Source organism: Paraburkholderia aromaticivorans (genome assembly GCF_012689525.1).
In the GTDB taxonomy this organism is placed as follows: Bacteria; Pseudomonadota; Gammaproteobacteria; order Burkholderiales; family Burkholderiaceae; genus Paraburkholderia; species Paraburkholderia aromaticivorans_A.
Genome location: NZ_CP051516.1, coordinates 2,520,949 through 2,635,224, shown reverse-complemented (window position 1 = coordinate 2,635,224; position 114,276 = coordinate 2,520,949). Strand labels below are relative to the sequence as shown.

The window sequence follows — 114,276 nt, the reverse complement described above, 5'->3', positions numbered from 1 at the left end:
AGATCGGCGCGCTGGCGCCGGCGCTGCTGCTGGTCGCGCGGCTGTTCCAGGGCTTGTCGGTGGGCGGCGAGTACGGCACCAGCGCGACCTATATGAGTGAAGTCGCGCTCAAGGGCCGGCGCGGTTTCTTCGCGTCGTTCCAGTACGTCACGCTGATCGGCGGGCAGTTGTGCGCGCTGCTGGTGCTGGTGGTGCTGCAACAAACGCTTTCCACCGACGAGCTGAAGGCTTGGGGCTGGCGCGTGCCGTTCGCAATCGGCGCGGTCGCGGCATTGGTCGCGCTGTATCTGCGTAAATCGCTCGACGAAACCACCACCGCCGAAACGCGTCAGCGCAAGGAAGCCGGCACGCTGCGCGGTCTGTGGCTGCACAAAGGCGCGTTCATGACGGTGCTCGGTTTCACGGCCGGCGGCTCGCTGATTTTCTACACGTTCACCACCTACATGCAGAAGTACCTGGTCAACACGGCTGGCATGCATGCGAAGACGGCCAGCAACGTCATGACCGCGGCGCTCTTCGTTTACATGGTGATGCAGCCGGCGTTCGGCGCGCTGTCGGACCGCATCGGCCGCCGCCGTTCCATGCTGTTCTTCGGCTTCTTCTCGACCATCGGCACCGTGCCGTTGCTGCACGCGCTGAAAGACGTGACGAGCCCGTATGCGGCCTTCGGTCTGGTGGTGGTGGCGCTTGCGATCGTCAGTTTCTATACGTCGATCAGCGGCTTGATCAAGGCGGAAATGTTCCCGCCGGAAGTGCGTGCGCTCGGCGTCGGGCTTTCGTACGCAGTGGCGAATGCGATCTTCGGCGGTTCGGCGGAGTATGTGGCGCTGTGGCTGAAGTCGGTCGGCAACGAGTCGATTTTCTTTTGGTATGTCACCGCGCTGTGCGCGATCGCCGGCATCGTTTCGCTGCGGATGCGCGATCCGTCGAAAGAAGGGTATTTGCGTCTCGAGCCTTGAGTCTTTGAGGCTCGTTCGAGAAGCGCACTCAGGTGATGCTTGAAAACGGCGGTCCGGGGCAATCCCGGCCGTCGTTTTTTATGCGCCTCAGCAGCGATGCAAAAAACCGACTGTGCATCAACGGCAGGGTGCATGCTCACGCCACGACGATCTCCGTGCCCAACGCATGCAACAGATCGCGCAGCGTCTCGGCCTGCGCCATTTTTGCGTCGCTGCGTAGATGAATCTGCAGCGCTCGCCCCGCGATTCCGTCGACGGGTTGCGCGAGCCACAACTCCACTGCGAGGCCCAATCCTTCAGGCTGGTTGACGACGACTGGTTCGATCACACGCGGCTTGAAACAGGCACTGTCAGACATGCGAGTTACCTCAGGGCTGGTGAAGGTTCGCGTTTATCGTAATCAGTGCGCCACGCCGGACCAAGCAACAAATCCGCGTTTGCTTAGCAGAGGATGCTTAGCACAAAACACGCTTATTGCACGGGGGCTTGCCGGCGTTCAGCGCCGACGTCGCCGCATCAGACCGGTTCCGAACGATCGCTTACCATTTCGGAGACGAGTTCCTTCACTACGGCGGCCGGATCCGCGGCAACAACGGGCGCGGCCGCCACCGCGGCAACCGCGCCCGCCGCGACGGCCTGCCGAGGCACGCTCAGCGCGCCACGCGCAAGCATCAGAAGATGATAGTAAAGCCGTGTGCTCAAGCCGTAGTTGTACGCGAACAGATGCGTGAAGGCGACCTTGAACCCGGCGAGCGCCCGACGATTTCTGGCGTGAACCGACACCACGATCGGCGCGAGACGGCGCAACGCCAGCTTGCGCGACGGCTCCAGCTGCGCCGGCAGCTTCAACGCCTTGACGAACGCGTACGCGCTGACCGTTGCCGCGACCGCTGTGCCGCGCGTGCTATGCGAGATCGAGCTTGCCGTCTTTCGATACACCGAGACATAGTCGTGCAGATAGAACACCTCGCGCGCGGCGAGACAGAGCTCGGTGCCGAACACGAAGTCGCAGCACACGCCGTACCCTTCCTGGTAGCCGATCCGCTTCACGAGTTTGGCGTTGGCCATCCAGCCGTTATTCGGAAACATCTGGATCAGACCGGTTCGGCCCGGCAGCGACTGCAGGCCTTCGGCATCCTTCGTACGCCGAAATGCGGCGTTCAGGTTCGCGCTCGCCTCGAAGTCGATGGCGCCGCGGTGATCGGCTTCGTACTGGTCGCCGAATGCCACGTCAAGTTGCGGGTGAAGCGTCCATAGCGACACGAGCTTTTCGACGCTGTCCGTGGTGAGCAGGTCGTCGTCGTGGATCAGCAGGATCTTGTCGCCGCTTGCGCGCCCGAACAGGCTCGCGACGTTGCGCGCCTGGCCGAGCGGCGGCTGATTTTTCACATAGCGCACGCGCGGTTCGTGCGCGTAACGGGCCGCGACCAACTGCTCGGTGTGCGTGTCTTTCGAGTCGTCGCCGATCACGATCTCCAGATCATCGTAGCTCTGCGCGAGGCACGAGTCGATGCACGTTGCGATCAGCTCAGGACGATCGCAGGTCGGCAAACAGATGGAGACTCTGGGGCGGTGAGTGAGAGTCGAGGAGATGGACATGAGCGTCGCCTTTGTTATCTGTTGAGGGGCGGCAGCCGGTCCGCTTGGCGCACACGTCGCTGCAAGCAGAAAAATAGTCCATCACGCAGAAAAAATAATCGGTAAAAATCAGGAAGAAATGTTTGGTTTATGAAAGCCGTCAGAAGGGAAAAATTTATGCGGCTTCGCTGCAAAAAAAGCAGCAAAGCCGCTCCTGGACTGGCCTTTGATTTTTCAACCGACCGACGGTTCGCCCTCGCCGGGTTTTTTGCCCGGACGGTCTGCCGGTGACTCATCGCGTCCTTCATCGCCGCGTTCGGGCAGCTTGCTCTTCTCGTTGTCGCTATGCGCGGCAGGTTGCGGATGTTCGATGTCGGCCGGTTTGTCTTGGGCGCCTTCTTTGGTTTCGCTCATGATCCTCTCCTGGTTGGATGACATGAGCACTGCAGCAAGCGGCAGACCTGGGCTTGCACTTCGTGTCGTGATCAGGTCTTTCGCACGTCATGGAGTGACCCGGACTCGACAACCACGTAATAACCAGACAGCGAATCAGACAACGGCCATCCCGCTGCGCACACTTACAAACAAGCCCTTGACCCGTGCCCTCATTCAGCGCAACGTGGAAGGAGAACCCTATATCGCGGGAGTACGACATGTCCCTCAACTTCCCGAATCCCAGCCGCAGCTACGACGCCTCTCATCACTGCGTGAATTTCTGGGGCTACGACAATGCGCGCGAAATCGCTTTCACCGTCAACCGTTCGGTGATTTCGAATCTGAGCCCGAGCGTGGGCTCCGACGAACCGGCCGTGCTTGCCGCGTTCGACCAGCATCGCGAGCAGATTCTCACGCTAGCGCGCGGCCTGTACCTCGGCGGCCCACAGAACCGCTACACGATTTCCTGACGCAGCGCAGCGCGCTGTGCCGACGCGCGGACGTCGCCGAACGCGGACTCAAGCCACCGTTTCGCGCGGCGCGCTGCCCGTGAGCGACACGATGAAATCGTAAAACGCCCGGACCTTCGCCGGCGGATGATGCCGCGAAGGATAGAGCGCATACAGCGGATAAACCTCGTCGCCCCAATCGGGAAATAGCTCGACGAGCTTTCCGCTCGCCATCAACGACTCGGCGCCGAGCGAGAGAATCTGCGCGACGCCTTGGCCCGCCGTGCAGACACTGTGTAGCGTGCCCACGTCGTTCACGGTCAAACGACCCTGCGGCGTGATCACGATTTTCTTGCGGCCGCGATGAAATTCCCAACTGAACGGGTAGCCCGTGAGCGGATCGCGAAACTTGATGCAGACATGCTTGCCGCTTTCGAGCTCGGCCGGATTCACCGGGTGTCCATGCTTCTTCAGATACGACGGCGCGGCCACGGTGAGAATCCGCGTGTCCAGCAGTTTGCGCGCGATCAGCGTCGACACCGGCGGGTCGCCGAAACGGATCGCGAGATCGAATCCGTCGCCGACCAGATCGCCCATCTGGTCGCGGGTGATCAGTTCGAGTTGCAAATCGGGATGCTTGTCGATAAAGCCGCCCAGCCGCGGCCCGAGCACGAGGCGCGAAAAGAACGGATCCATGTTCACGCGCAAACGTCCGCGCACGGCGGTCGCGCCCTGCGCGGCGGAAGCCGCCGCTTCTTCGAGTCCACCCAGCAGCGGCACGATCTGTTCGTAGAAGCGCCGGCCTTCGTCGGTCAGCGTGACCGAGCGCGTGGTGCGGTCGAAGAGCCGGATGCCCAGACGCGCTTCGAGCCGCGCGACCGAACGGCTCACCCCGGATTGCGACATGTCGAGCATTTCGCCGGCTGCCGCAAAACTCCCGCAATCGACGATCGCCGTCAAGACGCCCATGCCGTTCAGCATGCGCTCGTCAAATGGCATGTGATAGTCCTTTGTTATTCACTAATGCGTGACATGCTAACGCGAAAGTCCGTTTGAATTCACGCGCCGGCTCGGGGAAACGCCGCCTGGTAAGGCGGACGAATGATGTCATGTCATGAGTGGAATGACAGCCAGGCTATCGCGTCAGTCGAGCGGCGCACGTTAATCTGTTGACGTTCGCCCGAAGCACCAGGACATGCGATTCTCGTCATGCATCGGGCATATTCGGACTGAACAACGGAGAACGTCCCATGTCGCGTATTTTTATTACCGGTTCCGCCGATGGTCTCGGTCAAATGGCCGCGCGTCTGCTAGTCGATCGCGGCCATCAGGTGGTGTTGCATGCGCGCAGCGCCGCGCGCGCCGATGAAGCGTTGCAAGCCGTACCGCAAGCGGAAGCCGCGCTGATCGGCGACCTGTCGAGTATCGCGGCCACGGAAGCGCTCGCGGAGCAGGTCAACCGGCTAGGCCGTTTCGATGCGGTGATCCACAACGCGGCGGTCGGCTATCAGGAGCCACGCCGGATCGCCACCGTCGACGGCTTGCCGCACGTATTCGCGGTCAATACACTGGCGCCGTACATTCTCACCGCCTTGATCCAGAAGCCGAAGCGGCTCGTTTATCTGAGCTCGGGCCTGCATCGCAGCGGCGACGCGAGCCTCGACGATCTGGCCTGGGAGCAGCGCCCCTGGCGGGGCACGGCGGCATATTCGGACTCGAAACTGCACGACGCGTTGCTGGCGTTCGCGATGGCGCGGCGCTGGCCGCAGGTGTTGTCGAATGCGCTGGAGCCGGGTTGGGTCGCGACGAAAATGGGCGGTCCGGGCGCGCCGGACGATTTGCAGGCCGCCCCGAAAACCCAGGTGTGGCTCGCCGTCAGCGACGAGCCGGCGGCCACCGTCAGCGGCGCGTACTTCTATCACATGAAGCGGTGCGAGACGCACCCGGCGGTGCGCGACGTTGCCGTTCAGGAGCGTTTGATCGAGGCTTGCGCGGGATTTTCCGGCATCCGCTTGCCGGACTGACGCAAGGTCAGGGTTAGCGGCCCGCGCCCTGAGTCGCTTGCCCGCGCACCGCGGGCGAGGCAGGCGCTTCGTCGAGGTGACGAAACACCCACGCCGACACCAGCGTGATCACGCCGACGCACACGAAGGCGAGCCGAAAACCGAGCGCGGCCGATCCGGCTTGCACCGAGAAGAGATTCACCAGCCCGCCGCCGATCGACACGCCCAGCCCGATGGCCAGCATCTGCACCATCGAAAAAAGGCTATTGCCGCTGCCGGCATCTTCATGCGAGAGGTCTTTGAGCGTGACGCTGTTCATCGCCGCGAATTGCATGGAGTTGGCCGCGCCGAACACGGCCAGAATGGCGATCTCGACCACGAGCGGCGTGCCGCGCGTAATCAGTGCGAACGCAACGATCGACGAACCGACGATGATCGTATTGACCAGCAGAAACGTGTCGTAGCCGTAGCGGCGCACGAGCGGCGCGATCCAGCGTTTGGCGACGGTGCCGGCGAGAGCCGCGGGCAGCATCATCAGACCGGAATGCAGCGGCGAGTAACCCAGTTGCAATTGCAGCAGCAAGGGCACGAGAAACGGCACGGCGCTCGAACCGATGCGGCACACCAGGTTGCCGATCAGGCCGACGCTGAAGTTCGGTTCGCGAAAGAGCGACAGCTTGAAGAGCGGGTTGACGCTGCGTCTCGCATGCGGAATGTAGGCGAGCGCGGTCACGGCGGCGAGCGCGAACAGCGCCACTGACCATGCCGCGCGGTGCGTGGGCGCGGGCGCGTCGACGGCGAGCGAGAACGCGATCATGCACAGCGAGAGCAACCCACAGCCGACGAAGTCGAACGGCGGCGCCTTTGTTTCGCCATGCGATGGCAAAAACCGCTGCACCGCGTACAGACCCACGGCGCCGATCGGCACGTTGATCAGGAAGATCCAATGCCACGTGATCGCCTGAACGAACCAGCCGCCGAGCGTCGGGCCGGCGATCGGCCCGAGTTGCCCGGCCACCGAAATGAACGCGAGCGCCGCGACATACTGGTCGCCCGTGACGCTACGCAGGACGGCGAGCCGCCCGATCGGCAGCAGCATCGAGCCACCTACGCCTTGCAGCACGCGCGCCATGACCAGTTGGCCGAGCGTATGCGCGCTCGCGCAGCAGATCGAGCCGAGCACGAACACGAGAATGGCCGCGAAGTAGACGCGCCGCGTGCCGAAGCGGTCGGCGAGCCAGCCGGATGCGGGCGTGAGCATCGCCATGGTCAGGGTGTAGGCGACCACGATCGGCTGCATCGCGAGCGGCGCGACGTGCAGGCTGTTGGCAATCGACGGCAGCGCGGTGTTGACGATCGTCGTGTCGAGCGACTGCATGAAAAAGCCGGCGGCGACGATCCAGAGCAAAGCGGTCTGGGAAGAATCCTTGGTCATTTTTTACGGGGCGACGGGGCGGCGGCGCTGGCGGGCGGCCGCCCCGGCCCTTGGCATTCAGCGGGGGCAATTCCGTCATCATATTGACATCCTCGTCAATCGGGAACCCCACTAGGGGCGTTGACTGTTATCGACTTTGCCGATGAGCAGCGCGACAATGCCCCATGCTCAATCCCATCTGGCTCAAGACTTTTTCGACCGTCGCGGCCTGCCACAGCTTCACCGAAGCGGGGCGGCGGCTCGACCTGACGCAATCGAGCGTCAGCGAACACATCCGGCGGCTCGAACAGAGCGTCGGCCGGCGCCTTTTCGTGCGCGACACCCATTCGCTCGCGATGACGCCGGACGGCGAAGCCATGCTCGCGCACGCCAGCGTGATTCTGCAGGCGCTCGCGCGGGCCGAATCGCAGTTTCGCGCGCCGCGTCTGAAAGGCCGCGTGCGGCTCGGTTCGTCGGACGATGTCGCGCTCGGCCCGTTGCCTACGGTGCTGGCCGCGTTTCGCGACGCGCATCCGGATGTCGAGCTGGAAATTACCATCGGCATGACCGGTAAGCTGTATGAACTGCTCGACGCCGGCGCGATCGATCTGCTGGTCGGCAAGCGGCGTCTCGGCGACCGGCGCGGCGTGCCGCTCTTCACCGGGCGGCTGGAGTGGCTGGCGCGCGCCGGCACGCTGGTCGATCTGAGCCAGCCGTTGCCACTGATTCTGGTTGCCGAGCCGAGCGTGACGCGAGCCGTCGTGCTCGACGCGCTCGCCGAGGCGGGCTTTAGCTGGCAGTTGGTGTGCACGAGCAGCAGCCACGCCGGTTGCATCGCGGCCGCGCGCGGCGGGCTCGGCATTACGGTTCGTCCGCAGTATCTGGCGGCGCGGGGTCTCGCGGCGCCCTTGAACATGGCGAGTCTGCCGACGCTGCCGTCGGTGGAATTCATCGCTCTGGCGGCGAAGCGGCTTAGCCGGCCGGCGGGCACGCTGCTGCAATTGCTGCACGACAGCGATCTGCGCGGGTCGTGGATCGGAGAGTAAGTCGAGGCGCGCGTTCCCGGGAGCGACATCGCGAGTCGCCATAACGCTGCCCGCCTGCGCGTCCGATGGGGAATCTACGAGATGCGTTCGGTACCGGTAGGATTCCAGAATAATTCGCTGGCGCCACACCTCTCTTTGTACGCGCCCATCAATTGATCCTACTCAATCCCGGCGGCGCCCACCGGCGAAACAGGCACGTCGCGGCCTGTTGCGCGTTTACCGCGCCCGCCAAAATATTATTTTTTGGCCGCGAAGCGAATCGCTATACTTTCCATATACGGTTCATTGTTCCATATAAGGAACATTTAATCGTCCACGTGCGCGGGGGCCGCACGTCCGTCCACGTGCGCGGGGGCCGCACGTCATAAGCCAGAGCGCCAAAACCAGCCAGAGCGATAAAAACCACGATGACCAAGAATCTGACCATCAATCTACGGATCGCGATCACCATCGCGTTTCTCGGCGCGCTGCTGATCGCCACCGGCGTGCTCGGCATTCTCGGCATGAACGAAAGCAACGAGGCGCAGCGCGACGCCTACACGGTCCATTTCGCCTCGGTCGTCGCGCTCGGCAAATCGGGCACGGCCATGTCGCGGGCGCGTTTCGGACTCGACTGGGCAATGAGCAACCCGCACTCGCCGCAGCTGAATACGCAACTCGAGCGTGCGCGCATGCTGCTCGGCGATTCGGATAAATGGTGGAACAGCTTCCGCGATCTGCCGAAGACGCCCGAATTGCAGCGCCTCACCGACGACCTCGACATGAAGCGCACCGCCGTGCGCCGCGACGGCATCGACAAACTGATCGAGGCGATCCGCACGGGCGACGCGAGCTGGATGGACGAAAGCCGCGCGAATCATCTGATCGGTCTTTACACGGCGATGAACGCGAGCCAGGGCGCACTGGAGGACTATCTGAACCAGCAGGCGAGCGACGCCAGCGAGCGTTCGGCTGCGCTCTTTCATACGCTGCTGGTCGCGTGCATCGGCAGCATTCTGGTGGGGCTGACGGTTGCGTTCATCAGTTGGCGCACGTTGCGCCGCGCGATCATGGCGCCGCTGAATGACGCGTTGCGCCAGTTTGACGCAATCGCCGCCGGCGAACTGACGACTCACGTGCCGATTCGTTCGAACGACGAAATGGCGACCCTCTTGCGCGGCGTCGCGTCGATGCAGGACAAACTCGGCGCCACCGTCACCACCGTGCGAGCCGGTTCACATTCGATCGCGTCGTCGACGCAGCAGATCGCCGCCGGCAATCTCGATCTGTCGCAACGCACGGAGGAACAGGCCGCGTCGCTCGAAGAAACCGCGGCGGCGATGGAGCAGCTCACGTCGACCGTGCAGTTGAACGCGGAGAACGCGCATCACGCGAGCGAACTCGCGTTGCGTGCCTCGGAGATGGCCGCGCGCGGGCGCACTTCGGTCGGCAGCATGGTGGAGACGATGCGCGTGATTCACGCGGGTTCGTCGAAAATGACCGGCATCATTACCGCGATCGAAGGCATTGCGTTTCAGACCAATATCCTCGCGCTGAACGCCGCCGTCGAAGCGGCGCGCGCAGGTGAGGAAGGGCGCGGTTTCGCGGTGGTGGCGGGCGAGGTGCGCAGTCTCGCGCAGCGTTCGGCGGCGGCCGCGAAGGAAATCGGCTCGCTGATCGCGGAGTCGACTTCGCGTGTCGAGAGCGGCGCGGGGCTCGTCAATGACGCGGGCGATACGATGCAGGACATCGAAGCCGCGATCGGGCGTGTGGCGCGTATCGTCGGCGAGATTGCGGCGGCGTCGAAAGAACAGAGCGAGGGCATCAAGCAGGTGAGCCTCGCCGTCACGCAGATGGACGAGGTCACGCAGCACAATGCGGCGCTGGTCGAGGAAAGCGCGGCGACCGCGAACTCGCTCGCGGATCAGGCGCGGCAATTGAGCGAATTGACCGCGGCCTTCAAAGTCGCGAGCGATGCGGCGCAGCGCGAACCCGCTTTCTAACTGAACCGAACTGAATTGCCTTTGAGCGCGCGGCGCTCAGGCCGGCAGCTTGCGGAACGAAATCGCGAAGCGGTTCCATGCGTTGATCGCGGAGACCAGCAGCGTCAGATCGACCAGTTCTTCGTCGCTGAAGTGCGGGCGCACCGCTTCCCAAACCGCGTCGGGCACATGCTCTTGCGATACCAGCGTCAGCGCTTCCGTCCATTCGAGCGCGGCGCGTTCCCGGTCCGTGAAGAACGGCGTTTCGCGCCAGACCACCACGGTTGCCAGACGGCGGTCGGTTTCGCCGCCCTTGCGGGCGTCGGTGGTGTGCATGTCGACGCAGTATGCGCAGCCATTGATCTGCGAGGCGCGCAGACGAACCAGTTCGGTCAGCGATTTTTCGAGGGCCGATTTGCCGATGCGTTCTTCAACTCCGATCAAGGCCTTGATCGCGGCGGGGTTGGCTTTGTAGAAGTCGAGACGTTGTTCCATGATTCACTCCTGAGTTGGGTTGAACGCATTCCGTGATGCGATGAGTGAAGATTAGGCGCATGACTGGTTTTGTGAAATGACCGATTTCGGCTATTTTCAGGTAACCACTTCGACTCAGTGACGGCGAACGCGTGCGGCAGGCCGAGCGTCCTTACCGATGGTAATGGCATCGTTGCCGGGCATCGGGCGATTCGGTATGGTGGGTCATTCACCTATCTACCCATCCGACGAGATTGCGCATGACTTCCGCCGCAGACCAACAACCGCCGCCGATCCGCACCGACGTCCTGATCGTCGGCGCCGGCCCCGTGGGGCTTTTCGCCGCTTTCGAGGCGGGCGTGATCGGCCTGTCCTGCCAGATCGTCGACGGGCTCGACAAGGTCGGCGGCCAGTGCATCGAGCTCTATCCGGACAAGCCGATCTACGACATTCCCGCCATTCCGTCGTGCACCGCGCGTGAACTGGTCGAGCGCCTGCTGGCGCAATGCAAGCCGTTCGATCCGCCCATCCATCTCGAACAACGGGTCGAGTCGGTCGAACAAAACGACAACGGACGCTGGACAGTACGTACCGATCGCGGCCTCGTGTTCGATGTCGCGGCGATCCTGCTGGCCGCCGGCAACGGCGCATTCGTGGCGCAAAAGCTGGCGCTGGCCGAAGCCGTGCCGCTGGAGTCGCGCCATGTGCACTACAGCGTGCCACGTCTCGCGGACTTCGCCGACAAGGTCGTGGTGGTGGCGGGCGGCGGCGATTCCGCGCTCGACTGGGCGCTGGCGCTACGCAAGGTCGCGCGCCGGGTGACGCTGGTGCATCGGCGCAGCGGTTTCAGTGCGGCTGATTCGAGTGTCGAGTCGATGCGGCGCGCGGTCGAGGCGGGCGAGATGGACTTCATCGTCGGCGCGATTGCGGGGCTCGACGTCGAAGGCGATGCATTGAAGTCGATCACGTTGCGACATATCCAGGGCGAGACGCAACTCGCGGCCGAGCATCTCGTCGCGCTATACGGGCTCGTCGCCGATCTCGGGCCGATCGCGCAATGGGGGCTATCGATTCACGCCGGGCGCGTCGATGTGGATACGTCGAACTACGAGAGCTCGCGGCCCGGCATCTTCGCGGTCGGCGACATCGCCAACTATCCGAACAAGCAGAAGCTGATTCTGTCGGGTTTTCATGAGGCGTCGCTGGCGCTGCGCCGCGCGTACTCGTACGCTTATCCGGACAAAAAGCGTGTGCACGTGCATTCCAGTTACGACGCGAAGCTGGCGGAAAAGGTTAGTGCCGCCGGGTGACTATCTTGCGGAGATATCGAGTTCCTGATTGATCGAGCCGGTAGTGATCCGCAGGTCACTACCGGCTCTTTTCTACACGCCGTTTATTTCCCGGCGGGTTGACTCGTGGCCGCGGCCGCGCTGGCTTGCTTGTCCTTCTTCTTGGCTTCGTGATGGCCGACCGCGCAGCCGGCGGCCGCGCCCGCTACGCCGTGGTCACCCGCAACGTGGCCGGCGACGCCGCCCACGACCGCGCCTTTCGTACAGCCTTCGGCTTGCGCGGCGGTGCAGGTGAGTGCCAGCGCGGCAGCGAGAGCGAGGGTGGTGAATGCTTGTTTCAATTGCGACTCCTGTTGTTTGATGATGGTGCGATCAGGGAGTAGCAATTGCGGGGCCCGGCGATCCAGCCGGCGCTTTTCTCGACGCGGAGTCTGGCGCCGGGCCTGTCGCGTGGACCTCAGGTGAAACCATAGGCGAAGCAGGCGCTGATTGGCGGTGTATGCTTTTGGACGTAGCCCTTATTTCTGACCACAATGAAACAGCTTGATGTCCCTTCCGCCGGCGAAAACGGCAAGCCCGCCAAAGGCCCGGCCGCGGTCCGCCCGAGCGCGGATGTCGAGGTCGATTACTGGGCACTGCTGCAGGCGATCGAAGACTATGCGATCTTCCTGCTCGATCCGACCGGGCGGATCGTGAGCTGCAATGCGGGGGGGCACAAGCTGACGGGTTACTCGGACCAGGAGATCGTCGGCGAGCACTTTTCGCGCTTCTATACCGAGGAAGCCGTGGCGCGCGGCTGGCCCGCCTACGAACTGCAACAGGCGTCGCTGACCGGCCGCTTCGAGGACGAAGGCTGGCGTATGCGCAAGGACGGCACGACCTTCTGGTCGAATGTCGTGATCACGTCGATGCGCAACGACGCGGGCATACTCACCGGCTTTGCCAAGATCACGCGCGATCTGAGCGCGCAACGCGAGTACGTGGAAGCGCTGCGTCAAAGCGAAGAGCGTTTCCGTTTGCTGGTCGACTGCGTCAAGGATTACGCAATCTTCATGCTCGATCCGCAAGGCTACGTGGTGAGCTGGAATTCGGGCGCCGCGCGCATCAAAGGCTATACGCGCGAGGAAATCGTCGGCCAGCATTTCTCGAAGTTCTACGTACCCGAGGAAGCGGCGGCGGGCAAGCCCGCGCGCGAACTGGCGATTGCCCGGCAGATCGGCCACGTCGAGGACGAAGGCTGGCGCGTGCGCAAGGACGGCACGACCTTCTGGGCCAACGTCGTCATCACGGCGGTGCATGACGAATCGAACCGGCTGCGCGGCTTCGCCAAGGTCACGCGCGATCTGACCGAGCGGCGTCAGCGTGAAGAACTGGAGCGTTCGGGCGAACGCATGCGCCAGTTTCTCGCGACCCTCGCCCATGAATTGCGCAATCCGCTCGCGCCGGTACGCAATGCGATCGGCGTGATGCAACTCGAAACCGGTGTGAGCCCCACGCTGGCGCGTTCGCGCGACCTGATCGACCGGCAGGTCACGCACCTCACGCGCCTCGTCGACGATCTGCTCGACGTCGGCCGGATCATGTCTAACAAGGTCGAGTTGCGCCTCGGCCGTGTCGATCTGGCCGAGGTCATGGCGCGCGCGATCGAGGCGGCCCGGCCGTTTACGGATGCGCACGAGCAGCGGGTCGTCCAGCATATGCCCGACGATCCGGTGTTCGTTCGCGGCGACATGACGCGTCTCGTGCAGGTGTTGCAGAACCTCTTGCACAACGCGGCAAAATTCTCGCCGGTCGGCAGTGTCATCGACGTCGCGGCACGGATCGACTACCACATGGCCGTGCTCGAAGTGCGCGATGCGGGTTGCGGCATTCCTGTGCGCTCGCTCGACAAGATCTTCGAACTGTTCGCTCAGGAAAAGGACGGGCAGAATTCCGGCGAGGGCGGTCTCGGCATCGGCCTCACGTTGTGCAAGTCGCTCGTCGAGTTGCACGGTGGCAGCATTATCGCGAGCAGCGAAGGGCTGGGCTGTGGCAGCACCTTCACGCTGAGTCTGCCGCTGGCCGCCGCGCCGCCCGAAGCGACGGGCGATGCGGCGAGCGCGGCGAACGCCGAAGTGGGGCCGCTGCGCATTCTGCTGGTCGACGACAATCGCGATTCGGCCGACAGTCTCGCGATGCTGCTCGAACTCAAAGGCCACGAGGTGCGCATTGCCTACGAGGGCGAGCAGGCGGTGCAGGTCGCGCCGCGCTTCTTGCCCCACCTCGCCGTGATCGACATTGCGATGCCGAAGATGGACGGCTACGCAACCATCGCGGCGCTGCGCGCGATGCCCGATCTCGTCAATACCCTGTACGCCGCCATGACCGGCTTCGGCCACGCGAGCGATCGCGAACGCAGCCGTGAAGCCGGTTTCCATGCGCATCTCGTGAAGCCGGTGGGACTGGACCTGTTCGATGCTTTGCTGGCCGACGTGGAAGGGCGGCGCAGCGGACGCGGTCCCGGTTAGCCGTTCGCACAACGCACGCTTCCTTCATACCAGAGCGGTGTGATGGCTTGCGTGCATCGCAATTCCTGATTCCTGAAGAAAGTGTTGCGAGTCCCGGCGTTCGGCGCCTGAGGCACGCCGCTTGCTGAGCGTCTTTTGTGCGCGGCGGCCCCCTTGAGAGTCTGCCGGCAGCAGAACAGCTTCAGGGAGGCACGATGCTCAATACGCGTGATCGTGCGGCCAGCGTCGATGCGCGGCCGCCGCAAAGCTCCGGCATGACCGCGTCTCGCGATTCCCATGTAGCTTCGGGCGGGGCGGGGAAGGGCGCGGAACCTGTCGCGTCGCTTGAAAATTTTCTGCGTGACACGCGTTTCGATCCCAACGACCCCGTCGCGCTCGGCGACGTGTTGCGCGCGCTGGTCGAACGCGGCGATGACCGTGCGCCCAACGTGCCCTTGCCGGGACACGGCGAGACGCTCGTACGCTGGCGCACCCTCGCGGCGGTGGCCGCGTGCGATCTCGGGCTCGTCAAGCTATTCGAAGGGCACACGGATGCGCTTGCGATTCTTGCCGAACTGCAGGGCCCCACGCCGCCTGTGGGAAGCCGCTGGGGTGTCTGGGCCGCCGAGCCGCCCGACGCCCGTGTGCAGGCGATCAAGGTAGGAATCCGAAGCGATGGCGAGGACCTTCGTCTTACCGGCACGAAAGCCTGGTGCTCGGGCGCGCGTGTCGTTACGCATGCGCTCGTTACCGCATGGTTGGACGATGAGCCGGTACTGGCGGCCGTCGCGATGGATCAGCCGTCCATCTCGATCGACACGTCGAAGTGGCAAGCCGTCGGCATGCAAGCCACAGCAAGCGCTGACGTGACCTTCGATCAGGCATCGGCGACGCTCGTGGGCGGCGCGCATTCCTATGTACGGCGTCCAGGCTTCTGGCATGGCGGCGCCGGTATCGCCGCGTGCTGGTATGGGGCCGCCGCGCAGATCGGCCGGATGCTGCGCGACGCGTGCACGCAGCGCGCGGATCCGCATCGGCTCGCCCATCTCGGCGCGGTCGAGGTGGCATTGGCCGGCGCGGCCGCGGTATTACGCGAGACCGCCGCGCACATCGACGCCTATCCGCTAGCCGACTCGCAACGCGAGACCATGCGCGCGCGCCTCGTGGTGGAAGAAGCCTCGACTGCCGTGATGAATCACGCGACGCGTACGCTTGGCGCCGGCCCGTTGTGCCGCAACGCGCGCTTCGCGCGTGCGCTGGCGGATCTGCCGGTGTTCCTGCGGCAGAGCCACGCGGAGCGCGATCTCGCCGCGCTCGGCGAACTGATCGCCGCGGCGGGACCCGCCGACGGTCGCGATGGTCCTGATGCCGGAGGTGCCCCGTGGATGCTCTGACACGATGCACGGAGGGCCGCTGACATGAGCTCGCCGGCTACCTATTTCGATGAACTCTATCGACACAGCGACGATCCGTGGAAGTTGCGCGAAGGCTGGTACGAGAGCCGCAAGCGTTCGTTGACGCTCGCGTTGTTGCCGCGTCCGCGCTACCGGAGCGCGTTTGAACCCGGCTGCGCGAACGGCGAACTGACCGTCGAGCTGGCGAAGCGCTGCGATACGCTGCTCGCCGCGGATCTGCACGAGCGCGCGGTGCAACTGGCACGCGAGCGCGTCGCCGACGCGCCGCACGTCCGCGTCGAACAGCGCACGGTGCCGCGTGAGTGGCCGACGGAGGCCGGACCGTTCGATCTGATCGTGATCAGCGAATTCGCGTATTACCTCGATGCGGCGGAGCTCGAAACGCTGGCTTCGCGGATCGCGGCCTCGCTCACCACGGACGGCACGCTGCTCGCCTGTCATTGGCGCCGGCCCTTCGCCGAAGCGCTCGAAACCGCTGATGCGGCGCATGCGCTGTTCGATGCGCGCTGCGGCCTCACGCGTCTCGCGCATCACGATGAAGCCGATCTGCTGATCGACGTCTGGTCGCGCGACGCTCGGTCGGTCGCGCAACGCGAGGGGCTCCTATGATCGGCGTGATCGTTCCGGCGCATAACGAAGAGGCGTTGCTGGCGCCTTGTCTCGCGGCCTTGATCGCAGCCTCGCGCCATGAGGATCTGGCGGGCGAAACGGTGCGCATCGTGGTCGTGCTCGATGCATGCGACGACTTCACCGGCGCGATCGCGCGTGCTTACGGTGTGGAGACGCTGACGCTGAAGGCGCGCAATGTCGGCATCGCGCGCGCAACCGGTGCGGACTTCCTGCTGGCGGACGGCGCGCGCTGGCTCGCGTTCACCGATGCCGACAGCCGCGTCTCGTCGGGCTGGCTGGTCGCGCAGCTTTCGCTGGAGGCGGACGCGGTGTGCGGCTCGATTGCCGTCGACGACTGGACCGCGCACCCGCACAGCGTGCGCGAATACTTCCGCAAGACTTACGTGGATGCCGACGGTCATCGTCACATTCACGGTGCGAATCTCGGCGTGTCGGCCGACGCGTACCGGCGCGCGGGCGGTTTTCCGCCGCTCAAGTGCAGCGAGGATGTCGCGCTAGTCGACCGGCTGATCGCGATCGGCGCGCGCATCGCGTGGAGCGCGGCGCCACGTGTGATTACGAGCGCGCGCGCGGCGGCTCGCGCTCGTGGCGGCTTCGGCGATACGCTTGCGGCGTGGGCGGCCGCCGGATAAGAAGGGGCGCCGGGGCGCCGCTCGCTGTGCAAGGAGGGCGACATGATGGAAGCGATCTTGCTGCTATTCGGTCAGGGCAGGACGCTCGACCCGCTGCAGATGGCCATGCGCGCGATCGTCGTGTTTCTGATCGCGCTGGTGCTGATCCGGATCTCGGGCCGGCGCTCGTTCGGACAACGCTCGCCGTTCGATTCGGTAGTGGTGATTCTGCTCGGCGCGACGCTGAGCCGGACCATCGTCGGCGCGTCGCCGTTTATCGCCACGGTCGTGGCGTCATTCATGATTGTCGGGTGTCATCGGCTGCTGGCGTGGGCATGCATGCGCTCGCGCGCGCTGGAGCGGCTGGTGGGCGGCGTCGAACGCGAGGTGTTCAGCAACGGCGCGTTCAACGCGCGCGAGATGGACGCCGCGCTGATCAGCCGAACCGACGTTCAGGAAAGCGTGCGCCAGAAGACCGGCTCACGTTCGATGGAAAACGTGGCCGCGGCGATTCTCGAGCGCAACGGCGAAGTGAGCGTGATCCGCAAGAAGGCGTGAAGCGATCTGTTCAGCCCCGCCCGCCGCGCGAGATTTCCTCGCCGGCGCCGCGCGGCATGCGCAGCGTGACCGGAATCGACGCGAACGAGCACAGCCCGACCACCAGAAACGCCGGCCAGAAATCCGACCATGTGATGCCCGGATGCCCATGCAGCACGCGCGAGATCTGCAGCACGATACCGCCGATCGTCACGCCGAGGCCGAGCGACATCTGTTGCACGACGCTGCCGAGGCTTGTGGCGCGGCCGACGTCGCGCGTGGCAATTTCCGCGTAGGTGAGCGAGTTCAGACTCGTGAATTGCAGCGCCGGGAAGAAGCCGCCGAGCAACACGACGACCCAGATGATCCAGGTCGGCGTGCCGGGGAAAAACAGTCCGCAGGCCGCGATCGAGAGCCCCGACAACGCGGCGTTGACCACCAGCACCGAACGGAAACCGAAGCGGTGCAGCACGCTCGAGGCGACCGTGCGCATGAACATGCCGCCGAACGCGGACGCGCACGTGATCAGGCCGGATTCGAACGCGCTCATGCCGTGGCCTTCCTGCAGCATCAGCGGCAACAGGAACGGCAACGCGCCGAGGCCGATCCGGAACAATGAGCCGCCGAGCACGCTCGCCTGGAATGTCGGCACCTTGAAAAAGCGCAGGTCGAGGAGCGGAAGCGGGACGCGCTGCGCGTAGGCGACATAGGCCGCGAGCAGAACGGCGCCGCACGCGCACATGCCGAACGCGTCGCGATTCGATATCAGTTCGCCGCCGACCAGCGACAGCCCGAGCAGAAGCAGCACCGCACCCGCCGCCGACAGAAAAAAACCGATCCAGTCGAGCGGACCCGGATCCGGTTCGCGCGTGTTGGCGATGTGCCTGTTGGTCAGATAGATGCCGAGAATGCCGATCGGCACGTTGATGAAGAAAATCAGACGCCAGTGCAGGTACGTGGTGATGAAGCCGCCGAGCAGCGGCCCCGCGGCGGGGCCGAGCATCGCGGGGACGCTCAGATAGTTCATCGCGCGGATGAAATCGGACTTGTGCACCACGCGGAAGATGATGATCCGCCCGACCGGCACCATCATCGCGCCGCCTACGCCTTGCACGAAACGCGCGAGCGTGAAGGTGGCGAGAGAATTCGACGCGGCGCACAGCAGCGAGCCCGTCACGAAGATGCCGATCGCCGTGCGGAAAATCGTGCGTGCGCCGAACCGGTCGGCGAGCCAGCCGCACACGGGGATGAACACGCCGAGTCCCAGCACATAGCTCGTCACCGCGATTTTCAGCGTGACCGGATCGCGCCCGAAGTCGCGCGCCATGGCGGGTAGCGCGGTAACGATCACGTTCGCATCGACGCTTTCCATGAACATCGCGCACGCGACGATGAGGGGCGCAATCAGGGCTTTCTGGACGGCGGTCATGAAGGCGGCTGCGGCGAACAATCGCGGGCAAAGGGGCCATTATTGCACCTGTACGGTGCGGATTGTTAACACCGCACGGGCCGATGCCACCCTTTTTAGCGGTGAATCGATTGCGCGTGTGACCGGCGTGCAACAGCCTTCGGTCTTTATTGATATTTGTTGCAGTGCGGCAGAAGATGGCTATAATCGGGTTATTGCCTAGGTATAAACCCTATACAGGAGTCTGCCATGAACACCGCTTCCAACGCTTCCGCCGTCCGCGCTACCGTCGCCGCCAACAACACTTTCTTCGGCAAGCTACGCGCCTTGGCCCTGCACGCACTGAACCTGCACCTGCAAAACTGCGCCGTGATCGCCGAAGCGCATCGCCGTCCGGAGTAAGACAACAGCCGCGCGCCACACGCGCTGACCGACAGAGCAGGGCGCAGACAGGCGCCGCATCTGTCATGCGCACGGCGCCACGGCTTAGCATTATTTCTGCGTCACTCATGCCCGCCAGGCCGCAATGTCACCGCGGCCCGCCGGCATGCGCAGCGAGCGCCGCGCGATCCGGTTCCTCCACCATTCGAATGTCGTTGCAGCGGCGGCACGCGCGCAATTCGCCCCGTGTGAGCGTCTTTCGTGATGCCGCTCGTGTTCCGATCTCGTCCGGCAGCGGCCCGCACATCGTGGTTTGAGTTAGTCGCGGGCGTGGCTCGGCACCCTCACTACGGCCTTGCGCTCCATGGTCGCTCGCGTGGCCAGTGCGCTCATCAATAGCGCCATCGACACCAAGCCGACCAGATACACGCCTGCCATCATCCAATCCTGTTCCGCCATCTTCATTCTCCTTCGAGTACCGAATTTCACCCGGCAAGTGCGCCGCGTTTCACTGAGCTATTGCTCTCGATTACGGCACGCGAAGAGAAAATCTTGATGCTGCGATTCAACGCTTTCGAGCGATACGGCATGCGCACCCACCCGACGTAACGTCGAATCTTCATTCGCAGCGCGCAAATAGCGTTTAAACTTCAGCCCCCTGTCGGCTACCGGGCGCGCCTTATCGCCACACGATCGGCAATATCGACCGTTTTACTCACGCACATCGCTGCGGCGCGCCGCGCAGCGCTTTCAGATCCAATGGCCGGCTCAGGTTAAACCCCCGCAATACGTCTGACGCTGTCAACCTTTTTACCCCTGTGCCGTTATCCATTTGTAATCGCCAATAACCAGCGATGCCGCGGCAGACGATCCGTCGTCGCAACAGTTCCACGCAAGGCCCAGCATTGACCATGTTCCATCGATATAACTATAAATTCGACCGGCTAGGCGCGATGTTCGACCGTGCATCGAAAGCGCTGGGCAACAGAGGACTTCTCTCGCCTGTGCTAGCGCTCGTGATTGGCGTGCTGCTGCTGGTCGTCTTGCAACACCTCTCGCAAGCGGTCGACTACCGCTCGGTGATGCGCGAGTTGCGTCGACTGACGGCCGGCGAATGGAGCGCCGCGCTCGGCGCCACCGCGCTCAGCTATGTGGCGCTGGTCGGCCGCGATGCCGTCGGTTTGCGCTATCTGGGCGCGGCCGTGCCGCGTGTGGCGCTGTGGATCGGCGCAACGGCGGGCTCGGCGCTCGGCAACGCCACCGGCTTCGGCGCGCTGACGGGCGGCGCCGTGCGCGCGCGCGTCTACGGCGTGGCGAGCGTCACGCCCGCGCAGATCGGCCGCATGACGGTGTTCACGAGCGTGTCGCTCGCGCTCGCACTGGTGCTGATGACGGCGCTCGGCATGGTCGGCGTGGCCGGCACGCTCGCGCCGATGCTGCATCTCGAACCCATCACGCTGCGTTGGATCGGCATGGCGCTCCTCGTCGTACTCGCGTTGGCGGCCGCCGCATGCCGCGGCGAAACGCGCCCGGTGCGCACGCGCTGGCAGTGGCTTTCGTTCGATATTCCCGCGCGCCGCGACCTGCTCGCGCAAGTGGCGCTCGCGGTGCTCGACGTGGTGGCCGCCGGCCTCGCGTTGTGGGCGCTGCTGCCGCATGCGGACGTGAGCTTCGTGACCTTCATCACGGTCTACGCCGCGGCCATGCTGCTCGGCATGATCGGCCACACGCCCGGCGGCGTCGGCGTGTTCGAAGCGGCGATGGTATTCACGCTGAACGGCAGCGTGCAAACGCATCAGATGGTTGCCGCCTTGCTCGCGTACCGCGCGATTTACTTCGGTGTCCCGTTGATCGTCTCGGCCGCGCTGCTTGCCGGTTTCGAAGGCCGCGCGCTGAAAAGCCGTTTGCCGCTGCAGCACGCCGCTGCGGCGTCGAAGCTCGCGCCGCTGTTTCTGAGTCTCGTCACGTTCGTGGTCGGCGGCATGCTGGTGATTTCCAGCGCGACGCCCGCGTTCTGGCACCGCATTCACATGCTGCGCAACGTGCTGCCGCTGTGGGTGCTCGAAAGTTCGCAGATGCTCTGCAGTGTGCTCGGCGTGCTGCTGCTGTTCGTCGCCCGTGGTTTGCTGCGGCGCCTGGATGCCGCGTGGTGGATGACGCTGCTGCTGGCGGTGCTGAGTCTTGCGTTGTCGCTGACCAAAGGTCTTGCGTTCGTGGAAGCCGGCGTGCTCGGCATGCTGGTCGTGTTGCTGCTGTCCACGCGCCAGCGTTTCAACCGTCATTCGTCGCTGTTCGCGGAGCGCTTTACGGCGGGCTGGCTGGTGTCGGTTGCGATGGTGCTGATGCTCGCCACGTGGGTCATGCTGTTTGCTTTCCGCGACGTGCCGTACACGCGCGACCTGTGGTGGCAGTTCGCTTTCGACGAACGCGCGCCGCGTGCGTTGCGCGCGACGCTGGCCGCGAGCCTGTTCGCCGCGACGTTCTCTTTCTGGCAGTTGCTGCGTCCCGCGCCGGGGCGCTTCGTCAAACCGGCGCCGCAAGATCTGCACGACGCGGCGCGCATTGTGCGTGCACAGGAACGCAGCGACGCCGGCCTCGCGCTGATGGGCGACAAGAGCTTTCTGTTCTCCGAGTCGCGCAAGGCTTTCCTGATGTACGCGAAATACGGCCGTACGTGGGCCGCTTTGCACGATCCGGTGGGTCCGCGCGAAGAGTGGGCCGGTCTGATCAGCAAGTTCGTCGCGCTCGCGCACACGCACGGCGGGCGCGCGGCGTTTTATCAGGTGCGCGCCAACGCATTGCCGCTTTACCTCGACGCCGGTCTCACCCTGATGAAGCTCGGCGAGGAAGCGCACGTCGTGCTCGACGATTTCGACCTGAAGGGCTCGCATCGCGCGCATCTTCGCTATGCGCTCAAGCGTGGCGAGCGTGACGGCTTCACCGTCGAAGTGATCGATCAGGCGAACGTGCCCGCTTCGCTCGACACGCTGCGCGAGATTTCCGACGGCTGGCTCGATAGCCGCGATGCGCGCGAAAAGAGCTTCTCGGTGGCCGCCTTCACGGACGAATACCTCGCCGCGCAATCGGTGATGCTGGTGCGTCAGAACGGCGAGCCGGCCGCGTTCGTCACCTTCATGACGACCGACATGAATACCGAGGCGACGGTTGGCGTGATGCGTCATGTGGAAAGCGCGTCGCCGTATGCCATGGAATATCTGTTCACGCAGTTGGCGCTGCATCTGAAGCAAGCGGGTTTTCGCTCGCTCAGTCTGGGCATCGCGCCGCTCTCCGGCATGCAGCCCACGCCGCTGGCGTCGCGCTGGCACCGGTTCGCCGGCATCGTATGGCGCTTCGGCGGCCGTTTCTATAACTTCCGCGGACTGCGTGCTTTCAAGAGCAAGTTCCAGCCGCATTGGGAGCCGCGCTACCTCGCGGCGTCGGGTTCGGTGGGCGTGTTCTTCACGCTCGCGGACCTGTCATTGCTGGCAGGAGGCCGGCGTTCATGACATTGCATTCGTTGTTCAAGCTCGCTCTTGCAGCGAGCCTCGTGACCGGTGGCACGTTCTCGCATGCCGCGACCACTACGGTGCCCGGCGGCCGTTACGGCGACGTCACGGTCACTCAGCCGACCGGTCCGTTGCGCGGCTTCGTGGTGCTGTACTCGCAAGCGAGCGGCTGGAGCGCGGCGGACCAGCAGAGCGCTGATGCGCTCGCCAAGGCCGGCGCGTTGACCGTCGGTGTCGATACGGCTCGCTATGCCGCCAATCTGGTCGCGAAGAAAGAGGCCTGCCATCAACTGGTGGGCGATGCGGAAGCGTTGAGCCATCAACTCGAACGGCAATCGCAATCGAGCCATTATTTCGCGCCGATCGTCGCAGGGACGGGCCAGGGCGCGACGCTCGCCATGCACGTGCTCGAACAGGCGCCGTCGAATACGATTGCCGGCGCGGTCGCGGTGGATGCCGAGCACACGCTCGATCCGCGCTTTCAGCCTTGCCCGCCGGACCCGACGATTATCCGTGACAAGGTGCCGGGTTTCGTCGAAAAGGCGGCCACGGGTAACGCCGATCGCGCGCGCCTCGTCGCGTTGCTCACGCCGCATTTGCAGGCCGTGTCGACGAGCGACGACGACGTCTCCGATCTGCCGCTCATCGAATTGCCGGCGGCGCATCCGAACGGCCTGATGGCAATCGTGATTTCCGGCGACGGCGGCTGGCGCGATCTCGACAAGACGATCGCGCAGGCTTTGCAGAAAGACGGCGTCTCCGTGATCGGCTGGGACAGTCTGCGCTATTTCTGGAGCGAAAAGCCGCCCGCGCAGACCAGCCGCGATCTCGCGCGCGTGATGCAAACCTACGGCGCGCGCTGGAACGCGCAGCATATCGCGCTCATCGGCTATTCGTTCGGCGCGGATGTGATGCCGTTCGCGTATAACCGTCTGCCGGAAGAGTTGCGCGCGAAGGTGTCGCTGATCGCATTGCTCGGCTTCGCGCCCGATGCCGATTTTCAGATTCGCGTGGGCGGCTGGCTCGGCATGCCGGCAAGCGACAAGGCGTTGAAGGTCCAGCCGGAATTGACGCGCGTGCCGCCCGCCATCGTGCAGTGCTTTTACGGCGAGAACGAGAAGGACACCTTGTGTCCGACGCTGACCAAAACCGGCATCGAGGTGATTCGCACTTCGGGCGATCACCACTTTGGCGGCGATTACAACTCGCTTGAAAAGCGTATTCTCGGCGCTTTCAGGAAGCAGAGCGGCGTGCATTGATCGTCGCATCGCGAGGGTGTGCCGCCGCCCCCGCGCTCTGTTCACTGACCGCGCGCAATGGGGTGATGGCGCACAGTTCGAGCAGTTTCTGCGCGAGGCGTGTGTTGAATGCGCGGCGCTCGCCCGCCGTGCCGGATCGTGGTTTGCACATCGCGCAGACTCAGCGTCGTTGACGTCGTCACGATGGTGAACGGATGGTCCGTGATGCTGTTCATGACGGCGGGTAAGCACGGCGTCGCGCGCATTTCGTAGCCATGCAGAGAGCACACCGCGGCGCGCATCGCAATTGACAGGGATTGACAAAGCGCCTCAAGTCAACGAAGATCGAACGCATGAACTGCCTCGACATCCGTATTGCGCTGATTATTAGCATCATTCATCGAATGGTGGGTTAGCGCGCGTCTGATAGCAGTGACACATAACCCGCCCCACGAGGCGGGTTTTTTTATGTCCGCTTGCAGCCTGCCTCCTGGTGAACTCTCCGCTGATTCGTCCTTGCCGCACAGGAGCTTGCCTTGTCGTTACACCAACTCAAACAGGCCGCCGAAGCCGCCGATAGCGTCGCGCTTCGTCACGACTACCTGAAAAAAACCCTGACCGCGCGCGTCTACGACGTGGCCCGCGAGACCGAACTCGAACGCGCACCGAATCTGTCGGCACGTCTGCGCAATCCGGTCTATCTGAAGCGCGAGGACAACCAGCCGGTGTTCTCGTTCAAGGTGCGCGGCGCGTACAACAAGATGGCGCATATTCCGGCCGAGGCGCTGGAGCGCGGCGTGATCACCGCATCGGCGGGCAATCATGCGCAGGGCGTGGCTTTGTCGGCGGCGCGTATGGGCGTGAAGGCGATCATCGTGGTGCCGGTGACTACGCCGCAGGTGAAGGTCGATGCGGTGCGCGCGCACGGCGGCCCGACCGTCGAGGTGGTGCAGTTCGGCGAATCGTATAGCGACGCCTATGGCCACGCGGTGAAGCTGCAGGAAGAGCGTGACCTGACCTTCGTGCATCCGTTCGATGATCCGTATGTGATCGCCGGCCAGGGCACGGTCGCGATGGAAATTCTCAGCCAGCATCAGGGGCCGATTCACGCGATCTTCGTGCCGATCGGCGGTGGTGGACTCGCGGCGGGCGTCGCCGCGTACGTGAAATCCGTGCGCCCCGAGATCAAGGTGATCGGCGTGCAAACCGATGATTCGTGCGCGATGGCCGCGTCGCTGAAAGCCGGCGAGCGGGTCACATTGAGCGAGGTCGGTCTGTTCTCGGACGGCACAGCGGTGAAGCTCGTTGGTGAAGAAACCTTCCGCCTGTGCAGGGAATATCTCGACGACGTGCTGCTCGTGAATACTGACGCGCTGTGCGCCGCGATCAAGGACGTCTTCCAGGACACCCGCAGCGTGCTGGAGCCCGCGGGCTCCCTGGCCGTCGCAGGAGCCAAGCAGTATGCGGAGCGCGAAGGCATCGAAAACCAGACGCTGATCGCGATCACGTCGGGCGCTAACATGAACTTCGACCGCATGCGCTTCGTGGCCGAGCGCGCCGAAGTCGGCGAAGCACGCGAAGCGGTGTTCGCCGTGACGATCCCCGAAGAGCGTGGCAGTTTCCGCCGTTTTTGCGAACTGCTGGGCACACGCAGCGTCACCGAATTCAACTACCGTATTGCGGATGCGAACTCCGCCCATATCTTCGTGGGCGTGCAGATCAGGAATCGCAGCGAGTCGGCACAGATCGCGGGCGCATTCGAAGCGCACGGCTTCGCCACCGTCGATCTGACTTTTGACGAACTCTCCAAGCAGCACATCCGCTACATGGTCGGCGGACGCTCGCCGCTCGCGCACGACGAACGTCTGTTCCGTTTCGAGTTTCCCGAGCGGCCGGGCGCGCTGATGAAATTCCTTTCGTCGATGGCCCCGAACTGGAATATCAGCCTGTTCCACTATCGGAACCAGGGCGCGGACTACAGCTCGATTCTGGTCGGCATCCAGGTGCCCGAAACCGAGAACGAGGCGTTCGACAAGTTTCTCGCCACGCTCGGCTATCCGAACTGGGAAGAGACGCGGAATCCGGTGTATCGACTGTTTCTCGCGTCGTAGCGTGGCTCGGGGTTTACCTTGATCTAGCGCAACCCTGCGCGAAGGATGAGGCGTCGAGCGAATGGGCCACAAGCCCCGTCTGGACGGCGTTAGGGCCCGATTGCGCCTATCGGCTGCATGCGCCCGACCAAGACTGCTATCTCAAAATTAGATACGGCCTATCCGGCATATCGCGTTGCGCGATACCGTGTGTGATCGTCAAACTGAATGCAAATCTAACGCCGCATTCAGGAGACAACTCATGCGTACCCAAGTTGGCATCATCGGTGCCGGGCCTGCGGGCCTGCTGCTTTCTCATCTTCTTCACCTGCGCGGCATCGACTCCGTCGTGCTCGAGTCGCGCAGTCGCGATCAGATCGAATCCACCATCCGTGCCGGCGTGCTCGAACAAGGCACGATGGACCTGTTGACCGAAGCCGGCGTCGGCGCACGGATGAAAGCGGAAGGCGCGCTGCATCACGGCTTCGAGCTGGCTTTCGAAGGCAAGCGGCGCCGCATCGATCTGACCGCACTCACGGGGCACTCGATCACGGTCTACGCGCAGCATGAAGTCATCAAGGATCTCGTCGCGGCGCGCGTGGCCGACGACGGCAAGCTGCTTTTCGGCGTCTCGGAGACGTCGATTCACGGCATCGATACCGACAAGCCGTCGATCCGCTATCGCCACGAGGGCGAAGCGTACGAATTGCAGTGCGACTTCGTGATGGGCTGCGACGGTTCGCAAGGCGTGTCGCGCGCATCGATTCCCCATGCGTTGCGCAAGGATTTCGAACGTGTGTACCCGTTCGGTTGGTTCGGTATCCTGTGCGAAGGGCCGCCGTCGTCGGATGAATTGATCTACGCGCGGCACGAACGCGGTTTCGCGCTGATCAGCACGCGCTCGCCGAACGTGCAGCGCATGTATTTCCAATGCGATCCGAAGGATTCCGTCGAGAACTGGTCCGACGACCGCATCTGGGCAGAACTGCATGCACGAGTCGATTCGCACGACGGCCAGAAGATCGTCGACGGCAAGATCTTTCAGAAGAACATTGTCGGCATGCGCAGTTTCGTATCGAACACCATGCAACATGGCCGGCTGTTTCTCGCGGGCGACGCGGCGCATATCGTGCCGCCCACCGGCGCGAAGGGTATGAATCTGGCGGTGGCCGACGTGCGCGTGCTGACTGAGGCGCTGAATGCGTTCTACGTGGAGAATCGCACGGATCTGCTCGACGGTTACAGCGCGACCGCGCTCAAACGCATCTGGCGCGCCGAGCATTTCTCGTACTGGATGACCAGCATGATGCACCGTATCGAAGGCGCGTCGCCTTTCGAGCAGCAGCTTCAGGTGGCCGAGCTCGAATACGTGACGACGTCGCGCGCGGCGGCCACGGCGATGGCGGAAAACTACGTCGGCATCGCAGGCGCGCAAGCGTGAGCGGGCGGGGCGCGTTGCCTTGGATGATAGGGCGACGCGTACCTGTCGAGGCCGCGGCCTCTCGGTGAAAAGCCGGCCAGCCGACAAGCACGCTAACCTCGATGTACGTTCGCTCAATAGAGGACTTTCGCCATGACTCAGAACGTATCGACCCGAGAACTGCTGCAAGAGATGTTCAGCGAAATGGTCGTAAAGAAAGACGCTTCATTGATCGCTCACTAATACCATGCGGATTTCATTCTCGAGACCAACGGCCAGAAACAGGGCTACGACGCCTTCGCCGAAGGGCACCGCGAGGTGTACGCGACCGAGGTCACCTACGAGGTCAGGTACGACGACGACACCTGGGTCGAGAGCCCCGAGAGAATCGCCGCGCGCGTGTGGATCAAAACGCAGCGGCCGAACGAGGCGCCGGTGGAATTCGAAGTCGTGCTGATCGCAAACTATGTCGATCGAAAAATTCACCGCGTGTGGGAATTGACCTGGCCGGATTGGACGCAGGTGAAGGCCTTCGAAAACTATTCATAGGGACGCACCTCGCGCCGTCATTTTGCCAGGGTAAGCTGTGCCTTTGGTGCGTTCTCAATATAGGGGCAGAGGTCAATGCGGCGTGTGATATTCAACCAGAAGGGCGGTGTGGGCAAATCGACCATCGTATGCAACCTGGCGGCCATCAACGCCAGCGAGAACTTGCGTACGCTGGTCATCGATCTGGACCCGCAAGGCAACTCCAGCCAGTATCTTCTTGGCAAACAGGCCAGTGATCTCAAGCCCAACGTCGCGGACTTCTTCGAAACGGCCTTGAGCTTCAGTTTCAGGCCGACGCCGGTCTCGACGTTCATTCACCGCACGCCGTTCGAGAACCTCGATGTGATGCCGTCGCATCCGGATCTGGACACGCTGCATGGCAAGCTCGAATCGCGCTACAAGATCTACAAGCTGCGTGACGCATTGAACGAGTTGGATGAGTACGATGCGATCTACATCGACACACCGCCCGCGCTGAATTTCTATACCCGCTCCGCGCTGATCGCGGTTGACCGCTGCCTGATTCCGTTCGACTGCGACGACTTTTCCCGCCGCGCGTTGTACACGCTGCTCGACAACGTGAAGGAAATTCAGCAGGACCATAATCCCGGCCTGGAAGTCGAAGGAATCGTGATCAACCAGTTTCAGCCGCGCGCGAGTCTGCCGCTTCAACTGGTCGAGGAACTGATCAGCGAGGGCTTGCCTGTGCTGGAGTCGCGACTGTCGACGTCGGTCAAGATTCGCGAGTCGCACCAGTACGCGAAGCCGATGATTCACTTCGATCCCCGTCACAAGCTCGCTCAGGAATTCGTGGCCTTGCATCGGGAATTGATCGGCTAGACGGCGCCGCGGGGTAACGTCACTAAGGCGAATCTCCTGCTAACCAAACACCCGTTTTGCGTGGATGCCGGGGCCGGTGGCCACGCTCGCTAGCGGATCGCCGAACACGAACTCGTCTTCGGGAAACGCGCCCGCAATGGCGCGCGTCAGGGAGGCGAGCCCCGTCGATCCGCCGGTGAAATACACGGCATCGACCTTGCCCGCAGCGACGCCGGCCAGCCAGCCGCGCCGTCTCCCGCGCGGCGTGAACGATCCGCGTTCTTTCTTCGCGCGTGGCTTCGACGAGTTGCTGTTCGTCGAAAGCGACGCTCAGGCCGGGCTCGATCGGGTCGATCTCGATCAGCGTGTCGCCCCCAGCCGCAATCGCAATCTTTGCCCGTTCCGCACTCGCGGCGAGCGCATGACCGAGCCTCCGGTCCACCACCTGCATCAGCCGGTCATGATGAACCGGGTTCCGATACAGATGGCGCATGAGCCGAAGCTCGGTTTGCCGCTCAGGCGTGTAGAGCGAGTTGATCAGATGCCACGTCGCCAGATCGAAATAGGCGCGATTCGGTATTTCACGTCCTTCCGTGTCCAGGCTGCGGTAACCGGCCTCTCGCAGAATGGCAGCCAGTTCGACCCGCCGGTCGACATCCGTTCCCGCGACATGCACGCCGTGATGCGCGAGCACGTCTTCCTTGCGATCCATCCTCGACATTCGCTGCGGACCCACCCGCACCAGTGAGAAATCCGAGGTGCCTCCGCCGATATCGGCGACCAGCGCGATTTTTTCTTCCCCGAGCCGCGATTCGTAATCGAAGGCCGCGGCGAGCGGCTCGTACTGGAACTCGAGGTGGCGAAAACCCACTGAGCGGGCGGCTGCTTCGAGCTGCCGTTGCGCGCGGGCGTCGGCGACCGGGTCGTCGTCGACGAAAAACACCGGGCGGCCGAGCACGGCCTGATCGATCGGCGCGCCGAGGCGCGTTTGCGCACAGTTCTTCAGGTGCCCGACGAACATCGCGATCACGTCGAGATACGCGATTGCCGATCCATCGCCCAAGGCCGTGCTGGATTCCCGCGATGCCCGTCCCGAGAATGCTTTTGATGGCGCGCATCAGGCGGCCGTCGAAACCGTCGATGTACGCCGCCAGCGCGGCGCGTCCGAATGCGTGAGTGTGGTCGTCGCTGTTGAAGAAGATGGCCGTCGGCAGCGTGGTGGCGCCTTTTTCAACGGAAGCGAGTGCGATGCGGTCGCCGTCCGTGACCGCAACGGCTGAATTTGAGGTGCCGAAGTCTATTGCGCAGTAAGCCATATCGATGCTGAGTGTCAGGAAAACCATGGGTGTGTAAAAGCGCGACGGCGGTGATCATGGGCGCGTTCATCATGTACGGCATCCAACCGGGTCCCATGCTGTTTCACACGCAACCGGATCTCGTGTGGGGGCTCATCGCGAGCATGTACGTCGGCAATATCATGCTGTTGCTGCTCAATCTGCCGCTCGTGGGCATTCTGTCGCGCATTCTGTATGTGCCGTCCGGCGTGCTGCTGTGTCTGATCCTCGTGATTGCGTCAGCGGGAGTGTATTCGTTCAGTAACGATGTGTTCGATCTGTTCCTTGCACTGTTCTTCGGCATCGTCGGCTACGCGTTTCGCAAGGTCGACATTCCCAAAGCGCCGCTGCTCTTCGGGCTGATCCTCGGCCATACGCTCGAGCAGTCGTTCCGTCAGGCGTTGACGATTTCGAATGGCGATCCGAGCGTGTTTCTTCGCAGTCCGATTGCCGCGAGTCTGCTCGGCTGTGCCGCCGTCAGTGTTGGAGCGTCGGTCTGGAGCCGTCGGAGAAAGTCGTCGAAGCTGGTGCGGGAAGTGGAAGAGCAGGTCGCCGCCGCGCATCGGCTGGCGAACGAGCGGCATTGAGTTTCGTCTACGTTTTACCCGAGTTTTACCCGAGTTTGTCCATGCGGCAGCCGTCGCTACCTGCGCCGCGATATGAAACAGCAGAAGGAAAGTCCGCATGCAATCCATATCCGGGCGCAAGCCGAGCGACGTATCGCTGCTGGAAATTCTTCTGCTCTTCGCGCGGGTCGGACTGACGAGTTTCGGCGGCGGTCTGTCCGCCTGGATATACCGCGAGGTGGTCACGCAACGAGGATGGCTTGAAGAAGACGAATTCCTCGGCGCCCTGACGCTCGGCCAGATCCTGCCTGGCTCGAACGTGATCAATCTGTCGATCTATGTCGGCTACCGCATGAAAGGCGCGATCGGCAGCACGGTAGCCGTATCCGCTTTGCTCGTGCCGCCAATGGTTGTGATCGTTCTGCTCGCGACAGTGTTTCATCAATTCGCGCAACTTGCTTGGCTGCATGAGTTTCTCGAAGGCGTCGCCGCGGCGGCGATCGGCATGACCGCATCGGTGGGCTTTCGCACCGCTCGCTCGCTGCTCGCGGTACATCGCTGGCCGCTCGTGATGATCGTCGCGGTTTTCGTCGCGGTCGGCGTGCTGCGCTGGCCGCTCGTGCCGGTCGCGATCGTGGCGGGAGCCGCCGGACTGTACGTTGCGTGGAGGAGCCGCCAAGGTGCGCGATAACATCTATCTGCAACTCATCGCCGTATTCGCGCCGTTGTCGCTGCTCTCGCTGGGCGGCGGACAAAGTATCGTCGCCGATATCAACCAGCAGGCGGTGGCGATCCACGGCTGGGTGACGCAAGCCGAATTCGTCGACCTGTTCGCGATCTCGCGCGCGGCGCCCGGACCGGGCGCATTGCTGACCACGTTGATCGGCTGGAAGGCGTCGGGCTTTCTCGGCGCGGTGATTGCGTCGCTCGCGCTGCTCGTGCCGTCTTCGGTGCTCGCCTACGGTGCGACGCTCGCATGGACTCGGCACAAGCAGCACCCCTGGCATCGGACGGCGGAGCAGGGCCTTGCTCCGATCGCCACCGGGCTGATACTCGCCGGCGCATTTTCCGTGCTGCGCGCCTCTTCTTCGACGTGGACGATCTGGGCGCTTGCGGCCATCGCGTTGAGCATCTTTCTGTCGCGGCCGAAGATGAATCCCTTGATCGTTCTGTTCGCCGCGGGCCTCGTGAATGTGATAATCGGGCACGTTCTCTAGCTAACGAGGTATGGCAATGCAGATCTATGGCAGACGCAGTTCGATCAACGTCCAGAAAGTGCTGTGGTGTCTCGCTGAACTGGGTTTCGAAGAGGGACGGGAGTTTTCGCGGATCGACGCGGGACTGGAGTACGGCGTGATCGACACGCCGCAATATCGCGCGCTCAATCCGAATGGCCTTGTGCCGACGCTCGTCGACGGCGAAATCGTATTGTGGGAGTCGAATACGATTGTCCGTTATCTGGCCGCGAAATACGACGCGCAGACGCTATTGCCGTCCGGCCCGGCTGCCCGTGCCGACGTCGAGCGCTGGATGGACTGGCAACTCGGCACGCTGTGGGCGACGTTGCGCGTCACGTTCCTGGGGCTGACGCGTGTGCCGGAGGCGCAACGCGATTACGACGCCATCAAGCGTTCATATCGTGAAGCAACGCGGCTTCTGGGCATCGTCGACGCAATCCTCGAAAAACACGACTACCTCGCGCAGGATCGCTTTACCGCGGCCGATATCGGCGTCGGCCTCGCGGCGCACCGCTGGGTGCAACTGGCTGAACGCTTCCCCGACAAGTTGGAGACGCTGCAGCCGTTGCCTTCGCTGGATCGATGGCTTCAGGCGATCAAGAGCCGGCCGGCGTTTTCCGTGGCGGTCGCTTCGTAAGCGGCTATCTGGGCGGCGAATCGTGGCGCGTGGTTCGCCGCCAGTCACTAGCATCAAGTTCCTTTGAAGCCGGGCGCACGTGCAGGGTTCTGTGGCCGCACGCGAGGAATATCTACGGCCGCTGCTGATCGGGCGCGATGCGGACGCGATCGAGGAACTCTGGCAACTGATGCATCAGAATGCGTACTGGCGCAACGGACCGATCGAGAACAATGCGATTTCCGGTGTCGACATGGCGCTGTGGGACATCAAGGGCAAGCTGGCGAACATGCCGCTCTACCAGTTGTTCGGGGGCAAGTGCCGCGAAGGCGTGCCGATCTATCGCCACGCGGATGGCCGTGATCTGAACGAGTTGTGCGAGAACATCCAGAAGTATCGCGAGCAGGGCATCACGCACATTCGCTGCCAGAGCGGCGGCTATGGCGGAGGCGGTTTCGGCAAGGCCCCGGAGAGCGCGCCGCAAGGCTCGGCGGACGGCGTCTATCTCGACAGCCGGAAGTACATGCGCGACACGCTCAAACTGTTCGACGGCATTCGCAGCAAGATCGGTTTCGACGTCGCGCTGTGTCACGACGTGCATGAACGTTTGAAACCGGTCGAAGCGATCCGCTTTGCGTGCGAACTGGAGCGGTACGAGCTGTTCTTTCTCGAAGACGCGATCGCGCTGGAAGAGGGGGAATGGATGCGTCAGTTGCGCGCCAAAACGACCACGCCGCTGGCGCAAGGCGAGCTGTTCAACAACCCCTACGAATGGCGCTTCCTGATCACCGAGCGGCTGATCGACTTCATCCGTGTGCATCTCAGCCAGATCGGCGGGATTACCGCGGGACGCAAGCTGCAGATCTTTGCCGAGCAATTCGGGGTTCGGACGGCATGGCACGGCCCCGGCGACATGTCGCCGTTGGCGCATGCGGCGAATATTCATCTCGATCTGGCCGCGCGCAATTTCGGCGTGCGGGAATGGTCGGGAACCGAGCCGCCGAATTTCGTGATTCAGGACCTGAAGGGGCCGAGAGCTGCGTTGCTCGATGTCTTCCCCGGCCTGCCCGAGTTCAGGCAGGGCCACGTCTACGCCAACGACAAGCCGGGCCTCGGCGTCGATATCGACGAAGCCGAGGCCGCGAAATATCCCTGCGAAAACAGCGTGACGACGTGGACGCAAACTCGCCTGAAAGACGGCACGCTGCAAACGCCGTGAAATACCCACTCTGACGTAATGGTGTGCACGGATTCTGGCGCGGCAACAGGATCTGTGCGTCGGCGCTCTCGACGTTGCGCCGCCAAAGCGCAACTATGCGCGCAATGCAGAACAGTCTTTCCACTGCTGTGAGAGAAACGTCGAATTTCGAGCAAATGAATTTAAAAAACACTCGCTGAACAGCCGTTTTTCATTGTAGTGGCAGCAGCAACAGTGAATTCAGGATTGGCGGATTTATCCCGCCGCGCTGGCCACCTACACTCGACGTACCGCTGCAACGACAGCCCTAGCCGCAGCGCGTAGAAAGACAATCTCTGGAGGTGGTTTCATGAAGTCGCTCATTCAAGCCGTTGCTATCGCCGTTGTTCTCGCCGCGCCGGTAGCCTCGTTCGCTCAGTCGTCCAATGAGCCTGTATCGCAAGGCGCGCAAACGCAAGCCTCGGGTCATCAAGACCCGGCTCGGGCCGGTAACAGCGGATATGGTTCAGCCAGCGTTGGCACGTGGCAAGCAGGTCAGGGTAGCGATACGACGGTCAGCTCCTACTCGCCGCCGATTCACAACGCGCGTTAAGCAATTCAGGAAGCGCGCGGCGAGCCCGTCACCGCGCGCAAAATTGACTGTCTTCTTCTATGGCGTGCGCAACAGTGTCATCTCGTTGTGCAGCAGCGCCATCAGATCATCATCGCTAGGCCGCGTGCCCCAATGCCGCGCGCCCGCCACTGACGCAATCGCGATCCACGAGTGAGGTGGAAACCATTCGCGCAAGAGTGCGCCGTTCTGACGCAAACACAATTGACCGGTTTGTTCGCTGTATTCGGCGCTGATCAGGGTGTCGTTGACTTGCGCGGTGACTCGTCTTGGATCGCTGCGTAGCAAATCGTCGCTCCTACAGAACGTGTGGCGCGAATGCGTGCGCGGCACGACCGCGTCATCGACGCGGCCGCGGCCTGTGCATCAATGATCGCCGCGGCCGTGATCGTGATCGTCGCCGTGACCGTGCCAGCCGTTATCGTGATCGTCGCCGTGACCATGCCAGCCGTTATCGTGATCGCGCCAGTCGCCGTGCGGACCACGCGCTTCATGCCATTCGCGTTCGCCGTGATGACGCTCTTCCCAGTCGCGCCGTTCCCAGTAGCGGTGGCCGTCGTAATAGCGCTCGCCGTACCAGCCCGGACTCACCACGACCACCGGCGGAGCCGGAACATAGACCGGCGGTGGCGGCGCGTACACGGGTTCGGGCGCATAAACGACGCCCGGAATGCCGATGTTCACGCCCACATCGACGTGGGCCAGCGCGACCGACGATGCGCCGATTCCGAGACCCGCGACGATCGCCATGGACAGCCAGCGGTTTTGTGATTGCTTCATGTTTTAGTTCCGGCTTCTACGATGGTGAGTGGAAAGTCTTGTGCGACTCGCGTTCAATAGCGATCGTGATAGTGGTTGTGGTAGCCGCCTTCCGGAACCACGATGCAACCGCTCAATGCACTGCCGAGCGTGACGGCCAGAATGACCAGCGCGAAAATTCTTTTCATGACGTTGCTCCCGTTTCCTTGTGACCCGAACTCTACTGAGCCGCGGCATTTCCGGTGTGTTTGTGTGTAACAGGACGTGTCGACTGCGATGTATGCGGGCAACGCGTGCGTCGCGTGAATAGCGTGCATCAAGGGGCAATAAAGAGATGGGGCGCGGCCCGCAGTCCAGCATGCAAGCCATTGAACGCATTGTGGAAAAGACGGCGTGGTCGAGCGTATCGCTTGTCGCGGCGCGTCGAATGGCACGTGTATCGACGGCCGTCAGGCATGCCGCGGCGCGTGTCATTACAGCTAGGCCGGGCGGATACATTCGGTTGCAGACTATCTGTGCCGACCCACATTCTCGACCGATTTATCGGACCGACCGTGCGCGCTCATGCGTTTGCGCGATACGCGAGCCTCGATAGCGAACATGAGCGACAGCATCGCGTCAGTATCGGCGCCATCGCGTCCGCGCGCGATCCTCATACCGTCGCGAGTGATAAGCACATGAAAAACAAGTGTTTTACGCGCGTCGCCGAGACTGGTTAGATCGCTAGATTGGCTGACCGTCAGTCGCTTCAGTTCAATCGCATTCTTGCCGGTCAGCGCCGACCTTTCTCGTCCTCAATCGTCCTCACACCTGGAGTGGCATAGCATGTCGAATCTGAGTCTCGCGACGTCCAACGCACTGGACATTCATCCCGTCACTGGCCGCATCGGCGCGGAAATTCGCGGCGTACGACTGTCGAGCCAACTCGAAGCGGCCACCGTCGACGCGATTCGCGCGGCGCTGGTACGTCACAAGGTGATATTTTTCCGCGGCCAGACGCACTTGCAGGATGCCGATCAGGAAGCCTTCGCCAAGCTGCTCGGCGAGCCGGTTTCGCATCCGACGGTGCCGGTGGTGGACGGCACGGACTATCTGCTCGAACTCGACTCGCACCGTGGCGGCCGCGCGAATTCATGGCATACGGACGTGACCTTCGTCGACGCTTATCCGCAAGCGTCGATCCTGCGCGGCGTGACGATTCCGGAAGTAGGCGGCGACACGGTCTGGGCCAACACGGCCACCGCGTACGACGATCTGCCGCCGCCGCTCAAAGCGCTCGCCGATCAGCTCTGGGCCGTGCATAGCAACGAATACGACTACGCGAACCACACCAGTGTCGGTGAACGAGGCCGCGACGCCGAAGCGATCAAGCGTTACCGCGAGGCGTTCGTGTCGACGCGTTATGAGACGGAGCATCCGGTCGTGCGCGTGCATCCGGAATCCGGCGAAAAGACGCTGATTCTCGGGCATTTCGTGAAGAGTTTCGTGGGTCTCACGCCGAGCGCGTCGGCGCATCTGCTGGAACTGCTGCAAGGCTACGTGACGCGTCTCGAGAACATCGTGCGCTGGCGCTGGCAGGCCGACGACGTCGCGATCTGGGACAACCGCGCGACCCAGCATTACGCGGTCAACGACTACGGTGACGCGCACCGCGTGGTGCGCCGCGTGACGCTGAAGGGCGACGTGCCGGTGAGCGTCGACGGCCGCCGCAGTTTCACGCGCAGCGTGCAGCCCAACCCGGCAGCAAAAGCGGCCTGACGGCCTGAGGTTCAGCCCGGCTCGGCGGCGATCTGTTGCGGCGCCGTCGTTTCGCGATAACCGAGCCGCGTCGAGATCGCGAGGCCCGACTTCCTGAGCAGCGCGACATAGTGCGACTTCGTGTCGGCGCCGCATCGCATGGTCGGAAACGAAATCGACAGGCCGGCGATCACACGGCCGAAGCGGTCGAACACCGGCACCGCGAGACACCGCAGACCTTCTTCCTGTTCCTCGTTGTCCTCGCCGTAACCTTGCTCGCGCACGTGCGGCAGAATGTTCAGCACGGCCTCGGCGGAGGAGAGCGTCTTCTGCGTCGACTTGCGGAATTCGACGTGCGAGAGTACTTCGCGCGCGTCGGCCGGGTCCATCCACGCCAGCAGCACCTTGCCGATCGCCGTGCTGTGCAGCGGATTGCGCCGGCCGATGCGCGACTGCATGCGCAGCCCGTAGTCGGCGTCGATCTTGTGAATGTAGATGATGGCGTCTTCGTCGAATGCGCCGAGGTGGACCGCCTCGCGCGTCGCTTCGCCGATGCGGCGCATCTCGACGTCGGCCTCGCGCACCAGATCGACACTTTCCAGCGCCTTCGCGCCGAGTTCGAACAGGCGGATGGTCAGCCGGTAGCGCTCCGTTTCCACTTCCTGCGTCACGTAGCCGAGCGCCTTTAGCGTCTGGATCACGCGGTGCACGGTGGTCTTCGACATGCCGAGCCGCTGCGACAGTTCGCTGATGCCGATCTGTCCGCTGTCGCCGATCGCGCCGAGAATCGCGAAGACGCGGCCGATCGACGAGGCCGATTCGCCCCGCTCGCCGCAGTCGGCGTTCTCTACGTCTTGCGCTTGCGCGGTGCCGTCGTCCTTGCGCTGTTTACCTGTCGATGCCATTTCCGTCTTCCCTGTCTATCCGTTCCCGCGACGTTCCCGCGAGTTTGTCGCGAGTTTGTCGCGTTCCCCGGCGCATGCGCCGGCGAGGCGCCGAGAGCATACCGCGTCCGGCGCGCGCTGCCGAGTCAGCGCGCGAGCCAGCCGCCGTCCACCGCCAGTGTATGCCCGTGCACGTAGTCCGAAGCGGACGACGCGAGGAACACCACCGGTCCCGCGAGATCGTCCGGCGTGCCCCAGCGGGCGGCCGGAATGCGGCTGAGAATCTCGTCGTTGCGCTGGGCGTCGTCGCGCAGCGCGGCCGTGTTCGCGGTCGCCATGTAGCCCGGCGCGATCGCGTTGACGTTGATGCCTTGCGCCGCCCATTCGTTCGCGAGCAGCCGCGTGAGACCAAGCACGCCGCTTTTCGACGCCGTGTAGGACGCAACGCGGATGCCGCCCTGGAACGACAGCATCGACGCGACGTTGATGATCTTGCCGCCGCTTTGCTGCTCGACGAACTGCCGCGCGGCCGCCTGCGAGAGAAAGAACAGGCTCTTCAGATTGACGTCCACCACGGCGTCCCAATCGGCTTCGGTGAAATCGAGCGCGTCCTCGCGGCGGATGATGCCCGCGTTGTTCACCAGCACGTCGATGCGGCCGAAGGCTTCGACAGCGGCGCGCACGATGTCCTCGACCGGCGCGATCGAACCGAGATCGGCGCGCACGTCCGCGAAACGTCGTCCGCATGCTTCGACGCGAGCGGCGGTGTCGCCGGCGTCGGCGCGGCTCACGCCGACGATGTCGCAACCGGCGGCAGCGAGCGCGACCGCCATGCCGGCGCCGAGGCCCGTATTGCTGCCGGTGACGATGGCGACGCGGCCGGTGAGATCAAAGGGATTCACGATGTTCGAGCCCATGTCGTGCGGTCGTAGTGGCTGAGGTCAAAAAGCGGCGGAAAAAGCGGAAAAAATACTGGCCCATCAACGCAAATCCCGAACCGCGATGTGATCCATGTCGCTGAACACCTGGTTTTCGCCGACCATGCCCCAGATGAACGTGTACGCCTGCGTGCCGACGCCGGAGTGAATCGACCAGCTCGGCGAAATCACCGCCTGCTCGTTGTGCACGAGAATATGCCGCGTCTCGTTCGGCTCGCCCATCATGTGAAAGACGGCGGCGTCGTCGGCGACGTTGAAGTAGAAATACACCTCCATGCGGCGTTCGTGCGTATGGCACGGCATGGTGTTCCACAGACTGCCCGGTTCGAGTTTCGTCATGCCCATGGAAAGCTGGCAGGTGGGCAGCACTTCGGGAACGATGAACTTGTAGATGGTGCGGCGGTTGCTCGTGGCAGGGTCGCCGAGCGTTTGCGGCGAGGCTTGCGCAAGCGAGATCGTGCGAGTCGGATACGACGTGTGAGCGGGTGCGCAGTTTAGATAGAACTTGGCGGGCCGCGCGGCGTCGTCGCTGCCGAACGCGATGGCCTGCGTACCTTGGCCGATGTAGATCGCCTCTTCGTTGCGCACTGTGTAGCGCGTGCCGTCCACGTCGACCCAGCCGTCGCCGCCGACGTTGATCGCGCCAAGTTCGCGCCGCTCCAGCAAATAGCTCACGCCGATCGCCTTGCCGAGCGAACCCGGCACCTCGACCGCGCGCGCCACCGGCATCACGCCGCCGACAATGATCCGGTCGATATGGCTATAGGTCAGCTTCAGCGCATCGCGCTCGAACACCTGATCGACCAGAAACGCCTTGCGCAGCCCTTCGGTATCCAGCGCCTTCGCGTATTCGCTGTTGATGGCCTGTCTCACTTCCATTGTTCTTTCTCCGCCGGGGTTGTGGGCTCGACTGTAGCGCAGAAATACCATTTCGGAACAGCGGTCCGAAAATATTGCGATGCCGCATCATGGCTGGCAAGGCTTTTAAAGAACGCGCGGGTAAACGATAAGCGTAATTTCTAACAGAAACGGAACAGCGTTCCTTTCACGATGCTATATTGCGCCGAAAGGGAGCAGCCCGGCGTCAGAACGGGACATTACCCCGGGTGATCCACCCGATAACCGGACGCGAAGTCCATGGAGGAGGCATGAAGCTCAAGAAGGCCATCGACCGCATTCCTGGCGGTCTGATGTTGGTGCCGTTGCTGCTCGGCGCCTGCGTCCATACGTTTGCGCCGGGCGCGGGCAAGTACTTCGGGTCGTTCACCAATGGGTTGATCTCCGGCACCGTGCCGATTCTGGCGGTGTGGTTCTTCTGCATGGGCGCGACCATCGATCTGCGGGCGACCGGCACGGTGCTGCGCAAGTCGGGCACGCTGCTGGTGACGAAAATGCTCGTGGCGTGGATCGCGACGATCATCGCGTCGCACTTCATTCCGATCGACGGCGTCAAGGCGGGGCTCTTTGCCGGCCTCTCGGTGCTGGCGATCACGACGTCGATGGACATGACCAACGGCGGTCTCTACGCGGCCGTGATGCAGCAATACGGGACCAAGGAAGAGGCGGGCGCGTTCGTACTGATGTCGGTCGAATCGGGTCCGCTCGTCAGCATGATCATTCTCGGCGCGACCGGCGTGGCGTTCTTCGAGCCGCGTCTGTTCGTCGGCGCGGTGCTGCCGTTTCTGGTCGGCTTCACGCTGGGTAACCTGGATGGCGAGCTGCGCGAGTTCTTCGGCCGTTGCGTGCATCCGCTGATTCCGTTTTTCGGCTTTGCGCTGGGTAACGGCATCGACCTCAGCGTGATCGCGAAGAGCGGCTTGCCGGGTGTCGTGCTGGGTCTCGGCGTGATCGTCGTGACAGGCATTCCGCTGATTCTCGCGGACCGCTGGATCGCGGGCGGCAATGGCGCGGCGGGGTTGGCGGCTTCATCGACGGCGGGGGCCGCGGTGGCGAATCCGGCGATCATCGGCGAGATGATTCCGAGCTTCAAGCCGTTGGTGCCGGCCGCGACCGCGATGGTTGCGACGGCTTGTCTGGTGACGGCGATTCTGGTGCCGATTCTCACGGCGATGTGGGTGCGGCGCCATCATGCACGCGATGCGTTACGCGAGGAGTTCGCGGCGGCCAATACGCCGCCGCTGAATGAGCGGGATGTGCATGTGTAGAGCAGGGTGACGGCGGCTCGCTTGCGCTCTGTACTTCAGGCGTAAGCAGGCCGCGCGTTGACGGTTTTACCGCGCGAGCTTCGCCTCCAGCATCGCCTTCACTTCACTCCATTCATCATCGATGATGCTAAAGCGCACCGAGTTGCGCTTACGCCCATCCGGCATGATGCGTTCGTGCCGGACCACACCTTCCTGTTTCGCGCCGATGCGCAGAATCGCCGCGCGCGATTTTTCGTTCAGTTCGTCCGTGGTGAATTGCACGCGCACGCATTGCATCGCTTCGAACGCGTGGCACAGCAGCAGATACTTTGCCTCGGTATTCGCCGCCGAGCGCTGCACCGATTCGCTCAGCCACGTGTGGCCGATTTCGAGCTTGCGATTGACCCGGTCGATCTTCCAGAACCGCGTGCTGCCGACCAGCGCGCCGGTGTCGCGCCGCACGATCACGAACGGCATCACGGTGCCGGCCGTGCGGCCTTCGAGCGCCGTGGCGATATAGCTGTCGATGCTGCCGGCTCCGGGGACCACGGTCAGCTTCATATTCCACAATTGCCCATCCGCGGCGGCGTCGAGCAAACCTTGCGCGTGTTCTTGCTGAAGCGGCCGCAGTTCCACGGTCCTGCCAGTCAGCGTGGGTTGCATGAGTCTTGAGGTCGTATCGTTCATGGCAATAAAAAAGGTCCGCGAGCGACGGCTCGCGGACCCGGTACGGTGGTGTAAAACGAGGCGGCCGCTAAGCCGCCTCGGTTCGGCCTTAAACCGACATCACCGATACCGCCTTGGTGACGAGATAGCCTTCCATCGCTTCCGGACCGCCTTCCGAGCCGTAGCCCGAATCCTTCACGCCGCCAAACGGCATTTCCGGCGACGGCGTGGCCGGCTGGTTGATCCACAGCATGCCGACTTCCAGTTGCTGCGACAGCAGATGCACGTTCGTGAACGACTTCGTAAACGCATAGCCCGCGAGACCGAACGGCAGACGGTTCGCTTCGGCGATCGCTTCCTCCAGCTTGTCGAAGCCGCGGATCGCGGCGATCGGGCCGAACGGCTCGTTGTTGAACACATCCGATTCGAGCGACACGTTGGTCAGCACGGTCGGCGCGAAGAAGTTGCCTTCCGAGCCCACGCGCTCGCCGCCCGTTTCGACCTTGGCGCCGGTCTTGCGCGCGTCGTCGAGCACCTTGCTCATCGCCGTCAGACGGCGGGCGTTGGCGAGCGGGCCGAGCGTGGTGCCTTCGGCGAGACCGTCACCCAGCTTCAGACTTTCAGCGTGCTTGACCAGCGCCGCGGCGAATTCTTCGCGGAGGCTGTTGTGTACCAGGAAACGCGTCGGCGAGATGCAGACCTGACCGGCGTTGCGGAACTTCGCGCCGCCGGCAGCCTTGACGGCGAGCGCCACGTCGGCGTCTTCGGCCACGATGACGGGCGCATGACCGCCCAGTTCCATCGTCGCGCGCTTCATGTGCGTGCCGGCCAGTGCCGCCAGTTGCTTGCCGACCGGCGTCGAGCCGGTGAACGTGACCTTGCGGATCACCGGATGCGGAATCAGGTAGCTGGAAATCTCAGCCGGGTCGCCGAACACGAGGCCGACGGTGCCCGCCGGCACGCCGGCTTCGACGAAAGCCTGCAGCAGCGCGGCCGGCGACGCCGGGGTTTCTTCCGGCGCCTTGACGAGGAACGAGCAGCCGCACGCGAGCGCGGCGCTCAGCTTGCGCACGACCTGGTTGACCGGGAAGTTCCACGGCGTGAAGGCGGCGACCGGGCCGATCGGTTCCTTGAGCACCAGTTGCTGCGCCGCGAGGTTGCGCGACGGCACGATGCGGCCGTAGACACGGCGGCCTTCGTCGGCGAACCATTCGATGATGTCCGCCGACGCCAGCATTTCGACGCGGGCTTCGGCAAACGGCTTGCCCTGTTCCAGCGTCATCAGGCGGGCGATGTCCGAGGCGCGCTCGCGCACCAGCGCGGCGGCCTTGCGCATGGTCGCGGCGCGCTCGTTGGCCGGCACCTTGCGCCAGGCGTCGAAGCCGCGCTGCGCGGCGGCCAGCGCGCGGTCCAGATCGGCGATGCCGGCGTGCGCCACCTTGCCGATGGCCTTGCCGGTAGCAGGATTGATGACGTCGAGGGTCTTGCCGCTGGCGGCGTCGCACCACTCGCCGTTGATCAGAAGTCGGGTATCGGTATAGCTCGAGGTTGCCATGCTGGGGTTCCTGTATAGGGGAAAACGACAAGGCCGCGCGGTCGTGAATCATTGGGCTGGACCTGCGCGGGCCCTGGATGGACTGCCGATAACCAAAGAGTTTATCTGATTGCACGGAATCGCACCGGCGGGCCGCCCGTTTGTGGTGCGCGGCACGCGTCTTGCGGCAAGGCTGTCGCGGCGGCGGAAAACCGGGCAAAGCAGCGCCGCGCAAAGAAGCGTAGAGTCGAGCGGCGGAGGCAGAATCCGGCGCACACCCGCGGCGGCGGGCGAAGCTCGGCGAATGCAGCCCAATCAACCCAGATGCACAGAGGAATCGACATGCCAACCGGTACAGTGAAATGGTTTAACGACGCGAAAGGTTTTGGCTTCATCACCCCCGACGACGGCGGCGAAGATCTGTTCGCGCACTTCTCGGAGATTCGTTCCGAAGGTTTCAAGTCCTTGCAGGAAAACCAGAAAGTCAGTTTTGAAATCAAGCAGGGGCCGAAGGGCAAGCAGGCGGCGGATATCAAGCCGGTCTGACGTCATGGCCGGTTCGCGCGCGCAACGCGTGCGGCCGGCCATCATCCTGCGTAATCAACACACGAAAAAAGCGGCTCGTTCACACGCGTGACATGAAGCGCCGCAAGCAGGGTTTGCCCGCACGATCCTCTCAGCCACCCCGATTCCGACGCCTGTTTCGCCGCACATGGAGCAGCGCCGCCGGCATTGCCAGCGCCCACATTTTCCTTAAGGTTTCCTTCAGCTTTGCTCCGTAGTATTTGCGCGATTCCCCCGCCTCATAGCGGGCAATAGTTCCGATAGTTTGTCGACAGAGAACTGAAAGCGCCAGTCAATGGCTCGCTGGAGCGTCCATGAAAACCCTGTTCTTGCAGGCACCGTCATTCGACGGTTTCGATGGTGGCGCGGGTTCGCGTTACCAGAACAAGCGTGAAGTCCGTTCATTCTGGTATCCGACGTGGCTCGCGCAGCCCGCCGCACTCATCCCCGATAGCCGTGTGCTCGACGCACCCGCCGACGGCCTGTCCGTCGAGGCATCGCTCGACATCGCGCAGCACTACGAGCTGGTAGTCATTCATACCAGCACCCCGTCTTTCCCCACGGACGCTTTTTTTTCCGAACAACTCAAGAAGCGCAATCCTTCGGTCCTGATCGGTATGGTCGGCGCGAAGGTCGCGGTCGACCCGCACAATTCGCTGACAGCAAGCGACGCGATCGATTTCGTGTGCCGCGAAGAATTCGACTTCACCTGCCAGGAAGTCGCCGCAGGCAGGCCCTTCGACCAGATCCAAGGCCTGAGTTATCGCGCGCGCGACGGCTCGATCGAGCACAACGAAGCGCGCCCGATCCTGGAGAATATGGACGAGCTCCCCTTTGTGGCGCCAATCTACAAGCGCGATCTAAAGATCGAAAATTACTTCAACGGCTATCTGAAGCACCCGTACGTATCCATCTATACGGGGCGGGGCTGCCGGTCGAAGTGCACCTTCTGCCTGTGGCCGCAGACGGTGGGCGGCCATCGCTATCGCACCCGCTCGGTCGAAAACGTGCTGGAAGAAGTGAAATGGATTCGCGACAACATGCCGGAGGTCAAGGAGATCATGTTCGACGACGACACCTTCACCGACTTCAAGCCGCGCGCGGAGGAAATCGCTCGCGGTATGGGGAAGCTGGGCGTGACATGGTCATGCAACGCGAAGGCCAATGTGCCATATCCGACGCTGAAGATCATGAAGGAGAATGGCCTGCGGCTGCTGCTGGTGGGCTACGAATCCGGCGACGATCAGATACTGCTGAACATCAAGAAGGGGCTGCGTACCGATATCGCGCGGCGTTTCAGTGAGGATTGCCGCAAACTTCGCATCAAGATTCACGGCACCTTCATTCTCGGGTTGCCGGGCGAGACTCGGGAAACGATCCAGAAGACGATCGAGTACGCCAAGGAGATCAATCCGCACACGATCCAGGTGTCGCTCGCCGCGCCGTATCCGGGCACGACGCTCTACAACCAGGCGGTTGAAAACGGCTGGCTCGAAGAGAACAAGGTGATCAATCTCGTGAGCAAGGAAGGCGTGCAGCTCGCGGCGATCGGCTATCCGCATCTGTCGCGCGACGAGATCTACCATCAGCTCGAAAACTTCTATAAGCGTTTCTATTTCCGCCCGTCGAAGATCTGGGAAATCCTGCGTGAGATGTTGACGAGCTGGGACATGATGAAACGGCGCTTGCGTGAAGGCGTCGAATTCTTCCGTTTCCTGCGCGCCCACGAGGCGTGAGCGCCGCGCACCTGCTCGCCGTCGCGTTGGCCTATGCGTGCGCGGCGGGCGCGGTTTTCGGCGTCGGCTACACCGTGCTCGCCGGCGCGTTGATGGGACGGTTCTTCGCGCGAGCGGTGTCCGAGCCGAGCACCTTTCCGCCGGTCACGATCGTCAAGCCGCTGCACGGCAATGAGTGGGCGTTGCTCGCCAATCTGTCGAGCTTCTGCCGGCAGAATTATCCCGGACCCGTGCAATTCCTGTTCGGCGTGCACGACTCGGCGGACCCCGCGCTGCAAACCGTCGACGATCTGCGGCGTCTTTATCCCGACGCGGACATCACCGTCGTGGCCGACGCGCGCCTGTACGGCCCGAACCGCAAGATCAGCAACATCCTCAACATGCTGCCGCAAGCGCAGCATGACGTGCTCGTTTTCGCCGACAGCGACGTAAGCGTCGGCCCGGACTATCTGCGCAATGTGATCGGCGAGTTGCAGAAGCCCGGCGTCGGACTGGTCACCTGTGCGTTTCGCGGACAACCCGATCCGGGCTTCTGGCCGCGCCTGTCGGCCAAAGCGACCAACTATCAGTTCCTGCCGGGTGTCGTGACCGGTCTCGCGCTTGGGCTTGCGCGCCCGTGCTTTGGGCAGACCATTGTGATGCGGCGCGATACGCTCGAAAAAATCGGCGGCTTTACGCCGTTCGTGCGGCATCTGGCCGAGGACCATGCGATCGGCGAGGCGGTGCGTCTGATCGGCGAGAAGGTGGTGATTCCGCCGTTCACGATCTCGCATGCGTGCGTCGAATCGAGCGCGGCGCAACTGATCGCGCATGAACTGCGCTGGAGCCGCACCATTCGCCGCATCGATCCGCTCGGCCATCTCGGCTCCGCGCTGGTTCATCCGTTCGCGTTCGCGCTGCTCGCGGTGGCTTGCTCGGCCGGCGCATGGTGGGCGTGGTCGCTCGCATTGGCCGCCATGTGCGCGCGGCTCGCCTTGAAACTGCTGTCGGATCGCGCGTTGAAACAGGCGCATCGCGATCTGTGGCTGCTGCCGTTCTGGGATATCGTATCGTTTGCGATTTTCGTCGCGAGTTTCTGGTCGTCGCGTGTGATCTGGCGAGGCTTGCGCTTCAAGGTGGACGGCGACGGCCTGTTGTCGGCGGCACAGGACGAATGAACGGCAGCACGGATCGGCCATGATGCACAGGATTTTTAAAGCAGCGGTTAAAAGCAGGGCAATGCGCCTGAAGCGCGCGCACGAGGTGCGCGCGTGATGAAGCATCTCGGCCGTATAGCCGCGTTAGCCGGCTTGCTGGTGTCGCTCTGGCTCGTCTGGCACGACAATCCCGGCGCCGTGCTCGGCGCGCTGCGCGCGGCCGGCGCGGGATTGCTGCTGGCGGCGCTCACGCACGTGCTGCCGATGCTCGCCAATGCCTGCGACTGGCGTTCGCTGATTCGCGGCGGCGCGAACCGTCCCGGTCTCCTCAATATGCTGCACCTCGTGTGGGTGCGCGAATCGGTGAATAGCATGCTGCCGGTCGCGCGCATCGGCGGCGAAGTGGTGTCGTTTCGCATGCTCAAGCGCTGGGGCGTGCGGCCGTCCACGGCGGTGGGCAGCATCGTCGTCGATATGCAGCTCACGGTGATCAGCCAGTTGCTCTTTACGATGGTCGGCATCGGCTTCCTGTTCGCGCACGCGCATTCCGACACGCTGCGGCTCGCCGGACAACTGGCGTGGGGCGTGGTGGTGCTCACGCCGCTGCTGGTGCTGTTCGCGCTGGTGCAGCACGCGAGTCCATTCGAGCGCATCACGCGCGCGCTCAATCATATGATGAGCGGCAAGCTCGCCGCGCTGGTGGGCCAGTCGGCGCAGATCGATCAGGCCATCAAGCTGATCTGGCGCCGGCGTGGCGTGGTGCTGCGCTATCTGTTCTTCTGGCAACCGCTGCAGTGCTTACTCACGTCGCTGGAAATCTGGCTGGCGCTGCACTTTCTCGGCGTGCAGGTCACGCTCGTGGAAGCGGTGGTGATCGAATCGCTGATCCAGGCGATCAGCAGCGCGGCTTTCTTCGTGCCGGGCGGGCTCGGCGTGCAGGAGGGCGGCTTCATTCTGATCGGCGGCGCGCTGGGCCTCGATCCTTCCACCTGTCTCGCGCTGGCCGGCGCGCGCCGGATTCGCGACCTGGTGATGTTCGTGCCTGGCCTCATTGCGTGGCAGTTCGCGGAGTCGTCGAATCGGGCACCGGAGCGCGCGTTCGAGCGCGCCCCTTAGAGACACACGGCGCGCGGCGCAGGACGACCAAGGCACCCCAGTTCGCAGCACATGGGGCGCGTGGACGCGAGAAAGCGCACCCTCACAAGCGAGACGCGTCGATGCGAGGCCGCTTCCGCATCCTCCTTAGCTCGCCTGCGCATAAGCGGGAAACGACACCTCGACCGCGAGCCCGCGCTCGCCGATGCCCTTGCCCAAACGCAAGCTCGCGCCGAAATGCTCAGCGATCCGCGCGACGATCGAAAGACCGAGCCCGCTGCCGGTGGCTTGATTGCCGGTCGCACGAAAAAAACGATTCGTCAGACGGTCGAGGTCGCCCGGCTCGACACCGGGGCCGTCGTCGCGCACGGTCACCTGCACCCGGTCTTGCGCGTGCTGCACCGCCACTTCGATGCTGCCGCCGGCGTGCCCGTACTTGATCGCGTTATCGAGCAGATTGTCGAGCAGGATGCCGATCAGCACGGGCTCCGCGTCGATCTCGGCGCGCAGATCGCCGAGCAGCGTCACGTGGATGTCTTTCTGTTGCGCGTTGCGCTCGTTGGCGAGCAGCGCGTCTTTCGCCACCGTTGCGGGTTTCAGCGGCGCCGTCGAGATTTTTTCATGCACGTCCAGACGCGCGAGCAGCAGCAATTGCTCCGCGAGCCGCGCGCTGCGATCGACGCCTTGCACCACGCGCTCCATCGCCAGCCGCTGCCGCGCCGTGTCCGTTTCCGCCAGCGCGACTTGCGCCTGCACCTTGATCGCGGCCAGCGGCGTTTTCAGTTCGTGCGCGGCGTCGGCGGTAAACGCGCGTTCGCGCTCCAGCGAATGCAGCAAGCGCGACAGCAGCAGATTGATCGCGTCGACGAGCGGGCGCACCTCGGTCGGCGCGCGGCCGATGTCGACCGGTTCCAGCCGATTGACGTCGCGCGAACGGATGGCGCGCGAGAGCAGCCTGAGCGGCGCCAGACTCCAGCCGATGCTGAGCCACACCAGCACCGCCAACACTGGCAGTCCGACCAGCGTGGGGCGGGCGATGCGGCTCGCGACGCCGCTCACCAGGTCGCTGCGCGTATTGGCCGGTTCGAAGACGCGCACCGTGTGGCCGAGCGCGGTGTCGCGCAAGGTGAACGAGTGATACATCTGGCCGCCGAGCGTGATGTCCTGCGTGCCGCTCACCGCCGGCACCGGCAGATCCCAGGCCTTGAGCTCGCGCAATTGCGGACTGCCCGCGAGCACCGCGCCGTTCGGGCCGCGCACCTGGAAGAGCGCGTCGCGCGGCAGCGCGTCGTCGTCGTCGCTGTCGTTGGCGCCGGGCTCGCCGCCTTTTTCTTCCTCGCGCACGTCGATGCGCGCGTTGGCGAGCGTGGTCAGATTGCGCTGATCGAGCAGCGCGAGAATCTGCGCGAGTTCCGCGAGACGCGCCTCTTCCCATTCGGCGACCTCGCGTGTGGCCTGACGATAACTCGACACCAGCGCAATGCCCCAGACCAGCGCGATGCTGGTGAGGACCAGCAGCACGAGACGCCGGCGAATCGACGCGCCCATCATTCTTTCTCCACCACGTAGCCGATATTGCGCACCGTCCTGATCAGCTTGGCGCCGAGTTTCTTGCGCAGATTGGACACGTGCACCTCGATCGCGTTGCTCTCGATTTCTTCCTGCCAGCCATACAGGCTTTCTTCGAGCCGCGAGCGCGACTGGGGAATCCCCTGGTTGGTCAGCAACTGCATCAGGATCGCCCATTCGCGCGAGGTGAGGGGCACGCGCGTCGTGCCCACTTCGACGGTTTGCGCGGCCGGGTTGACCGTCAGGTCCTGATAGCGGATCTGCTCGACGCTGCGGCCCTGCGCGCGGCGCAACAGGGCCCGGCAACGGGCGATCAGTTCGGTCAGATCGAAGGGCTTGCCGAGGTAGTCGTCGGCGCCTGCTTCGAGGCCGCCGACACGGTCGACCACCGTGCCCCGCGCGGTCAGCACCAGCACCGGCACGTCCTTGCCCGAATCGCGCAGCCGTTTCAGCAGTTCCATACCCGATACGCGGGGCAGGCCGAGATCGAGCAGCACCAGCGCATAGGCGGTGGTGTCGAGCGCGAGACCGGCCTTGTGGCCGTCGCGCGCCCAGTCGACCGTGAAGCCGGCCTGACGCAGTCCCGCTTCGATACCGCAGCCGATCAGGTCGTCGTCTTCTACGAGGAGTACGCGCATGAGTCCGTTATTTCCGTTCGATGTTTCATTGCACGGCAGCCGCGATATTTAAGCAAGCGCGGAACCGTAATCCGAAGTTTAACCATCCTGTTCATCACCCGCTTTATACGCTTTCTTCCTTAAGGTTTCCTTCAGCTTGGATCGCTACTATCGCCCCTCAACAGGTCGCTGTCGCGCCGTCATCGCGGGCACGCGGCGGCGGGTCTGTTGCAACGTCATTGCAGTTCAATCGTAAGCACATCGATGGGATGGACAGTCGGCGATTTTCCACGCCGACGAGCTGCGTCGAATCACGGCGCGCGGCATTCCCACAGGTCACGAGACCCAGCCATGAAGCCAGCCACCGTCGACATGCTGCGCGCCCACCTGATGGTGGCCTCGCTCACCGCCATGGGCGCCGAGTTGCTCGCGTGCCTCGTGCTGCTGGTGCTGCCGGTGTCGCAAAGCGCCTTCAGTTCCATGCCGTTCCGGCTGCTCGCCATCGCTGTGATTCTCAGCGGTGTGATCGTGACGCGCCAGTTCGCGCACGCCGCCTTCGAACTCGCGCTGCAGGGCCACTTCGCCACGGGCGCGAGCCGGCCCTCGCGGCCGGTCGCGATCACCGCGGATTGTCCGCGGCGCTGGCTCGTGATTCTTCATCTGCGCCTGACCGGCAGGGCGTTCGTGCTGGCCGAGCACTGACGGAACGGGACGATGGCGGCGCACGCAGTGACGGTATGTCAATGGGTCCTGCTAGCCATCTGCGCAAGCGCGTCGCTTTACGCGCTGCTGGCGGCGGTCGCGATGCCGTTTTTTGGCTCGCGCCGCGGCGCGGCGGGTCGCGCCGCTTATTCCACTTCGCACGCTTCGCAGCCGCTGCATCGCTTCGCACAGGTCGGCGTCAGCGTACTCAAACCGCTGTGCGGCGCGGAGCCGCGTCTGTACGACAATCTGCGGACCTTTTGCGACCAGCGTCACGAGCATTTTCAACTCGTGCTCGGCGTGTCGTCGCCGGACGATCCCGCGATTGCCGTGGTGCGCCGTTTGCAGGCTGCCTATCCATTGCACGACATCGAACTCGCGATCGACACGCGCGTGCACGGCAGCAATCCCAAGGTCAGCAATCTGATCAACATGGCGGCGCGGGCACGTCATGAGGTGATCGTGATTGCCGACAGCGACATCGCTGTCGAAGCCGATTATCTGGACAGCGTGGCCGCGCCGCTCGCGGATCCGCGCGTGGGCGTGGTCACGTGTCTCTATGTGGCGCGGGGCATCGGCGGTTTCTGGCCGCGCGTGGGCGCGCTCTTCATCAACGAATGGTTCGCGCCGTCGGTGCGGGTCGCGCACGCGGCCGGCTCGCGCCGCTTCGGCTTCGGTGCGACGCTTGCGTTGCGGCGCGCGACGCTCGAGCGCATCGGCGGATTCGAGGCGCTAAAAAACTGTCTCGCGGACGATTACTGGCTGGCCGAACACGTGCGCGCCCTCGGCCTGCAAACCGTGCTCTCGCGCGTGATGGTGGCCACCGACGTGATCGAGCCCACGTTTTCCGCGTTGTGGCAGCGCGAAACACGCTGGCTGCGCACGATTCGCTCGGTGAACGCGCCGGGTTTCGCGTTCCTCTTCATCACCTTTCCCACGCCCTGGCTGTTGGCCGGCGCGTGGCTCAGCGCCGGCCTCGCGGCCACTTCGTCAGATGCGGTGCACGCGTGGGCCGCGTTCACGAGCGCGACCGGAACGGCCGCCGGTCTGGCCGCGCGTCTGTTGATGCATCTGCGCTCGGCGCGTCGGGAGCGCACCTTCTGGCGCGATCTGCCACTGGTGCCATTGCGTGATACGTTGCTGGTGTTGCAGTGGTGCGCCGCCGTGTTCGGCTCGCATGTAATGTGGCGCGGTGCGCGCGTGCCCGTCGAGGCTTCCAGGTCGAAGGCCGCGCGCAACGGCGCGTTGAATGTGATGGATGTGATGGAGGCGTCGGATGGCGGCTAAGCCACGCGCATTGATCGTGACCGCAGACGATTTCGGCCTGCACGCGCGAGTGAATCTGGCGGTCGAGCGGGCGCATCGCGACGGCGTGCTGACCGCCGCGAGCCTGATGATCGGCGCACCGGCTGCGGGCGACGCGGTGGCGCGTGCCCGCGCGTTGCCGCGGTTGCGTGTCGGCCTGCATCTGGTGCTGGCCGACGGCGACGCGGTTACGCCGCGCGCGGGGATTGCGGCCTTGCTCGACGAGCATGGCCGCTTCGGCGACAACATGGTGCGCGACGGAGTGCGGTTCTTCTTCTTACCGCACGTGCGTATGCAGCTTGCGCGGGAAATTCGCGCGCAGTTCGATGCCTTTGCGCAGACCGGTCTGACGCTCGACCATGTCAACACGCACAAGCATTTTCATTTGCATCCGACGGTGCTCGGACTGATTCTGGACATCGGCCGCGAGTATGGGATGAAGGCGATGCGCTTGCCGTTCGAAGCGAATGCGCCGCTGTGGTTGCGGCCCTGGATCGCGCGAGTCAAGGCGCGTCTGGATCACGCCGGCATCGCGCACAACGATTATGTGGTGGGGATCGCGGATAGCGGCCGGATGGATGAGGCGGCGTGGCTGGCGGCGCTCGCCGATCTGCCGCATGGGGTGGGCGAGATTTACTGCCATCCCGCAGTGGCGGGGGAGCGGGCTTTGAGCGACGGGATGAGGATGTACCGGCACGAGGATGAATTGCGCGCGTTGTTGTCGCCGAAAGTGGCTATGGCGATTCGTGCGGCGGGGGTCCGGGTCGGCGGGTTTGGGGATGTGTTGAAGACATAGGTCTCTCACTGCCTCGACTGAATCGGAGGTGCGCCTGCGGCGAACCACAGGCGCACAGGCCGGAATGCCGCACAGGCTGCAATTCGCAGCCTAGATCGCTTCCTTCTTCATCAACAACTTCAACAACACCGGCAGCAACAGCAACACCAGCGGCAACTGAACAATCAACCCCGAAATAATCGCAATCGCCAGCGGCTGTTGCATCGCCGACCCTTGGCCCAGCGCAAAAGCCAACGGCAGCAGCGCCAGAATCGCGGCAATGGTCGTCATCGCGATGGGACGCAGACGATTGCGCCCGGCGCTCAGCAACGCATCCTCGAACGGCGTCTCGTCGTCCCGCACGAGTCCCTGCAACTCCGACACATAAAAAATCGCCACCTCGGTCACGATACCGATGATCATCGTCATCCCCATCATCGCGGAGATGTTCAGTTCGATGCCGGTGATCCATAAGCCGATGAACACCGCGCCCGCCGCCAGCAACGGCATCGCCATGACCGCCAGCGCCACACGGAAGCGCTCGTAGAGAAACAGCAGCAAGCCGAACACGAGCGCAATCGCCGCACCGAACACACTCAGCAGCCCTTTGAACGCAATCTGCTGCTGCTGGTACAGGCCGCCCAATTCGTAATACACGCCGCTGGGCAACAGGCTCTTATCGCTGAGCGTCTTTTGCACGTCGGCGATCGTCGAGCCCAGATCGCGGCCGTCGATACGCGCCGTCACCGCCACCATCCGTTTGAGATTGTCTCGGCTGATCTCCGGCTGGCCAGTCACCGTCACCTGATCGGCGACGCGATCGAGCGCGAACAGATGGCCGTCGGGCGCGCGAATCTGCAACTGTCCCAGTTGCGTATCCGTGAGCTTCATCGCGCCGGCCACGCGCACGCGCACGCCGACCGTTTTCGGTCCGCTCTGGAATTGCGTGGCCACATTGCCTTCCACCATGTCGGACACGGCCTGCGCGATCGACTGCGGGTCCATGCCCTCGGCCGCCGCCGCTTCCGGGCGGATGTGCAATTCGAGGGCGTCGCCGGCCGGATTGATGCCGTCGTTCACATCCACCACGCCCTGGATCTTGCCGATCTGCGCCGCCACTTTGCGCGCGATTGTCTCGAGCGTGTTCGGGTCGTCGGAATAGATCTTGATCTGGACCGGTTGCGGCACCGCCGTCAGGTCGCCGATCAGATCCTCCATCAACTGCGCGAGTTCGATACTCACGCCGGGCACCTGAGTCTCGACCTTCGAGCGGATTTCTTCCATCACGGTGTCGATCGGCTCGCGATTGCCGGACTTCAGCCGCACGAAGAAGTCGCCCTTGTTGGGCTCGTTCAAATCGCCGCCGAGACCGGCGCCGGTCCGGCGCGAATAGGTCGCGACATTCGGATTCGCGCGGATGATGCCTTCGATCTGCTTCATCAGCCGGTCGGTCTCGGTCACCGAGGTGCCCGGTTCGGTGTGATAGTCGAGCACGAAACCGCCTTCGTCCATGCTCGGCATGAAACCGCTGCCCACGCGAGTGAACGCGAACGCGGCCACCACGATCAGCGGCAGCAGGCCCAGCAGCACGAGCACCGGCCGCGCGGTGACGCGCTCGACCAGAAACGCGTAGCGCCGGTTCATCCACGAGGCGAAGCGGGTTTCCTTATGTTCCTCGGCTTCTTTCGGTTTCAGCCAGCGGTCGCACAGAATCGGCACCGCGAGCCACGTGACGAGAAACGAAATGAACAGCGCGCTCGCCATGGTCACGGAGAGCGCCTTGAAGAACGCACCCGTCACGCCGGATAGAAACGCCAACGGCACGAAAATGATCAGCGTCGCCGCCGACGACCCGGCCAGCGGCCGCGTGAATTCGAGCGCCGCCGCCATCACGCGGCCATGAAAAGCGCGCGCGCCGCCTTCGCGCATGCGCCGCACGATGTGTTCGATCATCACGATCGCATCGTCGATCACAAGACCGACGGCGGCGGCCATGCCGCCGAGCGTCATGATGTTGAACCCCATGCCGAACACGTCGAGCAACAGAATCGTCGCGGCCATCACCACCGGCACCAGCGCGACGGCGATTGCGGTGATCTTCCAGTTGCGCAGAAAGGCAAATAGCGTCAACGCCGCCAGCACCACGCCGATCATGATCGCGTCGCGCACGCTGGTGGCCGAGGCGATCACCAGTTCGCTCTGGTCGTACCAATTCGACAGATGCACGCCGGCCGGCATCTGATGCTGGAAGTCGGCGAGCTTCGCGCGGATCGCCTTGGCCATTGCCACGCTGTTCGCGCCCGGTTGCTGATACACGTTGATGAGCACGGCGTCCTGGCCGTCGGCGGTGACGCGCATCCATTGCGGCACCACGCCCATGCGTACGGTCGCGATGTCGCCGAGGCGAATCTGCGTCGCGCCGTTGGCCGACACCACGACGTTGCGAAGTTCGTCGAGCCGCGTAATGGTGGTGTTGGCGATCACGAGGTAGAGCTTGTAGTGATCCTCGATGCGGCCGTTCGCCATCAGCACATTGCTCGCGCCGATCGCTTTCGACACATCGGAGAGCGAGAGTTTGTACGCGGCGAGTCGCGCGGGATCGATCGCGACTTCGAACTCGTCCTGCGCGCCGCCTGTCACGTCGACGCGCGCCACGCCTTCCACTGAGGACAGCAACGGCCGCATCTGGAACTGCGCGAGATCGTGCAGCGCGGAGAGCGACTGCTGCCGCGACGTGAGGCTATACGCCAGCACCGGAAACACGGTCGGGTCCATGCGACGCACCTGCATCGAGGTGCCTTGCGGCAGGGTCGCGAGAATCTCGCTGATGGCCGACTGCGCCTGCAAGGTGGCTTGCGCCATGTCGGTGCCCCAGTCGAAATTGATCGAGATTTCGGCTGCGCCCCGGCTCGTTTTCGATTCGACGTCGCGCACGTTCGGCACGCGCCGCAGCGCTTCCTCGACCGGCATCGTGACGAGCGTGGCCATCTGTTCCGCGGGGCGGTCGCCCGCGTCGAGCGAGACCACCGCGCGCGGAAACGCGACGTTCGGGAACAGCGAGATCGGCAGACGGAACGCGGTCAGTGCGCCCGCTATCGCCAGCAACGCGATCACGAACAGCAGCGAGCGCCGGTGCTTCTGCATCCATTGACCGAAATTCATCGCGGCGCGCCTCCGCTGGTTCGCACCGCCATGCCGTCCTTCAACTCATAGTTGCCGCTGACCACGAGTCCTTGCGCGGCGTCGAGCGGGCCATCCACGCCGTAGCGCTCGCCGTTCTCGACCTGGGTGGTCACCGCCACGCGGCGCGCCTTGTTCTGTGACGTGATCTGGAACACGTACGCACCTTTGTCGTCTTTCAACACGGCGGCGCGCGGCACGATCCAGTGCGTGCCGTTGCGGGTCGCGATATCGGCGCTCACGCGCGTGCCGGGAATGAAGGCCGTCTGACCGAGCGGCACGTTCGCGCCGACGTCGACGAGCTGGCTCTGCTGATCCACCGAGGCGCCGACCAGTGCCACGTGACCATTCGCCGAAGTCTTCGCGAGCGACGTGGACAGGCCGTGCAATGTGACGATGTCGCCGGCGTGGATCGCGGCGGCATCGGCGGGCTCGACGCCGAGCATCACGTTGGCGCGCGCGTCCTTGCCGCTGCCGCCGGCGAGTTGCAGGATCGCCGCGCCGGGCTGCACCTGGTCGCCTTGAGCGGCCGAAACTTGCAGCACGACGCTGTCGTTCGGCGCGGTGATGATCTTGTTGCCGCTTGCCACGCCGGTCTGATTCTGCGCGGCGAGCGCCTGCTGCGCGTCGTCGGCGGCCTTGCGGGCGCTGGCGAGTTGCGACTGCGTGGCGAGTCCTTTCTCGTACAGCGATTGCGTGCGCGCCAGCTCGCCTTGTGCGAGCGTCACGGCGCTTTTCGCCTGGGTGGCCGCAAGCACAGCGGCCGGATCGGCCTGCACGACGAAGAGCGGCGTGGCACGCGTCACGGTTTGCCCGGACTGCACGCGCATCTGCACGATGCGCGCGGTGTACGGCAGATTGACGGTGGTGAGGTTCGACGCGGACGCCGCGACGACGCCATACGCCCGCACCGGCTGCGCAATCTCGGCGCGCTGCACGCGCACGGTCTGGACGGCGACCACGGGTTGATCGGCGGCGTCGGCGCTTGCCGCGCGGGCCGGATGAACGCCGGCGTACAGCAGCGTGGCGCAAGCGATAAAAATCGCACCAGCGGCAATGCGCGGCCGCAGCGCTGAAGACAGGCTATTTCGCATGAGTGTCGGTGAAGGTCAGAGCGGTGGAGTAGGCGTCGGGAATCGCGCTGCCGAGCAGCGCCTGCAAGCCGACGCGTTGTTCGGCGAGCGACTCGCGTAACGTCGCGACGTCGATTTGTTTGGCGAGCGCGGCGCTCTGCGCGTCGGTGTAGGCGCCGAGCGCGACGTTGTGTTCCGCGTAGGCCGCGGCCGCGTGCTGGGCGGCGACGTCGACCTCGGGCAACGCGGCCTCGGTTTGCTGCAACTGTCGCGTGAGGATCGTGTTGTCCGCGCGCAAATGCGCGACGTCCGCGTAAGCGCCGTTCAACCGCGTTTGATATTCGTCGCGCAAACGCTGGCGGGTCGCTTGCTCGATTGCGACGTTGCCCTGATTGCGGTTGAAGATCGGCAGGCTGAGGTTGATCTGAAAGCCGCTCGTGTAGATGTTCGACGTATCGCGTGCCCGCACGAAGCCCACCGACAGACTCGGGAACTGGCTGAGAATCGCGGCGCGATATTTCTGCTCCTGTGCCTCGTAGCCCGCTTGCAGCGCGATCAGATCCGGGCGGCGCCGAGGCAGTCCGGCGAGCGCGGCATCGAGCGTCGTATCGGAGAGCGGCTCGATGTTTTCGCCGCCGGTGAGTTGCAACTGCACCTCGGGCGAGACGCCGAGCAGCGCGTTCAGATCGTGGTGCGTTTGCCCGGCTGCGCGTTCGGCGTCGGCGTATTGCTTGCGGGCGTCGCTATAGGCGGTGAGCGCGGCAGTGAGCGTGTCGTCGGTGAGGTTGCCGTCGCGGCGCGCTTCGGCCATGCGTTCGTAGCGCGTGCGCGCGAGGTCGCGCTGGCGCTGCAAAAGCGGCAGTGTGTCCTGCTGGAAGCGCGTCTTGATGAACAACTGCCGCGCCTCGCCGACGATCTGCCATTCCTGCCACAGCAAGCCGAGATCGGTCTTGGCCACGGTGGCATCGGCGGATTGTTTGTTGGCGCTGCGCAGGACGATCGCCATCACGTCCATGCTCAAACCGTAGTTGAACGCGCGCGTGGTGCCGATCTGTCCGGGATAGTCGCTCGATATGCTCAGTTGCGGGTCCGGCAGCAGACCCGCCGAGTAGGCTTGCGCGCGGGAGATGCCGAGGTCGTCGCGGGCCAGCTTGAGGTCGGGGTTGTTGGCGACCGCGAGCATCGCGACCTCGTCGCTATCGAGCCCGTCGGACGGATCGAAGCGATGCGCGGCCAGTTCCGGCAGCGGCATGCTCGACGGATCGATGCGGATGCGTTCGAGCGAATGGGCGGTGGTGGACGTATCCCGCGGCGCGAGCGGCTCGCGGTGATACCACGTGCAGCCGCCCATCAACAGCGCGCAGAGCGGCACCAGCGCGCGCAGCCGCGACCATGACGGCGGCGCGAGTTTGACCACTGGGTTGGCCGTCGCGGTCAACTCAGACACTGCCGCCGAGATAGCCGCCGATGCGGCATTGAGAACGGGCAAAATCCGGCTCCTGAACGAAGAAGAGGGACATCCGCGCAGGGATGCCGCGGAACAGGAGCCGATTCTGCTGATGGACTGCTTAAGACATGCTTAACGCCAATTTAAGCCTCCCTTCAGCGTCCCTTCAGCAATACATAAGCAAGCCATAAGGAAGCGTTAAGCTACCGGGCGGGACAATGCCGGAGCCAACAAGGGAGAGGAAAGACCATGCGTCTGCTACTGGTCGAAGACGACGACATGATTGCGGAAACGGTTTTGGGCGCGATGCGCCGCGCCGGCTACGCGATCGACTGGGCCGAAGACGGCCGCGCGGCAGAGCTGTCGCTCGGCAATGGCGTGTACGACCTCGTGCTGCTCGATCTCGGCTTGCCGAAGAAGGACGGCATCGACGTCCTCAACGCCTATCGCAAGGGCGGCGGCGCCGCGCCGGTCATCATCCTGACGGCACGCGATGCCGTCGACGAACGGATTCGCGGCCTCGACGCCGGCGCCGACGACTATCTGATCAAGCCATTCGACCTCGACGAACTGGCCGCGCGCGTGCGTGCGCTGCTCAGACGCCGGACCGGCCAGAAGCAGCCGGTCTACGCGCACGGTGAGCTTACGCTCGACCCCGCCGCACACGAAGTCACCAAGTCCGGCGAGCCACTGCCGCTCGTGCCGCGTGAATTCGCGCTGCTGCAGGCGCTGATCGAAGAACCCACGCGCGTGTTCACCAAGGCCGCGCTCGAAGAGAAGCTGTACGGCTGGGGCGAAGAAGTAGGCAGCAATACCATCGAAGTGCACGTGCACAGCTTACGGCGCAAGATCGGCGCGGATCAGGTGGTGACCGTGCGCGGCGTGGGCTACCGTCTGAAGAGGTGCTGATGACGTCGATTCGCCGCTGGCTGCTGGGCTGGCTGATCTTCGGTCTGGCGGCCGCCTCGGGCGTGGCCGGCTATGGCATCTTTCATACGGCGCGCGAGGAAGCGAGCGAACTGTTCGACTACGAGCTGCGCACGATCGCGTTGTCGCTGCCATCGAATCTCGCCGGCGCGGGCGACGGCGAACATCGCGACCCCGACCTCGGCGGCCTGGCCGACGACCGGGTCGTCATCGAAATCTGGGACGGCGCCGGCAAGCTGGTTTATCACTCGCTGCAGGCGCCGGTGTTTCCGCGCCAGCCCGCCGGCTACAACACGGTCGAGCGCGGCGAGTATCACTGGCGCACATTCGCCGTGCAGCAGGCGGAACGCTATATTCAGGTGGCGCAGCCTATCTCCGTGCGCGAGGACCTCGCGATGCAACTCGCGCTGCACACGCTCTGGCCGCTCGGCGTGCTGGTGCCGGTGACGATCGTGCTGGTCCTGCTGGTGGTGGCGCGCGGGCTGGCGCCGATCGGCGGCCTGTCGCGCGCGCTGTCCACCCGTACGATCGATTCGCTCGAACCGCTGCGCCTCGACGGCAGCGTGCCGGTCGAGATGAAGCCGCTGGTCGAAGCGCTCAACGATCTGCTGCAGCGGCTGCACACGGCGTCGCAGGCACAGCGCACGTTTATCGCCGATGCCGCGCACGAGTTGCGCTCGCCGCTCGCCGCATTGAAGCTGCAATTGCAGGCCGCGTCACGCGACGGTTCGTTAAAGGGCGAAGGGCAAACGCTCGAACGCGTCGAAGGGCGCGTCAACCGCATCATTCACCTGGTGCAGCAACTGCTGACGCTCGCGCGCGAAGACGCGCATCCGGTCACGTCGATGGTGCCGGTCAGCTTGCGCCGGATCGGCGAGCAGGCGGTGGGCGATTTTTCGCTGCTGGCGGAAACGAAGGAGATCGACATCGGCCTGGAATGCGAGGGCGCGCGCACGGAGGGCGATGCTTATACCGTGCTGGCCGAGCCGCACGGCATGAGCGTTCTGCTGGGCAATCTGATCAACAATGCGATCCGGCACACGCCGCGCGGCGGCCGTGTCGATGTGATCTTGAAGCGTGCCGGTACGCGCGTTGGCGTCGAAGTCGCCGATACCGGCTCGGGCATTCCGGAGGCCGAGCTCGAACGGGTCTTCGACCGCTTCTATCGAGGCGAAGAGGCGCAAGGCGAGGGCAGCGGCCTCGGGCTGGCGATCGTGTCGCGCATCGCCGAGCGGCATCAGATGGACCTTTCCCTTCGCAACAACGAAGGCGGCCACGGCTTGCGTGTGACCGTGTCCGGCCTGAAGGCGCATGAGGCTGAAGCGCCAGCGGCCCTAAAAATCTGACGACGTTCAAATCATCACGGCGTGTCGAGCGGTTTCACCGCGCGCGCGTCGGCGCCGTCTTCGAAAAACGCGATGAAATACTGAATTTGCTTGAGGTTCGTGACGCGCGCGAACGGGGGCGGAGAAGGGGCAGAAGGGGGCGAAAAAGGGCGAAAAGGCCCGAAAACATTGCGTTTGACCGCACCACGCCGAGGCCACATGGAAGCCCGCGCGCAAGCCCGCGCGGCGCGGCTCGCGCCATCGTCACGAACGTGTTTCCTTACGCTGCTACAATCTCGTCTTTCTCGATCGATTGTGCGCTATGGGTTTCGAACAACTCGCTGAACTGAAGAAGCAATTGGCCGCGGCTCGCCGCGAGGCTGCGCCTGCCGCGAAGTCCGGCGCCAAGCCTGCTTCGAAGGACGCTTCCAAGCCGGCTAAGGACGCTTCCAAGCCCGCTGCAAAGGATGCGGCCAAGCCGGGCGCGAGGCCTGCCCGCAAGCCCGCGCCGCCGCGCCGTGCCGCGCCCGCAGCCGCATCCGACGCCAAACCGGCGGTGGAGGCGAAGCCGGTGGACCCGGTGGTGAAATCGATCGGGCGGCTGCAGAAGCGCTTCCCTATTGCCTTCCCCAAGAATCCGGCGCCCAAGCTGCCGCTCAAGGTCGGTATTTTCGAAGACCTCGTGGTGCACGCCAAGGAACTGTCGCTGAGCGAAGCCGAATTGCGCGACGCGATCAAGACGTGGTGCCGTGGCAGCCGCTACTGGAAATGTCTCGTGGAAGGCGCCGCTCGCGTCGATCTGACGGGCGCCGAGGCGGGCAAGGTCACGGCGCAGGAAGCGGCGGGCGCGCAGCGTCTGCAGGCGCATCGCGCGGGCAGGGGTGCGGCGAAGGCGGCAGCCGGCGCGGCGAACGCGAATGTGACCGGCGAGGCAGCCACGCAAGCGACGGCTGAGGCAGCCACGCAAGCGCCCGCCGACGCAGCCACGCAAGCGACGGCTGAGGCAGCCACGCAAGCGCCCGCCGACCCAGCCACGCAAGCGCCGGCCGAAGCCGCGAATGCGCCATCCGAGGCCGCCACGGCTTCGCACGACGGCGAAGCGAGTAAGGCGTAGGACGGGATTCGACGGGCACGCTAGCTGATCGGAGACACTGCACACGAAACCGTGCAGGAGACCGGCCGCGAAACCGAGCACGAAGCATCCCGCACAGCCACCGCTGAACCGGCCACTTCTCCGGCCACCCGCGAAGCGTAAAACCCGCCACCCCGCCTAGGGGTGGCTGCCTTGCCGCGACGCAGCCCCCAACCGGCCGCGCACGAAGCCGACGTGTTCGCGCAGCACATAGAACGCGTCGGCGTAAGCGAGCGGCATGCGCAGCCGATTCAACGAATCCTCGATCTGATCCAGTTCCGCGAAGAGCCGCTTGCGCTCCTCGTCGGTCGAATCGGCGAGCGCGCCGCGTTCGATCGCAATCAGCGAACCATAGTAGCGATAGATGCGCGAGCGCACCCGCCAGCGATAAAGCGCGGGAATCAGGCGCATGGCCGGGAACAGCAGCACGGCCATCGGCAGCAGCAGAACGAGCGTGCGGTCGCCGATGCTCGCCAGCCAGAACGGCAGCGTCCGGTACAGAAAGCTCTTGCCCGTCTTGTAGTAACGCTGCGCGTCCTCGCTGATCTGATATTCACGCGCGACCGGACTCGGAAATTCTCCCGCCCGCTGCAACAGCCCCGGCATGCCGTGCACTTCCTGCGCCGCTTCGATCAGCAGATCGGAAATGGCCGGATGCAGCGTGGTGCGGGCCACCAGCTCGACGGTCGGGCTGATCAGGTGCACCGTTTCCGGCGGAATCCTGCGCTTCAGGTCCAGCACGCCGGCCGGCAGGTCGATCTGGTCCAGATAGGGAAAGAGACGCGTATAGGCGCCCGCTTCGGCGAAGTTCATCACCGACACGCCGGGCACCTTGAGCAGGCGCAGCATTAGGCCGCGAGTGGCCGAGTCGCCGTTCAGGATCGCCGCGTCGACATCGCCCGATACGAGCTGGGTGGCGGCCTGCAAGCCGTCGCTCGGCACCAGGGTGGTGTCGCCGCCCGGTTCGATGTCGTTCGCATCCAGCAGTTTGAGCGCCAGCAGGCGCGTGCCGCTGCCTTCGCGGCCCACCGCGATGCGTTTGCCTTCCAGTTGCGAAAGCTGGCTCAAGCCCGTGCCGCGGTAGAACACCACCACCGGAATATAGAAAACGCTGCCGAGCGACATCAGCGACGAGGTGTCGAGGCCGTCGGCCACGCCGCCTTGCACGAGCGCGACGTCGACACGCTGCTTCGGGTCCAGCAGACGTTGCAGGTTCTGCACGGAGCCGTCGGACTCCAGCACGTTCAGCTTGATGCCGTTGCGGGCAAGGATTTTCTTGTACTGCTCGGCGGCGACGAAAAACGAGCTGTCGCGCGGTCCGGCGCTCAGGGTGATCGTCCTGGGCGGTGCCGGATCGATCAGCCAGACGACCAGCGTGACCATCAGGATGATGACCGTCGCCACGACGACATAGAGCAGGGTATGGTCGCGCCACTCGGCATGCGGCTCTTCGCCGGGAAAGTGCGGGGGACGCGGGCGCTGCGCTTTCATGGACACTCCGTGCCGGGAGCCGGGATGAAACGCATTGTCCACTGTCCGTGGCGGGTTTGCCGTCGGCAGTTTGCTCTATTGACCGGGCGGGCGCGAAGCTCTTGCTATTCGGCGACGCGGGCGGCCGGCGTGACACGTTCAAAGACCTGCGCTGCATGCGTGGCGCATGGGTGAAATGCCCGACATAAGGGCCGCTGTCACGACCGGAATGCGGCGTCGACCGTGGCATAATCCGCGACAACTTCCCCATCGTGTCGCCAGGCGCATCGTGAGTTGTTTCTATCGGAAGATCGGCAGTTGGCTGGGATTGTTCGCGATCCTGATGGCCACGCTCGCTCCGACGATCTCCCACACGCTCGCCGCACGCAGCGATGAAAGCACCCTGTCAGACGAGCATTGCGATATGCCGTCGATGGCGTCCATGGGTTCGATGGGGTCGATGGACTCGATGCGGGAAGACATGCCGGACGCGACAGCGGTCACATCCACCGCGGCCGATCAGGCAGCCGACAAACACACCGACCACACCGCCATGTCCAACGGCGACGCCTGCGGTTATTGCAGCCTGCTCGCCCACATGCCGGTCGTGCCGAGCGTCGAGGCGCTGTTCGTCGTCACCGTCCGCGCTTTGCAGCACACCGTCGCGACCCGCTTCGAAAGCGTGCGCCGCGTCGAACCGCTCACTTTCGCTCAACCCCGCGCCCCGCCGTTCGCATCCTGATTCGAGTCACCACGGCGCGATGCATCGAATGCATCGCGGCTGCCGCCGCACGTCCCTGTCGACTGTGCGCGCCGGCATTGTCACGACCCATGAAACTGGATGAATCATGCCTACCCACTCAACGCCCCGCGAGAAGTCCCGTTTGGGGACGCGCAATGGGCAACCGCTGCGTTCGACGGCGCTTCTCGCCGCCACCGCCGGCGCATTGCTGTGCGCGCCAACGCTCGCCGGCGCCCACGCCATTGCGGGCAACCGCGTCTTCCCATCGACGATGGCTGTCGACGACCCCGGCGTCGGCGACGAAGCCAACCTCCAGTTCGGCCATCAACGCGTGCCGGGCGACAACGGCGACCAGAGCATCAACACCTTCGACTTCGAGTACGACAAGCTGATCACACCGCGGCTCGCGGTGTCCGTCGACGGCACGTATGCCATGCAGAACAATCCGCGGGCGCACGGCTTCGACAACTTCGGCGTCGGCTTGAAGTACCTGCTGTACGTCAACGACGCGCACGAGTTCATGACCTCGATCGGCGTGGATGCCGAACTCGGCGGCACAGGCAGCCGCGCGATCGCCGATAACTTCTCGACGATCTCGCCGACCGTCTATGCCGGCAAGGGCATGGGCGATCTGCCCGACTCGCTGGCGTATCTGCGGCCGGTCGCCATCACGGGCGAAGCGGGACCGGCGCTGACCACCGGCGCGGGACAGCCGAACGCATTCAACTACGGCTTCACCGTGCAGTACAGCTTGCCGTATCTGCAGCAGCACGTGCGCGATGTCGGCCTGCCGCAGCCGTTCGCCAATCTGATTCCGCTGGTGGAAATTCCGTTGTCGCGCAGCCAGGGGCAGACGACCGGCACGGTCAATCCGGGCTTCATCTGGATCAATCGTTATGGGCAGTTCGGCGTGGAGGCGCAAATCCCGATCAATCATGCGAGCGGGTCGCATGTGGGCATTCTGGTCCAGGCGCATATCTTCTTCGACGATGTCGCGCCGGCCACGATCGGCAAACCGCTGTTCCAGTAACGCAGGAGAGTGATGATGAATGGCACGATGAAACACCAAGGCTTGCGCGGTATAAACGCCGCGGCGAAACTGGCGGCGCTGTTCGCCGGTCTTGTATTCGCCAGCGCGGCCCTCGCGCACGTGTTCCCTCAAAAGCAGGAGCCGGGAGCGGGCGCGACGGTGGCGTCACCCGCGCAGGTGCGAGTGATTTTCGACGGCCCGCTCGAACCGGCGTTCAGTTCGCTGACGGTGACCGACGCGAGCGGCAAGCAGGTCAACACGGAGAAGGCCACGGTCGATGAGCATCAGCCGGCGCTGATCGCCGTGCCGTTGCCGCCGCTCGCGGCCGGTCACTACACGGTGCATTGGGTGGCCGTGGCGTCGGACGGACATCGCACCCATGGCGACTATGCGTTCAATGTGAAGTAGTCTGAACGAAGTAGCCTGAAGCGGTGATGCGCTGCGTCATCCATCGAGCGATGGCGCAGCGTGTGAAAAGGTCTATTATCGAAAAGACGCATCGAGCGCCTGGCTGTGCAACGCAGCCGTCTTCGCCTTCGGGGAGAAGAACACATGATGGAGTTCGTGAAGGCGTTCCCGATAGTGGCGCCCGGCCATCAGCGCCGGCGGATCGCATGGCTCTACGCGTTGCTACTGACCTTCAATCTCGCCGCGTGGCTTGCGGCCTTCATGGCGTTTCGCGGTTATCCGCTGCTGATGGGTTCCTGTCTGCTGGCTTATTCGCTCGGTTTGCGGCACGCCGTGGACGCCGACCACATCGCCGCCATCGACAACGTCACGCGCAAGCTCATGCAGTCCGGCCAGCGTCCGCTGACGGCAGGGCTGATGTTCTCGCTCGGCCACTCCACCATCGTCGTACTGGCGACGCTCGGCATTGCCGTCACCGCGATGGCCTTGCAAACCCGGCTGAGCGGATTCAGGGAAACGGGCGCCATGATCGGCACGCTGGTGTCGACGTTTTTCCTGTTCACCATCGCGCTGCTGAACCTCATCGTGCTGCGCTCCGTGCTGCGTGCGTTTCGGCGCGTGCGCCGCGGCGAGCCGTACGTCGACGAAGATCTCGACATGCTGCTCGCCAATCGCGGTTTTCTCGCGCGCATCTTCCGGCCGCTGTTTCGCCTGATCACACGAAGCTGGCATATGTACCCGCTCGGCTTTCTGTTCGGCCTCGGTTTCGATACCGCGACCGAAGTCGGCTTGCTCGGCATTTCCGCGGCGGGTGCCGCGCAAGGCATGTCGATCTGGTCGATCCTCGTGTTTCCGGTGCTGTTTACGGCGGGTATGACGCTGATCGATACCACCGACAGCATCCTGATGCTGGGCGCTTACGGCTGGGCCTTCGTGAAGCCGGTCCGCAAGCTCTACTACAACCTCACGATCACGACGATTTCGGTGCTGGTGGCGCTGCTGGTCGGCAGTATCGAAGGCCTTGGGCTGGTGGCCGACAAGCTGCATCTGAATGGCGGATTCTGGCAGACGGTGGCGGTTCTCAACGATAACTTCGGTATGCTCGGCTATGCGATCGTCGGCGTATTCGCGGCCGCCTGGCTATTGTCCGCGGCGGTATATAAGTGGCAGCGAATTGGCGAGATGGAGATCCGTTCCTGATTACGACGCGTGAAATGAGCGTGACCCCAACCCTTATGGGCTATCGTCAGAGAATTGAACAGGGCGCGTGGATGCGGCTATCGCGGCACGCGAAGTTTCGCGAAAAAGCTATGAAAATTGGGTTATTTCGCATCGCTGAACTATACTCGAACAAGTTTTTCGGGCTCATTGCGATGAGCACCATTCTAACGAAAACATGCAGCAAATCCGATCCTTTTAACCGCCCCCCACGCGGACCTTACCCCGATCGATTGCTGGACACGTGACTGCCGTGCGGCGCTCGCCACGTATCTTTGTCTGTCACAAAAGAACGTGAACGTAGTGGAGACACATCATGGCGGAAGCAGACAACGTCCCGTATGGGCGCAAGACTCAGCACGCGCCGGCCCTCAAGGAAGTGCACATCATCTGGATTACCGCGGGCCTCGGCTGCGACGGCGATTCGGTATCCATTACCGCAGCCACCCAGCCGAGTATCGAGGACGTGATTCTCGGCGCGATTCCCGGCTTGCCGAAGGTCCATTTACACAATCCCGTGCTGGCGTATGAAAACGGCGACGAGTTTCTCAAGCCGTTTCATCAGGCCGCGCGCGGCGAACTGGATAACTTCGTGCTGGTGATGGAAGGCTCGATTCCCAATGAGCGTATCAATCGCGAGGGTTATTGGGCCGCATTGGGCACCGACCCGGATACAGGCGACCCGATCACGATTCCGCAATGGCTCGACCGCCTCGCGCCGCGCGCGCTGGCGGTGGTCGGCGCGGGAACCTGCGCGACGTATGGCGGCATTCACGCGATGCAAGGCAATCCGACCGGCTGCATGGGTCTCGCCGATTATCTCGGCTGGGACTGGAAATCGAAAGCGGGCCTGCCGATCGTCAACGTGCCGGGATGTCCGGTGCAGCCGGACAACTTCATGGAGACGCTGCTCTATCTGCTGTATCAACTCGCGGGCCTCGCACCCATGATTCCACTCGACGACGCGTTGCGGCCGAAGTGGCTGTTCACCCGCACCGTGCACGACGGTTGCGACCGGGCGGGTTCGTACGAGCAGGCGATCTTCGCGACCGAATACGGCAGCCCGAATTGCATCGTCAAACTCGGTTGCTGGGGACCGGTCGTGCAATGCAACGTGCCCAAACGCGGCTGGATGGCGGGCATCGGTGGCTGCCCGAACGTGGGCGGCATCTGCATCGGCTGCACGATGCCGGGCTTCCCGGACAAGTTCATGCCGTTCATGGACGAGCCGCCCGGCGCGGTGCTGTCGTCGAATCTGATCAAGAGCTATGGCCCGCTGATCCGCAGCTTGCGCAAGCTGACCAGAAACACGCTCAACGATGAGCCGAAATGGCGTCACAACCGTTCGGAACTCACCACCGGTTACCGTCGCTGAGAGGGTGGAATTCGCGCAGTCAGTGTCGTCAGCATAGTCAGCAGGAGAAGGTCATGGCCGTCAGCACCGCACCTGAAGCGACCAGCACCACCCAGGCAGCGCCGGGCAAGCTGGTCGAAATGAACTGGGATCCGATTACGCGGATCGTCGGCAGTCTGGGGATTTACACCAAGATCGATTTTGCGAACCGCCGGGTGGCGGAATGCTATAGCACGTCGTCGATCTTTCGCGGCTATAGCATTTTCATGAAGGGCAAGGACCCGCGCGACGCGCATTTCATCACGAGCCGGATCTGCGGCATTTGCGGCGACAATCACGCGACCTGCTCGGTCTACGCGCAGAACATGGCCTATGGCGTGAAGCCGCCGCCGATCGCCGAGTGGATCGTCAATCTCGGCGAAGCGGCCGAATACATGTTCGATCACAACATCTTCCAGGACAACCTGGTGGGCGTGGACTTCTGCGAGACGATGGTCAAGGAGACCAATCCGGGCGTGTGGGCCAAGGCGCAGAAAACGCCCGCGCCGCATGCGGACAAGCATGGCTATAAAACCATCGCGGAGATCATGACCGCGCTCAATCCGTTTACCGGCGAGTTCTACCGCGAGACGCTCATGGTGAGCCGCTATACGCGCGAAATGTTCTGCCTGATGGAAGGCCGCCACGTGCATCCGTCGACGCTGTATCCGGGCGGCGTGGGCACGGTGCCGACCATTCAGCTGTTCACCGACTACATCACGCGCCTGATGAAATACGTGGAGTTCATGAAGAAGGTCGTGCCGCTGCACGACGATCTGTTCGACTTCTTCTACGAGGCACTGCCCGGCTATGAAGAAGTGGGCCGGCGCCGTGTTCTGCTCGGCTGCTGGGGTTCGTTCCAGGACCCGAACGTGTGCGACTACAACTACAACACCATGACGCAATGGGGCCGCGGCATGTTCGTGACGCCGGGCGTGGTGGTGGACGGCGAACTGGTCACGACCGATCTCGTCGACATCAACCTGAACATTCGCATTCTGCTCGGCAGTTCCTATTACGACGACTGGGATCACGAAGAAACCTTCGTGAAGAACGACCCGCTCGGCAATCCGGTGGACCGCAAGCATCCGTGGAATCAGACCACGCTGCCGCATCCGCAGAAGCGCAAATTCGACGGCAACTATACGTGGGTGATGTCGCCGCGCTGGCTCGACAAACGCACGGGCGACCACCTCGCGCTCGATACCGGCGGCGGTCCGATTGCGCGCCTGTGGGCCACCGCGTTGGCGGGACTGGTGGATATCGGCTATCTCAAGGCAACCGGTCACAGCGTGAAGATCTATTTGCCGAAGACCGCGCTCAAGCCCGAAGTCGAATTCGAATGGAAGATTCCGAAGTGGAGCAATGCACTCGAACGCGATCGCGCCCGCACGTATTTTCAGGCTTATTCGGCAGCGGCGGCGTTGTATTTCGCCGAGCAGGCGCTCGCCGAATTGCACGCGGGCCGCACCCGCACCTTCAGCGATTTCACGGTACCGGAAGAAGGCCTCGGCTGCGGCTTCCATGAGGCCGTGCGCGGCGTGCTCTCGCATCACCTTGTGATTCGCGAGGGCAAGATCGCCAACTATCATCCGTATCCGCCTACGCCCTGGAACGCCAATCCGCGCGATATCTACGGCACGCCTGGCCCTTATGAAGACGCGGTGCAGAATACGCCGATCTTCGAAGAGAACGGTCCCGACAAGTTCAAGGGCATCGACATCATGCGCGCGGTGCGCAGCTTCGATCCGTGTCTGCCGTGTGGCGTGCATATGTATGTGGGCAACGGCAAGACCATCGACGCCTCGCACTCGCCGACTTTCGGCGTGATGCAGGGAGCGCATACGTGAGCACCGGGATGAGCGACCAGCGGGCGGTCGCCGCCCAGCAACGCCGCATCGACGAATTGATTGCGGCGCTGGAAGCGCTCGACGATCCGCCGGCGCGCGAGGGCGCCCAGGAACTGCTGCAGGTGGTGCTCGATCTGCATACGAACGGGCTCGCGCGTCTGCTGGAAATCGTTTCGTCCGCCGGGGCAATGGACGACGCCATGGTCGAAGCGTTCGAACGCGACGCCGGTGTGTCGGCGCTTTTGCTGTTGCACGGTTTGCATCCGCAGGACCTGCCGACGCGCGTATCGCGCGCAGTGGAGAAGATGCGGCCGCTGCTCGGCGTGCAAGGCATCCAGATCGAATTGCTCGACGCCGCGGAAGAAGCGGTGCGCGTGAAAGTGGCCGGGCGTCTGCAAGGCAAGCACAATTCGGTCGGCGAATTGCGGGAGGAAATCGAGCTCGCGATTTTCGAAGCAGCGCCCGAGGCAATGCGCGTCGACATTGCCGGATTGCAGGACGTCAATGTGCATGAATTGCACTTCGTGCCCAATGTGCGCACTGAAGCACACACCAAGGTAGCCAGTCGGACCGAGGCCGGCGCGCAATGACACCCGCCGCCGCCACGACGCGCGGCTGGGTCGGGGCCGTGCGCCATTTCGTGCGCAAAGCCGACGACACGCGTTGCGAGTTGTGCGGCGCGCTACTGCTGGCCGACCATCCTCATCTATTCGAAATCGCCAAACGCCAACTGCGTTGCTGCTGCCGTGCCTGCGCGTTGTTGTTCGGCAATCAGCAGAACGCACGCTATCGTCCGGTGCCGCGCGACGCGCGTTATCTCGACGGCTTTCGCATGAGCGACGCGCAGTGGGACGCACTGGCGATTCCCATCGACATGGCTTTCTTCTTTCACGACAGTTCGGCGCAACGTATCGTCGCGCTGTATCCCGGACCGGCAGGCGGCACACAGTCGCTGCTGGATCTGCAGGCGTGGACCGAACTCGTCGCCGATAATCCGTGGCTCGCGCAACTGGAGCCCGACGTCGAAGCGCTGCTCGTGAACCGCAGCGAAGGCGCGCGCGAGTACTACCGCGTGCCGATCGACCAATGCTATGCGCTGACCGGCGTGATTCGCGCGCGCTGGCGCGGCGTCTCGGGCGGGCGGCAGGCGTGGGACGCGATCCATCGTTTCTTCGCCGCGCTGAAGACCCAGGGCCGCGTACCGGAGGGCTTGCTCCATGCCTGATCTCGGATTCACCGTCGAGTCGGCGGAAGTGGTGCCGTTTGCCGCGGCGCCGCTGCTGATGTTCAAGCTGCATATCGTCGACACCGCGGTTGAACCATCAGAGCAGCGCGAGATCGCCAGCATCATGCTGCAATGCCAGATCCAGATCGAAGCCGCAAAACGCCGCTACGCGCCCGCCGAGCAGTACGGGCTCGAAGACCTGTTCGGCATTCCGCCGCGTTGGGGCGATACGTTACGCACGCTGTTGTGGACGCATGCGTCGGCGGTCGCGCCACCCTTTACCGGTGAATGCACGCTCGATCTGCCCGTGCCATGCAGCTACGACTTCAATGTGGCCGCCACCAAATATTTTCACGGACTGGACGAGGGCGAGATTCCGCTGATGCTCCAGTTCAGCGGCACGGTGTTTTATCGCGAGCCCGATGGCGCATTGCAGGCCGCGCCGATTCCGTGGCACAAGGAGGCGGCGTACCGTCTGCCGGTGGCGCTATGGCGCGACATGATGGCTCGCTATTACCCGAACGGCGCGTGGCTATGTCTGCATCGCGACGTGTTCGATCGCCTCTCGCGTTTTAAAACCCGTGGCGGTCTGACGAGCTGGGAGCAGGCGGTGACGAGTCTGCTCGACAAGCTCGAGGAGGACATATCGTGAACGCGGTCGAGAGCGTGGTGCAGGCGGTGCTGTACGAAGGCTACATGCTGTATCCGTACCGGCCGACTTCGGTGAAGAACCGGCAACGCTGGACCTTCGGCGGCGTCTATCCGCGCGCCTATGCGGAGGCATCCGGCAGCGACCCGTGGGTGACGCAAAGCGAGTGTCTGCTGCGCGGCGGCGAGCACACGCGCGTGGCGGTGCGGCCCGGTTTTTTGCAGGTGATCGAGCGGATGGTGCTGGACGTATCGGGGAGCGCCGCGGTGCGGCCGGAATCGGGCGAGCCGGCATGGCGCACGGTGGCCCGGCTCGATATCGACGAACGGCGCTATACGCCGTGGCAGGAAGCCGCTGAACGGCATCTCGCGCTGCCCGTGCTGGTGCTGGGCGACTTGCTGAACGCCCCGCGCGATATGCCCTTTTCATTCGACGCCGGCAGTGAACTTGAACCGCTGGCGGACCGGCATGGCACGCTGCGTGGCGCGTTGCGCCGTACGCGGGCGGCGCTGCAAGGCCGCGTCGAAATCAGCGCGGCGGGCGTCGCGGCGGGCTTCTATCGGTTGAAGGTGCGCATCGTCAACGAGACGCCGCTCGATCATGCGCGCAATCTCACGCGCGATGCCGCGTCGCTGTATGCGCTGGTCTCGTGCCATACGGTGCTGACCATCGAGCGCGGCACATGGCTCTCGTCGATCGATCCACCCGACGACCTCGCGGCGGCGTCGGCCGCGTGCCGCAATATCGGCGTGTGGCCGGTGCTGGTCGGCGATGAACAGCGGCCCGACACCATGCTCGCCTCGCCGATCATCCTCTACGACTTCCCACAGATCGCGCCCGAAAGCGCCGGCGATCTGTTCGACGCCACGGAGATCGACGAGATTCTCACGCTGCGCATTCTCACCATGACGGACGAAGAGAAGCGCGAAATGATCGCCACCGACGAGCGCGCTCGCGCCTTGCTCACGCGCACCGAAGGTCTGGGCGCCGAGCAGATGCAGAAGCTGCACGGCATCTTGCGGCAGGTACGCACGCTCGACGCGCCGAGCGTGGGCGCGTCCGTCTCTCCGGCGCAGACCGCCGTGCCCGTCTCGCCGTGGGCCGAACTTGACGCGCGACCGCATCTTGCCTGCGTGCGGGTCGCGGGCGTGGAGATTCGCATCGGCGATCAGGTGCGCTTGCGCCCGCGCGGCCGCGCGGACATCTTCGATATCGCGCTGAGCGGCATGGTCGCGACGATCGAATCGATCGAACGCGATTTCGACGACCACGTGCATGTCGCCGTGACCATCGACGACGATCCGGGCAAGGACTTCGGCGTGCAGCGCATGCCGGGCCATCGGTTCTTCTTCGGGCCGGACGAGATCGAGCCGCTTGGCCATGCTGCCGGCGCCCGGCGGGGGCTCGTATGAGCGCGATTCTGGTGGCCGGCATCGGCAACGTGTTTCTCGGCGACGACGGCTTCGGCGTCGAAGTGGTGCGGCGTTTGCACGAACAGTTGGCCGCGGGTGAGCTGCCGGGATTCGCGACGGACGTGAACGTCACGGACTTCGGCATTCGCGGCGTCGATCTGTGTTACGCGCTGCTCGACGGCGTGGACAGCGCCATCCTGATCGACGCGACACAGCGCGGCGGCGCGCCGGGCACGCTGTACGTGATCGAGCCGTCCATCGAGGAGTCGGGTGGGACGGCGAGCGACGACCCGTACGCGATGCCGATCCTGATGTCGCCGCATGAGATGGACCCGGCCAAGGTGCTGCAAACCGTGCGGATGCTCGGCGGCGGGTGCGAGGACATCGTCGTGCTCGGCTGCGAGCCGCAGGATTTCGGCTGCGACGGCGGCGAAGAAGGACGAATGAGTTTGAGCCGCCCCGTGGCGGCTGCGGTGGAACAGGCCGCTGAAGTGGTGGTGCGGCTCGTGACGGCGAAGCTGGAGCAGCGCGCCGCGCGCGTGGCCTGACTTGCGGGATGCGCGGACACGTCATGCATACGGTGTGAAATGACTGAAGCGGGAGACATCATGAAAGGATTTCTGAAGTACCTCTTGTTGCCGGCATTGGTGGTCGGCGTATTGGCGAATATGAAGGACATCAAGCGCTATATCCGCATCCGCAACATGTAGGCGGCAACGGCCAGGGAGATGGCGATGAGCACGCATGCACAGCCCGCCGGGCAGGGCTCGACGCAGCATCCGGCGGTCGTGGGACCGGTCGGGGAAGAGATCCGCGTGCGCGGACTGGTGCAGGGCGTCGGCTTCCGGCCGACCGTGTGGCGGCTGGCGCATGCCTGCGGCGTGGTCGGCGACGTGTGCAACGATAGCGACGGCGTGCTGATTCACGCATGGGGCGACGCGTGGATGCTGCAGCGTTTCATCGACAGCCTGAGCGCCGAGTGTCCGCCGCTCGCGCGGATCGACGCGATCGAGCGGCATCAATTAAACGAGGCGGCCGAGGCCAGCGACTTTCGTATCGTGCCGAGCGTGAGCGGCCCTGTGCAAACCGGCGTCACGCCCGACGCGGTGATCTGTGCCGATTGCGCGGCGGACATCGCCGACCCGGCGAACCGCCGCTATCGCTATCCGTTTACGAACTGCACGCACTGCGGACCCCGGCTGTCGATCGTACAGGCCATTCCCTACGATCGCGCCAGTACGACAATGGCGGCGTTCGTCATGTGCGACGCGTGCCGCGCGGAATACGACGATCCCGCCAACCGGCGCTTTCACGCGCAACCGGTTGCGTGCCCCGCATGCGGCCCGCGTGTCTGGCTGGAGAGCCGCGACGGCGCGCGCGTGCGTGGCGACGACCCGTGCCGCGCGGCGAGCCAGCTGTTGCGGCACGGCGCGGTCGTCGCGATCAAGGGGCTAGGCGGTTTTCAACTGGCCTGCCATGCGAACGATGAAACCGCGGTCGCGCGTCTGCGGCGGCTGAAACGGCGCGAGCGCAAACCCTTCGCGCTGATGGCGCGCGATCTGCAAGCCTTGCGCCGGTATTGCACGCCGAACGAAGCCGAATGCGCACTGCTTGCGAGCGCCGGCGGACCCATCGTGATCCTGTCCGCCGATGGCGCCGAATGCGTTGCGCCGAGTGTGGCGCCGGGCGTCGGCACCTTGGGCTTCATGCTGCCGTCCACGCCGCTGCATCGGCTGCTGATAGAGTCGATCGATTCCGCGCTGGTCGTGACGAGCGGCAACACCAGCGACGAGCCGCCGTGCATCGACAACGCGGACGCCCGCGCGCGTCTCGGCCGTATCGCCGATGTCTTCCTGATGCACGACCGCGACATTTCGCGCCGGGTCGACGATTCCGTAGCGCGCGTGGTGCAGGGTGCCGCGCGGATCGTGCGGCGCGCGCGCGGCTATGCGCCGGCGCCGCTGCTATTGCCCGAAGGTTTCGCCGATACCCCCGCGGTGCTGGCGATGGGCGGCGAACTCAAGAACACCTTCTGCCTTGCGCGCGATGCGCAGGCGATCGTTTCGCATCACATCGGCGATCTGGAAGACGCGCTGACGTATGCGGACTATCGCCGCGCGGTGGCGCAGTATCTGCGTCTGTTCGAGCATGAACCGCAGGCGATCGCGCTCGACCTGCACCCCGAGTATCTGTCGCGCAAGATCGGCTACGAGCTCGCGCAAACCTCGCGGATTCCCGTCGTCGAAGTGCAGCATCATCACGCGCATCTCGCCGCGTGCATGGCCGAAAACAGCGTCCCCTTCGATGCGTTACCGATGCTCGGCGTCGCGCTCGACGGTCTCGGTTACGGCGACGACGGCACGTTGTGGGGCGGCGAATTCATGCTGGCCGACTATCGCGGCTATACGCGGCTCGGCCGCTTCAAACCGGTGGCGATGCCCGGCGGCACGCGCGCCATTGAAGAGCCGTGGCGCAATGCCTATGCGCATCTGCGGACGGCTTTCGACTGGCATGGATTCACGCGGCACTACAGCGGTCTGGAGATGCAGCAGTTCCTGGGCAGCCGTCCGCGCGCCGCGCTCGACTCGATGATCGCGCAACGCGTGAACAGCCCGCTCGCGAGTTCCGCGGGCCGTCTGTTCGACGCGGTGGCGGCCACGCTCGGCGTGTGCCGTGAGCGCGTGCTTTACGAAGGCCAGGCCGCGATCGAACTGGAGGCGCTGGTCGATCAGCACACGTTGCGCAACGATAGCGACGCGCATGCGTACCCGTTCGAACTGACCAACACCGTGCCGGGTGGGTTGCGCTGCATCGAACCCCGGCCGATGTGGGAAGCCTTGCTCGACGATCTGCTGCGCTGCACGCCCGTGCCGGTGATTGCAGCGCGTTTTCACAAGGGCGTGGCGATTGCGATCGTGCGGATGGTGGAGTGTCTTGCCGATCTGCTCACCGGCCCAGCCGACGCGCGCAGCGTCGCGCTGTCGGGCGGCGTGTTCCAGAATCGCATTCTGTTCGAACAGGTTGCAACGCGCCTCGCCGAAGGGGGTTTTCGCGTGCTGACGCACCGCCAGGTGCCGGCCAACGACGGCGGATTGTCGCTCGGGCAGGCGGTGATCGCGGCGGCGCGGCAGCGCGACGAGGGTTGATGATTTGCACGGGAGAAGGGAGAGCGACATGTGTTTGGGCATCCCAGGGCAGATCGTCGAAGTGACGGATGCGGCGAACGATCTCGCGCTCGTCAACGTCGGCGGTGTGCGGCGCGTGATCAACATCGCGTTCGTGATCGACGAAGACCGGCCGGCGAGCGCGTGCGTCGGCGAATGGGTGCTGGTGCATGTCGGCTTTGCGATGAGCCGCGTCGACGAGCAGGAGGCGGCGCGCACGCTTGCGCTGCTGCACGAACTGGGCGTCGCGCAGGGCGAGATGGACGAGCTGCGCGGCGCGCCGTGAGCGCGCCGGCATCAGCACACGGAGACCAGCCATGCCCGAACATGAATCGCTGCAAGCGCTGTATCCGTTCCTGCATGGCGCGCATCAGGATGCGGAGCGGCTCGACGCCGCCCTGCTCGAATCCGTGCGTCGCAAGGCGCAGGATAGCGTGGAGGCGAAGACGCGTTTCTTCGAGGAAAGCGCGGTCGAGGTTGTGCGCGTGGCTCACGCCATCGCCGACGTGTATCGCCGTGGCGGACGGCTCTTCGCGATGGGCAACGGCGGTTCGAGTTGCGACGCGGCGCATATCGCGGTCGAGTTTCTGCATCCCGTGACGACGGGACGGCCCGCGCTCACCGCCATTAATCTCGTCGCCGACATGGCCATGTTGACGGCGGTCGGCAACGACGTCGGCTTCAATCATATTTTCGTCCGGCAACTGGTGGCGCAGGCACGGCGCGGCGATGCGCTGATCGGCGTGTCGACGAGCGGCAATTCGGAGAACCTGCTGGCCGCGTTCGCGAAGGCGAAAGAGATGGAACTGCTGACCATCGGACTCTCCGGCCACGACGGCGGACACATGGCCACGAGCGCCGCGCTCGATCATTGCCTCGTGGTGAGAAGCGACAGCATTCATCGCGTGCAGGAGACGCATGTCGCGATCTATCACATTCTGTGGGACCTCGTGCATACGCTGCTCGCCGACGACCGCGGCGGTCTCGGCGCTTCGGCCACGGCGGCCACGGCGGTCGCGGGAGGCACGCCATGAAATACGTCGATGAGTTTCGCGACCCGGAGAAGGCGAACACGCTCGCGAGGGAAATCCGCGCGCTGGTGTCGCGCATCGAACGCGCGAAGCAGAGGCCGCTGCAAATCATGGAAGTGTGCGGCGGCCACACGCACACGATTTTCCGCTACGGCATCCAGCAATTGCTGCCCGACGCCGTGGAGTTCGTTCACGGTCCCGGCTGCCCCGTGTGCGTGCTGCCGATGGGCCGCGTCGACGATTGCGTTGCGCTGGCGGAGCGTCCGGAAGTGATTTTCACGACGTTCGGCGATGCGATGCGCGTGCCCGGTTCGAAGAAAAGCCTGCTCAAGGCGAAAGCCGACGGCGCCGACGTGCGCATGGTCTATTCGCCGCTCGACGCATTGAAGATCGCGCAACTCAATCCGCGACGCGAGGTGATTTTCTTCGGCCTTGGCTTCGAGACAACCATGCCGAGTACCGCGATGACCGTCTTGCAGGCGCATGCGCAAAACGTCGCGAATTTCTCGCTGTTCTGCAATCACATCACGATCATTCCGACCATCAAGGCGATTCTCGATTCGCCGGACTTGCACCTCGACGGCTTTCTCGGTCCCGGACATGTCAGCATGGTGATCGGCACGCGGCCGTATGACTTCATCGCGCGGCACTATCGCAAGCCGATCACGGTGGCCGGCTTCGAACCGCTCGACGTGCTGCAATCAATGTGGATGGTGCTCAAGCAGATCGCGGATGGCCGCTGCGAGGTCGAGAACCAGTACGGGCGGATTGTGTCCGAGGATGGCAACGCGCAGGCTTTGTCGGCGGTGGCGCGCGTGTTCGAGACGCGCGAGTTCTTCGAGTGGCGTGGGCTCGGCTCGATCGATCATTCCGGCGTGCGGATGCGCGAGGTGTTTGCGGCATTCGATGCCGAACGCAAGTTCGCGGTGCCGAATCTGAAGATCGCCGATCCGAAAGCCTGTCAATGTGGTGAGGTGCTCAAGGGCGTGATCAAGCCGCATCAATGCAAGGTGTTCGGTACGGCGTGTACGCCCGAGTCGCCGCTCGGCGCGCTGATGGTGTCGAGCGAAGGGGCTTGCGCGGCGTACTACAACTATGGACGGATCGATACGTCGCGTATCGATGCGCGGCGCCAGGCACGGCAAGCGACGGCGCAGGCCGGTTCTGGCGCGGCATGTCCGGGCGCCGGCGGCATCGCTGGTGCGGCTGCGATGGCTGACATGGCCGCGACCTCCACCGTGCGAGGCGGCCCGTGAACGACCGCGCTGCTACGCCTATCCAAGCCAGCGCGCCACGCCGCGTGCGGGACGCTTCCGTCAATCTGGCGCACGGCAGCGGTGGCCGTGCGATGCACGATCTGATCGAAGACGTGTTCGTGTCCACCTTCGACAATCCCACGCTCGCGGCGCTGGAAGATCAGGCCGTCTTCGCGCTTGCCGATCTCGCCGCGCACGGCGACCGGCTCGCTTTTACGACCGATAGTTACGTGGTCGATCCGCTGTTCTTCCCGGGTGGCGACATCGGCACGCTGGCGGTGTCCGGTACGGTGAACGACCTGGCGGTGTGCGGCGCGACGCCTTTGTATCTGTCGTGCGCGGTGGTGATCGAGGAGGGGTTCTCGGTCGATCTTCTGCGCCGCGTGGCGGCGAGCATGCAGCGTGTCGCGCTCGAAGCCGGTGTCGCGATCGTCACGGGCGATACGAAAGTGGTGGAGCGCGGTTGCGCCGACAAGCTGTTCATCAACACCGCGGGCATTGGCGTGGTGCGCCACGATGTTGCGATCTCGGCGCGCCACGCGCATCCCGGCGACGTGGTGATCGTCAACGGCTATCTCGGCGATCACGGCGCGGCGATTCTGGTGGCGCGTCAGCAGCTTGCGCTCGAAGCCGACATAGAGAGCGACTGCTGTCCCCTCAACGGCCTGATCGCGGCGATGCTCGACGCGTGCCCGCAGATCCACTGTCTGCGCGATGCGACGCGCGGCGGCGTCGCGACCGTGCTCAATGAATTCGCGCAGGGTTCGAGCGTGACGATACGGCTCGATGAAGCGGCGCTGCCCCTGCGCGAACAGGTGAAGGGCGCGTGCGAGATTCTCGGCCTGGACCCGCTGTATCTGGCCAATGAAGGCAAGCTGGTGGCTGTCGTGCCCGCCGATGCCGCCGAACGCGTGCTGGCGGCCATGCGCGCACATCCAGCGGGACGTGAGGCGGCAGTGATCGGCACGGTCGAACGGAGCGAGGCGGAGGCGAGCGGGCTCGTTGTCATGCGGACGGTGTTCGGCGGACAACGCATCGTCGATATGCTGGTGGGCGAGCAACTGCCGCGCATCTGCTGAGCGGCCAACGGGAGCGCGCCGTGCACGAGTTGAGCATCGCGAACAGCGTCGTCGAGATTTGCGCGGAACAGGCGCACGGCGCGCGCGTGCGGCGCGTGACGCTGGAGATTGGGCAACTGTCGGCGGTGATGCCGGAGGCGATCCGGTTTTGCTTCGACGTGTGCGCGAAGGATACGGCGCTGGAGGGCGCGACGCTCGAGATCGTCGTGATGCCGGGCGAGGCACGCTGTCTCACGTGCGGCGCGACGCTCGCGGTCGACGTGCCGTACGGGCAATGCGCTTGCGGGAGCGAGAGTCTCGAACTGATTTCCGGTCAGCAGTTGCAGATCCGGCAGATGGAGGTGGTGTGATGTGTACGACATGCGGCTGTTCGAATACGCAGAGCGCGGCGGTGACCGATCTGGATGAGGCGGTGGAGGGTGGTGCTCAGTCGCAGTCGAAAAGCAGTAGCGCGGGCTCGGCTGCAACCGCTTATCGGCGAGTCGAGGAGCATCTGCATACGGGTGTGGGTGCGCATTCACATTCGCATTCACACTCGCACAGCCAACGCGATAATCACGTGCATGAGCATGGAGACGTCCACCACCATCATCACGAACACGAACACGAACACGAACACGAACACGAACACGAACACGAACACCAGCACGAACACGAACACCAGCACGAACACGAACACAGCACCTCGATCGACCTCGAACGCGACATCCTGGCTAAAAACCAGCTACTAGCCGAACGCAATCGCGGCTGGCTCGCCGGCCGTTCGATACTCGCGCTGAACCTGATGAGCTCGCCGGGCGCTGGCAAGACGACATTGCTCGAACGAACGATCCGCGATCTGGGTAACACGTTCCCGCTAACGGTAATCGAAGGCGATCAGGCCACGCTCAACGACGCCGAACGGATTCGCGCGACCGGCACGCGCGTGGTGCAGATCAACACCGGCACCGGGTGCCATCTCGACGCGGAGATGGCGTCGAGGGCACTGACGCAACTGGACCCACCGATGCATTCGGTGGTGATGATCGAAAACGTCGGTAACCTGGTGTGTCCAGCGTTATTCGATCTCGGTGAAGCAGCCAAGGTATTGATTCTTTCGGTCACTGAAGGCGAGGACAAGCCGATCAAGTATCCGCATATGTTCCGGGAGTGTTCGTTGTTGTTGCTGAACAAGATCGACTTGCTGCCGCATTTGCGCTTCGATGTCGAGCGGTGTATCGGGTATGCGAAGCGTGTTAATCCGCAAATGCAGATTCTTCAGGTGTCGGCGCAAAGCGGGGAGGGGATGGAAGGGTGGTATGGGTGGTTGCGCAGCCGCGCTGCTACTGCGTCACCATGATCTCGACGCGCCGGTTTTTCATGCGACCCTGAGGTGTGTCGTTGGCTGCAATCGGCTGTTCATCGCCTTTCCCTGTTGCAATGATACGATCAGACGGCAGGCCCGCTGCGAGCAATATCTGCATGACGCATTTCGACGGCTCTACCGTCGAGTTCCACGGGCGTATCGGCCAGTGCGTCGAGCAAAGAGCGCGCCGCTTCGAGAAGCGGATTTGCCGTGGCTTTGGCGGCCTCGACACGCGCGCGAATCGGCGGCGATGCGGGCATGCGTGGTTGCGTGGGCGAAATGGCCGGCCCGGATGTCGATGTCATGTGCGTTCCCCGCAAATTGCGTGCGAGTTCAATGAGGCGCGCCTGGCGCCGCAGGCGGAGCGCCTGGCGGTAAGCTCGCCGGCGGCCCGCTGTCGGTGAGAGTGAACACCGGCATCGAACTCGGGCATCTGAAGGTCTTCAGCACGTCGCTTGTCAGGGGATTGGGGACGCTGCTTACACCAGCGATATCGAGTACGGCCTTGCGACCGTCGAAGTCGAACGCGACTCGTGTACGTCCGGGTGTCGTGGTCTCGACCACTTGTCCTTTCTGAACCAGCCGCATCAGCGCCCACGGACCGTCCGCCGCGATGGTCGACGTCTCCGGCCGGATGCGCGGGTCAGCGGTAATCTCCGCGTGCACTCCGCCGCGTGTTCCTGGCCAGCTTACCGGGAACGAAGCAACCGGCCCATGCTGATAGAGCGTCGTCTGGCCGTCGATGTCGACCATCAGACCGCTGATCGTCGGATCGAGCTCAGGAATCCGGATATCCGCCTTCCAGGACAACTGTTTCTGATCTGGATCGGCAAAGAATATCTCGCGAATGGCCTTCGCATGCTGAAAGGGTTCGAGATCCGGACCCTGGACGGGTTCGGTGGCGCCGGCCAACGTCTTGTAGCGCCATGGTTTTGCCGACGTGTCGACGAATGCTGAGAGCGTCTTGGTGAAGAAGTCGTCAATGACGCCACCCTGTGCGAAGACGCGCGTGAAGTCATCGATACGGACATCGCGCTTGCTGTCGGCCGCGAACGGATAGTTGCCCTCGATCGTCAGCCGGCAGGTGTCGCCGACCACTGCCTGCATCTGTCGCGACAACAATTGACCAATGCCCTGGTTCACCTCGCGCGAGCCGTCGCCCGCCAGAGCCAGCAATACGGCGCGAAACGGAGCGGGCATCGTGTTGGCGGTCATCTTGAGTTTGGCCGCCGTGTCACTTGCCGGCGGCATGCTGTTGTTGGCGATGGCATTGTCGGCGACAGTCAGCGACGTGTAGTAGTCGTTCAACAGGCTCGCGACACCGTCGAGCCCGGTCCTGCCGGCCTGGGCAGTGGCGGCTTGAGGCACGGCCTGTCCATCCGCGTTGCCCGTGACGACCTCGCGCAGCGCGGCGAAGTGGTTATCGACCAGTTCGCGTTCGATGATTTCCGATGCCCGTATCCCGAGCGTCCTGTCTGCCTTCTGGCTTAACGGGTCCATTGCCTTTTGCAGGAGGGTGCCGTCCGCTGCGGCGACGGCTTGCGTCAGCGTGGTCTCGCGCACCGCTGCGCGTGCCAGCCGTGCCAGCGGTGAATCAGGCGCCGCAAAGCTGCGCAGCACCTGCAGATTGAACTGCAGACTGGTACCGTTCACTGTACGGATGTCGCCGAGAAACGCGTCCCACTGCTGTGCGTATTCCGTCAGATACTGCCGGCGGATGGCGTCCGTCAGCGGGTCGTCAGCACCGGTCGCGGCGGCTACGAATTCAGCCGTTTTTTTTTGAGCCTCGCCGAGATACGAGCGGCCCATCACCCACGCATCGTCGTCGCGCGCGGCCTCGACGAACTCAGGCAGGCGCTTGTCGAACAGATGCCGGTATCCGTCGAAGCTGAAGAGTCCAGGCACGCCACGCGACAGCGGCGCGCCGCTCGCACGCGTGAAGACGAGTCCGGCTTGCGGCCCGACCGAGCGGATCAATGTGAATTCGTCGGGCGCCTCCTTTTGCATCGCCGTCTTGGCCCGTTCGTACAGTCGCTCGGTTGCATTGCGGCCATCGAGAAACGAGCGTGTCTGCTGCACCAGTGAATCGTTTCGGATCAACGGTGACTGGACCACGCGGCTTCCTGAAAAGAGCTGCTGAACGTGATCGATCATCGAGGCCCGGCCGCCGAAAGCCGTTGCGCTGTCCGTATTCGCCCAGTCGTTGAGCACCCAGGCCTTCACGTCGCCGGCGTTGAATTTGGCCTTGTCGTAGAGCATCAGGTAGACGCGTAGCGCGTCGTAGGCCGCCTTCGAATCCTTGCTGGCTAACGCCTGCGAGATAACGTCCTCCACACGCCGGACGATCTGCGGCAGCAGCAGGTTGTCCTCGAGCACGTCATAGGTGCGACGGCTCTCGCTGACGACGTCAGGCGCGGTGTACAGGCCGAAACGATATGCGCCATCCGGGTCCGACAGGTCAAGCCCCGGGATTGTCGGCAGGTAGCGTGCTTCGGTGAGCGTATCGGGGATCGCCTCGGGTTTCGGTTCCTTGTACAGTTGGGCGACCTTCGCGGCCAGCGCCTGCGTCTTGCGGCCGATCAGGGAGAGATAGTCGCTGTTGTTGCCGAAACTAAGGCGGAGGCCGATTGCCAGCCATGCGAAGAGCAGCACGGCGAGGGCATGACCGGTGAGCCGCAGGAGACGGAAACGGAATTCCCAGCGCAGGTTGGGGCGTACCAGCTGCGCCTCGGCGAACACGACTTTCGTGAGCAGATCGTGCAAGAAGTAGCTCTGATTACTGGACGGTCTCGACGTGCGCGTGCCCAGTACCCGATCGAGCGATGCGGACAGCCGCTGCGTGATAGTCCGCCGCTCGGCGACAAGTGCGCCGCCTGCCTGGATCGCGCTGATGAAATAGACGCCGCGCAGAGTCGCGTGAAGTTGGGTATCGTCGTAACGCGAGTCGAGGAAGACGCGTTCGATCAACTCGCCAAGCGGTCCGGACAGGGCGGCGAACTCTTCAGATAGCGCGACCAGCTGCCGGCGCCGGGCGGCATCGAATTCATCCTGCAAACGTGTATTGACGCCGTCGGCCAGACGATTTGCCAGCAAGCCAAGTTCCGCGATGCAGCGAGTCCGAACGCCCTCCGCCGCAATGGTCTCCTTGCCGTAAGGAAGCGTAAAACCCCAGGACTGGGCCCGTCCCTCCGCTGTCAAGGAAGCAAAGTATTCGTTGAAGCCGGTCAGCCGGTCCATTTTGGTCACGACCAGATAGACCGGAAAGCGGATGCCGAGCGTTTCGCGCAACTCCGCGAGACGTCCGCGCAACGCAGCCGCTTCGGCCATGCGCGCGTTGTCGTCCAGACCGGTCAGCACGGCAAGGTCGAGCGTCAACAATGCACCGTTGATCGGTGCGCGAGGCCGGTGCTTGCGCAGCATCGCCAGAAAGCCGAACCATTCGGCCGCATCCATTTTCTCGTGCAATGGGCCGGAGGCGGGATGAACAGTGGAAGAAGCGGTAACGGCGGTGGGCTGCACGGCGAGCGCCACGACCGTTTTGTCCTTGTCGTTCGTGCTTTCGTTCTTTGACGTGGGAGTGGCCTTGTCAGCAGATTTTCTTGCTGCATTGGCGACCGTCGACAACAGCTGGCCGTGTTGCGAGGTGCCGTGACGGGTGTAGTGGCCCGCGGTATCGATCAGCACCGCGTTGTTGGTTAGCCACCAGTCGACGGACTCCGTGCCGGCGAGGGCGCCGACGGCGCGTTGCATCTGCCCCGCCACTGGAAACGACAGGCCGGCATTCAGCAAGGCGGCCGTCTTTCCGGAACCCTTTGAGCCGAGCGTGATGTACCACGGCAGTTCGTACAGGTAGCGTTTGCCCTGAAACAGGCGCCCGATGCCACGCGCTCCCGTGCGCATTGCCTTCAGCCGCGCCAACGCGCCCGATACGATCGCCTGCACGTTTTCCAGCTGCGCCGCAGCCGGCGATGCCTCTTTTGCGCCGCCGAACTCGAGCAGGCTCTTGAGGAATTGCGCGTCGGTGCGCATTTTCTGCCATAACCGGAAGGCCCAGTACACGATGAATATCGCCAGCACGACTGTCATCGCGATGATGCGTGCCGACGCGGGCACAAACGGCTGTTCACGCCCGAACGCGAGGAGCGGCGACGCGTACCAGATGAGCAGACACAGTAACGCCACGAAGATCACACTGGTGGACGAGCCGGCTAGCCACAGCAGCACGCCGCCCAGCATCAGTCCTATCAACAGCACACGCATCCCGACGGTTGCGAGCGGCTTCAGACCGCCGAACGCAACAACGGGACCGACAAACCAGATCACCAGCGCGACAACCAGCAGCGCGACAAAGGCAAGAAACTGGCGCAATACCAGAAACGACAACTTCTTCATGCTTGAATTTCCCGAGTGTCCTGATGGGTCCGTTAGTGCGCGACCGTGATTTCGACGCGGCGATTCTGCGCGCGGCCCTGTACGGTTGCGTTATCGCCTATCGGCTCGGCATCACCTCTTCCTACAGCTTCGAGCCGGGCCGCCGGCACGCCCGCTGTCTGAAGCATCTGCATGATCTGGGTGGCGCGCTCCTCGGACAAGGCTTCGTTCGATGCGAACTGGCGGCTCTTGATCGGCAGGTTATCGGTGTAACCCAGCACCGTCACCTTGCCCGGAACCTTGACGATTTCGCCCGCGATCTTCGTGACCAATGGCGTCATGGATGTCTTCACTGCCGCGGCGCCCGGTGGGAACATCGAATCGCCGCGGAACGTCACTGAACTGTGATGCGCGTCTTCATTGACACTCACGGTGCCCGCGGCGATCTCGTTCTTCAACAGTTCCTTGAGATGAAGTGCGGGCGGGGCCGGCGGGGGCGTCATGCGCCCGATGTCGGCGATCTGCTTTTGCACCTCTGCGCTCCGGTTCAACAGTTCGTATTTGAAATAGCCGAATAGACCGATCAGGATGACTGATAGAACGACAAGCGTGATCCATACGGGGAAGTCGAAGAACGACACGCGTTTGCCCTTCACATCCGATTGCCAGTGAGGTGACAGCGCGACGGCCAGGCTTCTGCGCTGCGTCATGATCTCGTTGTAGATCCGCTGACGCACGGTTTCGTGTTTGCGTCGGCCATCCGCCTCGTAGCGGTAGCGACCTTCAAAGCCGAGGCTAAGAATCCGGTAAACGAGTTCGAGCAGGTCGAGATGCTCCTGTGACTCGCTCATCAGCCGCCCGACCAGCAGATAGACTTTGGTGCCACCCTGACGATCTTCGTGGAAAAGCGTGGCAAGACCATTGGTATTCCATTCGACGCCGGTTTCACCGCCTCTTCCCCATACCGTTTGCATCGCGGCTTCGTCGAGTGCCGTGCACAGGCAGTAGCGTGCGCCGAGCATGTGATCGCGCCGGATGCTGATCTGGTCGCACAGTTTCTGGAAGACCCGTACTTCTTGCTCCAGCAAGACCCGCAACTGATCTATTCCGTCTTTTTCCAACTGGTCGGGCAAGTCCGCCAGCGCCCGCAACAGCGGGCGAGCTGCCTCGAGCAGCGGATTGCGGGACGCCCCGATGGTGGCAACGCGCTCCGCAGTCGATTCCCCCGGCGGCACATCGCGATGAGGAGACGCACTGGACGCAGCCGCGCCCGTGCTCCGGGAAGACGGGCTTCCCGGAGCGACACGCGGGACGGTGGTCTGGATGCCGTCCTGGTCGCCTGACCACCGGTCACGCTCGCCTGAACGGTTCGCTACGTCTGAATTCACTGGTTTACCTTTTTCCTCTGGATTTTCGTCGCGCCTTCTGGTCTCAGGCGCGAGCAGCTCCCGCTGCCCGATATCGGCTGATGTGTGCTAGCCGTGCACGCCCCACAGTTCGAGCTTCAGCGAGGGGAAATCACCGGCGACATGCAGTGCGAGGCCGCCGTGCCGCGCCACTTCGTCCCACAACGGACCGCTACGCGAGAGCTCGTAGTAGACAAAGCCGGCGTTGAACGGGATCTGTCGCGGCGGTACCGGCAACGCCTGCAACGCGATGCCCGGCAGATGTCCACGAACCAGGTCCGGCAGCCGTTCAGAGGGACCGGCTTTCGCCTGGGCGGCGAACTGTTGCTGGAGCAGATCCGGCGGCATCGCGGCGTGCACTGCGAGCACCACTGCCGTGAAGCCGCGCATGTCGACAGGATCGACTACCGCGTTGCGCATCCCATGTCCCTGTTCTCGCAGCGCGATGCTTTGTGCGCTGCGCACCAGCACCGCGTTGAGTAGCAGATGCGTGTCATCCACCACGGGTTTCAGACACAGGTGCGGTGTGGTGTGCTGGTAGGCCGGATGGGAGTCGAGCGGCCGGCGGCTTTCGGTCCGCACGTAGGTCGACAGTTCTCCGGCCATGCTCAGCAGCAGCGCATACAGATCGGCCGGCGACGTGGTCGGCACCCGGCGCAAATGCTGGAGCAAAGGCTCGTAACGGTTGAGTGTCTGCAACAGCAGATAGTCGGAAACTTCGGCTGTCGTGCCGGCCTTGCCATCGCCTCCGGTCAGCCGCGTTGCGAGCGCGGTTGCGCGCAGGCGCGTGAGTTCGTGAATTTTCGCGAGCCAGCTCGTGAGCAGCTCGCTCGCCCCGAAGCCCGCCACGGGCGGAATTAATGTGTCGTCCAGAACGATGCTGCTATCCGCGTGAATCGTCTTGACGCGTGTCAGCGCAAGTCCGATCCAGGCATCGGTCAGTTCCTTTTCGGGCACGAGTCGCAGGCGCAGGTTCGACAACTGCACGGTCTTCGGCCCTTGTCCGACCGAATTGGTGTCGCGCAGGTCGGTATCGAATACGACGTTGCGGGCGAGCGAGTCAGCGGCGTTGTCGAAAGTCGTCTCTTCGCCGTTCGGCACACGGACAGGCACGGCGAGATAGATCAGCTGATCCAGGTGTTCCGCGTGGATGGTGAGCGGCGCAGGCGGGGGCGTACTGCCGGGCGTATCGAATGGCGTGCCGTCGGCGAACACGCCGCTGGCCGACTTCATAATCACCTTGCCGAGCGCCAGTGCCTCGGTATCGAGGCTGTAATGACTGAAGCCGAAGAAGAACGGCGAGAGCGTTGCTGCGCGCTTGTGCGCATAGTGCTCGAGATAGCGTTCCTGTTGCTGAAAAAGCTGTGGGCGCAGAAAGAGCCCCTCGCTCCAGACGACCTTGTTGTGCCAGCTCATGCGTTCATTCCACTATTTGGTCTCGGTAATCTTGATTGCGTTCGGTTCAAGATTGATGGTCAGTTTGAGTTTGGGCGAAGCGCGATACCACGCCGCATCCGGTGCCGCCGGCAGCGGATAGACCGCGCGCCATACCGAGTTGGGCAGATCCCGGTAGGCCGCCAGGATCCCGACGTTTGTGGTTGCGGGATCGGCTTTTGTCTTGATGGATTTGCTCTCGCCAGGCCGCAACTGGAATTGCTGCCGCGTGACGAGATCGTCCGTGAGGACGGTCTTGTCTTTGTCCTGCAATGAGAAAAAGTCGGCGGAATTGAACAGGCCGTCGGTTTTCAATTCATAGATCCGTACGACGATCGGCGCCGCGCGCTTCTGATCGTCAGGATTGACGCCGGCGGATGCCACGACCGACAGTTCTAGCTTGACGGGTTCCTTCGCCGTTCTGGGATCGCTGCTGACGCACGCGGTCAGCGCGCATGCAAAAGCGAGAGCAATAACGTTGATGAAGAGGCGCATTAGGCAACGCAAAATGAGGCGCGATAGAAACGCGGCGGGGGAGCAAACCGGAAAGGCCCAGGCGGGCCGGGACCTGTCCGGGTGACTGTTGGCAGGGGGGGCTTAAAGTTCCTTATTGCCCTTGATGTCGAAGGCGGCCGTCACTGCGCCGGCGCTGCCGCCTTGTGCGTTCTGAACGACGTATTCCTGCTTGACCTTCGCGAACGACAGCCGAACGTGTTCGCGAATGCCATCGTCACTGTTGCTGCCAGACGGCTGCACCTGCGTCACGATCACATCGCTCATCGTGATCTTCAGATGTTCGAGCGGATTGCCGCCGGCCTTGCGCACGACGAGTGCAGCCTGGTCGATATGCTTGCCGGTCAGACAGTACTTCATCAGGTTCGGGCTCGCCCGATCCATGAGGTGTTCGAACGCGAGGTCCTCGACCGTGGCCTTGCCGGCGCCGCCGCCCGAACCTGCGTGCATGTTCGATTGCTGCAAAATGCACCAGCCCCAGCTTGTCACCTCGATTTCATTTTTGTGAGTCGAATCCTGCGACTCGCCATCAATACCGTTGATCTTCAAGAAAATGTCCTGCGCCATTTATCGCTCCTTGGTGGTTATTAGGGGTACAGCCAGACCAAACATGTGCCTTCACAGCGACTCTGGCGCCGCGTGAATGGATGTCGTGCGCCAACTGCGCGGAAGTCAATGTTTGCGCCTGGCACGCTCCAGCCAGCGCGAATAGTGCGAAAGCGGAAAAGGAGATGCGTTTCATTGCACGATCAACTCTCTGTCAGCACTACGATTCATATCTTCTCGAGCCTTCCTGGGAAGGATGATGCAACCGTGTGACGCTGTATGCGAAAGGTTATCGCCGTGCACCTGACCAATTCAGCAATCTCTGCCCGTAGCGCATCACGCAGGCTGCGCCGATCATCACTGCTCCTGATATCGTCGATTAACCATCTGCCGCGAACCCAAACCAGATCGAACTCCACCTTTTTCGGCTTTTGAAAGTTCGTGAATGAAACGATGGCCTTCGCCTTCTGGCGGCTCGCCACCATGGCATCAATACTGGTTGTCTTCACGTCGAAGTCCTGGCAACGGCAGATCGGGTCCATGTCCAGATAGCCGGCCTCGCCCTTCAATGCCCGCTGATCTTCCCTGATCAACTGCAGTAGCGACGGCGAGGAAAGGGCGTGAGAGCCGGACGCATCAATCCCGGGAGGATCACCGTTGAACGCGTAGGCGCTATACACGGCTTGCAGAAATTGCTCCGCCGAAGCGATGCTTTGTGCACGCGCTGGATGCACGCCCAGAGCAGCCCATACCATCATCGCCAATACGCAGGCTCGCAATCGCATCACTGTTTTCCCCGCCGCCGATACACCTTGTCCAAGGGACGCACTCCCGAACGCGTCGGTCAGGCTGCTTGCTTGACCGACGGCAGTTTCGTGACGAGACGCAAGGACACCGTCAGCCCTTCGAGCTGGAAGTGCGGGCGCAGGAAGAATTTCGCCTGGTAGTAGCCAGGATTGCCTTCCACTTCCTCCACAACGACTTCGGCTGCCGCAAGCGGCCGCCGTGCCTTGGTTTCCTGCGATGAGTTGGCGGGATCCGCGTCGACGTAGTGCATGACCCACTCGTTCAGCCAGCGCTGCATGTCCTCGCGCTCCTTGAAGGCGCCGATCTTGTCTCGCACGATGCACTTCAAGTAATGCGCGAAGCGCGAACAGGCGAACAGATACGGCAGGCGCGCGGACAGATTCGCATTCGCCGTGGCGTCCGCATCGTGATATTCGGCCGGCTTCTGCATGGACTGCGCGCCGATGAAAGTCGCGTGGTCGGTGTTTTTGCGGTGGATCAACGGGATGAAACCGTTCTTCGCCAACTCGGCCTCGCGCCGGTCCGAGATGGCGATCTCGGTCGGACACTTCATGTCGACGCCGCCGTCATCGGTGGGGAACGAGTGACACGGCAAATTCTCGACCGTACCGCCGGATTCGACGCCGCGGATCAGCGAGCACCAGCCATACAGTTTGAACGAACGATTGATGTTCACACCCATCGCATAGGCCGCGTTGGCCCACGCGTAACGGCGGTGGTCGGAGCCGTTGGTGTCTTCTTCGAAGTCGAATTCGTCAACGGGATTGGTCTTGGCGCCATAGGGCAGGCGGGCGAGGAAACGGGGCATCGCGAGACCGACATAGCGCGCGTCTTCGCTATTGCGCAACGAGTTCCACGGCGCGTACTCGAGATTCTGAGTGAAGATCTTGGTCAGGTCGCGAGGGTTGGCGAGTTCTTGCCACGATTCCATCTGCAGCACCGAGGGCGATGCGCCGGAGATGAAGGGGGTGTGCGCCGTCGCGGCGACTTTGGCAATCGAGCCGAGCAGATCGACGTCAGGCGGCGTATGGTCGAAATAGTAGTCGGCCACGAGGCAGCCGTAAGGCTCGCCGCCTAGCTGGCCGTACTCTTCTTCGTAGATCTGCTTGAAGAGCGGGCTCTGATCCCAGGCGATGCCCTTGTAGCGTTTCATCGTGCGGCGCAATTCGTCTTTCGACACGTCCATGAAGCGGATCTTCAGACGCTCGTCGGTTTCCGTGTTCGAGACCAGATGGTGCACGCCGCGCCAGGCGGACTCCAGTTTCTGGAAGTCGTCGTGATGCAGAATCAGGTTGATCTGCTGGGAAAGCTTGTGATCGATCTGAGCGATGATCGCCTCGATGCTCTTGTAAGCGTCGTCGCTGATCGTGGCCGATTGCTGCAGCGCCTGTTCGGCGAGCGTCTGCACGGCATGTTCGACGGCCTCGCGGGCCTGTTCGGTTTTCGGCCTGAATTCCTGGTTCAGCAACTGGGTCAAGTCGGACTGCGTGGGTACTTCTGCGGTGGCCGCGTGCGTTTGCTGTTTTGCCATGTTATGTCCTCTGAATCTGTGCTGTCCGGTCGATCAGCGGGTCGCGTCCGCGGCATCCGCCATGTCGGCGGCGTTCGAAAGCTGAGGTTTCGGTGTGGCCGCAAGCGATTTCAGCAGGGCGGAATCCTGCAGCAGCCTGTTGACGAGCGATTCCGCGCCGGACTTGCCGTCCATGTACGTCTGCAGGTTCGCGAGTTGCGTGCGGGCTTCGAGCAGCTGCCGCAGGGAATCGACCTTGCGGGCGACGGCCGCCGGCGAGAAGTCCTCAATGCTCTCGAAGGTCATATCGACCATCAACTGCCCCTCGCCTGAAAGCGTGTTCGGCACCGCGAATGCGACGCGCGGCTCGATCGCCTTCATCCGTTCATCGAAGTTGTCGATATCGATATCGAGGAAACCGCGGTCGGCGACCGGCGGCAGCGGTTCGGCGGGCTTGCCGGAGAGGTCCGAAAGCACGCCCATGACGAACGGCAATTCGACTTTCTTCTCGGAGCCGTAAACTTCGACGTCGTACTCGATCTGCACACGCGGCGCCCGATTGCGCGCGATGAATTTCTGCGAACTACTGGGAACAGACATTGAGGTCTCCGTGGACGGTGGTGATGAGTCGGCAGCGTTTAGTCAACCTTCTCGACGAAAAACGAATATGACGTCGCAGCTGCTGATGACTCGTCCGGATCATGCGCATACGTGCATTGGAAAGTGAGCGCAACGATGGGTGGTGCGTTCGCGTCGACGACATCGATTTCAATGTGCGTAATAGGCCATTTCGACGAAAATGCGTCGAGCCACAACGCGGAAAGGCGCGGCAGCACGTGTTGTTCGATGAAGCCGATCAGTACGCGGGCCCCGGTTTCCTGGACAAGACACCTGCCGACGATGTAGTCGACCACTTGCCGGTTATAGGCAAGCGCAATGTCGTGAGCGTCGGCCATGCGCATGACCACGCGGTCCAGATGCAGCCGCACGATGCGCGCGAGCGATTCATCGGCAAGCGGCCGGTATGGCACCACGGTGACGCGGCCGAGAAATGCCGCGGAAAATGCCTTGAGCAGCTCGTGTGTGAGGGCTTCGCGCAGCCCGTCTGCATCGGGCGAGAGCGGTGCGTCGGCGCAAAGGCTTGTCGTCAGTTCCGAGCCGGCGTTGCTTGTAAGCAGGATCGTCGTGTTGCGGAAATCGATGTAGCGGCCGTCACCATCTTCCATGTAGCCTTTGTCGAAGACCTGGAAGAACATTTCATGCACGTCGCGATGGGCCTTCTCGATTTCGTCGAACAAAACCACCGAATAGGGGCGACGCCGAACGGCCTCTGTGAGCACGCCTCCCTCACCGAAACCGACATATCCGGGCGGGGCGCCTTTCAGTCCGGAAACGGTATGGGCCTCCTGGTACTCGCTCATATTGACGGTGATCAGGTTCTGCTCGCCGCCGTAGAGCGCCTCGGCCAGGGCGAGCGCCGTCTCGGTTTTGCCCACACCGGACGGCCCGGCGAGCAGGAATACGCCCAGCGGCTTCTTCGGATCCGTGAGCCCGGCGCGCGCGGTTTGCACCCGTTCGCCGATCTGATGCAGTGCATCGCGCTGGCCGATCACGCGCGCTTCGAGCGTGGCCGGCAGCGACTGCACGGCGGCCACTTCGTCGGTGACCATGCGGCCGACCGGAATTCCTGTCCAATCCGACACAACCTCGGCGACAATCGCTTCGCTCACCTCCGGAAACACCAGCGGCGCATCGCCCTGCAATTCCGTGAGAGCACGTTCCAGTTCCTTGAGCGGATGAAGCGGTATGCGCACGTCCGTGCTCCTGTCGGGTTGCAACGCGCCGGTATCGTCGCCGAGCGCATCACGGGCGGCGAGCAAGGCCTGCGCCGCGAGGAGCTGTGCTTGCCAGCGCGCTTCGATGCTCTGCTCGACGGCAATGAGTTCATCGACGCGAGTCCTGGCCGCCGCCAGTGCGCGGCCGGCATCGAGGCCGATGCGCGATTCCGCGGCGAGCAACTCGCTTTCGACGCGGGCTGACCGCAGGCGTTGACGCACGTCCTGCAGTTCTCGCGGCGGCGCATGCTGCGAAAGTGCGACACGCGCGCAGGCGGTGTCGAGGAGACTGATTGCCTTGTCCGGCAACTGACGGGAAGGGATATAGCGATGCGACAGCGTCACGGCCGCGCGGATCGCCTGGTCACGCACGACAACGCCGTGATGCCGCGAGAACGTTTCAGCCAGGCCGCGCACCATCTCGATCGCCGCCAGTTCTTCCGGCTCCGGCACTTGCAGGACCTGAAAACGCCGGGTCAGCGCAGGATCCTTTTCGATGTGCCGTTTGTACTCCGCCCAGGTCGTCGCGCCGATCGTGCGAATCGCGCCGCGCGCGAGTGCGGGCTTGAGCAAATTCGCGGCGTCGCCGGTGCCGGCCTGGCCGCCCGCACCGATCAGCGTGTGGATTTCGTCGACGAACAGGATCACGGGGACGGTTGACTTCAGCGCCGCCTCCAGCACGCCTCGCAGACGTGCTTCGAATTCCCCCTTCATGCTTGCGCCCGCGAGCAGTGCGCCCACGTCGAGATTCAGCAAGCGCACGCCTACCAGCTTCGGCGGCACGTCGCCCGAGGCGATGGCGCACGCCAGCCCCTCGACGACGGCGGTCTTGCCGACGCCCGCCTCGCCGGTCAGCAACGGATTGTTTTGCCGCCGGCGCAGCAGCACGTCGATCATGGTGCGGATCTCCAGCTCGCGCCCGACAACCGGGTCAATTTCACCGTTGCGCGCGCGCGCTGTCAGATCCGTGCAGAACTGTTCGAGCGGCGAGCCCTTTGATGCTGCGAAAAGGGCATGCGAGGCCTCACCAGGCACCGCCGGCGAAAAATCGCTGTTGTCGTAAGGTGTTTCCGCGGCTTCGGGCGATCCGTCGATGTACGCAAGAACAGCGACGTCCAGACCCTCGGCAGGTATCTTGCCGAACACCGGTGAGATGGAGAGCAAAACGCGCCGCAATTCAGGCGTCTGTACGAGTGCCGCGACGAGCCACGCGCTACGGATACTTCGGTCGCCGAAGCTAAGTGTTGCAAGCACCCAGGCGCGCTCGACCGCCAATTCGACATGGTGCGAGAAATCGCTGATCGAGCTGGCACCCGCGGGTAGTGCAGCCAGCGCGCGCGCCATATCGCGATCTAGCGTTGCGCGCTCGATACCACAATGCCGTGCGATCCGATGCAGGTCCGAGTCGGGCTGTTGTAGCAGCTGATGGAGCCAATGCACGAGCTCGATATACGGATTGCCGCGCAGCTTGCAGAAGATCGTGGCGGACTCGATGCTCCTGTACAGCGTGGTTCCAAGCTTGCCGAAAAGCGCCTGACGCGAAATCGCCATGTGGGTCTCCAAATCGTTGTTTTTGGTTTTGTGCTTTTAGCCATTGCAGGACAGCGTAATTGCCGATTTGCGCAATCCGGATGAGTAATAAGCCTAACGGCTATTCAATAGAGTATCTAGAGCATTGGTCGAATCAAAGTCGCATTCCGAAATTCCCGATATTCTTTAAAATAAGCAAGTCGTCGTGACTGTATTAAGCGCATGAGTTCAAAGATTCGTCAATTGACTATTGCCTACGAAACTTGCAAATTAACTAGATTGGGAAAATTCCATTCAATGTTCAGAAAGTTCTTCGCGGTGACTATGTTGTTGTCGATGAAGAATTTTTATGTCATTGTTTTCGTTGAATATTTATGACTGTCGGTTCAGATTTAAACGTCGAGGAGCGTCATGAGGTTGTGAAGAAGTTAACGTCGATCAAGATTTTTCAGAGAATCACGTTTGTCTCAAAAATAAGAGAAATTAGCGGAATAGAATTTATTGAAAAGTTAATGGACGAATACCTGTGGGTTGCGTTTAAGATGTGATCTCACGCCATTCGGGAAAAACACGGGTAGTCGCATGTGGATAAAAATGGTTATCAGGCGTGACGCCGAGACGTCCATGCGCATTGAACCGGGCGCGGCCGAAACGGAATGCGGATTGCCGGAAGACATGCACCTCGCAGGCGGGGCAGTCGACGATCCACTGGACGCCTGCGAATACGATGCCGAGAACAGCATCGACGAAGATTTTCGTGGCACTAACGCGATATTCGGCCTGATCGGCGGCGCCCTGGGCTCTGCAAATGGCGAATCGCGACGTGAACGGGACGGGGCAGGGAACGGTGCCAACGATCTGATCGAGACGCTGCACGAGCAGTATCGCCGCGTGCTTGATGATCCGCGGGCCTCGCTTGCCAACGGTTGGGAAGAACAGTCGGCGTTTTCGGCGGGACGGCACCCGCCTTCGCACTACGAAGCGTCAGCGGGTACCCAGGCGCCGCACATCGGGTCGATCGAGGCACTGCTGTCCGGCGCGCGCTTCATGGAGGACGCCTTCGGCCCGCTCGCCGCGGCCCAAGAGGCTGACTTGGCGGCACCGGAGCCGGTCCCGGAAATCCTGGGTCTTTTCGCGCCGGAGGAATATCTCGCCGCGGCAGCGCGGCGAGCGCGCGCGTTGCCGCCTGCGCTTGCGCGGCGCGAGCACCACACGTTGGGCCTCGACAGTCCATTGCCGGCCCCCCATTCAATGACACACAAAGACGCTCGATGAACGCGCAGCCATCCCGCAACAACCCGAATTCGCGCTTCGGACCAGTCTGCGAAGTGGGGACCGCAGGACGCTACCAGTGGTTGCCGTTTTCAGGCCTTGCCGCGTGGAAGGTCAAGCGTCCAGCCACGCTCCTCGACCTCGTCTGGGCACCGTGCACGTGGACACTGCTCGACGGCACCACGGTTTGCGGCTTCATGCCGGCGCGTTACCCTGGCGCGGAGGATGTGAAGGGTGACAGCGGCGAGCGCGGTGCCATCCGTCTGGGCCGCAAGACAGAATGGCTGGAATCCGGCGCGACCGGTGTGATTGCCCATGGCTGGAAAATATGGGCGACCAGTGCGGGAGACTTAAGTCTCTTCGAGCTTGCTGGTTGCGAATTGAATAACAGCGCGAGCAAGTACGAATCGAACCAGCAGGGCGGCTCAAATGGACACGCTTAAGCTGGCGTCGAAGGCCATGCGCGGCGACGTGCGATCAGTTCGTGATGGCGGCGCCACGCCTCGACGTGCAAACGCGCACCTGCTGCCGACTTTGCTCGACCGCCTGCGTGACGATGCTCCACAGAGGCAGACTGAAGCGCCGAGTGAATACGCGGTGACCCGCGCACAGATGCGCGACATCGTGCAGCGCGACCTGGCCTTCCTGCTCAACACGACCAGCATCGAGGACCTGATCGATCGCAAGCGACATCCGCACGCGGCTTCGTCGACCGTAAATTTCGGCGTGCCGCCGCTGGCGGGCGCGTTCACGGCAACGCGCAAGTGGGAAGACATCGAGAAGATCATCCGCGCTGCGATTAGCGAGTTCGAACCGCGGCTGATCTCCGATTCGCTCAGCATTGCGCCGCTCGCGGGAGTCGATGCGGACGTTCACTACAACGTGCTGGCATTCGAGATCCGCTGCATGATCCGCATGGATCCCTATCCGCTCGAATTCATGGTGCAGAGTTCGCTCGATCTCGAAACGAGCCAGTTGAACGTCACCGGAATGCGCGCGGGCTGAGCACGGCCCTCCGTTGCGCAAGAGAAGCATAGAGAACAGCGAGAAAACACCGATGGATCCGCGACTGCTCGACTACTACAACCAGGAACTGATCTACATGCGTGAGCTCGCCGGCGAGTTCGCGCAGGCTCATCCCAAGATTGCGCGGCGGCTCGGCATGCAGGCAGGTGAGGTGGCGGACCCGTATGTCGAACGTCTGATCGAGTCGTTCTGCTTCATGGCGGCACGCATGCAGATCAAGCTGGATGCCGAGTTTCCACGTTTCACCGGGCGGCTGCTCGAAGTCATCTACCCGAACTACGTCGCTCCCACGCCTTCAATGGCCGTCGCGCGTGTGTACCCGAACCCCACCGAAGGCAATCTTGCCGAAGGTTTCCGGGTTGCACGCGGCACCGCCTTCAAGTCGCGCGTCCCCGACGGAGAGAAAACGCCTTGTAAGTTCCGCAGCAGCCAGGACGTGATGCTCTATCCGCTGGAGATTGTCGAAGCAAGGCTGACTGGCATTCCGCCCGATATTCCCTCACTAGGCCGCTACGTGCCGCCGAACGTGCAGGTGCGCGGTGCGTTGCGCCTGAAGCTGCGGATGACCAATGGAGCATCCATGGCCGACCTGCAAGGGCTGGACAGATTGCCTGTGTATCTGGCGGGTGACGAACAGATCGCCTCACACCTGTTCGAATTGATCCACGCGGCGGGCGTCGCGACGATAACGGGCGTGCCGGGCCAGTTCGGCACAGCCGGCCGGCCGCTTTCGGTGGTGAATTCCGGCGCGGTGGTTCACGAGGGGCTGGGGCACGACGAGGGCTTGCTGCCGCTCACGTGGTCGAAATTTCACGGACACAACCTGTTGCATGAATACTTCGCGTGCCCGAGTCGCTTCTATTTCGTTACGCTAACGGGCCTCAAGGAAGGCCTGCGTCGCGTCAACGGCCGGGAAGCGGAAATTGTCCTGCTACTCGACCAGTCGCCCGAGCGCCTCGCAAGCCTCGTCGACGCGTCACGCTTTGCGCTGTTCTGCACGCCGGTCATCAACCTGTTCCGCAAGCACACCGACCAGATCGAACTGTCGGAAGGCGACACGGAGTTCCGCATCGTGCCGGCGCGGCTTCACCCACTCGACTATGAGGTGTTTGCCATCGAAAAGCTGTCCGGCCAGGTCTCGACGACGTCCGCTGAGCGCGAGTTCAGGCCGCTATTTCAAACCTTGAACAACGACGAGGGGAATTACGGACGGTATTTCTCGACGCGCCGCGAGCGCCGGTTGATTTCGGACTCGGCGCGCCGCTACGGGACACGAACGCCGTACATCGGCACGGAGATGTTTGTGTCGCTGGTCGACCAGCATGAGGCGCCTTACAGCGAGGAAATCCGCTACCTGTCGGTCGATGCCTGGGTCACCAATCGCGATCTGCCAAACCTTGTGCCGCGTGACGGCGTCAACGATCTTGCGATATCCGACGCCGATGCGGTGGCGAGCACCGGCTTGATTCGCGCCCCCAGTGCGCCGAGAGCGCCCTACGCGGAGCGCGAGATGGCCTGGCGGCTGATCCGTCAACTGAACTTCAACTATTTGCCCCTCGACGATCTCGATCACCGCGAGGGCGGGCAGGGGCTGCGCGACCTGTTGCGACTGTTCCTGGCAGCCGACGACACCGAGCACCGACGTCAGGTCGAAAGCCTCGTCGGCGTTAAGACACGGCCGGTGGCGAGGAAGCTCCCGGGTGGTGGCCCGCTGGTGTTCGGACGCGGCATCGAGTGCGCGCTGACCGTCGACGAAACAGGCTTCTCGGGCACCAGTCCCTACCTGTTCGGCCTGATCCTCGAGCATTATCTGGCGCGACACGTATCGGTCAACAGCTTCACGCAGACCGAACTGCATTCGATGCAGCGCGGCCGCGTGGCGAAGTGGCCCGTGCGCATGGGCACGCGCGGGATCACATGATGGACCGGGCCCTGCTTAAGGCGACCGCGCGCGATACAGCGCTGTCGCCGAAGTTGATCGAACGCCTGCGGGCCGCGCCGTGGCGCTACGGCTTCCTGACGCTGCTGCGTCGCATCGGCACCGATCCGCGAATCGATCCGGTTGGCACGGCGCAACGCCCGCTGGCGGAACCCTTTCGTCTCGGGCAGCAGCCGAGCCTGACCTTCGCCCCACGCGAAATTGCGAGCGTCGGTCATGCGAACGGAAGACTGAAAGTGCGCCTCTTCAGCCTGGGCATGCTCGGGCCGAATGGGCCACTGCCGATCCACGTCACGGAGATTGCGCGCGAACGCGAGGAGAGCCAGCGCGATACCACGCTCGTCGATTTCCTCGACATCTTCCATCACCGCTATCTGACATTCCTGTACCGCGCATGGGCGTCCGCCCAAGCCGCAGCGGGACTCGATCGACCCGGTAACCAGCGATTCTCGTTCTACGTTGCGAGCCTCACCGGCCAGGATATCCGCGAGATCGATCACGGGCCGCTGCCTGCGCATGCGCGCTTGTCGGCCTCGCCGCATCTCGTGCGCGAGGCGCGCAATCCAGACGGCCTGCGCGCCACGCTTGCGCACTACTTCGGCGTGCCAGTCGCAATCGAGGAATTTGCATTTCACTGGTTCGACGTGGATCCGGGCGAACACAGCCGTCTCGGCTGGCCTGGCTCGCCCTCGACCCTGTGCGATGGCGCGACGCTCGGTGAACAGATTCCTGATCGTCAACACAAATTTCGCATTGTCGTCGGGCCCGTCGACCTCGACGAATACCTGCGCTTTACCCCGCAGGGTGCGGATTTGCCGCGACTGGTCGAATGGGTCAGGACGTTTGTCGGCAATGAGTTCAATTGGGAGCTGGAACTGCGCATCCGGCCGCAGAGCGCGCCGCCTGCTGTCATGGGCGGCCCGCAGCAGCTCGGCTGGTCCGGATGGCTGGGGCATTCCCCGTCTGAAGAGCGGATTACCGGTATGCGTTTCGAACCGGAACGCTATGTAAAGAAATTCAAGCGCGATGCCGTGGATCCGGCGCAGCCGTGCGGGTGATGAAGGTAGAGGATGAGCAATAAAAGAAAACATGCGCCCCAGAAATCCGCGCCGGCCAAGGGCCCAGCGCTTCATGACTGGATGACGCCGGTGGATGACACCGCGCCTTGCGGATCCGACCTCGAATACGATCCGGAATTCGTGGTGCTCTCGGCGAAAGTCGCCACCAGGATTGAGGCGCAGTACGGCGACTTCGTGGGTTCTCCGGAGCCGGTCAACTGGAGCGAAGTCGATCGCGACTGCCGGCGCCTGATGATGCGCAGCAAAGACATGCGTCTCGCGGTCCTGTTTGCGCGATGCCGCACGCGCCTTGCGGGTGCCGCGGGCCTCGCCGAAGGCACCGGATTACTCGCGGCGTGGCTGGCTGCGTTTCCCGACGGGATTCACCCGCAGCCGGGCGTCGACGCCGACCGTGATGCGGCGCTGGAAATCCGTGCGAATGCGTTGCAGACGCTGACCGATACAGACGGCCTGCTATCGGACGTGCGCGAGATCGCGCTGACGAAGTCGACGGCGACACGCCTCCAGGTGCGCGACGTTGAACGCGCGTTTGCTCATCCGCGCCCGAGCGATGCGCTTGCGCCCGAGTCGGTGACGCGGCAACTGGATGATCTACGCGTGCAACAGCCAGCGGCCTTGACGGGATTCGACGACGCGCTAGCGAGCGTCGTCGCGATCGACGCGTGGAGCCGCGAACACCTGAGCCTCTACGCTCCGGACCTGTCAGCGCTTACCCGGTTGCTACGGCATCTGGCGGCCGGAACGGCGCGATCGAACAGCGCTCCAGTGGAGATCGTCGCGGCCAACCCGCAGGCTATTGACGAGGGCAGGATTGCCGCGTCGGGCGATTCGTTGTCCGCATGCGAAGAGAGCAAAAATTCGCCTGTCACTGCGGCCGTCAATCGCCGCATGGACGCGACACCGGCTGACCGTCAAGCCGCGCTTGAACTTATCCGGGGCGCTCGCCAGTGGTTCGAGCAACATGAGCCGAGCAGTCCCATTCCGGTACTGCTGCGGCGCGCGGAACAGTTCGTCGGCAAACGCTATGCGGAGGTGGTGCTGGCGATTCCAGCCGAGTTGCTCGTGCAGTGGGACAACGAAACATGAACCGGCATGCGCATGTCCACCGCCAGGTGAAGCCTGGCAAGCATGGCTGGGTGACAAAAAACCCATTGATCGTGCCGATCGCGTCGCAAGATGCATTGCGCAAAGCGATGGAGTTCGAAGGCATTTCACCGACCGAATTCAGTGACCTGCTCTGGATCATGGCGCAGGAATCGGCGGGCGTTGTGAATGCTCACGATCCGGCGTCGACGGCGCGGGGTTTGTTCGAGTTGCTGCATGTCCAGTATGGCCTCAATCCGAACGGCGAAAAGTTCTTTGGCAACGCAGTCGAAGAGTGCCAGGGAGGGATTCGCTACATCATGGGCCGCTACCACTCGGCAGCCAATGCCCGGAAGTTCTGAGAAAAACATCACTGGTACTGACACGATGCGAAAACTGCTTCAAGCGTGCGTGGCGCTGTTCGCGTTCACCGTGAACGTCGCTCACGCCGATACGCAGACACCCGGATTCGCGGATTTTGCCGTCAGGGAAATGTTCAAGGGCAATCCGGCAAAGGTGCGGCTGGTTTCGCCGGAGGACCGGCGATCGGCTCGCAATTGGCGAAAAGCACAATCTCACCGACGTTACCGGCATTGAGGCTAAGGGTGGTGTGCTCTGGGCGCTGTCATCGCGGATGCTTGCGAGGTTTGACGGAAAGTCGTGGGAGATTCTTGAAAATCCGCACAATGCTCCGTAAATCCGCCCCGTACCACGGCCTGCTTGTCTGCAACTCACATCCACTAATGCTGCGGGCCGCGATACGGCGTGGTGGTTTCCGCCGTTGCATTCGAGCTGCGGCGCATGCCTTTCGAAGCGCTGACGTGCGCTTCGAACTCGACCGTCGCGTGGTCAATCATCCAGTGGGTCGGTTTTAAGCCCCACGCCCCACGCCCCACCCACCACCCCGCAGAAAACTCAAAACTTATGCCGCATCCCAACCCGCACGACCACCTGCTTATCATCTGCTGAAGCAGACGGCCCGTTGATCGCGGCAACCGCCTCTTTCCCCGTCGAATCAGTCCCCAACGCCTTCTGATAAACCCCAATCAGATAAACATCCGTACGCTTCGACAAGAAGTAATCGATACCTGACGCGAACTGATGATAACTCGCCCCCGTCATGCCCTTCACCGAACTTCCCTTCGTATAGTCATACGCGAGTCCGCACAGCAAATCCGGCGTGATCTGATACTTGAAATTCACCTCGGCATTATTCAACGTGGCATTGCCGCTCAAACCAGCCGGATTCGGTCCCGAAGATAAATCCCCGAGATCGCGAAAGCTCGTATTCGAATACGTCGCGCCGAAAGTCGCCGCGCCGAAAAGATAGGACGCGCCCGCGCCGATCACATGCATGGATTTCGCCGACGCATAGCCCGAGTACACCGGCGAGACCATATTGCTCCCCGGCACGCCATTCACCGTTGCGGCGGGACTCCCCGTGCTGCCGAAGAAAGACGTATTCGGATTGGCGACGTCAAGATATCCCACCCCCAAAGCCAACGGTCCGTTCACATAACCAGCGGACACCGACCAGATGCGGTTGCGTGAGAAATTGCCGGCCATGCCGCCGAGGCTGTATAGCGCCTCTACCGTCAACCCGCCATACGTATTGCTGGTGAACTTGATCGAGTTATTCGTCGAGTTGGTGTTGTTGATGTTGTCGAGATCGCCCGGATGCGCGGCCATGTAGCCGCCCCATTGATCGCCCACTTCGAACGGCCCGAGGATATCGACGTTGGTATCGTATTGCCGCCCGAGCGTCACCGTGCCGAACGCACTGGACAATCCCACCCATGCTTTCTTGCCGAACAGCAGCCCGCCCTGGCCGAACTTGCCGGTGCTGGCGTCGAAGCCATTCTCCAGCATGAAGATCGCCTTCATGCCGCCGCCGAGATCTTCCGAGCCGCGCAAACCCCAACGGCTTTGCTGCATCACACCGCTTAACAGACGCACCGCGCTGTGGCCCGAGACGCTGCCGTTGCTGTTGATCGTCGCCGCATTGCTCGTATAACTCAAACCTTCATCGATAATGCCGTATAGCGTGACGGCACTCTGTGCGTGCACCGCTGCCGGAAAGGTCGCGGCGAGACATACTGTCAGTAGCGTTTTTTTCATGTGGTCTGACGCTCATGTGGAGAAAATGCGAAAAGTGACGGACGTGTTCGCTCCCGCGAGCCACGCGTTGCTTGCCTGCACGCAGCCGGCGGGAAACCGGCTACTGGAAGAACCTCTTAGGTAAAGGGCGTTTAACGCGAGCCGCTGATCAATGGCGGCCGCGTCGCCCCATGCAAGGCCGCTGCCTCATAGGCGTGACCGAATTGCAGCAGCCCCCAATCGTCGCGAAAGCGGCCGGCGATCTGCAGGCCGATCGGCAGGCCGGACGCGCTGAAGCCGCACGGCAACGCCAGCACTGGCGATTCGGTGGACGACAGATACCAGCAGATCCGCATCCAGTCGATATACGAGTCGTAGTGCGTGCCCATGAATTCACTGGGCCAGCGCAACTCGGCATCGAAAGGCAGCATCTGCGTGGCGGGCAGCACATAGAACGCGTGGTTGTCCATGAAGCGGCGCATGCGCTCGAACAGCGCGGTCTTACGTACGAACATGTCGCCCAGATCCGCGGCCGAGAGCGAGCGATGCAGGCGACACTCCGCTTCGATCTCCGGCTTCAATTGCGCGCGTGCGTCCTCATCGAGCCGATCGACGAGACTGCCGATCATCCACGCACGTTCCATGCGGAACACGTCCTCGGCATCGCCGAGATCGGGGTCGGCGAATTCGACCTCGCAGCCCATGGACTCGAACACGGCGGCCTGCGCGTGCACGGCGCGCTGAATCTCGGGATCGACGGCGAGACCTGCAAGCTGCACCGACATGGCAATGCGCGTGCCGCGAAAGTCGCGTCGCAACGGCAGCGCGAAGCGTGAACCAGGCTCGTTGATTTCAGTCGCGGTTTCGCCTGACGGACCGGCGATTGCGCTCAACAGCAGAGCCGTGTCGGCGACGTCGCGCGCCATGGGTCCGTCCACGCCGAGCGTGGCCCAGCCGTTCAAATCCGGCGCGCGCGGCACGCGTCCCGGCGACGGACGCAAGCCGACCACCGCATTCCACGCGGCCGGATTACGCAGCGAGCCGCCCATGTCGCTGCCGCACGCGAGCGGGTTCATGCCGCACGCCACCGACGCCGCCGCGCCGCCGCTGCTGCCGCCCGCCGATTTGCTCAGGTCCCACGGATTGCGCGTCACGCCGAAGACCTCGTTGAAGGTGTGCGAGCCCGCGCCGAATTCCGGCGTGTTCGATTTGCCGATCATCAGCGCGCCCGCCGCATCGCAGCGGCGCGCGATCAGCGCACTGTGTTGCGGCACGTGATGCTCGAAGATTGTCGAGCCGAACGTGGTGCGCACGCCTTGCGTCGCGGTCAGATCCTTCTGCGAAACCGGCAACCCATGCAGCGGACCTTGCCAGATGCCACGCGACCATTGCGCGTCGATTTCCGCGGCACGCGCGCGCAGCGTGGAGGCATCGGCGATCGTCACCAGCGCGTTGACCTGCGGGTTCACGGCATCGATACGAGAGAGATGGGCATCGAGTATCTCGGCGGCGCTTACGGTTTTTTTGCGCTGTAGATCCAGCAACGCGACGGCGGACAGATCGCAGAGTTCGCTGCCCGTGGCGAGCGGTGCATCGGCATGAAGAGTGTCTGACATGAGAATTTCGCGTTAAAAATGAGTGAATGACGCGTGAGTCGCGGCTCAAATATCCTGACGTGTGCGGTCGACCACGAACAGCAGCGCGATCAGCGAAAACACGCCGCAGACGATCACGTACCACGCGGGCGCGGCAGGATTGCCGGTGGTCTGGATCAGCCACGTCACGATGAACTGCGCAAAGCCGCCGAAGATGGACACGCCCGCGGCATACGCGATCGACAGTCCCGTGGCGCGCGTGCTGCGAGGAAACATCTCGGGCAGCATGGTGCCGTTCGCGCCCGCGTTGATGGAATGCAGCGCGGCGAGCCCGCAGACGACGAGATAAAGCGTGCTAGCCGAAGGCGCATGCTCGATCAGATAGAAGCCCGGCAGGATCAGCAGCGTCAGCAGCAGGCGCGAGATGAACGTGACGCGTTTGCGTCCGTACATATCCGACCAGATGCCGCCCACTGGCGACATCACCAGCATGACGGCGCCCGCCAGAATCCCGCACCACAAGGCGGCGTCCATGGGCAGATGCAGCACCTTGATCGCATACGTGGACATGTAATAGATCACGATGAAATGCGCGGAGGTGCCGCCGATCACGAGCAGGAACGCCACCAGCACGAGCCGCCAGTCGCGTGTCATCACGGTCTTCAGCACGCCGGCGGAGTCGCGCGCGGCATCGGCGGGCGCGTCGCTTTCGCCACCTTCGCTGCCCAGACGCGAGCGCAGATACAGCCCGAGTGGTGCGATCAGAATGCCCGCGAGGAACGGAATGCGCCAACCCCAGGTTTCGAGCGATGCCTTGTCGAGGTAGTGCGAGAGCAGAAAGCCCACCAGCGAACCCGCCAGCGCGGCCGCCCCCTGGCTCGCGAACTGCCAGCTCGTGATGAAGCCGCGCCGCGCGCTAGAGGCGCGCTCGGCAAGCAGCGTAGTGGCCACGCCCACTTCACCGCCTGCGGAGAAGCCTTGCAGCAAGCGTGCGGCGACGATCGCGAGCGGCGCCGCGATGCCGATCTGCGCGTAGGTCGGCATCACGCCGATCAGGCCGGTGCCGACCGCCATCGTGACGAGCGTGAGATTCATCGCGGCGATGCGTCCGAAACGGTCGGCCAGGACGCCGAACAGCACGCCACCCAGCGGTCGTGCAACGAAGCCGATGCCGAACGTGCCGACCGAGAGCAGCAACTGTTGCTGCGACGAAGCGAGCGGAAAAAACAGCTTGCCGAGCAGCACGGCAAAAAAACTGTAGACGGTGAGATCGAAGAATTCGAATGCGTTGCCGATGGTCGTCGCGACGATCAAGCCGCGAGTCGAAGCGCCGTGCGTGGCGCTGTGACTGACATCGTGCAGCGAGGAACTGAGTGACGGTGACTTCATGAACGGGATTCCTGTGGAGGTGAATCGAACCGTGATGCTTCAGGGACACGTCGAGAACGCTTCGAGTGCGCAGCGCCTTCAATGACGACGACATGAAAAGTCTAGGGAGAACAAAAAACCATCTGGATTTGCTTTTTCTTATTGTGATAACGCAGGGTTATCGCGCCCGGCGGGATGGCCGTGAGCGGCATGGGCAATGAGTATTTGGGAGCATGGCCGGGGCTTTTATCGCGGTGTACCATCGGTTCAAGCCTTAAGCCGCCGCTTTGGCTTCGAAAGTGATCCCTTCCACTAACGGTTCAATCGACCGCTCACGCCCGTGAAATACAACCAGTTGCGCGCTTTAGTGGCGATTGCCCAGCACGGCAGCATCCGAGCTGCGGCCAAGACGGTGTGCCTGTCCCAGCCCGCGTTGACCAAAGCGATCCGCGAGTTCGAACAGGAATTGGGCGTGCCGCTCGTGACGCGCAGCGCGCGTGGCGCACAGCTCACGCAGTACGGTCAGGCCGTCTACGCGCGGGCGAAACTCATCCTCGCCGAGATGCAGCATGCGAAAGACGATGTGGTGATGCTGTCCGGTCAGGAGGGCGGCACGGTCTCGTGCGCGGTCACGCCGCTGGTGTCGTTGAAGTACCTGTCGCGCGCGATCCATACGTTCCGGCAGCGCATGCCGAAGACGCGGCTCTCGGTTCAGGAGGGTTTTCTGACCGCCGCCCTTGCGCGGCTGCGTGATGGCTCGTTGGATTTCGTCATTGCGATCGTCGATGAAAAGAAGCTCGCGCCGGAGTTCATGTTTCGTTCATTGCTCGACGGCGAACTGATTATCTCGGCGCGCAAGGGGCATCCGTTGGCGAACGCGCAGTCGATCGCGGATCTGGAGGGCGCTGACTGGATGCTGAACACGACACCCGAAAGCATCGGCCAGTCGTTGCAGGATTTTTTCGTGCAGCATGGGGCGACTGCGCCGCGCGTGGTAGTGGAGTGCAGCTCGTTCAGCGCGAGCTTTTCGCTGTCGGTCAACAGCAATCTTCTCTCGTGCTGCCCGAAGAGTTTTCTGGAGACCGACTGGATTCGCGAGCGCATCGTCTCGGTGCCGGTGCGTGAAGCGTTGCCGCGCGTGTCGGTGGGGATCATCTCGCGGCGCGACGCATTGAATACGTCGGCCTGCGATTATCTGATCGACTGTTTCGTCGAAGCTGTCGCGTCAGCGCCGCTTTTCCAGTTCGACACCGATCGCGCGGACGTGGTTTGAGCGATCCGCGTGCCGCCGCCATGGATCAATGCGATCCGACGCGTTTGATGCGATGGAAGTTGCGATCGAAGTAGATCAGCCCATCGCCATCGCTTCGCACGCTGATGCGTGTGGTCTTCACGAACATCACCGAGTGCGAACCGACTTCCTTCAGGTCGACGATCTCGCCTTGCAGGCTGGTCAGCGCATCTCGCAAGACCGGTACGCCGTGTGAGCCTTCATCCCAGATCGGCCAGCCGAAGCGTTCTTCCATCGGCACCTGGGTCATGCCCGCGAAGTGGCGTGCGAGCAGTTCGTGCTCGCCAGGCAGCACGTTGACACAAACATGCCGGTTGCTCTGGAAGGTCGCGTGCATCGCGCTCGACCGGTTCAGGCAGACGAGCAGCGTAGGCGGCGTATCGGTGACGGAGCACACGGCGCTCGCGGTCACGCCGCAACGTCCATGCGGGCCGGCTGTCGTGATGACGTTCACAGCGGCGCTGAGGTGCGCCATGGCTTGACGGAATTGCTGTTTGACGTCGATGTGAGCTTCGGCGTCGGGAGTCGCGTGTTGGGTCGGCGTCATCGTTTGGATTCCTCGGGCAAGTGTCGAGCGATTGGATTCAAGCGTACTCAATCGCCGTGCAGAAAAAAATCCGCGCGAGCGGTGAGCGGACAGGCGTGTTTCCCAGTCCGCCTAAAGCTTTCCCCAATAGGTCGCCGAGCGCCGGGCATACGGACGCGGTTAATCGCCGTTTCAGGGTAACTATCGCTTTGCAGCGCTTTTTCCGCTGGTTATGATGGACCCGCTATGACGCTTCGAATCGCATCTAAAACGACCACCATGTCCCAGCCTTCGCCGTCCGCCGCGCCCCTCGCACCGATCGTCTACATCGTCGACGACGACAGCGGCATGCGCACGTCGCTCGCCTGGCTGCTCGAATCGGTTGGCGTGAAGTCGGCGGGTTTCGCCAATGCGAGAGAGTTTCTCGGCGCATTCAATGCGGACGTGCCAGCCTGTCTCGTGCTCGACGTGCGGATGCCGGAGCAAAGCGGCTTCGACGTGCAAGCGGAATTGAATCGCCAGGGCGTCACGTTGCCGATCATTTTTGTCAGCGGCCACGGCGATATTCCGATGTCGGTGCGTGCGTTGCAAAACGGCGCGATCGATTTTGTCGAGAAACCGTATAACTCGCAGCAAATGCTCGACCGCGTGCAAAGCGCGTTGAAGCTCGCGGCGCTTCGTCATGCGGCCGGCCAGAAGCACCGCGAACTGCGCAAACGAATCGAGTCGCTGACCGCGCGTGAAAAAGAAGTGCTGCGCGGCGTGATCGACGGCAAAGGCAGCAAGCGCATTGCCAGCGATTTGTCGATCAGCGTGAAGACCGTCGACGTGCATCGCGCGAGCATCAAGGACAAGCTCGGCGCAGCCTCGATCGCGATGCTGGTACGCGAGGTGATGGCGGTGTGGGATCAGGATGCAAACACGGGCGGCATGCAGCGTTGATGCATGCCGCTGTGGTGTTCCCGCGTATCCGCGTTCGCATCAGCGCATGAACAGTCCGCCGTTCACATCCCAGCACGCGCCGTTTGCGAAGTAGGCGTTTTCCGCTGCAAGCATCACGGCGACATCGGCGACATAATCCGCTGAGCCTAGACGTCCCGCCGGAATGTTCGCGATCACCGCCTTCAGTTTGTCAGGGGCGACGCTTTCATGCACGATCGGCAGATCCATCGGTCCAGGCGAAATGGCGTTCACGGTCACGCCCGCCGCGCCGAGATCGCGCGCGAAGACTTTGGTGAGCGTGATCACACCGCCTTTCGCGGCAGCATAGTGCGCGCCGGTGGCCGAGCCACCGTTTTGTCCCGCCAGCGACGCGATATTGACGATACGGCCCGCGCCCGCGTCGGCGAAATGCTGGCCGAACACCTGGCAGCCGAACAGCACGCTGCGCAAGTTGACGTTGATAACCTGATCGAATTGCTCAGCGGTAATCTCCATCACGGAGACGACTTTGGAGGCACCCGCGTTATTCACCAATGCGTCGATATGCCCCCAGCGTTGTAGTATCGCGTCGCGCGCCGCAGTGAAAGCGTCTTTCGCGGTGACGTCGAGATTCAGCGCGAACGCGGTGGAACCGTCGGCGCTCAGATCGCGCGCGAGCGCTTCTGCGGCATCGAATGCGATATCGCCGATGGCGACCGCGTAACCCCCTGCATGAAAGCGCGTGGCGATCGCGGCGCCCAAGCCGCGCGCGGCGCCGGTGACAAGAACGACTCTTTTCTGCATTTGCATCCACTCCACTTCGAAAAAACAGCCGCTGTTCGAGCGGCCCGAGGCATGGCTCAAGCGAATCAAGCCGCGAGGGCGGCTTCGAAACGCGCCGCGATCGCACACACCTGCTCATCCTGACCCTTGCGTCCGACGATCTGCATACCTGCCTTGAGCGGCGAGCCGTCGATCGGTAACGGCAAACTCAGCGCGGGATGGCCGCTCAGATTGAACGGCCGGATCAGCGACGACATCGCGATCACCGACGTGCCGCTGCGAGCTTCGTCGAGTGTGATCGGCAGGGCGGGCAAGGTGGGCAGAATCAGGACGTCGACGTTGTCCAAAGCGTGGTCGACTGCCGCGGTGAAGTCGCGGCGCACCTGTTCCGCCGCGTCGAGTTGCGCGGCGGTGGTGTTGGCCGCAGCGCGCAGGCGCGCGTCGAGATCCGCGCCGAGTTTGCCGCTTGCCACCAGATGGCCGAACGCGCGCGAAGTCTCGACGTTGATGACGGCGAGGCCCGCGTCGAAGGCGGCGGCGAGGCCGGCGAGCGGCAGCGTATGCGCGGCACAAGCTGCCTTGTCGGCCGCGCGTGTCACGGCTTCGAGGATCTCGGTCGCGGCCTCGGCCTGCACGATGCCGATCTTGCACGCGCCTTGCCATGCGCGCGCGGCGTTCGCGTCGAAGTTAGCGGTGATGGCCTGCATCGCGGCAACGAGCATGCGCATGTCACGGGCAAACGGGCCGACACAATCGAGCGTGGATTCTCGCGGCGCCACGCCGAGCCGCGACACGCGCCCGAAGGTGGGCTTCAAACCGATCACGCCGCAGCATGCGGCGGGTCCGCGAATCGAGCCGCCGGTGTCGGTGCCGAGCGCGGCGTCGGCGAGTTTCAGTCCGACCGCCGCCGCCGATCCGCTCGACGATCCGCCCGGAATGCGCGCAGCATCTTGCGGATTCTGCGGCGTGCCGGTGAAGTCGTTGATGCCGGTCATGCCGAACGCCAGTTCATGCATGTTTGCCTTGCCGACGATGTGCCAACCGGCCGCGAGCAAACGTTCGACAACTTCAGCATGCTGTTGCGCGGGCGGCGTATCGGCGAGCGCGCGGCTCGCGGCGGTGGTGGCGTAACCGGCGATATCGATCGTGTCTTTGATCGCGATACTTGGACCGGTGCCGCCTATCGACAGCGTCTGGATAAACTCGTTCATGGGTGCGGTTTCCTTGCATTGACCTGCCACGGTGCGTCGAACAGGCGCTCCGTGCGAAAGTGCGTGATGAGCCAGTCGCGGCCGTTATCGGCAGGCGCGAAATCCACTTCGAGGCGCGCCGAGATCAATTCGGCTGGCGCATCGACATAGCCCGAGGCCTGCAGCATGATCCAGCGGCCTTTCGCGCTCGCGCCCTGCACGTCGATGGTTTCCGACGTGAGGAAGTGCACGTTCACCGAGAAATGCGGTGAGGGCGGCAGGTAGCGCGTGAGCATCGCGAGAATTTCAGCGTGGCCCGCCAGGCGGCCGAACTTGTTGGCGTACAGTGAGCCGATGCCTTCCCAGATCGCATCGGCGGAGAAGAGGGCCGCGAGGGTTTCGCCTTCGAGCGCGCCCGACGGCACGTCGCATAGCGCCATATAGCGCGCCATCGTGCGGCGCACCGCTGATTCGGCTTCGAGCGCGGCGAGCCGTTCGGTCAACGTGGCAAGCGTATCCTGGTTGGCGTTCATTGCATTCCGCTCCGTTACGCTCAAGCGGCGTTGGCATGTTGCGGCGGCACTTGCAGCGCGCGTCCGACACGCGCTTCAATCTTGCCGTAGCGCCACAGGTTGTATTCGCCCACAGGCGTGGTGCGATACAGATTGCACACGGCGACAGTCGTGTCGAAATCGCGCACGTCCGCCATGATATAGAAGGTCCACGGCGAGTTGTCGGCATGGCCCACGGTGAGGCGGTCGTCGTCCATGATGCCGAGCACTTTGACGCCTTCCATCGACTCGATCGCGGCCAGCATCTTGCCGTAGGCCTGCCAGACTTCGCCGATTTGCTCGCGCGGCAGGTCGAAGAAATTCTGCGTGACGCCGCAGCAGAACAGAACACGCAGCGGCTGCGTTGAGGTATCGGACATGAGGTGTTGCTCCTTGCAATCGTAATCGTTCAGAGGGTGATCAATCGTAAAGTGGCTTACAGGTAGCCCGGAATCGGCGGTACGCCTACGAATACGGCACCGGCGCCGTCATAGTTGCCTTCGCCGAGAAACGCGTGCTGGGTCACGACCATCGAGTCACGCATCAGGCGTTGCAGCGGATGCGAGCGATAAATCGCCATCGTGCCACCGAGCCGGTAAGCGCGCTGCACGACGTCGGCGCCTTCGCGGGCGATCTGCGTCGCCGAGAGACGCAGCAGGCTCACCTGATCCGCTGTGACGGCATTGCCGGCGAGAATCGATTGCCAGACCTGGTTAGTGGTGTCGTAGAAGAATGCGCGGGCCGAGCGCAATTGCGCCTCGGCTTTTGCGAGTTCGATGCGGTAGTACGCGCGGTCGGCGAGTTGCGGCGCGCCGGTCGTGGTCTTGCGGCCGCCGGCCATATGGTTCGCGACATCGAGCGCGGCGCGCGCGAGGCCGAGGTTGACCACGGCGAGCACCTGCGCGGCATAAGCGATGGTCGGGTAGCGATACAGCGGTTCGTCCACGCAGGGTTCGCCGCCGCGCACGAAGGTCCAGTCGTCTGCAACGAACTGGTCGGAGACGCGCAGATCGTGACTGCCGGTGCCCTGCATGCCGACCACGTCCCAGTTCTCGACGATCTCCACCTGATGCGGACGGAACACGGCGGTGCGCGGTTTGCCGCCCGCGCCTGGAGCGCCCACGCCGATGCCTACACCGAGCCAGTCCGCGCCCTTGCAGCCGCTCGCGAATTTCCACGTGCCGTTCACGCGCCAGCCGCCTTCAGCGGGCTGTGCCGGCTGCACCGGGAAGAGTCCGCCCGCGAACACCTGGTCGGGGCCGTCGGCGTAGATTTCTGCTTGTGTATGCAAGGGCAGCGCCGCCAGGTAGACATTGGCCGAGCCGAAGCTCGCGACCCACGCCGCCGATCCATCCGCGACCGCGATGCGCTCGATCATGTCGAGAAACAGGGCCGGCGCCAGCGCGTCGCCACCGAAACGCCGTGGCGTGGCCGCGCGATACACACCCGCACGCTTGAGTTTGGCGATCACGTCGCGCGGCACATGCGAGAGGCGGTCGAACTCATCGCGGCGCGCGGCGATCTCGGCGATCACTTCGTCGAGCGGCAGGCGGGCGGTGTTCGACGTGCTCGATTGATCGGCAACAACGGCGGCGGTGTCGGACATGGTGGGGCTTCTCCTTGATTCGTTATTGACTTGAATTTGCGGCAAGTTGGACTCGAAACGATGAGCCGTGCAGCTTCAGACCAGTCTAGAAATGCAAAAAGAACGCTTCAATTGGGGCGCGGGGCGCAGTTTTAGGTAGTGCTCCGGGGTCGTCTAAAGAAATCTTCAGGCGCGTAACACGCGCACTGGTGTTATGTTTCTGCCCATACGTGATCGAACCTGTGTGCCGTACTGCCCGATGAATTTCCCCGCCGAAGAAGACTTCCACCGCCTGCTCGACGCGCTCACGCTGTGCGTGCTGCTGCACGACGCCGAAACCAAGGCGATCGTGTGGGCCAATCGCGCGGCCTGCGAGGCGCTCGGCTTTACGCTCGCCGAATTGTTGCCGCTCAAGGCGAAAGATATGACGCGTCCGGTGCCAAAGTACCGTCGCGAGATCGGCGTCGGCGCGATGGACCGGGCGATCACCGAAGGCCCGCAGGTGTACGAGTGGTGTTACCGCTCGCGCACCGGGGCCGACATGTTGTCCGAGGCAATTGCCACATACGTGCCGCTGCGCGAGCGCGCGGTGGTGATGGTGCAGTTCCGCGATATCAGCGTCGAAGACACGCTCAAGCAAACGCTGCGTCGTTACGAATCGCGGCTGCGCGAATTCATGCAGGATCTCGGCGAAGGCGTCGCGGTACTGACGCCCACGGGCGAAGTGGAGTTCGTCAGCGAATCTGGCCGGCGCGTGCTCGGCCTGGAAGAGGGCGCGCCGGTAGGAGACGTGCTCGACTATTGCAGCGAGCCGGACCGCGAGCGTCTGCTGGAACAGCTCGCGAGCGCGCCGCGGATTCAACCGTCGGCGCCGCAGCGTTATCACGTCACGCGCCGCGACGGCACGCCGGGCTGGTTGCGCATCACCTGCCGGCGCATCGAGATCGAGAACGACCTCAACGGTCGGCTGCTGCACTTTCGCGACGTGACGGACGAAGTCGCCATCGAAGAAGCGCGACGCAACGAAGCGCGTCTGCTTGAATACGCGGGACGCTACAACGCGATGGGGGAAATGGCGACTGCGATCGCTCATGAACTGAGCCAGCCGCTTGCCGCCGTGCGCAACTTCATCGAAGGCGCAATCCGGCGGCTCGCGCAACCCGCTTCGATCGACGACGCCGTATGGGGTTTGCGCAGCGCCGATCGTCAGGCTGAGCATGCGGCGTTGATCATCAAGAGTG

The 114,276-nt window shown here is 63.4% G+C and carries 108 protein-coding genes and 1 pseudogene (2 of these 109 cut by a window edge); 66 read left to right on the top strand and 43 right to left on the bottom strand.

All coding sequences use genetic code 11. From position 1 onward, the window contains the following. Window positions 1-959, top strand: the 3' portion of a protein-coding gene (locus HF916_RS39965) for an MFS family transporter (RefSeq protein WP_168794224.1). It extends 346 nt beyond the left edge of the window; the window shows 959 of its 1,305 coding nt (coding positions 347-1,305); its start codon lies off the left edge, out of view; the stop codon is at window positions 957-959. Window positions 960-1,095: 136 nt separating this feature from the next. Here the strand turns inward: HF916_RS39965 and HF916_RS39960 are convergent, their stop codons facing one another. The 3 genes from HF916_RS39960 to HF916_RS39950 form a co-directional block, all read right to left on the bottom strand. Beyond that, window positions 1,096-1,317: a hypothetical protein gene (locus tag HF916_RS39960; protein WP_012433250.1), complete on the bottom strand. Its 222-nt coding sequence runs from the start codon at window positions 1,315-1,317 to the stop codon at window positions 1,096-1,098. A 158-nt stretch (window positions 1,318-1,475) separates the two neighbouring features. Continuing rightward, window positions 1,476-2,558 (bottom strand): glycosyltransferase family 2 protein, encoded by a 1,083-nt coding sequence (locus HF916_RS39955; protein ID WP_168794223.1) that lies wholly within the window; start codon window positions 2,556-2,558, stop codon window positions 1,476-1,478. A gap of 213 nt (window positions 2,559-2,771) precedes the next feature. After that, window positions 2,772-2,951, bottom strand: a complete 180-nt coding sequence (locus tag HF916_RS39950; RefSeq protein WP_206001966.1) for a hypothetical protein — start codon at window positions 2,949-2,951, stop codon at window positions 2,772-2,774. Between the two features lie 239 nt (window positions 2,952-3,190). On the opposite strand from HF916_RS39950, the gene HF916_RS39945 reads away from it, so the two are divergent. Further along, complete coding sequence (locus HF916_RS39945) at window positions 3,191-3,442, top strand: DUF1488 domain-containing protein (protein ID WP_168794221.1); 252 nt, start codon at window positions 3,191-3,193, stop codon at window positions 3,440-3,442. 48 nt (window positions 3,443-3,490) lie between these two features. Here the strand turns inward: HF916_RS39945 and HF916_RS39940 are convergent, their stop codons facing one another. Then, complete coding sequence (locus tag HF916_RS39940; protein WP_168794220.1) at window positions 3,491-4,420, bottom strand: LysR family transcriptional regulator; 930 nt, start codon at window positions 4,418-4,420, stop codon at window positions 3,491-3,493. Window positions 4,421-4,671: 251 nt separating this feature from the next. Between HF916_RS39940 and HF916_RS39935 the strand changes: the two genes are divergently transcribed. Beyond that, window positions 4,672-5,445 (top strand): SDR family NAD(P)-dependent oxidoreductase, encoded by a 774-nt coding sequence (locus HF916_RS39935; protein ID WP_168794219.1) that lies wholly within the window; start codon window positions 4,672-4,674, stop codon window positions 5,443-5,445. Window positions 5,446-5,458: 13 nt separating this feature from the next. Here the strand turns inward: HF916_RS39935 and mdtD are convergent, their stop codons facing one another. Then, window positions 5,459-6,859, bottom strand: a complete 1,401-nt coding sequence (gene mdtD / locus HF916_RS39930) for a multidrug transporter subunit MdtD (protein WP_168794218.1) — start codon at window positions 6,857-6,859, stop codon at window positions 5,459-5,461. A gap of 164 nt (window positions 6,860-7,023) precedes the next feature. Between mdtD and HF916_RS39925 the strand changes: the two genes are divergently transcribed. Continuing rightward, window positions 7,024-7,884 carry a LysR family transcriptional regulator gene (locus tag HF916_RS39925; RefSeq protein ID WP_168794217.1) on the top strand — a complete coding sequence of 287 codons (861 nt, stop codon included), beginning with the start codon at window positions 7,024-7,026 and terminating at the stop codon, window positions 7,882-7,884. A gap of 407 nt (window positions 7,885-8,291) precedes the next feature. Further along, window positions 8,292-9,866, top strand: a complete 1,575-nt coding sequence (locus HF916_RS39920) for a methyl-accepting chemotaxis protein (protein ID WP_168794216.1) — start codon at window positions 8,292-8,294, stop codon at window positions 9,864-9,866. 36 nt (window positions 9,867-9,902) lie between these two features. Here the strand turns inward: HF916_RS39920 and HF916_RS39915 are convergent, their stop codons facing one another. Continuing rightward, window positions 9,903-10,340, bottom strand: coding sequence for a carboxymuconolactone decarboxylase family protein (locus HF916_RS39915; protein WP_134455874.1), 438 nt, complete (start codon window positions 10,338-10,340; stop codon window positions 9,903-9,905). 239 nt (window positions 10,341-10,579) lie between these two features. Here HF916_RS39915 and HF916_RS39910 point away from each other — a divergent pair, with 239 nt between their 5' ends. Further along, a complete protein-coding gene (locus HF916_RS39910) occupies window positions 10,580-11,629 on the top strand; it encodes an NAD(P)/FAD-dependent oxidoreductase (protein WP_168794215.1) in 1,050 nt (349 codons plus the stop codon). Window positions 11,630-11,712: 83 nt separating this feature from the next. Here the strand turns inward: HF916_RS39910 and HF916_RS39905 are convergent, their stop codons facing one another. Beyond that, on the bottom strand, window positions 11,713-11,949 hold the full coding sequence (locus HF916_RS39905) for a hypothetical protein (RefSeq protein ID WP_168794214.1): 237 nt from the start codon (window positions 11,947-11,949) through the stop codon (window positions 11,713-11,715). A gap of 192 nt (window positions 11,950-12,141) precedes the next feature. On the opposite strand from HF916_RS39905, the gene HF916_RS39900 reads away from it, so the two are divergent. From HF916_RS39900 to HF916_RS39880, 5 genes are all read left to right on the top strand, one after another. Next, window positions 12,142-14,115, top strand: a complete 1,974-nt coding sequence (locus HF916_RS39900) for a PAS domain-containing hybrid sensor histidine kinase/response regulator (protein ID WP_168794213.1) — start codon at window positions 12,142-12,144, stop codon at window positions 14,113-14,115. Window positions 14,116-14,309: 194 nt separating this feature from the next. After that, a complete protein-coding gene (locus HF916_RS39895; protein ID WP_168794212.1) occupies window positions 14,310-15,488 on the top strand; it encodes an acyl-CoA dehydrogenase family protein in 1,179 nt (392 codons plus the stop codon). A 24-nt stretch (window positions 15,489-15,512) separates the two neighbouring features. Continuing rightward, on the top strand, window positions 15,513-16,118 hold the full coding sequence (locus HF916_RS39890; RefSeq protein ID WP_168794211.1) for a class I SAM-dependent methyltransferase: 606 nt from the start codon (window positions 15,513-15,515) through the stop codon (window positions 16,116-16,118). Then, on the top strand, window positions 16,115-16,771 hold the full coding sequence (locus tag HF916_RS39885; protein ID WP_168794210.1) for a glycosyltransferase: 657 nt from the start codon (window positions 16,115-16,117) through the stop codon (window positions 16,769-16,771). Before HF916_RS39890 ends, HF916_RS39885 begins: the two co-directional genes overlap by 4 nt. A 42-nt stretch (window positions 16,772-16,813) precedes the next feature. Next, a complete protein-coding gene (locus HF916_RS39880; protein WP_168794209.1) occupies window positions 16,814-17,308 on the top strand; it encodes a DUF421 domain-containing protein in 495 nt (164 codons plus the stop codon). Between the two features lie 10 nt (window positions 17,309-17,318). Here HF916_RS39880 and HF916_RS39875 read toward each other — a convergent pair whose 3' ends face one another. Beyond that, window positions 17,319-18,716 carry an MFS transporter gene (locus tag HF916_RS39875; RefSeq protein WP_168794208.1) on the bottom strand — a complete coding sequence of 466 codons (1,398 nt, stop codon included), beginning with the start codon at window positions 18,714-18,716 and terminating at the stop codon, window positions 17,319-17,321. On the opposite strand from HF916_RS39875, the gene HF916_RS39870 reads away from it, so the two are divergent. Then, a complete protein-coding gene (locus HF916_RS39870; protein ID WP_168794207.1) occupies window positions 18,715-18,918 on the top strand; it encodes a hypothetical protein in 204 nt (67 codons plus the stop codon). The two genes, HF916_RS39875 and HF916_RS39870, sit on opposite strands and share 2 nt — an antisense overlap. A 26-nt stretch (window positions 18,919-18,944) precedes the next feature. After that, window positions 18,945-19,097 carry a hypothetical protein gene (locus tag HF916_RS39865; protein ID WP_165923831.1) on the top strand — a complete coding sequence of 51 codons (153 nt, stop codon included), beginning with the start codon at window positions 18,945-18,947 and terminating at the stop codon, window positions 19,095-19,097. Window positions 19,098-19,394: 297 nt separating this feature from the next. On the opposite strand, the gene HF916_RS39860 is transcribed toward HF916_RS39865, so the two are convergent. Next, window positions 19,395-19,535, bottom strand: a complete 141-nt coding sequence (locus HF916_RS39860) for a hypothetical protein (protein ID WP_168794206.1) — start codon at window positions 19,533-19,535, stop codon at window positions 19,395-19,397. Window positions 19,536-20,029: 494 nt separating this feature from the next. On the opposite strand from HF916_RS39860, the gene mprF reads away from it, so the two are divergent. The 6 genes from mprF (at window position 20,030) to HF916_RS39830 (ending at window position 28,719) form a co-directional block, all read left to right on the top strand. Next, on the top strand, window positions 20,030-22,582 hold the full coding sequence (gene mprF, locus HF916_RS39855; protein ID WP_240975862.1) for a bifunctional lysylphosphatidylglycerol flippase/synthetase MprF: 2,553 nt from the start codon (window positions 20,030-20,032) through the stop codon (window positions 22,580-22,582). Continuing rightward, window positions 22,579-23,841, top strand: coding sequence for a virulence factor family protein (locus HF916_RS39850; protein WP_168794204.1), 1,263 nt, complete (start codon window positions 22,579-22,581; stop codon window positions 23,839-23,841). Before mprF ends, HF916_RS39850 begins: the two co-directional genes overlap by 4 nt. 515 nt (window positions 23,842-24,356) lie before the next feature. Next, window positions 24,357-25,931, top strand: coding sequence for a threonine ammonia-lyase, biosynthetic (ilvA, locus tag HF916_RS39845; RefSeq protein ID WP_168794203.1), 1,575 nt, complete (start codon window positions 24,357-24,359; stop codon window positions 25,929-25,931). A 241-nt stretch (window positions 25,932-26,172) separates the two neighbouring features. Continuing rightward, a complete protein-coding gene (locus tag HF916_RS39840) occupies window positions 26,173-27,351 on the top strand; it encodes a 4-hydroxybenzoate 3-monooxygenase (RefSeq protein WP_168794202.1) in 1,179 nt (392 codons plus the stop codon). 297 nt (window positions 27,352-27,648) lie between these two features. Further along, window positions 27,649-27,879 (top strand): hypothetical protein, encoded by a 231-nt coding sequence (locus tag HF916_RS50005; protein ID WP_206001965.1) that lies wholly within the window; start codon window positions 27,649-27,651, stop codon window positions 27,877-27,879. A 75-nt stretch (window positions 27,880-27,954) separates the two neighbouring features. Then, window positions 27,955-28,719, top strand: coding sequence for a ParA family protein (locus HF916_RS39830; protein ID WP_168794201.1), 765 nt, complete (start codon window positions 27,955-27,957; stop codon window positions 28,717-28,719). A 39-nt stretch (window positions 28,720-28,758) separates the two neighbouring features. Here HF916_RS39830 and HF916_RS39825 read toward each other — a convergent pair. After that, a pseudogene (locus HF916_RS39825) lies at window positions 28,759-30,014 on the bottom strand (Hsp70 family protein). Between the two features lie 29 nt (window positions 30,015-30,043). On the opposite strand from HF916_RS39825, the gene HF916_RS39820 reads away from it, so the two are divergent. The 6 genes from HF916_RS39820 to HF916_RS39795 all read left to right on the top strand — a co-directional run bounded on the left by HF916_RS39820 (window position 30,044) and on the right by HF916_RS39795 (window position 34,242). Continuing rightward, a complete protein-coding gene (locus tag HF916_RS39820) occupies window positions 30,044-30,619 on the top strand; it encodes a tripartite tricarboxylate transporter permease (RefSeq protein ID WP_240975700.1) in 576 nt (191 codons plus the stop codon). Between the two features lie 97 nt (window positions 30,620-30,716). Further along, window positions 30,717-31,289, top strand: coding sequence for a chromate transporter (locus HF916_RS39815; RefSeq protein ID WP_168794200.1), 573 nt, complete (start codon window positions 30,717-30,719; stop codon window positions 31,287-31,289). Next, a complete protein-coding gene (locus HF916_RS39810; RefSeq protein WP_168794199.1) occupies window positions 31,279-31,815 on the top strand; it encodes a chromate transporter in 537 nt (178 codons plus the stop codon). The genes HF916_RS39815 and HF916_RS39810 overlap by 11 nt, the downstream gene beginning before the upstream one ends. Before the next feature lie 16 nt (window positions 31,816-31,831). After that, entirely contained in the window at window positions 31,832-32,473 is a 642-nt protein-coding gene (locus HF916_RS39805) for a glutathione S-transferase family protein (protein WP_168794198.1), read from the top strand. 79 nt (window positions 32,474-32,552) lie between these two features. Beyond that, entirely contained in the window at window positions 32,553-33,671 is a 1,119-nt protein-coding gene (locus tag HF916_RS39800) for an enolase C-terminal domain-like protein (RefSeq protein ID WP_240975699.1), read from the top strand. Between the two features lie 328 nt (window positions 33,672-33,999). Next, window positions 34,000-34,242, top strand: coding sequence for a hypothetical protein (locus HF916_RS39795; protein WP_168794197.1), 243 nt, complete (start codon window positions 34,000-34,002; stop codon window positions 34,240-34,242). A gap of 57 nt (window positions 34,243-34,299) precedes the next feature. Here the strand turns inward: HF916_RS39795 and HF916_RS39790 are convergent, their stop codons facing one another. Both HF916_RS39790 and HF916_RS39785 read right to left on the bottom strand, forming a co-directional pair. Then, window positions 34,300-34,548, bottom strand: coding sequence for a hypothetical protein (locus HF916_RS39790; RefSeq protein ID WP_168794196.1), 249 nt, complete (start codon window positions 34,546-34,548; stop codon window positions 34,300-34,302). Between the two features lie 78 nt (window positions 34,549-34,626). Continuing rightward, window positions 34,627-35,040: a hypothetical protein gene (locus HF916_RS39785; RefSeq protein WP_168794195.1), complete on the bottom strand. Its 414-nt coding sequence runs from the start codon at window positions 35,038-35,040 to the stop codon at window positions 34,627-34,629. Between the two features lie 804 nt (window positions 35,041-35,844). Here HF916_RS39785 and HF916_RS39780 point away from each other — a divergent pair. Then, on the top strand, window positions 35,845-36,777 hold the full coding sequence (locus tag HF916_RS39780) for a TauD/TfdA dioxygenase family protein (RefSeq protein WP_168794194.1): 933 nt from the start codon (window positions 35,845-35,847) through the stop codon (window positions 36,775-36,777). An 11-nt stretch (window positions 36,778-36,788) separates the two neighbouring features. On the opposite strand, the gene kdgR is transcribed toward HF916_RS39780, so the two are convergent. The 3 genes from kdgR to kduI form a co-directional block, all read right to left on the bottom strand. Continuing rightward, window positions 36,789-37,661: a DNA-binding transcriptional regulator KdgR gene (gene kdgR / locus HF916_RS39775; protein WP_168794193.1), complete on the bottom strand. Its 873-nt coding sequence runs from the start codon at window positions 37,659-37,661 to the stop codon at window positions 36,789-36,791. Between the two features lie 125 nt (window positions 37,662-37,786). Further along, on the bottom strand, window positions 37,787-38,557 hold the full coding sequence (kduD, locus tag HF916_RS39770) for a 2-dehydro-3-deoxy-D-gluconate 5-dehydrogenase KduD (protein WP_168794192.1): 771 nt from the start codon (window positions 38,555-38,557) through the stop codon (window positions 37,787-37,789). A gap of 63 nt (window positions 38,558-38,620) precedes the next feature. Beyond that, on the bottom strand, window positions 38,621-39,457 hold the full coding sequence (gene kduI, locus HF916_RS39765; RefSeq protein ID WP_168794191.1) for a 5-dehydro-4-deoxy-D-glucuronate isomerase: 837 nt from the start codon (window positions 39,455-39,457) through the stop codon (window positions 38,621-38,623). A 269-nt stretch (window positions 39,458-39,726) separates the two neighbouring features. Here kduI and kdgT point away from each other — a divergent pair, with 269 nt between their 5' ends. Further along, window positions 39,727-40,743, top strand: a complete 1,017-nt coding sequence (gene kdgT, locus HF916_RS39760; protein ID WP_168794190.1) for a 2-keto-3-deoxygluconate transporter — start codon at window positions 39,727-39,729, stop codon at window positions 40,741-40,743. Window positions 40,744-40,809: 66 nt separating this feature from the next. Here kdgT and HF916_RS39755 read toward each other — a convergent pair whose 3' ends face one another. Together HF916_RS39755 and HF916_RS39750 are read right to left on the bottom strand one after the other, a co-directional pair. Continuing rightward, window positions 40,810-41,409, bottom strand: a complete 600-nt coding sequence (locus HF916_RS39755) for a GNAT family N-acetyltransferase (protein WP_168794189.1) — start codon at window positions 41,407-41,409, stop codon at window positions 40,810-40,812. 88 nt (window positions 41,410-41,497) lie between these two features. Then, a complete protein-coding gene (locus HF916_RS39750; protein WP_168794188.1) occupies window positions 41,498-42,943 on the bottom strand; it encodes an NAD-dependent succinate-semialdehyde dehydrogenase in 1,446 nt (481 codons plus the stop codon). 321 nt (window positions 42,944-43,264) lie between these two features. Here HF916_RS39750 and HF916_RS39745 point away from each other — a divergent pair, with 321 nt between their 5' ends. The 4 genes from HF916_RS39745 to HF916_RS39730 all read left to right on the top strand — a co-directional run bounded on the left by HF916_RS39745 (window position 43,265) and on the right by HF916_RS39730 (window position 47,474). Then, entirely contained in the window at window positions 43,265-43,468 is a 204-nt protein-coding gene (locus HF916_RS39745) for a cold-shock protein (RefSeq protein ID WP_007181784.1), read from the top strand. Between the two features lie 332 nt (window positions 43,469-43,800). Further along, a complete protein-coding gene (hpnJ, locus tag HF916_RS39740) occupies window positions 43,801-45,222 on the top strand; it encodes a hopanoid biosynthesis associated radical SAM protein HpnJ (RefSeq protein ID WP_168794187.1) in 1,422 nt (473 codons plus the stop codon). After that, window positions 45,219-46,379: a bacteriohopanetetrol glucosamine biosynthesis glycosyltransferase HpnI gene (gene hpnI / locus HF916_RS39735; protein ID WP_168794186.1), complete on the top strand. Its 1,161-nt coding sequence runs from the start codon at window positions 45,219-45,221 to the stop codon at window positions 46,377-46,379. Before hpnJ ends, hpnI (HF916_RS39735) begins: the two co-directional genes overlap by 4 nt. Window positions 46,380-46,475: 96 nt before the next feature. Beyond that, complete coding sequence (locus tag HF916_RS39730; RefSeq protein ID WP_168794185.1) at window positions 46,476-47,474, top strand: flippase-like domain-containing protein; 999 nt, start codon at window positions 46,476-46,478, stop codon at window positions 47,472-47,474. Between the two features lie 126 nt (window positions 47,475-47,600). Here HF916_RS39730 and HF916_RS39725 read toward each other — a convergent pair whose 3' ends face one another. Both HF916_RS39725 and HF916_RS39720 read right to left on the bottom strand, forming a co-directional pair. Continuing rightward, window positions 47,601-49,004, bottom strand: coding sequence for an ATP-binding protein (locus HF916_RS39725; protein WP_168794184.1), 1,404 nt, complete (start codon window positions 49,002-49,004; stop codon window positions 47,601-47,603). Next, window positions 49,001-49,660: a response regulator gene (locus HF916_RS39720; RefSeq protein ID WP_168794183.1), complete on the bottom strand. Its 660-nt coding sequence runs from the start codon at window positions 49,658-49,660 to the stop codon at window positions 49,001-49,003. The genes HF916_RS39725 and HF916_RS39720 overlap by 4 nt, the downstream gene beginning before the upstream one ends. Before the next feature lie 330 nt (window positions 49,661-49,990). Here HF916_RS39720 and HF916_RS39715 point away from each other — a divergent pair, with 330 nt between their 5' ends. Genes HF916_RS39715 through hpnK form a run of 3 tightly spaced genes read left to right on the top strand, consistent with a single transcriptional unit; the run spans window position 49,991 to window position 52,442 of the window. Next, window positions 49,991-50,341, top strand: a complete 351-nt coding sequence (locus HF916_RS39715) for a hypothetical protein (RefSeq protein ID WP_168794182.1) — start codon at window positions 49,991-49,993, stop codon at window positions 50,339-50,341. A 12-nt stretch (window positions 50,342-50,353) separates the two neighbouring features. Further along, window positions 50,354-51,628, top strand: a complete 1,275-nt coding sequence (hpnI, locus tag HF916_RS39710; RefSeq protein ID WP_168794181.1) for a bacteriohopanetetrol glucosamine biosynthesis glycosyltransferase HpnI — start codon at window positions 50,354-50,356, stop codon at window positions 51,626-51,628. Beyond that, entirely contained in the window at window positions 51,618-52,442 is an 825-nt protein-coding gene (gene hpnK, locus HF916_RS39705) for a hopanoid biosynthesis-associated protein HpnK (RefSeq protein ID WP_168794180.1), read from the top strand. Before hpnI (HF916_RS39710) ends, hpnK begins: the two co-directional genes overlap by 11 nt. A gap of 90 nt (window positions 52,443-52,532) precedes the next feature. Here hpnK and HF916_RS39700 read toward each other — a convergent pair whose 3' ends face one another. From HF916_RS39700 to HF916_RS39690, 3 genes are read right to left on the bottom strand one after another with little or no spacing between them, the layout of a single operon-like run. Next, entirely contained in the window at window positions 52,533-55,583 is a 3,051-nt protein-coding gene (locus HF916_RS39700) for an efflux RND transporter permease subunit (protein ID WP_168794179.1), read from the bottom strand. After that, window positions 55,580-56,695: an efflux RND transporter periplasmic adaptor subunit gene (locus HF916_RS39695; RefSeq protein ID WP_168794178.1), complete on the bottom strand. Its 1,116-nt coding sequence runs from the start codon at window positions 56,693-56,695 to the stop codon at window positions 55,580-55,582. The genes HF916_RS39700 and HF916_RS39695 overlap by 4 nt, the downstream gene beginning before the upstream one ends. After that, on the bottom strand, window positions 56,685-58,163 hold the full coding sequence (locus HF916_RS39690; RefSeq protein WP_431311441.1) for a TolC family protein: 1,479 nt from the start codon (window positions 58,161-58,163) through the stop codon (window positions 56,685-56,687). The genes HF916_RS39695 and HF916_RS39690 overlap by 11 nt, the downstream gene beginning before the upstream one ends. A gap of 207 nt (window positions 58,164-58,370) precedes the next feature. On the opposite strand from HF916_RS39690, the gene HF916_RS39685 reads away from it, so the two are divergent. The 3 genes from HF916_RS39685 to HF916_RS39675 all read left to right on the top strand — a co-directional run bounded on the left by HF916_RS39685 (window position 58,371) and on the right by HF916_RS39675 (window position 61,487). Continuing rightward, on the top strand, window positions 58,371-59,030 hold the full coding sequence (locus HF916_RS39685) for a response regulator (protein WP_168794177.1): 660 nt from the start codon (window positions 58,371-58,373) through the stop codon (window positions 59,028-59,030). Further along, a complete protein-coding gene (locus HF916_RS39680; protein ID WP_168794176.1) occupies window positions 59,030-60,394 on the top strand; it encodes a sensor histidine kinase in 1,365 nt (454 codons plus the stop codon). Before HF916_RS39685 ends, HF916_RS39680 begins: the two co-directional genes overlap by 1 nt. Before the next feature lie 301 nt (window positions 60,395-60,695). Next, on the top strand, window positions 60,696-61,487 hold the full coding sequence (locus HF916_RS39675) for a ProQ/FinO family protein (RefSeq protein WP_168794175.1): 792 nt from the start codon (window positions 60,696-60,698) through the stop codon (window positions 61,485-61,487). Window positions 61,488-61,643: 156 nt separating this feature from the next. Here HF916_RS39675 and HF916_RS39670 read toward each other — a convergent pair whose 3' ends face one another. Further along, window positions 61,644-62,996 carry a TAXI family TRAP transporter solute-binding subunit gene (locus HF916_RS39670; RefSeq protein ID WP_168794174.1) on the bottom strand — a complete coding sequence of 451 codons (1,353 nt, stop codon included), beginning with the start codon at window positions 62,994-62,996 and terminating at the stop codon, window positions 61,644-61,646. Between the two features lie 268 nt (window positions 62,997-63,264). On the opposite strand from HF916_RS39670, the gene HF916_RS39665 reads away from it, so the two are divergent. The 18 genes from HF916_RS39665 to hypA all read left to right on the top strand — a co-directional run bounded on the left by HF916_RS39665 (window position 63,265) and on the right by hypA (window position 79,782). Then, window positions 63,265-63,717 (top strand): DUF2946 domain-containing protein, encoded by a 453-nt coding sequence (locus tag HF916_RS39665; protein ID WP_206002064.1) that lies wholly within the window; start codon window positions 63,265-63,267, stop codon window positions 63,715-63,717. A 106-nt stretch (window positions 63,718-63,823) separates the two neighbouring features. Then, window positions 63,824-64,747, top strand: a complete 924-nt coding sequence (locus HF916_RS39660; RefSeq protein WP_168794173.1) for a hypothetical protein — start codon at window positions 63,824-63,826, stop codon at window positions 64,745-64,747. A gap of 15 nt (window positions 64,748-64,762) precedes the next feature. Next, complete coding sequence (locus tag HF916_RS39655) at window positions 64,763-65,155, top strand: copper resistance CopC family protein (RefSeq protein WP_168794172.1); 393 nt, start codon at window positions 64,763-64,765, stop codon at window positions 65,153-65,155. A 144-nt stretch (window positions 65,156-65,299) separates the two neighbouring features. Beyond that, entirely contained in the window at window positions 65,300-66,355 is a 1,056-nt protein-coding gene (locus HF916_RS39650) for a HoxN/HupN/NixA family nickel/cobalt transporter (RefSeq protein ID WP_168794171.1), read from the top strand. 334 nt (window positions 66,356-66,689) lie between these two features. Further along, window positions 66,690-67,748, top strand: a complete 1,059-nt coding sequence (locus HF916_RS39645; RefSeq protein WP_168794170.1) for a hydrogenase expression protein HypE — start codon at window positions 66,690-66,692, stop codon at window positions 67,746-67,748. Window positions 67,749-67,801: 53 nt separating this feature from the next. After that, window positions 67,802-69,616, top strand: coding sequence for a nickel-dependent hydrogenase large subunit (locus HF916_RS39640; RefSeq protein WP_168794169.1), 1,815 nt, complete (start codon window positions 67,802-67,804; stop codon window positions 69,614-69,616). Further along, window positions 69,613-70,206: a NifU family protein gene (locus tag HF916_RS39635; RefSeq protein WP_206001964.1), complete on the top strand. Its 594-nt coding sequence runs from the start codon at window positions 69,613-69,615 to the stop codon at window positions 70,204-70,206. The genes HF916_RS39640 and HF916_RS39635 overlap by 4 nt, the downstream gene beginning before the upstream one ends. After that, window positions 70,203-70,841 carry a DUF5947 family protein gene (locus HF916_RS39630; protein ID WP_168794167.1) on the top strand — a complete coding sequence of 213 codons (639 nt, stop codon included), beginning with the start codon at window positions 70,203-70,205 and terminating at the stop codon, window positions 70,839-70,841. Before HF916_RS39635 ends, HF916_RS39630 begins: the two co-directional genes overlap by 4 nt. Further along, a complete protein-coding gene (locus HF916_RS39625) occupies window positions 70,834-71,493 on the top strand; it encodes a DUF6084 family protein (RefSeq protein WP_168794166.1) in 660 nt (219 codons plus the stop codon). Before HF916_RS39630 ends, HF916_RS39625 begins: the two co-directional genes overlap by 8 nt. Next, complete coding sequence (locus HF916_RS39620; protein WP_168794165.1) at window positions 71,490-72,902, top strand: hypothetical protein; 1,413 nt, start codon at window positions 71,490-71,492, stop codon at window positions 72,900-72,902. Before HF916_RS39625 ends, HF916_RS39620 begins: the two co-directional genes overlap by 4 nt. Continuing rightward, on the top strand, window positions 72,899-73,450 hold the full coding sequence (locus HF916_RS39615; protein WP_168794164.1) for a hydrogenase maturation protease: 552 nt from the start codon (window positions 72,899-72,901) through the stop codon (window positions 73,448-73,450). The genes HF916_RS39620 and HF916_RS39615 overlap by 4 nt, the downstream gene beginning before the upstream one ends. A gap of 60 nt (window positions 73,451-73,510) precedes the next feature. Next, the gene (locus HF916_RS52165) at window positions 73,511-73,612 is read left to right on the top strand and encodes a DUF6893 family small protein (RefSeq protein ID WP_370707810.1); all 102 of its coding nucleotides are present in this window, start codon (window positions 73,511-73,513) and stop codon (window positions 73,610-73,612) included. Between the two features lie 24 nt (window positions 73,613-73,636). Then, entirely contained in the window at window positions 73,637-76,048 is a 2,412-nt protein-coding gene (hypF, locus tag HF916_RS39610) for a carbamoyltransferase HypF (protein ID WP_168794163.1), read from the top strand. Between the two features lie 28 nt (window positions 76,049-76,076). Continuing rightward, window positions 76,077-76,352: a HypC/HybG/HupF family hydrogenase formation chaperone gene (locus tag HF916_RS39605; protein ID WP_168794162.1), complete on the top strand. Its 276-nt coding sequence runs from the start codon at window positions 76,077-76,079 to the stop codon at window positions 76,350-76,352. 31 nt (window positions 76,353-76,383) lie between these two features. Next, entirely contained in the window at window positions 76,384-77,100 is a 717-nt protein-coding gene (locus tag HF916_RS39600) for a D-sedoheptulose-7-phosphate isomerase (protein WP_168794161.1), read from the top strand. Continuing rightward, on the top strand, window positions 77,097-78,353 hold the full coding sequence (hypD, locus tag HF916_RS39595) for a hydrogenase formation protein HypD (protein WP_168794160.1): 1,257 nt from the start codon (window positions 77,097-77,099) through the stop codon (window positions 78,351-78,353). The genes HF916_RS39600 and hypD overlap by 4 nt, the downstream gene beginning before the upstream one ends. Then, window positions 78,350-79,432, top strand: a complete 1,083-nt coding sequence (hypE, locus tag HF916_RS39590) for a hydrogenase expression/formation protein HypE (protein WP_277352294.1) — start codon at window positions 78,350-78,352, stop codon at window positions 79,430-79,432. Before hypD ends, hypE begins: the two co-directional genes overlap by 4 nt. Window positions 79,433-79,452: 20 nt before the next feature. After that, entirely contained in the window at window positions 79,453-79,782 is a 330-nt protein-coding gene (gene hypA / locus HF916_RS39585; RefSeq protein WP_168794159.1) for a hydrogenase maturation nickel metallochaperone HypA, read from the top strand. 179 nt (window positions 79,783-79,961) lie between these two features. On the opposite strand, the gene HF916_RS51225 is transcribed toward hypA, so the two are convergent. Continuing rightward, window positions 79,962-80,111, bottom strand: coding sequence for a hypothetical protein (locus HF916_RS51225; RefSeq protein WP_240975882.1), 150 nt, complete (start codon window positions 80,109-80,111; stop codon window positions 79,962-79,964). Window positions 80,112-80,120: 9 nt separating this feature from the next. Between HF916_RS51225 and hypB the strand changes: the two genes are divergently transcribed. Next, on the top strand, window positions 80,121-80,771 hold the full coding sequence (gene hypB, locus HF916_RS39580) for a hydrogenase nickel incorporation protein HypB (RefSeq protein ID WP_240975860.1): 651 nt from the start codon (window positions 80,121-80,123) through the stop codon (window positions 80,769-80,771). 89 nt (window positions 80,772-80,860) lie between these two features. Here the strand turns inward: hypB and HF916_RS39575 are convergent, their stop codons facing one another. The 10 genes from HF916_RS39575 to tssH form a co-directional block, all read right to left on the bottom strand. Next, window positions 80,861-81,082: a hypothetical protein gene (locus HF916_RS39575; RefSeq protein ID WP_168794157.1), complete on the bottom strand. Its 222-nt coding sequence runs from the start codon at window positions 81,080-81,082 to the stop codon at window positions 80,861-80,863. A 28-nt stretch (window positions 81,083-81,110) separates the two neighbouring features. After that, on the bottom strand, window positions 81,111-85,169 hold the full coding sequence (gene tssM, locus HF916_RS39570) for a type VI secretion system membrane subunit TssM (RefSeq protein ID WP_168794156.1): 4,059 nt from the start codon (window positions 85,167-85,169) through the stop codon (window positions 81,111-81,113). Window positions 85,170-85,201: 32 nt separating this feature from the next. Next, window positions 85,202-86,536, bottom strand: a complete 1,335-nt coding sequence (tssL, locus tag HF916_RS39565) for a type VI secretion system protein TssL, long form (RefSeq protein ID WP_168794155.1) — start codon at window positions 86,534-86,536, stop codon at window positions 85,202-85,204. A gap of 87 nt (window positions 86,537-86,623) precedes the next feature. Continuing rightward, on the bottom strand, window positions 86,624-87,970 hold the full coding sequence (tssK, locus tag HF916_RS39560; RefSeq protein ID WP_168794154.1) for a type VI secretion system baseplate subunit TssK: 1,347 nt from the start codon (window positions 87,968-87,970) through the stop codon (window positions 86,624-86,626). A 12-nt stretch (window positions 87,971-87,982) separates the two neighbouring features. Further along, window positions 87,983-88,483, bottom strand: a complete 501-nt coding sequence (tssJ, locus tag HF916_RS39555) for a type VI secretion system lipoprotein TssJ (protein WP_168794153.1) — start codon at window positions 88,481-88,483, stop codon at window positions 87,983-87,985. Window positions 88,484-88,585: 102 nt separating this feature from the next. Continuing rightward, window positions 88,586-89,068: an Hcp family type VI secretion system effector gene (locus tag HF916_RS39550; protein WP_168794152.1), complete on the bottom strand. Its 483-nt coding sequence runs from the start codon at window positions 89,066-89,068 to the stop codon at window positions 88,586-88,588. A 206-nt stretch (window positions 89,069-89,274) separates the two neighbouring features. Next, the gene (locus HF916_RS39545; RefSeq protein ID WP_240975859.1) at window positions 89,275-89,805 is read right to left on the bottom strand and encodes a DUF3828 domain-containing protein; all 531 of its coding nucleotides are present in this window, start codon (window positions 89,803-89,805) and stop codon (window positions 89,275-89,277) included. An 86-nt stretch (window positions 89,806-89,891) separates the two neighbouring features. Further along, window positions 89,892-91,385, bottom strand: a complete 1,494-nt coding sequence (tssC, locus tag HF916_RS39540; RefSeq protein ID WP_168794150.1) for a type VI secretion system contractile sheath large subunit — start codon at window positions 91,383-91,385, stop codon at window positions 89,892-89,894. A gap of 33 nt (window positions 91,386-91,418) precedes the next feature. Beyond that, entirely contained in the window at window positions 91,419-91,964 is a 546-nt protein-coding gene (gene tssB / locus HF916_RS39535) for a type VI secretion system contractile sheath small subunit (RefSeq protein ID WP_168794149.1), read from the bottom strand. A 38-nt stretch (window positions 91,965-92,002) separates the two neighbouring features. Continuing rightward, window positions 92,003-94,750 (bottom strand): type VI secretion system ATPase TssH, encoded by a 2,748-nt coding sequence (tssH, locus tag HF916_RS39530; protein ID WP_168794148.1) that lies wholly within the window; start codon window positions 94,748-94,750, stop codon window positions 92,003-92,005. Between the two features lie 642 nt (window positions 94,751-95,392). Between tssH and HF916_RS39525 the strand changes: the two genes are divergently transcribed. The 7 genes from HF916_RS39525 to HF916_RS39495 are packed head-to-tail and all read left to right on the top strand — an operon-like array spanning window position 95,393 to window position 101,490. Beyond that, a complete protein-coding gene (locus HF916_RS39525) occupies window positions 95,393-96,004 on the top strand; it encodes a TagK domain-containing protein (protein ID WP_240975698.1) in 612 nt (203 codons plus the stop codon). Beyond that, complete coding sequence (locus tag HF916_RS39520; RefSeq protein WP_168794146.1) at window positions 96,001-96,444, top strand: type VI secretion system accessory protein TagJ; 444 nt, start codon at window positions 96,001-96,003, stop codon at window positions 96,442-96,444. The genes HF916_RS39525 and HF916_RS39520 overlap by 4 nt, the downstream gene beginning before the upstream one ends. Beyond that, window positions 96,431-97,006: a type VI secretion system baseplate subunit TssE gene (gene tssE, locus HF916_RS39515; RefSeq protein WP_168794145.1), complete on the top strand. Its 576-nt coding sequence runs from the start codon at window positions 96,431-96,433 to the stop codon at window positions 97,004-97,006. The genes HF916_RS39520 and tssE overlap by 14 nt, the downstream gene beginning before the upstream one ends. Window positions 97,007-97,058: 52 nt before the next feature. Then, window positions 97,059-98,948, top strand: coding sequence for a type VI secretion system baseplate subunit TssF (tssF, locus tag HF916_RS39510; protein WP_168794144.1), 1,890 nt, complete (start codon window positions 97,059-97,061; stop codon window positions 98,946-98,948). Then, window positions 98,948-100,024, top strand: coding sequence for a type VI secretion system baseplate subunit TssG (gene tssG / locus HF916_RS39505; protein WP_168794143.1), 1,077 nt, complete (start codon window positions 98,948-98,950; stop codon window positions 100,022-100,024). The genes tssF and tssG overlap by 1 nt, the downstream gene beginning before the upstream one ends. A 12-nt stretch (window positions 100,025-100,036) precedes the next feature. Beyond that, window positions 100,037-101,131 (top strand): ImpA family type VI secretion system protein, encoded by a 1,095-nt coding sequence (locus HF916_RS39500; RefSeq protein WP_168794142.1) that lies wholly within the window; start codon window positions 100,037-100,039, stop codon window positions 101,129-101,131. Continuing rightward, a complete protein-coding gene (locus HF916_RS39495; RefSeq protein ID WP_168794141.1) occupies window positions 101,128-101,490 on the top strand; it encodes a hypothetical protein in 363 nt (120 codons plus the stop codon). Before HF916_RS39500 ends, HF916_RS39495 begins: the two co-directional genes overlap by 4 nt. Window positions 101,491-102,043: 553 nt before the next feature. Here HF916_RS39495 and HF916_RS39490 read toward each other — a convergent pair. From HF916_RS39490 to HF916_RS39480, 3 genes are all read right to left on the bottom strand, one after another. Then, window positions 102,044-103,246, bottom strand: coding sequence for a porin (locus HF916_RS39490; protein ID WP_168794140.1), 1,203 nt, complete (start codon window positions 103,244-103,246; stop codon window positions 102,044-102,046). Between the two features lie 131 nt (window positions 103,247-103,377). Beyond that, window positions 103,378-104,841, bottom strand: coding sequence for an amidase family protein (locus HF916_RS39485; protein ID WP_168794139.1), 1,464 nt, complete (start codon window positions 104,839-104,841; stop codon window positions 103,378-103,380). 45 nt (window positions 104,842-104,886) lie between these two features. Beyond that, window positions 104,887-106,209 carry an MFS transporter gene (locus HF916_RS39480; protein WP_168794138.1) on the bottom strand — a complete coding sequence of 441 codons (1,323 nt, stop codon included), beginning with the start codon at window positions 106,207-106,209 and terminating at the stop codon, window positions 104,887-104,889. Window positions 106,210-106,528: 319 nt separating this feature from the next. Here HF916_RS39480 and HF916_RS39475 point away from each other — a divergent pair, with 319 nt between their 5' ends. Beyond that, window positions 106,529-107,461: a LysR substrate-binding domain-containing protein gene (locus HF916_RS39475; protein WP_168794137.1), complete on the top strand. Its 933-nt coding sequence runs from the start codon at window positions 106,529-106,531 to the stop codon at window positions 107,459-107,461. Between the two features lie 25 nt (window positions 107,462-107,486). On the opposite strand, the gene hpaC is transcribed toward HF916_RS39475, so the two are convergent. After that, complete coding sequence (gene hpaC / locus HF916_RS39470; protein ID WP_168794136.1) at window positions 107,487-108,026, bottom strand: 4-hydroxyphenylacetate 3-monooxygenase, reductase component; 540 nt, start codon at window positions 108,024-108,026, stop codon at window positions 107,487-107,489. Between the two features lie 258 nt (window positions 108,027-108,284). On the opposite strand from hpaC, the gene HF916_RS39465 reads away from it, so the two are divergent. Then, window positions 108,285-108,947, top strand: coding sequence for a response regulator transcription factor (locus tag HF916_RS39465; protein WP_168794135.1), 663 nt, complete (start codon window positions 108,285-108,287; stop codon window positions 108,945-108,947). Window positions 108,948-108,986: 39 nt separating this feature from the next. On the opposite strand, the gene HF916_RS39460 is transcribed toward HF916_RS39465, so the two are convergent. The 5 genes from HF916_RS39460 to HF916_RS39440 form a co-directional block, all read right to left on the bottom strand. Further along, window positions 108,987-109,730, bottom strand: a complete 744-nt coding sequence (locus HF916_RS39460; protein ID WP_168794134.1) for an SDR family NAD(P)-dependent oxidoreductase — start codon at window positions 109,728-109,730, stop codon at window positions 108,987-108,989. Between the two features lie 65 nt (window positions 109,731-109,795). Then, window positions 109,796-110,920 (bottom strand): amidase, encoded by a 1,125-nt coding sequence (locus tag HF916_RS39455; protein WP_168794133.1) that lies wholly within the window; start codon window positions 110,918-110,920, stop codon window positions 109,796-109,798. Then, entirely contained in the window at window positions 110,917-111,432 is a 516-nt protein-coding gene (locus tag HF916_RS39450) for a nuclear transport factor 2 family protein (RefSeq protein WP_168794132.1), read from the bottom strand. The genes HF916_RS39455 and HF916_RS39450 overlap by 4 nt, the downstream gene beginning before the upstream one ends. Window positions 111,433-111,452: 20 nt before the next feature. Next, window positions 111,453-111,830 (bottom strand): hypothetical protein, encoded by a 378-nt coding sequence (locus tag HF916_RS39445; protein ID WP_168794131.1) that lies wholly within the window; start codon window positions 111,828-111,830, stop codon window positions 111,453-111,455. Window positions 111,831-111,886: 56 nt separating this feature from the next. After that, window positions 111,887-113,056: an acyl-CoA dehydrogenase family protein gene (locus HF916_RS39440; protein WP_240975696.1), complete on the bottom strand. Its 1,170-nt coding sequence runs from the start codon at window positions 113,054-113,056 to the stop codon at window positions 111,887-111,889. 238 nt (window positions 113,057-113,294) lie between these two features. On the opposite strand from HF916_RS39440, the gene HF916_RS39435 reads away from it, so the two are divergent. Beyond that, window positions 113,295-114,276, top strand: the 5' portion of a protein-coding gene (locus tag HF916_RS39435) for a PAS domain-containing sensor histidine kinase (protein ID WP_168794129.1). The gene runs 527 nt beyond the window's last position; 982 of the gene's 1,509 nt are visible here — the first part of the coding sequence; it begins with the start codon at window positions 113,295-113,297; the stop codon falls past the right edge of the window.

Excerpts from the sequence above, each read along its gene's own strand:
- HF916_RS39685 (WP_168794177.1), top strand. The coding sequence starts at position 58,371 with ATGCGTCTGCTACTGGTCGAAGACGACGACATGATTGCGGAAACGGTT.
- tssB (WP_168794149.1), bottom strand. The coding sequence starts at position 91,964 with ATGTCTGTTCCCAGTAGTTCGCAGAAATTCATCGCGCGCAATCGGGCG.
- tssE (WP_168794145.1), top strand. The coding sequence starts at position 96,431 with ATGGACACGCTTAAGCTGGCGTCGAAGGCCATGCGCGGCGACGTGCGA.
- HF916_RS39440 (WP_240975696.1), bottom strand. The coding sequence starts at position 113,056 with ATGTCCGACACCGCCGCCGTTGTTGCCGATCAATCGAGCACGTCGAAC.
- HF916_RS39915 (WP_134455874.1), bottom strand. The coding sequence starts at position 10,340 with ATGGAACAACGTCTCGACTTCTACAAAGCCAACCCCGCCGCGATCAAG.
- HF916_RS39715 (WP_168794182.1), top strand. The coding sequence starts at position 49,991 with ATGAAGCCAGCCACCGTCGACATGCTGCGCGCCCACCTGATGGTGGCC.
- HF916_RS39805 (WP_168794198.1), top strand. The coding sequence starts at position 31,832 with ATGCAGATCTATGGCAGACGCAGTTCGATCAACGTCCAGAAAGTGCTG.
- HF916_RS39695 (WP_168794178.1), bottom strand. The coding sequence starts at position 56,695 with ATGCGAAATAGCCTGTCTTCAGCGCTGCGGCCGCGCATTGCCGCTGGT.
- hypF (WP_168794163.1), top strand. The coding sequence starts at position 73,637 with ATGAGCACGCATGCACAGCCCGCCGGGCAGGGCTCGACGCAGCATCCG.
- HF916_RS39460 (WP_168794134.1), bottom strand. The coding sequence starts at position 109,730 with ATGCAGAAAAGAGTCGTTCTTGTCACCGGCGCCGCGCGCGGCTTGGGC.
- tssM (WP_168794156.1), bottom strand. The coding sequence starts at position 85,169 with ATGAAGAAGTTGTCGTTTCTGGTATTGCGCCAGTTTCTTGCCTTTGTC.
- HF916_RS39885 (WP_168794210.1), top strand. The coding sequence starts at position 16,115 with ATGATCGGCGTGATCGTTCCGGCGCATAACGAAGAGGCGTTGCTGGCG.
- HF916_RS39750 (WP_168794188.1), bottom strand. The coding sequence starts at position 42,943 with ATGGCAACCTCGAGCTATACCGATACCCGACTTCTGATCAACGGCGAG.
- HF916_RS39615 (WP_168794164.1), top strand. The coding sequence starts at position 72,899 with ATGAGCGCGATTCTGGTGGCCGGCATCGGCAACGTGTTTCTCGGCGAC.
- HF916_RS39670 (WP_168794174.1), bottom strand. The coding sequence starts at position 62,996 with ATGAAAGCGCAGCGCCCGCGTCCCCCGCACTTTCCCGGCGAAGAGCCG.
- tssJ (WP_168794153.1), bottom strand. The coding sequence starts at position 88,483 with ATGCGCCTCTTCATCAACGTTATTGCTCTCGCTTTTGCATGCGCGCTG.
- HF916_RS39950 (WP_206001966.1), bottom strand. The coding sequence starts at position 2,951 with ATGAGCGAAACCAAAGAAGGCGCCCAAGACAAACCGGCCGACATCGAA.
- HF916_RS39880 (WP_168794209.1), top strand. The coding sequence starts at position 16,814 with ATGATGGAAGCGATCTTGCTGCTATTCGGTCAGGGCAGGACGCTCGAC.
- HF916_RS39860 (WP_168794206.1), bottom strand. The coding sequence starts at position 19,535 with ATGGCGGAACAGGATTGGATGATGGCAGGCGTGTATCTGGTCGGCTTG.
- HF916_RS39815 (WP_168794200.1), top strand. The coding sequence starts at position 30,717 with ATGCAATCCATATCCGGGCGCAAGCCGAGCGACGTATCGCTGCTGGAA.
- mdtD (WP_168794218.1), bottom strand. The coding sequence starts at position 6,859 with ATGACCAAGGATTCTTCCCAGACCGCTTTGCTCTGGATCGTCGCCGCC.
- HF916_RS39625 (WP_168794166.1), top strand. The coding sequence starts at position 70,834 with ATGCCTGATCTCGGATTCACCGTCGAGTCGGCGGAAGTGGTGCCGTTT.
- HF916_RS39655 (WP_168794172.1), top strand. The coding sequence starts at position 64,763 with ATGAATGGCACGATGAAACACCAAGGCTTGCGCGGTATAAACGCCGCG.
- HF916_RS39730 (WP_168794185.1), top strand. The coding sequence starts at position 46,476 with ATGAAGCATCTCGGCCGTATAGCCGCGTTAGCCGGCTTGCTGGTGTCG.
- HF916_RS39675 (WP_168794175.1), top strand. The coding sequence starts at position 60,696 with ATGGGTTTCGAACAACTCGCTGAACTGAAGAAGCAATTGGCCGCGGCT.
- HF916_RS39895 (WP_168794212.1), top strand. The coding sequence starts at position 14,310 with ATGCTCAATACGCGTGATCGTGCGGCCAGCGTCGATGCGCGGCCGCCG.
- tssC (WP_168794150.1), bottom strand. The coding sequence starts at position 91,385 with ATGGCAAAACAGCAAACGCACGCGGCCACCGCAGAAGTACCCACGCAG.
- HF916_RS39520 (WP_168794146.1), top strand. The coding sequence starts at position 96,001 with ATGAACGCGCAGCCATCCCGCAACAACCCGAATTCGCGCTTCGGACCA.
- HF916_RS39465 (WP_168794135.1), top strand. The coding sequence starts at position 108,285 with ATGTCCCAGCCTTCGCCGTCCGCCGCGCCCCTCGCACCGATCGTCTAC.
- HF916_RS39700 (WP_168794179.1), bottom strand. The coding sequence starts at position 55,583 with ATGAATTTCGGTCAATGGATGCAGAAGCACCGGCGCTCGCTGCTGTTC.
- HF916_RS39920 (WP_168794216.1), top strand. The coding sequence starts at position 8,292 with ATGACCAAGAATCTGACCATCAATCTACGGATCGCGATCACCATCGCG.
- HF916_RS39630 (WP_168794167.1), top strand. The coding sequence starts at position 70,203 with ATGACACCCGCCGCCGCCACGACGCGCGGCTGGGTCGGGGCCGTGCGC.
- hpnJ (WP_168794187.1), top strand. The coding sequence starts at position 43,801 with ATGAAAACCCTGTTCTTGCAGGCACCGTCATTCGACGGTTTCGATGGT.
- HF916_RS39870 (WP_168794207.1), top strand. The coding sequence starts at position 18,715 with ATGAAGGCGGCTGCGGCGAACAATCGCGGGCAAAGGGGCCATTATTGC.
- mprF (WP_240975862.1), top strand. The coding sequence starts at position 20,030 with ATGTTCGACCGTGCATCGAAAGCGCTGGGCAACAGAGGACTTCTCTCG.
- HF916_RS39575 (WP_168794157.1), bottom strand. The coding sequence starts at position 81,082 with ATGACATCGACATCCGGGCCGGCCATTTCGCCCACGCAACCACGCATG.
- kdgT (WP_168794190.1), top strand. The coding sequence starts at position 39,727 with ATGAAGCTCAAGAAGGCCATCGACCGCATTCCTGGCGGTCTGATGTTG.
- HF916_RS39900 (WP_168794213.1), top strand. The coding sequence starts at position 12,142 with ATGAAACAGCTTGATGTCCCTTCCGCCGGCGAAAACGGCAAGCCCGCC.
- HF916_RS39545 (WP_240975859.1), bottom strand. The coding sequence starts at position 89,805 with ATGATGGTATGGGCTGCTCTGGGCGTGCATCCAGCGCGTGCACAAAGC.
- HF916_RS39955 (WP_168794223.1), bottom strand. The coding sequence starts at position 2,558 with ATGTCCATCTCCTCGACTCTCACTCACCGCCCCAGAGTCTCCATCTGT.
- HF916_RS39495 (WP_168794141.1), top strand. The coding sequence starts at position 101,128 with ATGAACCGGCATGCGCATGTCCACCGCCAGGTGAAGCCTGGCAAGCAT.
- HF916_RS39755 (WP_168794189.1), bottom strand. The coding sequence starts at position 41,409 with ATGAACGATACGACCTCAAGACTCATGCAACCCACGCTGACTGGCAGG.
- HF916_RS39875 (WP_168794208.1), bottom strand. The coding sequence starts at position 18,716 with ATGACCGCCGTCCAGAAAGCCCTGATTGCGCCCCTCATCGTCGCGTGC.
- HF916_RS39605 (WP_168794162.1), top strand. The coding sequence starts at position 76,077 with ATGTGTTTGGGCATCCCAGGGCAGATCGTCGAAGTGACGGATGCGGCG.
- HF916_RS39445 (WP_168794131.1), bottom strand. The coding sequence starts at position 111,830 with ATGTCCGATACCTCAACGCAGCCGCTGCGTGTTCTGTTCTGCTGCGGC.
- HF916_RS52165 (WP_370707810.1), top strand. The coding sequence starts at position 73,511 with ATGAAAGGATTTCTGAAGTACCTCTTGTTGCCGGCATTGGTGGTCGGC.
- HF916_RS39550 (WP_168794152.1), bottom strand. The coding sequence starts at position 89,068 with ATGGCGCAGGACATTTTCTTGAAGATCAACGGTATTGATGGCGAGTCG.
- HF916_RS39720 (WP_168794183.1), bottom strand. The coding sequence starts at position 49,660 with ATGCGCGTACTCCTCGTAGAAGACGACGACCTGATCGGCTGCGGTATC.
- HF916_RS39840 (WP_168794202.1), top strand. The coding sequence starts at position 26,173 with ATGCGTACCCAAGTTGGCATCATCGGTGCCGGGCCTGCGGGCCTGCTG.
- HF916_RS39480 (WP_168794138.1), bottom strand. The coding sequence starts at position 106,209 with ATGAAGTCACCGTCACTCAGTTCCTCGCTGCACGATGTCAGTCACAGC.
- HF916_RS39640 (WP_168794169.1), top strand. The coding sequence starts at position 67,802 with ATGGCCGTCAGCACCGCACCTGAAGCGACCAGCACCACCCAGGCAGCG.
- kduI (WP_168794191.1), bottom strand. The coding sequence starts at position 39,457 with ATGGAAGTGAGACAGGCCATCAACAGCGAATACGCGAAGGCGCTGGAT.
- HF916_RS39600 (WP_168794161.1), top strand. The coding sequence starts at position 76,384 with ATGCCCGAACATGAATCGCTGCAAGCGCTGTATCCGTTCCTGCATGGC.
- HF916_RS39490 (WP_168794140.1), bottom strand. The coding sequence starts at position 103,246 with ATGAAAAAAACGCTACTGACAGTATGTCTCGCCGCGACCTTTCCGGCA.
- HF916_RS39725 (WP_168794184.1), bottom strand. The coding sequence starts at position 49,004 with ATGATGGGCGCGTCGATTCGCCGGCGTCTCGTGCTGCTGGTCCTCACC.
- HF916_RS39500 (WP_168794142.1), top strand. The coding sequence starts at position 100,037 with ATGAGCAATAAAAGAAAACATGCGCCCCAGAAATCCGCGCCGGCCAAG.
- HF916_RS39865 (WP_165923831.1), top strand. The coding sequence starts at position 18,945 with ATGAACACCGCTTCCAACGCTTCCGCCGTCCGCGCTACCGTCGCCGCC.
- kduD (WP_168794192.1), bottom strand. The coding sequence starts at position 38,557 with ATGGGCTCGAACATCGTGAATCCCTTTGATCTCACCGGCCGCGTCGCC.
- HF916_RS39960 (WP_012433250.1), bottom strand. The coding sequence starts at position 1,317 with ATGTCTGACAGTGCCTGTTTCAAGCCGCGTGTGATCGAACCAGTCGTC.
- HF916_RS39940 (WP_168794220.1), bottom strand. The coding sequence starts at position 4,420 with ATGCCATTTGACGAGCGCATGCTGAACGGCATGGGCGTCTTGACGGCG.
- HF916_RS39745 (WP_007181784.1), top strand. The coding sequence starts at position 43,265 with ATGCCAACCGGTACAGTGAAATGGTTTAACGACGCGAAAGGTTTTGGC.
- HF916_RS39935 (WP_168794219.1), top strand. The coding sequence starts at position 4,672 with ATGTCGCGTATTTTTATTACCGGTTCCGCCGATGGTCTCGGTCAAATG.
- HF916_RS39785 (WP_168794195.1), bottom strand. The coding sequence starts at position 35,040 with ATGAAGCAATCACAAAACCGCTGGCTGTCCATGGCGATCGTCGCGGGT.
- HF916_RS39850 (WP_168794204.1), top strand. The coding sequence starts at position 22,579 with ATGACATTGCATTCGTTGTTCAAGCTCGCTCTTGCAGCGAGCCTCGTG.
- tssG (WP_168794143.1), top strand. The coding sequence starts at position 98,948 with ATGGACCGGGCCCTGCTTAAGGCGACCGCGCGCGATACAGCGCTGTCG.
- HF916_RS39680 (WP_168794176.1), top strand. The coding sequence starts at position 59,030 with ATGACGTCGATTCGCCGCTGGCTGCTGGGCTGGCTGATCTTCGGTCTG.
- HF916_RS39485 (WP_168794139.1), bottom strand. The coding sequence starts at position 104,841 with ATGTCAGACACTCTTCATGCCGATGCACCGCTCGCCACGGGCAGCGAA.
- tssK (WP_168794154.1), bottom strand. The coding sequence starts at position 87,970 with ATGAGCTGGCACAACAAGGTCGTCTGGAGCGAGGGGCTCTTTCTGCGC.
- kdgR (WP_168794193.1), bottom strand. The coding sequence starts at position 37,661 with ATGGCATCGACAGGTAAACAGCGCAAGGACGACGGCACCGCGCAAGCG.
- HF916_RS39660 (WP_168794173.1), top strand. The coding sequence starts at position 63,824 with ATGCCTACCCACTCAACGCCCCGCGAGAAGTCCCGTTTGGGGACGCGC.
- HF916_RS39925 (WP_168794217.1), top strand. The coding sequence starts at position 7,024 with ATGCTCAATCCCATCTGGCTCAAGACTTTTTCGACCGTCGCGGCCTGC.
- HF916_RS39455 (WP_168794133.1), bottom strand. The coding sequence starts at position 110,920 with ATGAACGAGTTTATCCAGACGCTGTCGATAGGCGGCACCGGTCCAAGT.
- HF916_RS39890 (WP_168794211.1), top strand. The coding sequence starts at position 15,513 with ATGAGCTCGCCGGCTACCTATTTCGATGAACTCTATCGACACAGCGAC.
- tssF (WP_168794144.1), top strand. The coding sequence starts at position 97,059 with ATGGATCCGCGACTGCTCGACTACTACAACCAGGAACTGATCTACATG.
- HF916_RS39830 (WP_168794201.1), top strand. The coding sequence starts at position 27,955 with ATGCGGCGTGTGATATTCAACCAGAAGGGCGGTGTGGGCAAATCGACC.
- HF916_RS39795 (WP_168794197.1), top strand. The coding sequence starts at position 34,000 with ATGAAGTCGCTCATTCAAGCCGTTGCTATCGCCGTTGTTCTCGCCGCG.
- HF916_RS39645 (WP_168794170.1), top strand. The coding sequence starts at position 66,690 with ATGGCGGAAGCAGACAACGTCCCGTATGGGCGCAAGACTCAGCACGCG.
- hpnI (WP_168794181.1), top strand. The coding sequence starts at position 50,354 with ATGGCGGCGCACGCAGTGACGGTATGTCAATGGGTCCTGCTAGCCATC.
- HF916_RS39910 (WP_168794215.1), top strand. The coding sequence starts at position 10,580 with ATGACTTCCGCCGCAGACCAACAACCGCCGCCGATCCGCACCGACGTC.
- hpnK (WP_168794180.1), top strand. The coding sequence starts at position 51,618 with ATGGCGGCTAAGCCACGCGCATTGATCGTGACCGCAGACGATTTCGGC.
- HF916_RS39450 (WP_168794132.1), bottom strand. The coding sequence starts at position 111,432 with ATGAACGCCAACCAGGATACGCTTGCCACGTTGACCGAACGGCTCGCC.
- HF916_RS39945 (WP_168794221.1), top strand. The coding sequence starts at position 3,191 with ATGTCCCTCAACTTCCCGAATCCCAGCCGCAGCTACGACGCCTCTCAT.
- hypD (WP_168794160.1), top strand. The coding sequence starts at position 77,097 with ATGAAATACGTCGATGAGTTTCGCGACCCGGAGAAGGCGAACACGCTC.
- HF916_RS39780 (WP_168794194.1), top strand. The coding sequence starts at position 35,845 with ATGTCGAATCTGAGTCTCGCGACGTCCAACGCACTGGACATTCATCCC.
- hpaC (WP_168794136.1), bottom strand. The coding sequence starts at position 108,026 with ATGACGCCGACCCAACACGCGACTCCCGACGCCGAAGCTCACATCGAC.
- HF916_RS39650 (WP_168794171.1), top strand. The coding sequence starts at position 65,300 with ATGATGGAGTTCGTGAAGGCGTTCCCGATAGTGGCGCCCGGCCATCAG.
- tssH (WP_168794148.1), bottom strand. The coding sequence starts at position 94,750 with ATGGCGATTTCGCGTCAGGCGCTTTTCGGCAAGCTTGGAACCACGCTG.